Here is a 106397-nt window from a genome sequence, read left to right as displayed (position 1 = left end):
AACTCCTTCAGCGGCAGCTGGACCGCGGCGCCGTCGACGGTCACCACGTGCCGCTCGATGTCCATCCGGACCGGGCCGGCGGCCAGCGTCGGCGCGCCCGACTCGGTCACCTCGGGGCTCTGCCGGCGCAGCACCGCCCGGATCCGGGCCACCAGCTCCCGTGGCGAGTACGGCTTGGTGACGTAGTCGTCGGCCCCGATCTCCAGGCCGACCACCTTGTCGATCTCACTGTCCCGGGCGGTGACCATGATGATCGGCACGTGCGAGCGCTGCCGCAGCTGCCGGCAGACCTCCGTCCCGGACATCTCGGGGAGCATCAGGTCGAGCAGGACGATGTCCGCGCCGGTCCGGTCGAACTCGGTGAGGGCGGAGGGCCCCGTCGCGGCGACGGACACCTCAAAACCCTCCTTGCGGAGCATGTACGACAGGGCGTCGGAGAACGACTCCTCGTCCTCGACCACCAGAACGCGGCTCAACGGTGCTTCCTCTCGTGCGGTCAGACCTGGCGAAGCTCGGCCGGGCCGGCCTCGATCCCAGCCGACGGCAGTATCGTCTCCAGGTCGGCCGGGGGGCTGGCCGGTAACCGGAGAGTGAACGTCGAGCCCCCTCCAAGAGTGCTCGCCACCACCACCCGGCCGCCATGGTTGCTGGCGATGTGTTTGACGATGGCCAGGCCGAGGCCGGTGCCACCGGTGGAGCGGGAGCGGGCCTGGTCGGCCCGGTAGAACCGTTCGAAGATCCGGTCCACCTCGTTGGGGGCGATGCCGATGCCCTGGTCGGTGACGGCGATCTCGACGTGTTCCTCGTCGGCACGGGTGGCGACCCGGACGGTGGTGCCCTCGCCCGAGTAGTTGATCGCGTTCTCCACCAGGTTGGCCACGGCGGTGGCGATCTGGGCGTCGCTGCCGTACACGGTCAGCCCCTTCTGGCCCTCCGTCACCACCTGGATCTGCCGGGCGGCGGCCGTGGTCCGGGTCCGGTCGATCACCTCGGCGACCACCCAGTCGACCGCGACCGGCTCCGGCGCGGGTTGCGGCTCCGCGCCCTGCAGCCGGGTCAGCTCCAGCAACTCCTGCACCAGCCGGCCCAGCCGGGTCGACTCGTGCTGGATCCGCTCGGCGAAGCGGCGGGCGGCGACCAGGTCCTCGGAGAGGTCCGGCGCGGCCGCGCCGGCGGGTTCGGTGGCGTCGAGCAGCGCCTCGGCGAGCAGTTGCAGCGCCCCGATGGGGGTCTTCAGCTCGTGGCTGACGTTGGCGACGAAGTCCCGGCGGACCCGGGCCAGCCGGTGCGACTCGGTGACGTCGGCGGCCTCGATCGAGATGTAGCCGGCGCCGAGCCCCATCGCCCGCAGGTGCACCCCGAGCGGGTTGACGCCGGGGTTGTCGCGGCCGCGCGGCAGGTCCAGCTCGATCTCGCGCCGCACGCCGGTGCGGCGCACCTGCCCGGCGAGGGTACGGATCAGCGGGTGGGCGGCGATGGAGCCGGGCGTGGCGCCGGTGCGGAGCAGGCCCATCGCCCGGGCGGCCGGGTTGACCAGCACCGGCACGTCGTCCGGGTCGAGCACGACCACGCCGGCGCGCAGTGAGTCGATCGTCTTGCGGCCGAGCCCGGTGAGGGGGCCCTGCTGGTCGTCGGGAATCACGAGCCTCCCTGAGCTCCAGCGGGAGCCACCGCTCCCCGACGACGCCGCCCGGCGCCGCCACTCGCGGACGGGCCCGGACAGCAGCAGACCGGCAACCAGGCCGGTCGCCAGCGCCACGGCCACCACGACCGCCACCACCCATTCCACCCGGCGATCGTAGGGTCATTGTTAACCTGGCTATCGCCCATAACGGGACGAATCATCCTCACTTCCGCAGAAGTTCACTCGCGGGTCCCGCGTCGTTCACCGGAGTTCACCTCCGGTCCGCTCCCCCCGCCTACGGTTGGCGCGCACCCGCTCGACCCATATGCCGGACGCCCCTGCCCCGGGGCCGGCGGCACCGACCCCAGGAAGTGACGATGCGCGACGAGTTCCGGGCCGACCTGCAGATTGTCAGCCAGCTGCTGGTGGACATGGCGGAAGGGGTCCGCGCCGCGATGCGCCAGGCCACCCGCGGCCTGCTCACCGCCGACCGCGAGGCGTCCGAGGCTGTGATCGCGCGGGACGCCGAGATCGACGACCTCTACCGGCACGTCGAGGAGCGGGTCTGCGACCTGCTCGCCCGGCAGGCGCCGGTCGCCTCCGACCTGCGGGCCATGATCACCGCACTGCACGTCGCGGCGGACCTGGAGCGGATGGGCGACCTGGCCGACCACGTGGCCAAGACGGCGCTGCGCCGGCACCCGTCGCCGGCGGTGCCGGCCGAGCTGCGGCCGGTCTTCACCGACATGGCCGCCATCGCCGACCGGATGGCGGAGAAGATCGGCACGGTGCTGGCCAAGCCCGACGCCGACCTCGCCGCCGAGCTGGACCGCGACGATGACGCCATGGACGACCTGCACAAGAGCCTGTTCGGCGTGCTGCTCGGCGACGACTGGCCGTACGGGGTGGAGACGGCGATCGACGCCACCCTGCTCGGCCGCTTCTACGAGCGCTTCGCCGACCACGCGGTGAACGCCGGCGAGCACGTGGTCTACCTGATCACCGGCCAGAGCACGCCCTCGGCGAGCTGACCCGGGCGACGACGAAGGCCCCCGGTCCGTGCGGACCGGGGGCCTTTCGCGGGTACGTCAGCGGCCCTGGTTGGCCACCGCGGCGGCGGCCTCCTTGGCGGCGGCCGGGTCGAGGTAGGTGCCGCCCAGGGTGTGCGGGCGCAGCTGGGCGTCGAGGTCGTAGCGCAGCGGGATGCCGGTGGGGATGTTCAGCTTGGCGATCGCCTCGTCGCTGATCTGGTCGAGGTGCTTGACCAGGGCGCGCAGCGAGTTGCCGTGCGCGGCCACCAGCACCGTACGGCCGGCCAGGATGTCCGGCACGATCGAGTCGTACCAGTACGGCAGCATCCGCTCGACGACGTCCTTGAGGCACTCGGTGCGCGGCATCAGCTCAGTCGGCAGCAGCGCGTAGCGCGGGTCGCCGACCTGCGAGAACTCGTCGTCGTCGGCGATCGGCGGCGGCGGCGTGTCGTACGAGCGGCGCCAGAGCATGAACTGCTCCTCGCCGTACTCCTCAAGGGTCTGCTTCTTGTTCTTGCCCTGGAGGGCGCCGTAGTGCCGCTCGTTGAGCCGCCACGACCGGCGCACCGCGATCCAGTGCCGGTCGGCGGCGTTGAGCGCCAGCTCGGCGGTGCGGGTCGCGCGGCGCAGCACGCTGGTGTGCACCACGTCGGGCAGCAGGCCGTGCTCGCGCATCAGCTCGCCGCCGCGCCGCGCCTCGTTCTCGCCCTTCTCGGTCAGGTCGACGTCCACCCAGCCGGTGAAGAGGTTCTTGGCGTTCCAGTCACTCTCGCCGTGCCGCAGCAGGACCAGCGTCCCGACGGTGGGCCCCTCGCTCGCAGTCATGCCGATCATCCTGCCGCACCCCGCCGGTGGACACGCGGGTGGTGGCCGTGACGACCACCACGTGGAAAAACCGATGACCCGCGTTCCGGGCCAGCACTAGGTTGTAAGGCGCTTAGAACTTGGCGGTCATTACCGAAGCGGGGGCGCGGGCGTGCGGACGGTGCGAAGTTGGTTCCGGGACACCACCGGCGGGCTGCCGAGGACCTTCTGGTACCTCTGGACCGGCACCCTGATCAACCGGCTCGGTTCGTTCGTCCTGGTCTTCCTCGCCATCTACCTCACCCAGGAACGCGGCTTCTCCCCCACCCAGGCCGGCCTGGTGCTGGGCCTGTGGGGCGTCGGCGGCGCGGTCGGCACCACCGTCGGCGGCGCGCTCACCGACCGCTGGGGACGGCGTCCCACGCTGCTCACCGCGCACCTCGGCGCGGCCACGATGATGCTCGCGCTCGGCTTCGCCCGGCCGCTCTGGGCGGTGGCCGCGGGCGCGCTGCTGCTCGGCATGTTCGCCGAGGCGGCCCGACCGGCGTTCGGCGCCATGATGATCGACGTGGTGCCGGAGAAGGACCGGTTGCGCGCCTTCTCGCTGAACTACTGGGCGATCAACCTCGGCTTCGCCTGCGCCGCGGTGCTCGCCGGGTTCGCCGCCCAGGCCGGCTATCTGCTGCTCTTCGTGGTCGACGCGGCCACCACCGTGGTCACCGCACTGATCATCTTCACCCGGGTGAAGGAGACCCGCCGGGTCTCGGCCGCCCCGGCCCGCCCCGGTGGCGCCGCCCCGCTCGGCGCGCTGCGCACCATCGCCGCCGACCGGGTCTTCCTCGGCTTCGTGGCGCTGAACCTGTTCGCCGCGCTGGTCTTCCTCCAGCACATCTCGATGCTGCCGATCGCGATGGGCGACTCGGGCCTCAGTCCCGCCACCTACGGCTCGGTGATCGCGCTCAACGGAGTGCTGATCGTCGTCGGGCAACTCTTCGTGCCCCGGCTGATCAGGGGGCGCAGCCGGTCGCACGTGCTCGCCCTGGCCTCGCTGGTGATGGGCGTCGGTTTCGGCCTGACCGCGTTCGCCGACGCCGCCTGGTTCTACGGCCTCACCGTGCTGATCTGGACCCTCGGCGAGATGCTCAACTCGCCGTCCAACGCCACCCTCATCGCCGAGCTCTCCCCCGACCGGCTGCGTGGCCGCTACCAGGGCGTCTTCTCGCTGTCCTGGCAGATCGCCGGGGCGGTCGCGCCGATCCTCGGCGGCCTGGTCCGGGAACGGGCCGGCAACACCGAACTCTGGCTCGGCTGCGCCGCCATCGGCGCGCTGATGGCGGTGGCCCACCTGGTCTCCGGGCCGGCCCGCGAGCGGCGGGCCGCCCAGCTCCGGCCGGCGACGCAGCCGGTCACGCCGGTCACCGCCGTCCGGCAGCCGGCCCCCCAGGCGGCCGAGGCCGCCGCCACCGCCCCGGCCGAGCCGGTCGCGGCCCACACCCCTTCCTGAGTACGCCGACCGCCGGGCACGCGGACCGGCCGAGGCCGTGCCGTCCTGCCGTCCTGCCGACCCGCCGCACCCAACAGGACGCGCGGACCGGCCAGGGCCGCCCTGCCGACTGCCGGCACCCGACCGGACGCGCGGACCGGCCGGGGCCGCTGCCGCCCGCCCGGCGGCCTGCCGGGCTCGGGCGAGGCAGGGCACCCTGCGGGCCCTTTCGAGCTGATGACGTGAACGAATCAAACCCAGCGAACCCGGAGCCCGAGTCGTTGGCGACATCAGCTCGACAGGACCTCCGACCACCGTCCGCCTCCGGCCCGCCCGAACCGTGCGGTAACCCGGGACACCGCTGGCGGTGCCGCGCTGGTGATCACCGACACGGTGGCGCGGTCGGGCGGGGCTGCATACGGTCGGGGACGGATCGGTTAACAAGGTTTCTGGAGGACGGGTGCACGGGTTGCGGCGCTGGTGGGACGGAACTGCCGGCGGTCTGCCCGCCACCTTCTGGTACCTCTGGGCGGGGCTGCTGGTCAACCGGGCCGGCGCCTTCGCGGTGCTCTTCCTGTCGCTCTACCTCACCGCGGCGCGCGGGGCCAGTGAGTCGCTGGCCGGCGCAGTGGTCGGTGCGTACGGAGCGGGCGGGGCGGTCGGGGTGCTGCTCGGCGGGGTGCTGGCGGACCGCTGGGGCCGGCGGGCCACCCTGCTCGCCGCGCACCTGTCGGCGGCGGGGCTGATGGTGGGGCTGGCGTTCAGCCGGCACCTCGCGGTGATCGCGGCGCTGGCCGCGCTGGTCGGGATCGCGCACTCGATGCCGAGCCCGGCCTTCGTCGCGGCGATCGTGGACGTGGTCCCCGAGCACCGCCGCTCCCGCGCGTTCAACCTCCAGTTCTGGGCGTTCAACCTCGGCATGGCGGTGGCCTCGCTGCTGGCCGGGCTGCTGGCCGAGGCGAGCTTCCTCGCGCTCTTCCTGGTCGACGCCGCCGCCACCCTGGCCGCCGCCGTGCTGATCGCCTGGAAGGTTCCGGAGACCCTGCCCCACCGCCGCACCGGACCGGCGGGAAGCCGGCCGGACCAGGCCGGGCGGACTGCCGGCGAGCCGGTGGCCGCGGCGGCCGGGCGATCCCGGCCGCCGGGGCTGCACACCGCGCTGACCGACCGGACCTTCCTGGTCTTCGTCGGGCTCACCTTCGTGCTGGCCGTGCTCACCATGCAGACCTCGACGATCATGCCGCTGGCCATGCGCGCGGACGGCCTGAGCCCGTCGGCGTACGGGACCGTCGTGGCGCTGGGCGGTGCGCTGATCGTGGTGGGGCAGCTCTTCGTACCCGGGCTGATCGACCGGCGTCGGGCGCACCGGGTGCTGGCCCTCTCCACCGGCCTGCTCGCGGTGGGGTTCGGCGCGCTGGCCGTCGCCGACCAGCTCTGGGTCTACCTGGCCGCCGCGGTGGTCTGGACGGTCGGCTCGATGCTGGCCGCGCCGCCGAACGCGCAGATCAACGCCGACCTGGCCCCGCCCGAGCTGCGGGCGCGCTACCAGTCGGTGTTCTACCTGACCTTCCCGGCCGCGTCCTTCGTCGCACCGACGCTGGGCGGGGTGAGCCTGCAGTACCTCGGGGAGCGGCACTGGCTGGTGGTGGCGGCCCTGGGCCTGCTCGCCGCGGGCGGGCACCTGCTGGCCGGGCCGAGCCGGGAGCGCCGGGTGGCGGCGCGGCGGGTGGCCGCACCGGCGCGGGCCTCGCAGCCGGTGGGCTGACAGCAGAACGCCCACCACGACCGTGGTCGTGATGGGCATCCGCACCGCTTGCCCGGCGGCGGCGGGCGACACTCACCCCCGTAAGCGTCGCCCGCTCGCGCCGCCGGTTCCACGGGTGGCACCGTCCCCCAACGATGTGCTCCACCCGTTTCTTGCGCCTCACTCGGTGCTCGGATCTGATCGATCCGCCGCTCCCCCGAACGGTTCCGAGCGTGGCGCGGTGCAATAAAGTTAGTTCGCCCGGATTCCGGATTCAACCCGGATCGCTGTCTCGCCGGTCACAGCGCCGACGTGGCGTCCGACACCCCTGCTCCGGGCCTCGCAACGGTCAACACGGCGTACCCCGCGGCCATTCCCGTAAACACGTCAGGCGTCCTCCCGATCGGGTGATTCCGTCCGGAAGAAGTTGCTCTGCCGACCGTCGCGCAGCTGCTCCTGGTAGATGAGGTTCAGCCGGCGCGTGTCGAAGGTCCGGAACCAGTCGTCCCAGCTGATCACCTGGACCCGGCTGCTCTCCCGGTAGCCCGGGATCTCGAAGGTCAGCACCCCCGGCCGGCCCTCGCGCTCGGTGCCGGCGATGGTCGCCGGTTGGGCGCCACGGGCCCGCGCCCAGTTCTGGATCACCTCGTGGTTGCTGGTGACCAGGCTGCGGCCGGGGCGCTCGGGGCGGTCCGCCGGGGAGGAGATCACCTGCGACGACCGTACCGACCGGGAACTGGACCGGCCGGTCCGTGCGCCGGTGGTCCGGGCCGGGGCGGCCGCGCCGACCGCGGCCGGCGGGGCGATGACCCGCTGGGCGGGCGTGGCCCCGGCCTTCGCCGGCGTGGCCTTCGCCCGAGCCCCGGCCTTCGCCGGCGCGGCCTTCTTCGCCGGCGCGGCCTTCTTCGCCGGTGCGGTCTTCTTCGCGGGCGCGGCCTTCGCGCGAGCGCCCGCCTTGGCCGGCGCGGCCTTCGCCCGGGCGCCCGCCTTCGCCGGCGTGGTCTTCTTCGCCGGGGCCGTCTTGGCGCGAGCGCCGGCCTTCGCCGGGGCCGTCTTGGCCCGGGCGCCCGCCTTCGCGGGCGCGGTCTTCTTCGCCGGCGCGGCCTTCGCGCGAGCGCCCGCCTTCGCGGGCGCGGCCTTGGCCCGGGCCGCCTTGGCCGGTGTCGCCTTCGCCCGGGCGGTCGCCGCCTTGCGGGCCGCCGGGGCGGCCTTGCGGGCCGGCGCCGCCTTGCGGGCGGGGGCCGGCGCGGCCTTCGCCCGGGCGGTCGTGGTCTTCCGAGCGCCCGTCGTCTTCTTCGCGGCGGCCTTCGTCGCGCCGGCCTTCTTGGCGGGCGCCCGGCCCGTCGGGCCGGTGCTGCGTCGGGCCGCGGCGCCGGGGCGGCCCTCGGACCGCAGGGTCCGCGCGAGCGTCTTGACCAACTCGGGCTTGCGCAGAGCGGAGATGCCGGAGACACCGCGACGCCGCAACTGACCCCGGATGTCGTCGACCCGCATCCGCGAGATCTCCGACTCCGAGATCCCCGGAGTGTTCGGCGTCTGGTTGCCCGCCTGCTGCTTGGTCCTGGTCGCAGTTCCGCCGCGACCTGAGCTGTTCCGCTGAGCCATCGCACGCTCCTCGACAGTCCGTCTCGGCCTGCGGCGGGTCCCGTTTCGCCGCACCGCAGCGGTGCGGCATACCCGTCAGGACCGGTCCGAACCTCCGGCGGACGGCTCGAAAAGGTGGGCGAAGGCGGCGAGGTTGGCGGTGGACTCGCCCCGCTTCACCCGCCACTCCCACTCCCGGCGGATCGAGCTGCCGAAGCCGATCTCCAGCATCGTGTCGAACGACTCGTCCGCGTAGGTGAGCACCGCGCCGAGCAGCCGGTCCAGCTCGTCGGCGTCGATCCCGGCCGGGTTGACCCGCCCGGTGAGGTAGACGTCGCCCACCGCGTCGATGGAGAACGAGACGCCGTACATCCGGGCGTTGCGCTGCAGCAGCCAGGCCCACAGCTCCTCGCGCCGCTCGTCGGGCTGGCGCATCACGAACGCCTCGACCCGCAGCGCGTGCTCACCGACGATCAGGTTGCAGACCGTCTTGAGCTTGTGCGTGCCGGGCAGGGTGACCGCGTAGGAACCCTCGCCGGTCGATTCCCAGTCCAGCTCGCGCTCGGTGCAGACGGACTCGATCAGGGCGGCCAGGTCGCTCTTCGCGCTCATCGCACCCACTCTACGGGCGCCCGCCGGGACGCACCGGACGCGCGGCAGTGGCCGGGGTCACCAGGAACAGGACAGCGCCGGGTCCCCGGCGAGCTGGGCGGCCAGCCGGCCCCGGTGCTCGGCGATCGCCTCCCCGTAGACGGCGAGCAGGCCGGAAACCGTGCGCTGCCAGGAGAAGTTGCGGGCGTGCCGGGCCGCGCCCGCCGCCAGGTCGGCCCGCAGCGCCCGGTCGGGCAGCAGGCGGGCGAGCGTAGCGGCCCAGTGGGCCGGGTCGTGGCCGTCGACGAGCACCCCGCTGACCCCGTCTCGCACGGCGGTGACCAGACCACCGACGGCGGCCGCGACGACGGGCGTACCGCAGGCCTGCGCCTCCAGGGCGACCAGCCCGAACGACTCGTTGTACGAGGGCACCGCGACCAGGTCGGCGGCCCGGTAGAGGGCGGGCAGGTCGTCGCCGGTCTGCGGGGGCAGGAAGCGCACCCGGTCGGCGACACCGAGCGATCCGGCCAGCTCCATCAGCGAGGTGGGCCGGTCGAGCCCGCTGCCGCTCGGGCCGCCGCAGATCACCACGGTCAGCTCCTCGGCGAGGGCCGGGGCGCACTCGCGCAGCGCGGCGACCGCGCGGATCAGCACGTCGGGCGCCTTGAGCGGCTGGATCCGACCGACGAAGGCCACCACGTACCCGTCGGTGGGCAGGCCCAGCCGGCGGCGGGCGGCGCGGGTGGCCGCGACCCGGTCGCCGGGGGCGGGACGGAAGCGGTCGAGGTCGACGCCGGGCTCGACCACGGCGACCCGGGCCGGTTCGGCGTCGTAGCGGCCGATCAGGTCGGCCGCCTCGACCCGGGTGTTGGCCACCAGCCGGTCGGCCTCGGCGACCACCTGCTCCTCACCGATCACCCGGGCCTTGGGCTCGGGGCGGTCACCGGCGGCGAGCTGGGCGTTCTTGACCTTTGCCAGGGTGTGCGCGGTGTGCACCAGCGGCACTCCCCAGCGTTCCTTGGCCAGCCAGCCGACCTGCCCGGAGAGCCAGTAGTGCGAGTGGATCAGGTCGTAGTGGCCGGGCGGGCGGGCCGCCTCAGCGCGCAGCACGCCGGCGGTGAAGGCACAGAGCTGCCCGGGCAGGTCCTCCTTGGTCAGCCCCTCCAACGGCCCGGAGGTGATGTGCCGGACGTGCACGCCGGGCGCCATCTCGACCACCGGGGGCAGGTCACCGGAGGTGGCCCGGGTGAAGATCTCCACCTCGACGTCGGCCTCGGCGAGCCGCCGGGCGACCTCCAGGATGTAGACGTTCATCCCACCGGCGTCACCGGTGCCGGGCTGGTGCAGCGGGGAGGTGTGCACCGACAGGGTGGCGATCCGCCGGGGGCGGGGCCACGGTCGGGCACCTCGCTGACGACCGACGCCGGTGTGCATTTCCGCCACGTCCGCTCCTTCTGTCACGGTTTATGCCGTCCCGCACGACCGGCGCTTCTCGGTCAACTCGCGCGCCGGGTGTCATCTTCCCCATCGGGCTACGGAAATGCGCCCGCGCTCTCCCCCGGCGTGATCCAGTTCATCGACGGCCCCCGCCCCGGCCCGTCGGCAGCGGAGGGGACAATGTCTGGATGAGCTCTGTCGCGATCGTCACCGGGGCGTCCAGCGGGATCGGCGCGGCGACCGCCCGTCGACTGGCCGCGGAGGGCTTCCACGTGCTGGCCGCCGCCCGGCGTACCGACCGGCTGGCCGGGCTGGTCAAGGAGATCGAGGCGGCTGGTGGCACGGCCACGGCGGTGGCCTGCGACGTCACCTCCGACGAGTCGGTGGCCGAGTTGGCCGCCGCGGCACAGGCGGCGCCCGGGCCGGTCACCCTGCTGGTGAACAACGCCGGCGGGGCGCGCGGGCTGGACCCGGTGGAGTCCGGCGCGATCGGCGACTGGCAGTGGATGTACGACGTCAACGTGCTCGGCACGCTCCGGGTCACCCAGGCGCTGCTGCCCGCGCTGGAGGCGTCCGGCGCCGGCACCATCGTGATCGTCTCCTCCACCGCCGGCTTCACCGTGTACGAGGGCGGCGGCGGCTACGCCGCGGCCAAGCACGCGCAGACCGCGATCGCCGGGACGCTGCGGCTGGAGTTGTGCGGGCGGCCGGTCCGGGCGATCGAGATCGACCCGGGCATGGTGCGGACCGACGAGTTCGGGCTGGTCCGCTTCGGCGGGGACGCCGACAAGGCCGCCGCCACGTACGCGGGGGTGCCCGAGCCGCTGGTCGCCGAGGACGTGGCCGACTGCATCGCCTGGTGCGCCACCCGCCCGCACCACGTCAACGTGGACCGGCTGGTCGTCCGCCCGCTGGCCCAGGCCGCCCAGCACAAGGTGCACCGGGTCGGGCAGTGAGCCGGGCCGGTCGCGGGTGAGGGCCGGGCCGGTGCGGCCGCAGGGCGTGGTGACCCGGGGGACGACGAACCCCAACCGGCTGCGGCGGGTGGACAACTGGATCGTGGCCACCTGCGGCGACCGGCTTCGCGCCGCCGCCGACCCGCTGGTGGTGGACCTCGGCTACGGCGCCACCCCGGTCACCGCCGTGGAGCTGCGCGCCCGGCTGGCCACCGGGGTCCGCGCCGACGTGCGGGTGGTCGGGCTGGAGATCGATCCGGTACGCGTGGCCGCCGCCGCGCCCGCCGCCGACCCGCCCGGGTTGACCTTCGCCCGGGGCGGTTTCGAGCTGGCCGGCCTGCGTCCGGTGCTGGTGCGCGCGTTCAACGTCCTGCGCCAGTACGACGAGAGCGAGGTCGCCGCCGCCTGGCGGACGGTCACCGACCGGCTCGCCCCGGGCGGGGCGCTGGTCGAGGGGACCTGCGACGAGCTGGGCCGGCTGGGCAGCTGGGTGCTGGTCGACGCGGCCGGCCCGCGCACGCTGACCCTGGCGGCCCGCCTGGCGACCCTGGAGACCCCGGCCCAGCTGGCCGAACGCCTGCCCAAGGCGCTGATCCACCGCAACGTCCCCGGCGAGCGGGTGCACGACCTGATCCGCGCCCTCGACGACGCCTGGCAGGCCGCCGCCGGCTACGCCCCGTTCGGCCCCCGCCAGCGCTGGCTCCGCGCCGTCAGCGCCCTCAAACAGTCCGGCTGGCCCGTCCTCGACCGCCCACCCCGCTGGCGCCAGGGCGAACTCACCCTCCCCTGGCCCGCCGTCGCCCCCACCTGACCCGCCGACTCCCGTTGATCATGAGGTTGGCCGCACCGCAGGAGATCGACACCGCCGCCAACCTCATGATCAAGGCGGCCCGGGGCGGGTCAGATGGTGCAGTTGATCAGGACGGGTTCGGGGTGGAGGGTGACGGCGAAGCGGGTGTGGACCGTGTCGCGGATGTCGCGGGCGAGGGCGACCAGGGCAGCCGTGCTGGCCGTGCCGGTGTGGTTGGTCAGGGCCAGGGTGTGCTTGCTGGAGATGGCGGTGCCCTCGGGGCCGGGGTGGCCCTTGGTGAAGCCGGCCTTGTCGATCAGCCAGGCGGCGCTGACCTTCACCATGTCGCCCGGGCAGGGCCAGGAGGGCGGCTCACCGAGGTCGGTGGCGCGTTCGCGCAGCAGCTCGTACGCCTCCCGGTCGAGCACCGGATTGGTGAAGAACGAGCCCACCGACCAGGTGTCCGGGTCGGTGGCGTCGAGCACCATGCCCTTGCCGGCGCGCAGCTTCAGCACCGTCGCGCGGGCGTCGGCCAGCGGCACCCGGTCGCCCACCTCGACGCCGAGCGCCCGGGCCAGCTCGGCGTAGCGCACCGGGCCGGAGAGCGTCGAGCGGCGCAGCCGGAAGTCGACCGAGAGCACCACCCAGCGGTCGCTGTACTTGAAGATGCTGGACCGGTAGGCGAAGCCGCAGTCCGCCGCGTCGACCCGGCCGAGGCTGTCGTCGGCGCGGTCGTACACCTGGACGCCGGTGATGCTCTCGGCGACCTCCTGGCCGTACGCGCCGACGTTCTGGATCGGGGTGGCGCCGGCCGAGCCGGGGATGCCGGAGAGGCACTCCAGCCCCGACCAGCCGTTGTCCACGGTGGCGGCCACCAGGTCGTCCCAGGGCTCGCCGGCCTCGACCCGTACGGTGACGGTGTCGGCGTCCTCGGCGACCACCCGCAGCCCCCGCGACCGGACCAGCACGACCGTGCCGGGGAAGCCCTCGTCGCCCACGACGACGTTGCTGCCGCCCGCGAGGATGAGGACGGACTCGTCCCGCTGTCGCGCCTGGCGCACGGTTCGTACGATTTCCTCGGCGCTGGTGGCGGTCTCCAGCCGGCCGGCGGGGCCGCCGAGGCGCAGCGTGGTGTATCTCGCCAGGCTGGCCGGGTCGGCGGGGTCGGCTCCGGTCGTCGGCTGGGCGTAGACGTCTGACACGCCTCTCACCCTAGGCTGAGGGGTAGCCGCGGCACCCACTGGTGGCCCGGTCACCCCCGGGAGGATTGCGATGAGCAGGTTGCACGGCACGAAGGACTTCTGGATCGGAGCGCTCCGGGTGGACGGCCCGGCGTTCGCCGCCGCGGTGGCCGAGGCGCCGCCCGAGACACCGGTGCTGTCCTGTCCGGGCTGGACGGTCGCCGACCTCACCCTGCACCTCGCCGGCATCTACCACTGGGTGCACTCGTTCGTCGGCTCCGGCGAGACCGCCCAGCCGGCCCGCCCGGACCGCGCGGAGCTGCCCAGCGGGGTGACCCCGCTCCAGCTGTGGCAGCGCGGGTACGACCAGCTGATGACCCAGTTCGACACCCTCGACCCGGAGGCGCCGGCGTGGAACTGGGCGCCGCAGCCGAAGAAGGCCGGGTTCTGGCCGCGCCGGATGGCGCACGAGACGGCGGTGCACCGCTGGGACGCCCAGCTCGCCATCGCCGCCGGTGAGCCGATCGAGGCCAAGCTCGCGGCGGACGGGATCAGCGAGGTGCTGGACACCTGGCTGCCGGCCGGGCGCCGGGCGGTGCCGGGCCAGTGGCACGGGGTGGTGCAGCTGACCGCGACCGACGCCGCGCAGGACTGGTACCTGCGGCTGCGCGGCGAGGGGGTGGCCCTGCTCGACACCGCCACGGTCTTCGGCCACGAGGACCACCACGCCCGGGTCCAGGTCACCGGCACCGCCAGCGACCTGCTGCTCGCCCTCTGGGGTCGGATCGGGTACGACGCCCTGGGCGTCACCGGCGACCGCACCCTGCTGGACGGCCTGCGCACCGGCTGACCGCACCGGACCTCCCGGTCCCGCATCCGCGCCTTCCGCAAAGAGTGGCCATTCCCCGCGAATGGCCACTCTTCGCGTATCCGGGGGTCGTCAGGTCACGGCTCGGACGCGACGAGAGAGCGCTCTCTTGACACCGGTCAACGGAGCCGCAACGCTGTCGTGAGAGCGCTCTCTCAGCCCCTCACGATCGCGTCAGGACCCGGGCTGCGGCTCGCTCACCAGCAGGTCCACCCGCTTCACCACCGATTGACCTGAGAGGACTCCGAGGAAGATGGGTACCTTTTCGCGCCGCCGTCTGGCGGTGGTGGCCCTGGCGGCCACCACCGCCCTGCTCGGCACCGCCGCCTGCGCCGGCGAGGACGACTCCGCCAAGGACGGGCCGATCACGCTGACCGTTGACGTGTTCGGCCAGTTCGGCTACGAGGAGCTCTACAAGGAGTACATGGCCAGCCACCCCGACGTGAAGATCGTCGAGCGGGGCACCGGCAGCAACCTCGACGAGTACTCGCCGAAGCTCACCCAGTGGCTCGCCGCCGGCAAGGGCGCGGGCGACGTGGTGGCCATCGAGGAGGGGCTGCTGGTCGAGTACAAGGCCAACCCGCAGAACTTCGTCAACCTGCTCGACCACGGCGCCGCCGACCTCAAGGGCAACTTCCTGGACTGGAAGTGGAACCAGGGGCTCACGGCCGACGGCAAGCAGCTGATCGGCCTCGGCACCGACGTCGGCGGCATCGCGATGTGCTACCGCAAGGACCTCTTCGCCAAGGCCGGCCTGCCGACCGAGCGGGACCAGGTCTCCAAGCTCTGGCCGACCTGGCAGGACTACATCGCCACCGGCGAGAAGTTCAAGGCCGCCAACACCGGAGCGTCCTTCCTCGACGCGGCGACCAACACGTTCAACACCATCCTGCTCCAGACCGCCGGCAACACCTCCGGCTACAGCTACTACGACACCAGCGACAAGCTGGTGGTCGACAGCAACCCGGCCGTGAAGCAGGCCTTCGACACCACCGTCGACATCATCGACTCCGGCCTCTCCGGCAAGTACGGCTCCTGGTCGGAGGAGTGGGTCTCCGCCTTCAAGCAGTCGAAGTTCGCCACCATCGCCTGCCCCGCCTGGATGACCGGCGTCATCGAGGGCAACGCCGGCCCGGCCGCCAAGGGCAAGTGGGACATCGCCCAGGTCCCCGGCAACGGCGGCAACTGGGGTGGCTCGTTCCTCGCCGTGCCGAAGCAGAGCAAGCACCAGGCCGAGGCGATCGAGCTGGCCAAGTTCCTGACCAGCGCCAAGGGCCAGATCGGCGCGTTCAAGGCCAAGGGCCCGCTGCCGTCGTCGCCGCAGGCGCTCGACGACCCGGCGATCGTCGACTCGACCAACGCGTACTTCTCCGCCGCCCCGGTCGGCAAGATCTTCGGCACCGGCGCCAAGAGCCTGAAGCCGGTCTACATGGGCCCGAAGAACCAGGCCGTCCGCACCGAGGTGGAGAACGCGGTGCGCACCGTCGAGCTGGGCCAGCGCACCCCCGAGCAGGGCTGGAACGACGCCGTCAACAACGCGAAGAAGGCCGCCGCCAAGTAGCCCGAGCCAGGCGGGCGGGCGGGTCCGGCGTCGCCGGTCCCGCCCGCCCGGCGGAGAAGGAGTCCACGGCATGGCCGTCCAACTCGACGCGCGCCCCCCGGTCGTACCGGCGCCGCGCCACGCCCGCTCGAACCGGGGCAACCGGCTCACCCGGTTCGACACCCGGTACTCGCCCTACCTCTACATCGCCCCGTTCTTCCTGCTCTTCGCGGTCTTCGGGATCTACCCGCTGGGCTACACCTTCTGGGTCTCGCTGCACGACTGGGACCTGCTCGGGGTCGACCCCACGTTCATCGGGGCGCAGAACTACACCCAGCTGATGGCCGACCCCGACTTCTGGCACTCGGTGGTCAACACCCTCGGCATCTTCGTCATCTCGACCGTCCCGCAGCTGCTCCTCGCGCTGTGGCTGGCCAACCTGCTGAACCGGCACCTACGGGCGCGGACGGGCTGGCGGATGGCGGTGCTGATCCCCAACGTCACCTCCACCGCGGCGGTGGCGATCGTCTTCGGCGTGCTCTTCGGCCGCGAGTTCGGCATGATCAACTGGTTGCTCGACCTCGTCGGGATCGACGCCATCGACTGGAAGTCCAACCGGTTCGCCTCCTGGGTGGCCATCTCCACCATGGTCGACTGGCGGTGGACGGGCTACAACGCGCTGATCTTCCTGGCCGCGATGCAGGCCATCCCGCGCGACCTGTACGAGTCCGCCTCGATCGACGGTGCCGGCCGGGCCCGGCAGTTCTGGTCGATCACCGTGCCGCTGCTCAAGCCGACGATCATCTTCGCGGTCATCATCTCCACCATCGGCGGGCTCCAGCTCTTCACCGAACCCCGCCTCTTCAACTCCGGCACCAACGCGATCCGGGGCGGGCCGCTGCGCGAGTCGCAGACGGTGACCATGTACATGTTCGAGAACGCCTTCGCGCCGCACTACAACTTCGGCTACGGCTCCGCCATCGCCTGGCTGCTCTTCGCGCTGATCGCGGTGGTCGCGGCCATCAACGTGCTGGTCCTGCGCCGGCTCGGCGGCGGCGGGCGCAAGGAGGAATCCCGATGACCCGACTCTGGTCGGCCGGCCGGCTCACCTACGCGGCACTGACCCTCACCGCCCTCCTGTCGATCTTCCCGATCTACTGGATGTTCGTGGTCGCCAGCCGCACCAGCGACGCGATGGGCGAGGTGCCGCCCCCGGTCACCCCCGGCGGCAACCTGGGCGCGAACATCGCCCGGCTCTTCGCCAACACCGACGCGTACTTCCTGACCGGCCTGGTGAACTCCACGATCGTGGCGGTGTCGGTCACCGTCTCGGTGGTCTTCTTCTCCACCCTGGCCGGGTTCGCCTTCGCCAAGCTGCGGTTCCGTGGGCGCAACGCGCTGCTGATGGTCATCATCGCGACGATGATGGTGCCCACCCAGCTCGGCGTCATCCCGCTGTACATGCTGATGACGAAGCTGAACTGGAACGACCGGCTGCCGGCCGTGATCGTGCCGGCGCTGGTCACCGGCTTCGGGGTCTTCATGATGCGCCAGTACGCCGGCCAGGCGGTCAGCACCGAGCTGATCGAGGCCGCCCGGATCGACGGGTGCAGCACCGCGCGGATCTACTGGAACGTGGTGCTGCCCGCGCTGCGCCCCGCCGCCGCCGTCCTCGGCCTGCTCACCTTCATGACCACCTGGAACGACTTCCTCTGGCCGTACGCGGTGCTCAACGACCCGGAGAACCCGACCGTGCAGCTGTCGCTGCGGGCCCTGTCGGACGGGTACTACCAGGACATGTCGCAGGTGTTCACCGGTACGGCCATCGCGACCCTGCCCCTGCTGCTGGTGTTCATCGTGTTCGGCCGCCAGATCATCGGCGGCATCATGGAAGGTGCGGTCAAGGCGTGAGCGTGACGAGTGAGCTGCGTTTCCCCGAGGGCTTCGTCTGGGGTGCCGCCACCGCGGCGTACCAGATCGAGGGCGCGGTCCACGACGACGGTCGCGGCCCGTCGATCTGGGACACCTTCAGCCGTACGCCCGGAAAGGTCTTCCAGGGGCACACCGGCGACGTCGCCTGCGACCACTACCACCGGTACGCCGACGACGTGGCGTTGATCGCCGAGCTGGGATTGGGGGCGTACCGCTTCTCGGTGGCCTGGCCCCGGATCCAGCCGGACGGCACCGGCCCGGTCAACCCCCGTGGGCTGGACTTCTACGACCGGCTCACCGACGCGCTGCTCGACCGGGGCGTCGACCCGATCGTCACGCTCTACCACTGGGACCTGCCGCAGGCCCTCCAGGACCGGGGCGGCTGGACCAACCGGGACACCGCCGAGCACCTCGCCGACTACGCCGTCGCCGTGCACAACCGGCTCGGTGACCGGGTCCGCACCTGGACCACGCTCAACGAGCCCTGGTGCTCGGCGTACCTGGGGTACGGCAACGGGGTGCACGCGCCGGGCGAGCGGGACGCGGGGGCGGCCTTCGCCGCCGTACACCATCTCCTGCTGGGGCACGGCCTGGCGGCCCGCGCGCTGCGCGCGGCCGGCGCGCCGACCCTCGGGATCACCCTCAACCCGGCCGACGTGCAGCCCGCCGACCCGGCCAACGCCGCCGACGTCGCCGCCGCCCGACTGGTCGACGGCCTGCACAACCGGATCTTCCTCGACCCGCTGACCGGCGCCGGCTACCCGGACGACGTGCTGGCGCACCTCGGCCGGCTGGTGGAGCCGACGTTCATCCGGGACGGCGACGAGAAGCTCATCGCCGCGCCGATCGACCTGCTCGGGGTGAACTACTACGCCCCGACCTACGTCGCCGGCCGTCCGGACGCCGTAGGCGGCGGCGGGGCGTACCCGGGCACCGAGGGCGTGGTGGAGTTCCTGCCGCCCACCGGCCCGCTGACCGACATGGGCTGGATGATCGAGGCGACCGGGCTGACCCGGCTGCTGGAGCGGATCGCCCGGGACTACCCGGGGCTGCCGATGCTGATCACCGAGAACGGCGGCGCCTTCCCGGACAAGCCCGGCGCCGACGGCCCGGACGGTCTCGGCCAGGTCATGGACACCGACCGGATCGCCTACCTCGACGGGCACCTGCGGGCGGCGCACCAGGCCATCGCCCGGGGGGTGGACCTGCGCGGCTATCTCGTATGGTCGTTGCTGGACAACTTCGAGTGGGCCGAGGGCTATCGGAAGCGGTTCGGGATCGTCCACGTCGACTACCTGACCCAGCGGCGCACACCGAAATCCAGCGCCCGGTGGTACCAGGAGGTGATCTCCCGGAACGGGCTGTGACGAGGTGGTGGTGACGGGGATGACGACCGCGCAGCGACCGACCCTGGAGGCGGTCGCCCGCCGGGCCGGGGTGTCCCGGGCGACCGTGTCCCGGGTGGTCAACGGCTCCACCACGGTGGCCGAGCCGATCCAGGAGGCGGTCCGTCGGGCCGTGGCCGAGCTGGGGTACGTGCCGAACCTGGCCGCCCGTAGCCTGGTCACCCAGCGGACCGACTCGGTCGCCCTGGTCATGCCCGAGGAGGCCACCCGGGTCTTCTCCGACGACCAGGTGTTCCCGGGCATCATCCGGGGGGCGGCCCAGGAGCTGGAGGCGGCCGACAAGCAGCTGGTGCTGATGCTCGCCGGGTCGGCGGCCGGCCACGAACGGGTCGAGCGGTACACCACCGGCCGGCACGTCGACGGGGTGCTCTTCGCCTCGCTGCACGGTGCCGACCCGCTGCCCGGCACCCTGGCCCGGCTCGGCATCCCGGTGGTCTGCGCCGGCCGGCCGCTCGACGGCGCGCGGGTGCCGTACGTCGACGTCGACAACGTCGGCGGGGTGGCCCGGGCGGTGCAGCACCTGATCGAGAACGGTCGCCGCCGGATCGCCAGCATCGCCGGCCCGCAGGACATGATCGCCGGCATCGAGCGGCTCACCGGCTACCGGGAGACGGTCACCGCCGCCGGGCTGGACGAGCTGGTCGCGTACGGCGACTTCACCCGGGAGTCCGGGGCGGCGGCCATGCACCAGCTGCTCACCGCGCACCCCGACCTGGACGCGGTCTTCGCCGCCAGCGACCTGATGGCGCACGCCGCCCTGCGGACCCTTCGCGAGGCGGGACGGCGGGTGCCGGACGACGTCGCGGTGATCGGCTTCGACGACATCGAGACGGCGGCCTACACCGAGCCGCCGCTGACCACGGTGCGCTGGGAGATCGTGGAGCTGGGCCGGGAGATGACCCGGCAGTTGCTGCGGCTCGCCGCGGGCGAGGCGATCGAGGAGTCGGTGATCCTGCCGACCGAGCTGGTGGTGCGCGGATCCGCCTGACCGTCGAGCCCCCGCCGGGTCCGGATCGCTCCCGTCCACGCCTTTGGCGACAGTCGTTCGGCGCGCCGCCTGCCACAGCGGGAAAGCCGCCCACCCCTGTGTTGCGGTGAGTGACGACAGGCCGCCGGCCGGCACCCCTCCTCTCCCGCTTTGCTCTGCTGCCGCCCAGGCGACAGCAACTCTGAGTCACAACCACCCTGACCCGTCCCCGCTAGCCGGAAGAGAAAGCGCCTGCTCCAAGGCGTGTTGCGTCTGCGGCAGCAGAGCAAAGCGCGGGGAAGGCAATCGAGGCTCCCCCGTGACCACTCACGGTCCGTGAGAGTGGCTCTGGCTACTCACGGCGACGACCTTTCGGGGGACGACGCCCGGGTTCGGCGACGGACCCGCTGGAACCGGTCGTCGCGGAGCGGGTACGGCTGGTTCGGTGGGCGGGCTCGGACATCGGAGGTCGGACTTCAGGGTCGTGCCTACGCCGGCCTCGTGATCTCCATGTCAGCTCTCCACGACGGGCTGACCGAGCGACCGGCGGGTGAGCAGGGTGGCCCCGGCGACGGCGGCCGGCATGACCAGCACGGCGCCGAGCGGGATCAGGAAGCACAGGAAGACCGCCACGCCGAAGCCGAGCGTGGTGGGCCGGTCCGCCTTCAGGATCGACCGGCGGTCGGGCAGCCGTAGCCCGCGCCGGGAGAACGGCGCCCCCACCAGTTCGACGGCGAGCAGCCAGCCACCCACCGCCGCCCCGATCACCGGCACCACCGTCTGGCCGACGACTGGGATGAACCCGGCGGCGAAGAGCGGGATGCCGAACAGCACCGACAGCCCGACCAGCCGCAGGGAGTCGACGACGCTGCGCCGCAGCGAGGCCCAGAACGTCACCTCCACCCCGCCCGGGGTGCCACCGAGGCGCTCCTCCACCCGCTCGGAGATCTTCTCGTAGAACGGGTCACCGATGACCAGGGTGACCGCGGTGAAGCTGACCACCGCCAGCAGCCCGCCCAGCCCGAGGAAGGCCAGCCCGGCGATCACCCGGACCAGGCTCCGCGCGGTGGTCGACCAGTCGTCGGCGAACGGGGTGACCAGCGCGGCCAGGTCGTCCACGAAGTACACCAGGGCGGCGAAGGCGGACAGGAAGACCGCACCGGAGATCAGCGCCGGCACGATGCCGAGCAGCATCAGCCCCGGGCTGCGGACGTAGAGGCCGAGGCCGCGCAGGAGCAGCCCGACGCCGGAGAGGAATCGACCGACGGCGCCGGTGACCGGCGCGGCGATGCTGGGTGCGTTCACGAGCGGAGAGCCTAGTGCTCACCGGCACGCCCCGGAGCCGGGCAGGATGGTCGGGTGCGCGCGTCCCGGCTGATCTCCCTGGTGCTGCTGTTGCAGTCCCGCGGCACGATGACCGCCGCCGAACTGGCCCGCGAGCTGGAGGTGTCCGAGCGGACGGTCTACCGGGACGTGCTGGCGCTCTCCGCCGCCGGGGTGCCGGTCTACGCCGACCGAGGCCGGGCCGGCGGGTACCGCCTCCTCGGCGGCTACCGGACCCGACTGACCGGCCTGACCCGGGACGAGGCCGAGGCGCTCTTCCTCTCCGGCCTGCCCGGCCCGGCCGGTGAGATGGGGCTGGCGGACGCGGTGGCGGCCGCCGAGCTGAAGGTGCTCGCCGCGCTGCCGCCGAGCCTGCGGGACGCCCCCGCCCGCGCCGGGCAGCGGTTCCACCTGGACGTGCCGGGCTGGTTCCGGGAGTCCGCGCCGCCACCGTGGCTGGCCGACCTGGCCCGGGCGGTCTGGCGGGACCGGGTGGTCGAGCTGCGCTACCGGCGCGGCGACCGGGAGGTCACGCGGGAGCTGTGCCCCTACGGGCTGGTCCTCAAGAGCGGGATCTGGTACCTGGTCGGCTGCGTCGGCGACCGGTACCGGACGTACCGGGTGGACCGGGTGACGGGCGTCGAGGTGGGTGGGGAGAGCTTCGACCGGGACGACAACTTCGACCTGGCCGCGTACTGGCGGGAGCAGGCCGAGGCGTTCCTGCGGAGCATGCTCCGGGCCGAGGTGACGATCCGCCTGAGCCCCGCCGGCCTGCGCCGGCTCCGGCACCTCGCCGACGCCCCCTTCGTGTACGCCGAGGCGCTCGCCGCCGCCGGCGAACCCGACGGGCAGGGGTGGGTGGTGACCCGGCTGCCCGTCGAGTCCGTCGAGGTGGCGTACTCCCAGATGCTGGGGCTGGGCCCGGAGGTGGAGGTTCTGGACCCGCCGGAGCTGAGGGAACGGCTGGCGGACGCCGCGAGGCGGTCCGCCGCCCGCTACCTCCCCACCGGTCAGCGGTAGCCCGTGACGTCGGCGGGCTTGCCGGCGTCGACCACCTCGGCGATGTAGCGGAAGGCGTCCGGCCGGCTGCCGTCGACGTCGGTGAACCCGTACACCTGGGACAGCTCGCCGGCCGAGACGGAGGCCTGGTTCCAACGGGCCTTCCCCTCGTCGGCGGCGAGCGCCGCGACCGCGCGTCCGACGAAGGCCGGGGTCTCCGAGATGAGGAAGTGCGGGTCCTTCGCCGCGCCGTCGCGCCAGTTCTCCTCGGTGACCTCGTAGTGCTCCAGCATGGCCTCGGACCGGATCCAACCGGGAGTCAGCGCGACGGCCGTGCCACCGTGCGGCTTCAGTTCGTGCCCCCAGCTGAACGCGAGCCGGTTCACCGACACCTTGGCCAGGTCGTAGAAGACCGAGAGCCGGTAGTTCTCGTCGTTGTACGACCGGGTGCCGTCCCCGATCTCCACGACCAGCCCACCTGGACGGCGGATCAGCAGGGGCAGCGCGAAGTGGCTGGTGATGATGTGCGTGTCGATCGCCAGGCGCAGGGTACGGAAGCCGGCGTCCAGGGGCTGTTCCCAGACCGGCTTCTCCCAGGTGATCAGCGGGTCGCCGCCCCAGATGTCGTTGACCAGCACGTCCAGCCGGCCCTGCTCCGCGTCGATCCGGGCGACCAACTCCCGGACCTCGTCGGGGACGAGGTGGTCGACCCGGGCGGCGATGCCGGTGCCGCCGGCCGCGGTGACCAGCTCAGCGGTCTCCTCGATGGTCTCCGGGCGGTCCATCTCGGAGCGGCCGGCCCGGCTGCTGCGGCCGGTGGCGTAGACGGTCGCCCCGGCCGCGCCGAGCTGGATGGCGATCTGCCGGCCGGCGCCCCGCGTCGCCCCGGCGACCAGCGCGATCTTCCCTGTCAGCGGTTTCGTCGTCATGCGTCCGACCCTGACAGGAAAACCTGACACCCGAAGTCCGGTTTCGCGATCGGGTGTCGTGCGTCATGCTCGCCGGCATGCACCTGCTGCTCTCCGGAATCGTCGGGTCGGTCGCGTACGGGCTGGCCGGGCCGGGCTCGGACGTCGACCGGATCGGGGTCTTCGCCGCGCCCACCGTCGCGTTCCACGGCCTGCACCCGCCGAAGGAGTCCGTGGTAACCACCGACCCGGACGTCACCCTGCACGAGGCCGGCAAGTACGCGAAGCTCGCGCTGAGCGGCAACCCGACCGCCACCGAGCTGATGTGGCTGCCGGACGACTGCTACGAGACCCGGACGGAGTTCGGCGAGCGGCTGATCGCGATCCGGTCGGCGTTCCTCAGCGCGCCCCGGGTCCGCGACGCCTACCTCGGGTACGCCACGCAGCAGTTCCGCAAGCTCACCACCCGCGACTCGTCCCTGGGCGGGCGGCGGCGCTCGGCGAAGCACGCCCGGCACCTGGCCCGGTTGCTGCACCAGGGCCGGGTGCTCTACGCGACCGGCGTGCTGGAGATCCGGCTGGCCGACCCGGAGTGGTTCCGTGCCTTCGGCGAGCGGGTGGCCGGCGGCGCGTTGGACGAGGCGGAGGCGCTGGTCGCCGCGGCGCAGCGGGACTTCGACACCAGCCGTACGCCGCTGCCGGAGCGGCCGGACGAGGCGACGGTGGAGGGTTGGCTGCTCGACGTGCGCGCCGCCCACCTGCCGCCGGCCGGCTGAGCGAAAACCGCTCGGCCGGGCGCCGGCCCCGGTGCTAATCTGCCGCCCGCGTCCTCGATCAGCGAAAGGGAGGTGAGCGCGATGTCCACCACGACTGTCATGTGCTCCCACCCGACGGCGAGGACGCCGAGGTCCTGAACCGGGAGCACGTCACCACCCGGAAGGATCCCATGACCGAACTGGTCATCCGCCCGATCACCGCGGGCGAGGAAAAACTCTTCGACTCCCTGCCCGACCCCGCTCTCGTCGGCCGCGCCGCGTTCGGCGAGCGCTACCTCGACATGGCCGAAGCCGGCCAGTACCGCCCCGAATGGACCTGGGTCGCCCTGCGCGACGACGTCGTCGTGGCCCGCGCCGCCTGGTGGGGTGGGCCGGACGACGACCAGCCGCTGGCTCTCGACTGGTTCGACTTCACCGACACCGACGCGGCGGTGGAGCTGCTCCGGACCGCACCGCTGCGGGCGGAGTACTCGCTGTCGCTGCCACCCGGCTGGCGCGACGATCCCGCCGTCCGGGCGCAGGCGCAGGCGCGGATCGACGCCGCCACGGCCGCCGGCATGTCGGTGCTGGTCGAGCGGTACCGGTACCGCTGGACCACCGGGTGTGGACTGCCCGACCGGCCGGGGCGACTCACGTTCCGCCCCGAACCGGACGACGCCGTGATCCTCGATGTCCTCCGCCGCGTCGGTGAGGGCAGCCTGGACGCCCACACCCGCCACACCGCCGCCACCTCGGGGCCGGACGCGGCGGCCCGGGAGGAACTGGACCTGCTGCTCTGGCTGCCGAGCCCGCGTGACTGGTGGCGACTGGCCTGGACCGCGAGCGGCGAGCTGGTCGGCATCATCGTGCCGGCCCGCAACCACGCCGATCCGATCATCGGCTTCGTCGGCGTGGTCCCCGAGCAACGCGGCCACGGCTACGCGTACGACCTGCTGGTCGAGGGGACGCACCTGCTGGTCAAGGGCGGCGTGACGGAGATCGTGGCCGCCACGGACCAGACCAACCACCCGATGGCCGCCGTCTTCGCCCGGGCGGGCTACCCGATCGAGCGGGAACGCGTGGACCTCGTCTGACCCGTCGTCCCCGGCACCGGTCCAGCGGTGCCGGGGACACCGTGCGGACGAGGCGGCCGTACGCCCTAGTCGGCCAGCCTGACCCGGACCCGGCGGTTGGCGCGGCCCTTGCTCTCCACCTTGACCACCTGCACCTTGCCGATCTGGGCGGTCGAGGCGACGTGGGTGCCGCCGTCGGCCTGCACGTCCAGCCCGACGATGTCGACGATCCGGACCTCCTGCTCGTCCGGCGGGATCAGGTTGGACTGGGTACGGATGATGTCCGGCAGGGCCAGCGCCTCGGCCCGGGGCAGCACCCGCACGGCGACCGACCGGTCGGCGGCCACCTCGGCGTTGACCAGCTCCTCGATCCGGGTCTTGAAGTCCGGCGGCACCTCGGGCAGGTTGAAGTCCATCCTGGCCTCCCCCGGCCTCATGTCCCCCCGATGACGGACATGAGGCCCACCGGAAGCGCGCCGGGTTACCCGGCCTGAGGGTAGCCGCGGTACTGGTTGATGGGCACGACCTTGAGCCCGAAGGCGCAGGTGTCCTCGACCGAGGTGGCCGCGGGGATGGAGTCCCACAGCGCCCGGTCCTCTTCCTCGCTGAGCACCGCCTCGCTGAGCTGCACCACCCGGGTTTCGGCGGCGACGGCCCGCTGTTCGGCGGCGTGCTTCTCGGCGATGGCGGCCTGCTTCTCGGCGAGGATGCGGCGGATGCGCAGCTGGTATGCGGCCCAGGCGGCGGCGGGGACGGTGATGACGAACAGGACCATCGACGCCGCGATGGACCAGTCGGGCATGTGCAGGAAGCCGGCGAGGGCGACCGACCGGGTGACCCCGAGGGCGACGGCGATGGCGGTGCAGGTGTTGCGGATGAGGGTCAGGGTGGGGTCGGTGGTACTCACTTGCGATCAGCTCCGATCGGTTGTGCTGGTGGTGGTGAGTGATCGGAGGTCGGGGTCGCGGTAGCCCGCCTCCCGCCGGGAGCCCAGGGGCTTGCCGGCACGTGCCCGCGGGGGAGCGCGGGCTGGGTGGCTGTCAGGCTGGGCTGGGCTCGATGTGCGTGGAGCGGCCGGCGGGCAGGTGTGACCTGGCGCGGGTGTGCTCCATCCGGCCGAGGACCGGCGGGACGTGGCTGCCGGTGAAGATGGCGACGATGAGGTCTGCGGCCGTGGGTGGTGGGGGCTTGACCTGGCCGGCGCCGGTGGTGGCGTCGCGGTCGGGTGTGCCGGGGCAGCCGGGCTTGGACTGGGCGCGGGGTGTTTCGGCGGGGGCGGTGAGGCTGGCGATGAGCTGGCGGATCATGTCGCGGCCGTCCGGGCGGTTGTCGGTGCGCTGCTCGTCGGGGCACCACTGCACCTCGACGTCGATGACGGCGGCGGCCTGGCCAAGCATGGTGGGCGCGTCGTCGGCCGGCGGTTCGGCGGCCGGCACAGGGCCGAGGACGGGCAGCGGAGCGGGGACGACCACGGGCGCGGGCGCCGGCGGCGGCGGGTCCTGCGGCTTCGGTGCGGTGCCGCCGTCGGTGGGCAGCGGCTCAGGTGCGTCGTCGACGGGCGGCACTGGGTCGGGCGTCGGCACCGGGTCCGGGGTGGGTGTGGGGGCCGGGACGGGCGGCGCGGGCGGCGGCGGCACCTCGGCGGGCGGCTGCTCGACCGGCACGGGCACCTCGACGGGCGGGGCCTCCACCGGCGGCTCGTCGGCGGGCGGCTCGCTGCGGGGCTTGTCCTCGACGGGCGGGTCGGCCGGCTCGTCGCTGGGCTCGGGCTCGGGCTCGGGCTCGGGCTCCGTGGTGGGGTCGGGCTCAGGCTCGGCGGGCTGGTCCTCGCACGGCTCCGGTTTCGGCTCAGCGGGTGCGGTCGGCTCGGCGGTCACCTTGGCGATGGCGGCCCGGACGCGGGCGGAGGCCTGCTGCGGCAGTCGGGGCGGCAGCTTCGCCGCGGTGTCGAGCACGGCCGGCCGTTCGATGGTCACGGCGGGCGGCGCGGTGTCGGCGTGGGCGGCGCCGTCGAGGGCGGCGAGGCCGAGCCAGGTGCCGCCGGTGAGGGCTGCCCCGAGCAGGAGTCGTCGGATGGTGCTGCTGTGCATGGCCCTCACCTCCCCTAAGGTGATCGCCGCGGTCCCCCCGGACGGTTGCTCCTCCCGGCAATTATTGCCTGGCGGAACGTTCAGTGTGCGTATGAGCCCCCTCGGTGAAGGACTCATCTTGGCGCATGTCGTGCAACTTCCATAGAGCATCTTGTGGGTGTGACGCCTCGTGGCCGCCCGTTCGATGATCGACTGTCCGCATTGGTACACCTACACGCGAGGTTCTTTTCGGTATCTGAGGATCATGCATCGTCACCGGTCACAGCCTGTGCGCAGCTCACCGGGCCGCGTTGCGGACTTTCGCGAAACGATCCCACACCCGGCGGCCGATGCGCTTGCGCCGGCCGGAGCCGCGGCACCACCAGCAGTCGCGGAACACCTTCCGGTCCTTGCGGTGATGCTTGCCGCTGCCCTTGCAGCACCAGCAGGGGGCGAATGGCCGCCACCTCCACTCGCCCACCTTGTACGCCGCTGCGGTGAGCGCGGCCAGGATCAGCCACACCCACCACGGCAGGCCGCCGGTCGTGTGCTCGGCGGCGGCGATCGTCTCTGTCACGGGTCCTCCAAGGGGCGGTAGCGGGGGTTCGAAGGGTGGTCGTGCTATTCGCAATCCCGCAGGTCACAGCGGGTCTGAGGCGCTAGCGGGCGCGCTATCGATAGCGCGCCCGCCCGCTATCACTCGGCGATCTCGCGGGGCTTCGCGCCGGCGTCGATCGCCGCCTGGAGGGTGTCCAGCCGCACCCCGTACCGGGTCCACCCCTTGCCCTCTGGGTGCGGGTTGCCGGTCCACATCCCGTCGAGCTTCCGGTGGATCGACACGGTCTTCACGCCGGTCGACTTCAGGGCGGCGCCGAGGGTGGTGACCGTCCAGTCGCCGTAGATTTCCGGCCGCATCCGGGCCAGCCGGTCGACGATCAGCTCCGACCAGAGGGCGTCCTCGGTGGCCGGCCAGACGGCGCGGATGTCGTCGAGCAGGTTGTACGCCTTCACCTTCGGGGCGGGTTCGTCCAGCTCAGGCATGGTGCCGGCGGCCTGGCGGTGGCGGATGGCGTGTTCCACGATCCGCTTCGCGCCCGGCCCGTCCACGTAGTAGCCGCGGGCGCTGACCGGTTTGCCGAGGCCGACGAGCCAGCCCCACCCGTAGTCCTCGTCGCCGAACATGGTGGCGCGGATGCCCTGCTTGTACATGCTGGTGCCGAGCACCATGTCGTTCTCGACCTGGCCGGTGACGCGCAGGCACCAGCGCACGCCGGCGTTGGCGGAGACGCCCTTGGGCAGGGAGTCCTTGTCGGGCCGCTGGGTGGCGAGCAGCAGGATGATGCCGAGCGCCCGACCGAGCTTGATGACCTTCTCGGCCAGGTCGCCGGCTTCCTTGCCGAACTCGGAGTGGGCGAACAGCTCCTGGCACTCGTCGACGAACGCCACGACCGGGTGTAGTCCCAGGCCAGGCATGTTGGCCAGTTCGCGGGTGACCTTGTTCTCGGGGGCTTTCCCGGCGCGGGCCATGCGCTTGATGACGGCGCCGCGGCGGACGCATTCCTCGCGTAGCCAGCGCAGCATGTCGAGGGCTTCCTCGACGGTGTCGTCGTCGGCGCCGGAGCCGTACTTGGTGCAGATCGGCTCCAGCATGTCGAGGTCGCCGGTGCCCTTGAGTTCGTAGCCGGTCAGTTCGGCGGTCGGGTCGAGGGCGGCGACGAGCAGCAGCTCACGCAGGGAGAACGTCTTCCCGGCGCCGGGCATGGCACCGATGAGCCAGTTGCGGTAGATGAGCTGCCCCATGACGGGCCGCAGGCGGGGGTCGGTGGCGAACGGGAACGGCTTGAAGATGTCCACCTTCGTGCCCTTGAGCAGGGGCCAGGCGGGTTGCTTCATGGCGGAGGCGGGCTGGTAGCCCTGCCAGATGGCCAGCCGGCCCGGGTGGGCCTTGGGCATGGTTTCCGGCCACACCTGGTCGACGGGTACGCGCAGGCCGGAGGCGAGGCGGGAGCGCCGTTCGATGACGTCGACGGCGTCGACGCCGGGCGGCAGGTCGACGATGGCGAGCTGGCCGGGCCCGTCGCGGTGGATTTCCTGCGGGAAGGTGATCTGCTCCGGTTCCTTCAGGCCGGCGATGCCGCAGGACAGGATGGCCTGCCGTACCAGTTCGGCGGTGAGCCGGCGGAACTGCGGCTTGACGACGGCGGGGCTGACGATGGGCTTGTCGGCGGGCCGCCCGTACCGCGCGAGCAGTGGTACGACCACGAGCGCGACGGCGGCGCTGTACCAGCCGGGCTGTACCGCGAGGACACCGACGACCACGAGGACTGCGACGGCCTCGGCGGCGAGAACGATGCCGCGGTACAGGCGGGTGGCCTTGGCTTCGCGGTGCAGCTTCATCCACGCGTCGGGGTCGTTGCGGGTGGCGGCTTCCTGGCGCAGTGGTTCCTGCTCCAGCACCCACCACCAGCGGAGCTGGCGGGTGACGAGCAGGATGAGTCCCCATACCGCCCACAGCAGGGCGAGCGGCACGTACCACAGGGGGGTGCGTACCGCGTGGTACGCGGCGACGTGCCCGGCCCGGCCGGTGACCTGCTTGACGGTGGGCGCGAGGTTTCCGCGGCGCAGTCCGGCGGGAACGATGGGGCGCCGTTCGTCGGTCTTGCCGATGATGGCGGCGAAGACGGGCTTGCGCTCGTGCTGGTCGACGGGCGGGCCGGGCGGGTCGGGGGTGACGTCGACGGTCTCGTGGTCGTCGAGGTCGTCGAACGCGAGCCGCTGGCCGGGAATGTGGTCGGTGCTCACGTCAGCGCTCCTCTCGCATGAGGTGGACCAGCGCGGCGGCCATGCCGAGCACCGCCACTGGCAGGCAGGCGACCAGCGTGGTGATCCACCAGGGGGCGGACTTCACGCCGGCGGCGACGAGCAGGTGGTAGGCGACCTGGCCGAGGGCGCCGACGGCGAGGGAGCCGATGGCCGACCAGCGGGCGAACACGCGGGCTCGGGCCGGCACATGGCCGGACAGCCAGGCGCGCAGGGCGAACGCGGCGTACGCCTCCACGCCGATGGGCAGGGTGATGGCGGAGTCGATGGTGGCCCAGCCGTTGTCGGCGACGATGCCGGGCAGGAGGTTGATGTCGCCGAAGCCGGTGAGTCCGCCGAGGCCGACCCAGCCGCCCCAGATCGCCACCATGGCGGGCAGGGCGATGACCATGACGGGCCACGACCGGACCGTCCGGCCGGGCGCGGTACGTACCGCCTCGGTGGGCTGCGGTACGGGCTCGGGCTGTGCCACGGCGACCGGCTGCGGTACGGGCTCGTGTACCACGGGTGCCCGCTCGGTCTGTACCACCGGCTCAGGTTCCGGTCGTACCAGGGCGGTACGGCGGGGCGTCGGCGGCTTGGTACGGGCCGGCCTGGTCGCCGCGGTGCGGGTGGTCTTCTTCGCCGTCTTCTGCTCCACCTGGATGCCGTGTCGGGCGCGGTACGCCGCGCGGGCCTTGTCCACCTGGCCGCGGGAGTCCCACGACTTGTTGCCGGTGGCCTCCTTCATCGCTGCGGCGGTCTTGTCGATGCTCGGGCAGTCGTCGCCCTTGTACACGTCGTCGAGTTCGTCGACCATCAGCCGCAGCGCGGGGGTCAGGTCGTCGGGCTTCGCCGCCGGGTCGGGCGCGGCGGGCTCGGAGAACGCCCACGGGTTGACCGGCGGCCCGTCGAGGTCGAGGTCGGTGGGTTCGATGGTGGTGGTCATGAGTTCGCGGGCTCCTTCAGGCGAAGGTCGGCGAGGGTGGGCAGGTCGGTGGTGGCGGTGACGGCGGCGACCGGCTCCCGGTCGAGGACCACCGGCCGCATCAGCCAGCGGCGCCGGCCGGCCCGGTAGCCGGCTTGGGCGAGCCGCCAGCCGCGCGGAGCCGCCCACAGGGTCAACGCGACGAGGGCGACGATGAGCAGCTGCACCGCCTTCGCGGCGGTCTTCAGCAGCCACCAGGCGACCTGCCCGCTGAGGGCGAGCAGGAAGCCGTCCCCGCTGCGCTGGCAGCCGCAGGTGCCGTTGATGGTGCACATCAGCGCACCTGCAGGGCGTCGGCGAGCAGGCCACAGTGGGCGGCGAACACCTCGCCGGAGTACACGCTGGCCAGGTGCTCGACCAGAGCTGGGTACGAGTCGGCGAGGACCCAGCGGGCCCGCTTCGCGTCGTCCGCCCCCTCAAGCAGCGGCAGGCTCGGCCAGCCGTAGTAGTTGCCGACGTCGAAGCGGACCGGGGTGGTGACCATCCACGCCTCGTCGGAGGCGCGAGGGTCGGGCACGTACCGGGCCGGCATCGCCACGTACGGCTCCTCCGCCCGGTCGACGATCAGGCCGGTCTCCTCCCGCAGCTCTCGCACCGCCGCGTCGATCGGGTCCTCGCCGGGGTCGACGTAGCCGCCGGGAAGCGCCCAGCCGTGACCGTCGGCGCGCTCGACCATCACGATCCAGCGGCGCCCGCCAGCGGTGGCGAACACGAGGGCGTCAGCGCACTTCTGCTCGCCCCAGTGGCCGAGCTCGTTGCGGCCGTACCGGACCGGGGTGGTCTCGCACGGGTTGACCGGGCGGCCGTCGATCACCTGGAACGGGATCGCGGCGACGGGCTGCCGGTCGATCCAGTCGATGCGGGTCGGGTCCATCTCCGGGTCGGCCCAGCTCGCGCCGGCGGCGATCCCGGCCAGGACGCTCGGGTGGGTGAAGGTGCGGTCGCTCATCGGGACAGCTCCTTCCGGCGGGGAAGGGCCGCGCGGCGCTGCGCCTCCCGCTCGACGGCGGCACGGGCGCGGGCGACCTGGGCGGCCTCGTCGGCGGGGCGCTGCACCAGCACGTAGGCGAGGACGAACGGCGCGGCGAGGACCACCGGTCCGACGGCGAGGATCAGGGCGAGGTGTCCGAGGTGCTCGCTCACAGGACACCTCCGACCTGCGTGGAGACGCACATGCCGGCGGCGCCGACCTGGTGGCCGGTGCACGGCTGCTCGGTGTGGTTGACGCCAAACGCCATGGCGGCCATCGCGGCGGCGACGAGCAGGGAGCGGGAGATCCAGCGCGGGACGGCCATCACCGGTCACCCCCGACGAGCACGAGGCGGATGCCGGAGTCCGGGGCATAGGCCGGCCGGTTCGCGGCGACCCGCTCCGTCATCAGCTTGAACGCCTGGTCGCGGTCGTCGCCGGCCGGCTCGATGGACACGCGCCTCTCGACGCCCGTCGCGGTGGTGATGCGCTCCTCCAGCCGGAAGCCGGTGGTGGGTCGGGTCAGAATGTCCATCACCGCTCACCACCCTGGCGGCCCCGAAGCAGGAGGGAGAACAGCTCGGCCGCGAGCAGCTCCGCCTCGTCGAGGCTCATGCTGAACGCGCCGTCGTCGGTGCGGACGTAGATCTGCACGTCACCGACCTCGCCCTCGGCGTCGAGGCGCTCCAGCGAGATCTCCACGTCGTGCGTCTCCGGCCCGTTCGTGCAGACGATCGTCCGCGGGGCGCCGTGGTGGAACGTCACCCCCGGGTCGGGGGTCTCCCAGTGGTTGTCGCCCTTCCAGCAGTCCACGCACCACGGCGGGCACGTCGACGGGAAGTCCGGCGGGGAGATGGGAGACGCACCGGTCGGCGCGTGAGCGATGATGTGGGACATGGTCAGGACTCACTTCCTGATCTAGGCCCTCGGCCAGCGCCGTAATCGCTGGTCGGGGGCTGCCTTGTTTGGGGGCGCTTTCCGAATGTAGTGGGTACCTTGTCAGGCCGTCAAGGTACCCACTACAGTCACGTTTGCAAGGGGAGCCCTTACGATCACGAGGTGGAGAATCCGTTGGCCGACATCAACGACATCGAGCGCATCACCGACCCCGCCGAGCGGGCAAGACAGGCAGGTCAGCGGCTAGGCGCGATCCCGGCGTGGCAGGCGCGGCTGCGGAAGATCCGCCAGGAGGCCGTGGTGGAGATGAAGGCCCGGGACATGAGCTACGCCGACATCGGCCGGGAGCTGGGTCTGCACCGGAACCGAATCCAGCAGATCCTCGAAGGCCGCTCCGCCGGCGGCAGGGGGAACAAGCCCGGAGCAGAGGCGGCCGAATGAGTCAGCAGCTCGGGACGCACCACCACCGTAGGTACGACCTGACTTGCGACGAGTACACGAGGCGGGTCGAGCAGGTGGAGGACCGCTGCGAGATATGTCGCACCCGCGGCCCCGAGTCGTCTCACGGAAGGCTCTTCATCGACCACGACGCGGACCGCGGCCTCTGGTTTGTGCGAGGACTCCTCTGTGGCACCTGCAACACAATGCTCGGACTGCCGAGGTACGGGGCGGTCGGACGCAGCCTCGCGTACCTGACTCGCACCCCATGGATTGCCGACCTCTGCATGGCCGCTGGACGACCGACAGAGATGCCCGAGCCGCGGAGTGGCACCTGGGTCAAAGGGGGGCGCCCGCCTCACATCGACCTGTACCGACGTGATGGCGAGCTGTGGAGCGGACCCCGGGGCTCGGCGAAGACTTGGCAGCAACTCCACCGGAGATACGGACCGCGCCGCTTGGCTGTCACTCCCGCCTGACCCCAGACACGACGAAGCGCGGCCCCTCACCTCGGGTGAGGGGCCGCTTCTGTTACATCAACACGCCGCTGGGTCGGTCATCCGACGATCATCGGGCCGCATTGCCGCAGGTCGGTACGGTGCCCGGCATGGAGCGCCTCCCCCACCTCGTCGGCTACCCACAAGGCCTGGCCGTCGGCGAGCACCCCGACATACCGCATTCGATCGCGCTGGCTCTGGCCGGTGAGGACGGGTGGACCGACGTCGCGCACGGGCGGGAGTTCTCCGTGGTGCAGAAGGGCTTGGCTGCGCGGCGGATCTACCGGTTCGGCGACGGCGTGATCGTCGAGCCGGCGTTCGGCCCCCGGAAGCGGTTCGTCCTCGTCGAGCTGCCGGCCGCCGCGGTGGTGCTCGGCCTGCTCGGTTGGGCGGTGTGGTCCTGATGCGTACCCGTCACCTCGCCGCCGCCCTGCTCCTGGTCGCCGCGCTGGCCGGCTGCTCCAGCGACAAGGACCCGGGGCCGGCCGCGGCGCCTGCGGCCTCTCCCACCAGCGCGTCGCCGTCGCCCACCGTGGACGACCGGGCCGGTTGCCGGGCTGCGGCCACGGCCGGCAACGCCTTCGACTTCGACCCGGCCAGCAACCGCGCGGCGGGTCAGCTCGCCGCTGCGGCGTCGGTGCCGGGTATCGCCAACGCCGGCCAGGATCTGATCGCGGCGGCGGACAAGGTCGCGGCGGACCCGGGCCCCGACGCGAACCTGGATCTTCGGGGGGCGCAACTCGCTGTCGCGGAGGCGTGCGCCGCGGAGTTCGGCGACGGCCCCTGGTAGAGCCGGACAGCACGAAAGCGGCCCCCCTCGCCCGAAGGCAAGGGGGGCCGCAGTCTGTGCAGCGAGAGGGGTCAGGACCGGCCGAGGTCCGGCCGCGCCGTGTGCTTCGCGAGGTAGCCGGCCACGAACGCACAGGCGCCCGTCACGACCAGGCCGATGACACCGACCAGCGGCAGCGGCACGGCCGGTGCCGCCGCGCCGTTGAACCACAGCTCGTCGACGAGCCACAGCACGGCCGGGGTGATGACGGCAGCGCTACCGCCGGCGCCGACGGTCGCCGCCTTGACCTTCGATTCGATCGGCCGGGGCACGTCCGCCGCCGGCACGGGGTGGAGTTCCGACATGGGTACCTCCTGGGTACGGTCAGGGTTATGCCTGGTCAGCCGCAGTTGCGTGAGGCCGGCCGCCTGTATGCGCCGGATGGCTCGTGGATCGCGGCGGTGGTGCGGCTGGAGCAGCGGATGGACGGCTCCGGGACGTGGGTGGTCCTGCTGAACAGCCCCGCCGAGGTGCAGGAACCGACGCGGTGGGAGTTCCCCGACGAGGCGAGCGCCCGGCGGAAGCTGGCCGGCATCTACCGCGAGGGCCGCGAGAAGGGCGGCCGGTGGGAGACCTACGTGCCCACCACCGACTGGCCGTAGCTAGTCCTTGACGCAAGCGGCGATCTGCCGCGCGCCTTCGGTGGTGACGACCGTGACCGTCTCGGCGTGGGTGCCGTCGGGGCATTGAGCGCCCGCCGGGCCAGCCTCTCCCTGCGGGCCCTGCTCTCCCTGCTCTCCCTGCGGGCCTTGCTCGCCTCGTGGGCCAGCCGGACCCTGAGGTCCCGGCGGGCCAGCGGAACCAGCCGGACCGGGAGCGCCATCGGCACCGTCCTGGCCAGGAGCACCGGGCTTACCGGGAGCCCCAGGCGGGCCGCTCGGACCGGGCGACCCGTCGATGCCGTCGAAACCCCGCGGACCCTGCGGACCTTCGGGCCCTTCCGGACCGGTGACGACCTGCGGATCCCGAATGATCTCCTCTGCCGCCGGCGCCACCGGCTCCTGGCCCGAGTCCTGCGCCTGCTGACGCTGCTGCTCCAGCGCGCTGGCCAGCGCCTCGTTCTGCGCCCGCAGCAACCCGATGTGGTACGTCGACCAGGCAATCGCTACGGCAACCGCCACGGCGCAGGCGACGACCGCCAGATCCCGCCAGCGCCAGCGCGCGATCCGCCTCATGCCGGCCCCTGCAAGTTGAGGAAGACGGTGACGACCACGGCCACCACCGGGATGATCACCGCCGAGATCAGCCATCGCGTCATCGCCCGCCTTTGTTCGTCGCCCTGCTCGACGCGCCTCTCCAGCACGGCGATCCGGGTTTCCGTCGTGACCCGCTCGGCTTGGTACACCTCGCGGAGGACGTAGGCGTCCATGCGCCTGCTGATGTCCGCCAGGTCGTCGTGCACGTCCCGGCGGAACGAGTCGAGCCGCCGGGCCAGCTCGGCGTTGGTGATGTCATCGCCCGCCACCGGCGGTCCTCCAGGTGTGGAGCTGCGTCAGCTCTGCGGGGTTGTGTCGGCGGGGAGCAGGTCGCGGAGCTTGGTCAGCACCTGCTCGGCGGTCAGCTCCCCGGACTGGCTGGCCTGCACCAGGGCGCGCAGCTCGGCGTCCCGACCGGCTTCGGCTGCGGCGTGCTCGTCGAGGCGGCGCAGGACGGCGTCCATGTCCAGGCCCTGCACGCTGGCGGCGAGCGCGACCAGCAGGCCGTCTGCGCGGCGCTGCCACGTCTCGTCACGCTTGCGCCACTTCGTCTGCTCGATGCTGCGCTTGCCATCCGACATGGTCTCCATGCCGACACGCAGCCGCATCAGGTAGTCGTGGACCTCGGCCAGCTGCGTCGCCTGCCTGCCGGTCAACTCCATGTCGTCCTCCAGAAGCCCCCAGGGGCGTCGGTCCTGCTCCGCCGTCCGTGTCTGCCGGATGGAGACGTGCAGGTGCTTGTCGTGCGGGTTGCTGCCCGTGTACGGGCGGCGCCGGAAGCCGTCGTCGCGGTCGGCGATCTGCCGGTCATAGATCCAGTAGTGGGTGGAGGGGTGCGACTCGACCGCCGCGATCACCGCGGCCACGTCGATGCCGTCCTTGTCGACGTCGATCGCGTTGACCGAGTCCCGCTCGTTCGGGTTGTGGTCCGACCGGGACGCCTGGTGGGCGGCGTCGCCGATAGACCCGTCGGAGGTGCGATCGCGGCGAGGCCACCGGGTGTCGATCTCGGCCCGGAGCACGGCCAACGCGGGGGCTACATACCAGCCGCTCACTGTGGGACCTCCGCCCAGTAGGGGGTCGACCCGCGCCGCGACCACTGCACCAGCAGCTGCCCGGACACGGTGGGAATGGTGGGTGCGGCGCCGGCCAGGTAGCAGGCCGTGTCGCAGACGGTCAGCAGCGGCTCCCACGACCACGGGCCCCACGGCGTGGCCGCCACATAGCGGCCCAGCTCAGAACTGGCGTCCCCGGCCCGCTTCGTCGTCACCGCCCACTGCCCGTTCGGCCGCCGGTGCAGGGTGTACGCGTTGGCCGTACCGTTCAGGCCGGTCGTGTAGAGCTGCCCGATCGGGATGGTCGGCACCGCCTGGGCGACGTCCGGCGACCACGACTGCCCGGTCCACACCTGCCAGCGGTGCGGCACCTCCAGCTGCGCGAGGGGCACGCGGGCGACGTAGCCGCCGTCGCGGGCGTGCCAGGCCTCCGCGCGGTCCCGGGTGCCGTGCACGTAGACGTGCGTCCCGTCGTAGGCGATCGCCCCGAACCACTGCACGGCGTCGTCGCCGAGCATGCCCGACGGGGTCGGGAAGTACCGCACCCAGCGGGGATCCCCGCCGGCCGGCACGTTGACGACCGCCCCGTAGCCGCCGAGGCCCGTCCACTGCATGTCCCCCGTCGGGGCGACCCGCGTGCCTAGCACGTACGCCCGGCCGGCGGTGATGAAGAACGACAGCGGCCAGAAGCGGCTCCCGTCCTCGAAGTCGGGGAAGAAATGCCCACCCGGATGCGGGGACTCCACCCTGCGCTGCCCGGCGCCGTCCCAGATCACCGCCGCGTTGTGGTACACCGGCCACACCTGCTCGTCGGTCTGCGTCGCGTCGCCGGTCAGCATCAACCAACGGCCGTCCTGCAACCGGGCCGTCCGGCCCGCGTCGAACCCACCCAGCCCGGCGATCTGCCCCGTGCGGGTGTTCATGTCAGCCGCGTTCATGGTCGGCTCCCGGTAGCTGCTGCCGGTCGGCCCGACGGCGAGGACCAGGGGGAGCGCGCCGGCGGCGAAACGGCGCACCGGCCACCCCCTACTCATAGCGGGTCAACTCCAGCGAGCTGCCGGACTTGATGGTGGTGGCGGTCGCGCTGCTGGTCGCCTGTGACCACTGCAACCGGAACGTTCCGCCCGTCGCGCCGACGGTCAGGTTGCCCATGCACAAGATCCCGGTCGGGTTGGCGACCGTGCCGTAGGCGAAGTTCGCGGGCATCGGCCACGTCGTCACATCGTTGAACGCACCCGCGTTCATGTTGGCGACCACACCGGTCGCGCCCACGTCGATGCCCGCGCAGGACGCCGAAATCTTGGACCCGGCGGGCGCGTTGAACCGGATGAACAGATCACCGACGGTGCCCGTGCCCCCGACGACCAGGTGCATCAGCAGCCGGTACTTCGCGCCCGCCGTCACCGTCAGGAACAACTCGTTGTCGTCCTGCGGGGTGGCCGACGACGCCACCGACTCGTCGGCGGTCTTCACCACCATCAGCGGAATGGCGAACGTCCGCAGATCCTCCAGTTGCTGAGCCGTCAACGGCTGACCGGCGAAGAATGTGGTCACAGCACCTCCCTCAGAGTCCGAGGATCAGCGGCTGCCACAGCCGCACGTCCGCGCCCACGCCGTGATGCTTCTGCACCCCGTTCACCGCCCGGGTGACGGTGAACGTCTGCGGACTTGACGCCCCGCTCACCGCGGTGACGGTCATCCGCTCCCCGCCGACGTTGATGTCGAACGGCACATGCGCCGCGTTCGTCGTCCACACCGGGCCCGCAGTGGTGGCCACCGACAGGCTGGTCTGATCGACCCGGCGCAGCGTGTCCATGCCACCGGACAGCGACCCGCGGATCGTCTCCGCCGGCGCGGGGTTCAGGTACACGTCCTGGAATCCGAACGCCGGCGGCGTGATCGACGTGATCGTGAACACGGTCGGCTCCTTGCGCCGGCCGTCCTGCCCGTGCAGCACCACCCGGTTCCCGACAGCGAACAGGGCAGCCTCGGCGGTGGTGAGGATCGCCCGGTCGGGTGCGTCGATGCGCACCTCAACCGACGTGTTCCCCGTGGCCAGCGTCGAGCCGGCCGTGTCCAGCCGGCCCAACGTCGTACTGTCGAGGACGCCCGTCACCCACGGGGAGTACGGCTCGCACACCATCTCCACCCGCCAGCGGCGCGGCCACTCAATCACCTCGGTGTAGCCGGCCAGCATCACGTCCACCGAATCCGGCGTCAGGTGCGTCGGGACGTTGTCCACCGTCACCCGATCGCCGATGTCGCACGCCAGCCATTGGCTGACCACCGACGCGGTGACCCGCGACATGTTGATGGCGATCGTGTCGAACCGCTGCTCCGCCACGGTCCCCCTGCGAACCGCCCACGCCGCCAGCTGCTCCAGCCGCTCGTCGTCGGACGGGTTCAGGGTCAGCGTCGTCTCATACCGGCCCACCGCCGCGATGTGAGCGGCGTCGACGACCCGCGCCTCCGAGCCCAGCGGCCTCCTGACCGTGACGTCGTTGCGCAGCTGCGCGTCGTCGTCGGACGGCTCAAACGGCGGCGCGACGTGCCCCTCGTCGTAGTCCAACACCAGGACCGCCGACTGGTCGACCAGGGCTGCGCGGCGCCGGTACGACACATGCCCGGACCGCAGCTCGTACAGCAGCCCCGCGTCGGTGGCCTCCGCGTCCCGCAGCGTCCCGACCAGCGACCCCGACGGCCGCGGACCCATCGGCTCCGACGTGACCGCGGCGCCGTACACCGGCGCGTACGGCACATCCCGCTCCGCGCACACCGCCTCAATCCGGCGGTGCGCGTGCTCCCCCGGGTAACCGAGCGCGGCCTGCGCCGACTCGCTCCCGACGGGCCGCTCACCCCACATGATCAGATGCCCGACCAGCGGCACGTTGTCCGAGTCGACCGCGTCAGGGTTGATCCGCATCACGTTCGGCACGTGAGCCTGCAGACCGGTGGCGCTGCTCCACCCGACGAACGTCCCGTCGACGTACACGTCGGCGCGCACGTCCGTCCCGCCCGGGTGGATGACATCGACCCGGATGTGGTGCAGCTGGCCCGGTTGCGGGATCACCGCCGTGTTCACCGCCAGCTGGATCGACCCGCCCGACACAGCCGTCCACGCGGCGATCTGGAAGCCCGTCGGCGTGGAGTTGAGATCCCAGCGCGTCAGCGAACCAGGGCACAACCACGACAGGGACCGCACCGTCAACGACGGCACCTTGCCGTGGGACAGCACCACCTCCAGCCGCCAATCCAGGGCGTAATACTCCGGCATCCGGGCGTGCAGATACGCGCCCTTCGGATCCACCATCGTCGACACCCCGGACGTCGACGGGGCCTGCACCCCGAACCGCACCGGCGCCGACGGCAGCATCTGCGGAGCCTGGTCGTCAGCCGACGACGCCTCCGTCGCCGACTCCCCGTCCTCCAGCGGCCAGTAGGCGGTACGCGCCCACGTCTGCGCCATCAGATACCGGTACAGCGGCGACCGGGTGGCTTCGCCGGCGGTGGCGATGCGCCGCAGCACCCCATGCGCCGTGATCGGCACGTAGCGGTTGGTTCCCGACGGATCCCACCGCGACGGCCACCGGTCCACCAGGCCCGTGAAGCGGATCGACGACACGTCGAACGAATCCCAGGAGATGACGACGGTGCCGTTGGTGTTGCCGGTCTCCTCCCGGCTCATCACCCCGACCTGCGTGCCCGCGGTCAGCACCGTGTCGGTTGCCTCGACCAGCCAGCCGGGGTCGAACTCCACCGCGGGCCGCCACGCCGTCGCCCGCAGCCGTTCCCCGGCCAGCTCGAACACGATCCGCCAGCGGGTGCCCGCCGTGTGGACGGGAAGCCCGCTGGCCGAGTCCAAGGGCGCCGACAGGGCGCCACCCTGCCGCCGGTACATGACCAGAGACACGGCCCCGGACGTCGTCACCGTCAGCGCCACGGCGTAGTAGTTGCTGGTGTCCGCCGCTCTGACCACCACCCAGTGGCTGATGGACGCGCCAGTTGGCATCACCGGGCAGGTCACGTCGGCCGTGACCCGGTGACTGTTCAGCCCCGTGTCGATGAGGCTGGCGCGCAGCACGCCCACCGAGCCCAGCGAATGCTTGCCCACCGCGCCGTCGGTGGAGTAGTCGCCGGCGGCACCCCCCGACGTTGTCCACACCTGCCCCGAATCGGCCGGGCCCCACCCGTTGGAGGTGGTGCGGCCGAACAGGTCGCGGGCCTGCCTGATCCGCACCCGCAACGGCGTGTTCTTCTGCAGGCTCGGGTAGTAGGCGCCGATCGCGTTCCTGGGGGTGAATCGGCCGTCCGAGTTGTCCAGCACCAGCGAACACTGCGACGGCACCGTGTCCGCCAGCGGCGACGACTTCCCGCGACTGATGGTGATGCGGCTGCCCTCAGCCACCCGCAGGTAGTCGGAGATATCCGCCCACGAGTGGGTGTTCGGGTCGGCCGCCGGGTTCGCGCCAGGGGCGATTTCCACCACCACGTCCAGCGGATCCGTCGGGAAGCTCACCAGCCACCCCCCAATCCGAGGACGTTCGGGTTGCCGCCACCGTCACGGATCGCACCCACCAGCCAGGCCAGGAACACCCGCTCCAACCCGGACGCGTTACCGGCGTTGATCTGAAGAATCGGCGCGGCCATGGTCACCGGCCCTGACCGGCGCGACACAGCACCAGCCATCACCGGCGCATCTGCACGCCCAGTTGACCCGCCGCTGCGGAGAGCGGACCGAATCCGCTCCACACCGGAGTGCCCGCCCGCCGCGTCGACCTCGGCGGCGGTCAGCACGTGCTCACCGGGGGCGAGCAGCCTCGGCTCGGAGTCGACACCCTTCGGGCCCCGCCCGATGACCGGGCCACCCTCGGACATGCCGGTGGAGTAGCCCTGCCCGGTGTGCGCGCCACCCCCGTACGAGGTGGTCAGCGTGGCCTTGATGTCGATGCGCCGGTCGATCTCGTCGATGCGCGCCTTGAGCCGCTTCGCCGCCTCGATCGCCGCCCCCATGCCCGGCGTGGTGACCTTCGTGCCCCACTGCTTGGGAATCTTCATGATCTTGTCGGCGAGGGCGATCGCCGCGTCCTTGTTGCCCAGGATCGCCGTCAGGTTCTTGATCAGCTGCGTGCGGCCCTGCTCGTAGACGCCCTTCGCCGCGGTCTCCGCCGCCGCCTGACCCTTCGTCGCCAGCGTCTCGTCGTACACCGCCTGCGCCTTGGCGTCGACCGTGCCGATCAGGTTCCGGATCGCCTGGTCATTCGCCCGGCCCTTCGCCGTGTTCAGGTCCAGCGTCGTCCCGTTGGCCTTGATGGAGGCGGTCACCGCGTCGATCGCCGCCTGGTACTGGCTCTCCGCCTCACGCGACGACAGGGCCGCCCCGTTCAGGACGTTGAACGCGGCGCTGAGCCCGCCGGCGGCGGCGATGCCTTCGCGCATGTCGCCGTTGAGGATCTTCTGCCGCTCCGACAGGGCGAACGTCCCACCCGCGGCCAACACCGCCGTGTCCATCACCCCGGTCAGACCACCAGCCAGCCCCCGCGCGGCAGCGTCGGCGTTCTTCTCCTCGACAACCATCCCAGCCAGCAGCGGGATGTTCCCCGACCACACCGCGGCCATCTTTTCCGACAGGCCGTACAACATGGCCGTGCCCTCAAGCAGGTCGGACGTCGCCCGGATGCCGTAGTCGACGACCGTGAACAGCAGCCGCAGCGACCGGGCGCCCTCGTCGGCGTACTCCGACAGGTCCGACAGCGAATCCCCGACCGCGGAGCCGATGTCCCGCATCCCGTCCGCCACGGCGTCGATCACCGGGCCGGCGCTCTCCATCGCCTTGACGATGCCGGGCATGGCGTTGTGGGCGGCGTCCATCAGACCCCGGGTCAGCGGCTCGACGTAGTCCGACGCCGCGCCGAACGCCCGCCGGAAATCCGGCTCCATGTCCAGGGCGCCCTTGCGCACGATCTCGATCGCGTTCAGGGTCTCCGGCACGAACGACACCGAGGCGCGGCCCATCATCGCGCCGACGTCGTCGCCGAGGGACTTGCTGGCTGCCTTCACCCGGGCGTCCCGGGCGGCGAGCTTCAGCCCGCCCACCACACCGCCGAGGCCGACACCACCGACGACCGCACCGGCCACCGCCGTGCCCACCACCACCGCCGCGCCAGCGGCCAGCGGAGCACCGATCGCCAACGCCGCCGGGTTCATCCCAGCCATCGGCGCGCGGGCCAGCAGCGGCCCGAGGCGGGCGACGAACGACATCCCGAACTGGCTGGCCGCTTCGGTGCCGGCCTCACCGAAGTCCGGCAGGAACCCGCGGGTCTTGGTCAGCTTGCGCAGCTCGGTTTGCTGCTTGCGCATCTGCTTCGCCAGGTCGAGGCGCTCGGCGGCGTCGCCGGTGCGGGCGTACGCGACGGCCAGGTCCCGCAGGCTCTTTTCGGCCTGCTCGATCTCCCGGTCAAGCTTGGCCGCGTCGTCGGCGGTGGCGTCCATCCGGTCGCCGAGCTTCTCCACCCCGGCGGCAGCCTTGGCCGCAGCCGGCGACACGGTTTCCTTGCCGAGCAGGTTAATGAGGATGTCGCGCTTGTCCGCCATCACGACCTCCCCTGCACGCCCGGGTGTTGGCGCATCAGCGCCTCTGTCTCATCGACCGGAGCCGGCGCCAGCGGCACCAGGTGCGCCTCGATCTCCCGCAGGGTCATCTCCCGCAGCACCGGCGGCGGGATCGCCACATAGGTGCGGCTGAACTGCGGGCCCACCTCGTCGAGCAGGGCGGCTACGCCTCCGCGCTCTCCGGCGACGGCGAGGAGGTCTGAGCCGGGGGGTCGGCATCAGCGGTGGCCGGCACCGGCTCCCAATCGACCAGCAGCACCAGCGGGGTGAACTTCTCGAACGGCTCGTCGACACCAGCCAGCCGGCGCGCCGTCCACATCGCCGCGAGGTTCCCGTCAGTGAAGTCGAGCCGCGCCCGGTTGAGCATGTCCCGCACGCCCATCCCGATCTGCCGCTCGATCTCCACCAACTCCCGCGCGGGGACGCGCACCAGCGCCGACTCGTCGTACGTGCACCAGCCGTCCCCGTACGTCGCCTGGTCCTGCTCGTCGAGGAAGCGGAACCGCATCGGCGGCAGTAACTGCATGTTCAGCCCTTCAGGATCTTCTCGGCGACCTTGTCGATGACCACGTTCATTTCGCGGCGTACCGCCGGCGCGAGACGGTCGGCGGGGCGGTCGACGAACCCGCGACGCACGCTCTGCGCCACCCACTGGTTCCGCCGACCGAACGTCGGGTGCTTCAGCACGCCGCGGTTGAGGGCGGGAACGTCTCGCCTCTCCCGCCGTCCGTCGCCATACACCCGCCAGGTCGCGCGGGCGACGTGCTTGAAGGCCCGCACGGTGGTGCGGAACTGCAGCGACCGGGACAACACCGGCGCGTAACCGCTGGGCATCGTTCTCGGGACCTCGGCGAGGACGGCGGGCTTGAGCGGTGCAGCTGCCAGCCGCAGGCCAGCCGCCATGCCCTTGCCCAACCCCTCGTTGCCCGTCTCCCTCAGGCGCTCCATGACCTGAAGTAGCTGGGCGCTGCCAGTAACGCGTACGGACATGCCCACCGGTCAGTCCGCCGCTGGCGGTGTCCAGCCGAGCGCCTCCAGCGTCTCCCGGGTGGCGTCCGGGATGACGACCCGGACCTCACCGTCGAACCGCAGATCCTCGACGACGACGACATCCAGCTCAAGCCGGGGGACCTCACCGACGGCCGAGCTGATCTGGAGCGCCCGCACGCCGTTGGAAACGTCATTGCCGTCGAGCACGACCCGGCCGAAGCCCTTACCACCGATTTCGATCTCTGCTCTCATGACCGCGCCCCTCAGGCCGTGTTGCGGGCGATGCCGTCCGGGTCGGACAGCGGCCACGACACCGACCGGGTCGCCAACTCACCCACACCCGAACCGAACGGGCTCAGCTGGTTCACCAGGAACGACCCCACGTACTCCGGGTTCGTGGCCGAGATCGCCGCGGACGTCGGCCGCACCTTGATGACCACCACCGTCTTCCGGGCGGCCCACAGCGTGGCGTCCACCGCACCGGCAGCGAAGTCGTCGTTGAAGTTGATCGTGATCGTGGAATCCTCCAGGCCGGCGATCCGCGACCGGGCGGTGTCGCCCATCGCGGTGTCCTCCAGCGCCTCGAACTCCTGCGGCAGCTGCACCGACGTGACCCAACTCGACATCAGCACGCTGTTGATCTCGACGCGGGCGTCGACGAGCGCGAAAGTACCCATCCCCTACTCCCTGCTACTTGATGCCCGCGACGCAGGCGACGGTGAAAGTCCCGGTGATCGCGGTGACCCGCAGCCGGTACCAGGTGTCAGTGATCGGCCCCGCCACCCGGGTCGCCCACGTCCCGCCCGCCACGGTCAGCGGGCCAAACGTCGCCCGCGTCGTGGCGCTGGCGAAGGTGTTGGCGTCGTCGGACTCCAAGACCGCGGTGATCGTCGTGCCGGGCGTGCCGAAGACGTGCAACGCCGCGTACAGGTGCTCGCCGCTCGCCGCCGCCGGCAACTGCAGGGCGGTGCCCGTCGCGCCGATCGCCGACACGGTGCCCTTCGTCTTCAGCACCAAGCCCCGGACCGCGCCCGGCGACCCGTTGCCCTTGCTCGCCTGCGCGGTGAGGCTGAACGGAGCCAGCTCACCGACCGTGCCGAACCGGTCGTAGTTGAACGTCCTCGCCTGGTAGAAGTAGGCCGGGGAGCCCTCCGCGCCGTCGTGCGAGTGCGTGATCACCTGCGCGGCGGCCCGCAGCGACGCGAACGCCGCCTCCTCCAGTCCACCCGCGGCCGTGTCCCAGAACCCGGCCACCTGCGAGCTGACGTCCTCCAGGCCGGCCTTCCGCGACCGGGCCGTCCGGGTGCCGACCGGGCCCATCGTCGTCGAGTCCAACGCCTCGAACTCGATCGGCATGGTCGTCTGATTCAGGTCGGCGGTCATGTCGTAGCCGCCGAACCACGTCGTGATGTTGTTCGCGGCGAACGTGCCCACGCCGATCAGCCCCGCTTACGGGCCGGCTTCGCCGCGTCCCCGTCGGCCGACTCGTCGCCCGCGTCGGAGGCGGCCGGCTTGGTCTTCTCCTGCGGCAGCACCCGGATCGCACCCGCGTACACCAGCTGCTCGATGCGGGTCTCCTGCGGGTCCAGCTCCACCGTGCCGCCGCGGCGCACCTCGTCGCCCGTGCGCACGTCGGTCACCGGCGCGTCACCGACGACCTCGGCGCGGACGAACTCGTCGCCGTGCTCCTCCAGGTAGTGCTCCCGGCACCAGCGCAGCGGCCGGATGCCCGTACCCACAGCCGGCTGGTAGTCGCCGCGCTCACACATCTTGATGTCCATGCTCACTCTCCTGACGCCATGACGCGGACGGCGAACGTGCCGCCGTAGTAGTTGATGAGGCCCACGTCTTGCAGGCCGTCGGGGTCGAAGCTGTCCACGACCAAGTCGTCGACGAGGCCGCCGAGCGTCTTCACGCTGCGGCCCTCGGTGTCGGTGCCGTCCTCCAGCGCCGCCCGGATCGACCGGTCCCCGGTTGCGCTGGCGTACTGCGCCAGGCGCTGCTGGCCGACCCGGTCGAGCTGCGCGCCGGTCACCAGTGCGATGCGGAAGGTGTAGACGATCAGCCCGCGGCGCATCGCCTCTCGGTACGACGGAACCGGCGGCACCAGCGGAAACGCGGCAGCCTTGTCGGGCGTCGGACTGTCCGGCGCGTAGTCGTACGCGCGAACCCCATCCACGGTGCCCAGGCGGTCCTTCAGCGCCGTCATGATCTGGTCGATCGTCGCGGCCATCCGGTCACCGCCCCACGATGCGGCGCTGGTACGGCAGCAGCTTCTGCTCGGCGAGGCTGTTCATCCGCACGCGCACAGGCCCGAACTCGCCGAACCCGGCCACCCCGAACGGCGCATCACCCAGCTTGAACGACTCCGCCGCGATGATCAGGCACGCTTCACGGACGTTCGCCGGAACCTCCGCCCACCCCCACTGCGCCGTGACCTGCACCGACGCCAGCGGGCCGCACGGGAAGCCGTACGAGCCGACCGCCCGGATCCGGCAGTACGGCCAGCCAGGCCGGCCCGAGACCACCCCGTTCAGCGGCTCCAACTGGTACGCGCCGACCCCCCACGCCGCGTACGTGCCGCCGCCTGACGAGTCCACGCCGACTGCCAGGTCGGTCAGGGTGTGGAAGTCGTCGACCAGCGCGATCGTGCGGGTCTGCGGCCGGAACACCCGCGTTGACGCCACGGTCGCCTTGTTGAACTGGCGGTCGCACCACGTCTCGATCTCCCGGCTCGCCGCCTCCAACGCCTCCGACAGCCGGGCGTCGTCGATCGCGTCCTCGACATCCATCCGGGCCTTCAGCTCCGCGACGGTGGCGTACGGGTCACCGATCGCCATGCGCCCCCCTCGGGATGGGGAACGCCCACCGACTGCACCAGCCGGTGGGCGTTCGACTCAGCTGCCGCTACTGCGCGGCCTTCCCCCGGGTGCGACGCTCGCCCGGCGCGGCCGTGGCCGTCTCCACCGACGCGGACGTCGCACCGGCAGCCCTTTGCGCCGCCTCCTGCGCCGGCTCCAGGAACTGCTCCCGGCCGACCGCACGCGGGTCGCCCTCCTCCAGCAGGTCACCGACCCGCATCGTCACCGGCACCCCGTCGTGGTCGAAGCTGTACGCCTCCCGCACGCGCAGCACCATGTCAGCCCGCCGTCGGGTTGCCCTCGGCGGCCTGCGCCTCGGTCAGCCCCTCGGTGCCGTACAGGGTCTGCGTCTCGCCGCGGTCGCCGCCCTCCCGCAGCCGCTCGTCGGACAGACCGTGCGGACCCGGGCTGAACATGCCCTTGCGCTCGCCGGCGTCCTTCGCGCGGTCCCGGTCGGCCAGCACCCGACGGGTGTGCTCCGTCTGGTGCATCACGTCCGGCCCGTCGACCTGCTGCGGCTTCGCCGGCCACGACTCGACCGGGGGCCGCTGGTCGCCAGTCCGGTTGTCCAGGCGGGCGTCCACGTTCGGCGCGCCCGGCACGGTGATGCGCCGCTCGTGCTCGGTACGCATCTGCTCGGCCACGCCGGCCGTGGGGTCCTGCTTCTGGCCGCTGGTCGCCTCCCGAGCCGACGAGGACCTGGTGGTCGACGTGGCGCTCGGCTTGCTGGTGCTCTTCTCGTCGGTCGCCATGATTGGCGTCACCCTTCTCTCGTTAGGTCAGCGCTGCACGGGTATCTGGCCGGCGCCGCCGAGGATCGCCACCGCGCCGAAGACGCCGCCCGTGGTGGCGCCCGAGGTGGTGGCCGTGACCCGCAGGTAGCGGCGAGGGCCGGTGTAGCCGACCTCGAACAGCCGGTCGTCGTCGGTGGCAGTGATGGTGGGCAGCGAGCCCTGCAGGTGCTCGGCGGGAGCGGCCGACCAGGCCGACCCGTCGTCGGACACCTGCACCGCGATCGCGTGCGACCCGTCGGTGACGGTCCCGGCCAGGACCACCAGCAGCGCGCTGGTGGTGCTGTCGGTACCGCCGGCCGGATCGGTGCGGTCGATGGTGGTGCCGTTGACTGTGCCGTTCAGCCGGGCCGCCACCGCGAGGGCGACCCGGCTGATCAGCTCGTTGTAGAGGACCTGCATGGAGCCTCCTGCTCGTAGCGGGCGAGAAGTTCACGCGCCCAGGCGATCTTGTCCTCGACCCGCTGGCCGGCCGGTTGCCACGAGGACCACAGTTCGAGGTTCTCGGGGCGGTTGTCGGCGCGGTCGCCGTTCTTGTGATGCACCGTCTCGTCGGGAAAGAGCGCCCGGCCGAGAATGTGCTCCATGACCAGGCGGTGCTCCGCATACCGCTCGCCCCGCCGGAGCGTCCGGTAGCGGTAGCCCGAGGCCTTGTCGAGCTGCCCCCCTGGCTGGCCGTCGTGCGCTTCGCGGCGGAGCTGCTCGATGTTCTTCTGCGTTCGCGGTGCCGACCCGAACGGGTCGCCGTATTTCCGCCACCGCTGAAGGTGCGTCGGGCAGTACCCGTGCGCATGAATCGGCTTGCCGCAGTCGGCAGCCCGGCATGACTCGTCGCCGTAACTCGTCGCCCGAGGGCGAACGGAGGCTTCCGGGTCACCGAACCGGCTCCACCTGCTGTAGTGCGTGGAGCACCAGCCCCGAGCCAGCTCCTTCTTGTCACAGCCGTTGATCGCGCACGGCGCGGTGCCCTTACGTCCCATCCGAAAAAGTTTATCATCCGGAACGCATGGGCACCGCTACCGCGCGATGGTCGACTACGTGACGTTCAGAAGCCTAAAGGCACCGTCGTTCACCGAGTCGGCGCCGGTGCGGTAGTAGGCGTACCAGCCGCGTTGGCCCGTCGGGCGCCCGTTGGTGGTGCCGAACAGGTGCGGGATGAACTCGACGGTCATGCCGATCCGGTCGGCGATGACGTAGTTCGAGAAGTCCCCGAACACCGCCATGTAGTTGTCGGCCGCGGCGGTGATGACGCCGTCCATGTCCTCGGCCTCGTAGATCGGCTTGCCGAGCAGGTTCGCCGGCCGGTCGTCGCCGAGCTGCGCCCAGAGGCTGGATCCGCCGGCGGTGTCGAACTGGCGGGCCCGGTTGTAGAAGGCGTTCGTGGCCAGCCACGACGCCCGCGCCCGGTAGCGGGCCGGCAGCGAGCCCTGCACGTTGTACAGGTCGCCGACGGCGAGGGTGTCCGCGCCGGCCGACGCGACCACCGATCCCGTGCCGGTCAGCGCGGTGACGATGCCGGTCGGCTGGCCGACACCGGAGCCGGTGACGAACGCCGCCGCCTCCAGGATCTCCCGACCCTCCGACAGCAGACGGGCCACCTCGGCGGCGCCGTTCGCCATGTCCTGCAGCGCCTCGATCGACACCGGCACGAAACCGGCCGCCTTGTACACCGGGATGCTGGGCTGAGCGAACGTCGGGGCGTCGTCGGAAACCTGCGTGGCCTCCGCGTCCCACGACCAGGCGACCGCACCCGCGGACACGCCGTTCCAGGTGTCGCCGGTCGCGACGACCTGCCGGGCGATCCGGCGGATCTCGTTGAGCGACCCGTTCGCGGTGATGATGACGGTCGGGTCGAGCTGGAAGGGCACCAGGTAGCCGCCGGCCGAGTCGGTCAGGGACATCGCCCGGACCGCCTGCAGCGCCCGCTGCTCGGTGTCGTCCAGCTCGTGCAGCCGGTTGGTGGCCGCCTTCGCGAACGCCCGCAGGTAGGCCGGCGACGACGCGACCAGCGCGAGCCGCGCCAGGGTGGCGTCCTTGTCGTCGAACCGCTCGACGATGGTGGTGGCCGCCTCGCGCACCTTGTCGTTCGCCGACGGCATCTTCTCGATCGCGGACAGCGCGCGGGAGCGCAGCTCCTCGTTCACCGACTCCCGCGAGCGGCCGAAGGTGCGAACCTCCGACAGGTCCCACGGGTTGCGGAACCGGCGGTCCTCGACCGAGTCGGGCTCCAGGATCGCGTCCCGCTCGCCCTGGTCGGCGGAGTTGCCGGGGGCGCCGCGCTGGATGCGGAACCCGCCGATGCCCTGCGACGCGGACCGGACCGCCGCCAGCTCGGCGTCGCGCTCCAGCTTCTTGCGGTGCTTGTCGACGCTCTTGAACTCGTCGCGCAGCTCACCGAAGTACGTCTCGTCCTCGGGGGTCAGCTCGTCGAGTTCGCCGAGGCGCTCCAGCTCGGAAGTGATCTCCTTCAGCCGGTTCACCGACTGCGAGTGAGTCAGGGTGGGGCCGTTGGTCTGGCCCTTGTCGTCCGCCATGGCGGGTCAGTTCCTCTCTTCGATGGAAAGCAGGTAGCCGCGGGCGTGCTGCGCGAACTCCTTGGCGGGGTTCGGCTTGCGCGCCGGCGGCGGGGCGGACGGGTGCTCACCGGACGACGACCGGTCGGCGGGCGGCGCGGCCGGTGCCCCGGCCGGGTGCCCGTCGGGCCGGCCCTGGTCGGCGGGCGGCGCGTCGGTGGAACGGTTGGTGCGCTCGGCAGCGTCCGCCAGGTAGACGGCGCGGGCGAGAGTCCTACGGGTGTCCGGGTCACCCAGGCGACCCAAGTCGATCGTGACCTTGGACCGGACACCGACCGAGGTGTCGTCGTAGGCCGGCCACACCACGGGGCCGACCTCGGACACCTTCACTTCCTTCAGGGTGCGGCGCAGCGGCGCCGTCACCTCGTAACTCAGGGCCGCCGGGTAGAACAGCGCCTTCGACACGTCGTCGGCCTTGATGAGCTTGTTGCTGGCGTCGCGCCACTCCTCGCGCATCACGGAGAACCGGAACGACATGCCGTCGATGGACTCCTCGGCGAGGGCGTCACGGATCGGCTCGATCAGCCAGTTGTCGTGCAGCCGGGCCACCACGTGCAGGCCACGGTCGTCCTCGCCGATCTCCGTGATCTTCCCGATGGGGATGGAGCCGATCAGCGGGTGGTAGCCGTGGTCGAACTGCAGCCGCGGCGTGCGCTCCCGCAAGCTCTTGCGGAACGCGCCCGGCGCGATGACCTCCTCGAACGAGCCCTCCCACGAGTCGATCGTGGTGACGGAGTTGAACACCGCCCCATACCCGTCGAGCGTCAGCCCGTCACCGCCCTCAGCGTCGCCGCCGGCCGCGCGGACCGTGAACGGCGCCTCCCGGCACAGATCCTCGCGATACACCACCTGCTCAGGCATCCGAGCCCCCTCCCGCCGGAAGCTCCGGCTGACTCTGGCTGTTCGGTGGCTGCAACTGGACGCTGAACAAACCCGTGTGCACGAGCAGCCCCGGGTCCTCCGCCTCCACAGCGGCGACCGACGACTCGGGCGTGAAACCCGCGTCCACGTACTGGCGGACCGTCGCCGCCCTCATCTGCTGAATCTGCGCCGCGTCCTTGCGGTCCTCCCGCAGGAACGGCACATCGCGGGCGTCGTACCACAACCGCGTCGCCGGACCGGGCGGCGGCACCAACTGCTCCAGCGAACCGGCCGCGTTCTGCCACAGCGGGTGCATCGTGCCGTCCGCGAACCGGCGCCGCGCCTGCCCATAGTTGCCGGCGTTCAGCGACGAACCGGACAGGCCCTCCGACAGACCGACGATCACCGGGTGCACGCCAGCGGCGGCGGCGATGCGCGTCTCCCCGCGGCCCTGCGTCGTCGCGAACTCGATCTGCTGCAGGTTCGCCCCGACCACCTCGGCGTTCGCCCCCGCCGCCAGGTACAGCGTCCGGCCGGCGTTGGCGATCCCGGCGTGGTTGGACTCCATCATGTCGACGATCGCGTCGAACTCCTGCTGGTTCGCGGCGGTGATCCCCGAGACCACCATGTTCGGCGTCGCGCCGTTCTCAAAGAACTGCCGCTTGTGCCGGGTCATCACCCCGTCGGCCTGCACCTCACGCACCACCGGCGTCAACCAGGACATGCCCCGGTACGTGGCCAGCGGGTCAGGGATCGGCGCGAAGTGCGCCACCTCATCCGGCAGCAGCGCCACCGGGTCGTTACCCGAGTGCGCGCCACCCTCGGTGTACCGGTAGCCGAACTTCGTCCACCCGAGCTGCCCGCCACGCACCCGCCGCGGCGCCAGGATGATGTCCACCCAGTCCGGCCGCAGCCGCACCAACTCACCCTCGACGTTCGCCCAGTAGCTGTTCCCGGCCAGGTCCGCGTCGAGGATCATCTGCGTCAGCAGATCCTGCGTCGTGCCACCCGACCACGGGCGCTCCAGCAGCTCCAGATCGGCGCCGCCGAACATCGTCGACGGTCGGCCCCTGTTGAACCCCTGGTACTGGAAGCGGATCGCCGAGAAGACGAGCATCCGCACCGACATGCAGGCGAACACGATGCCGTTCGCGGCGTACGCCTGCGCGGCGTAGCCCTCCAGGCTGTTCGGGATCTGCTCGGCCTTCTGCCCGCCGAGGGTCTGTTGCACCCCGCCGAGTCCGCCGAGGCCCATCTGGTAGGCGTTGCCCTGGTAGTAGAACTCGTTCAGGGCGCCGAAGTAGTCGTCGATCGTGGAGATCGACCGACGCGGCTGACGGGTCGACGCGTAGGCCGCGTTGACGCGCTCCAGTGCCGTGGAGGCCATGGGCTACCGCCCGGGCCGGCTCGCCGGCGGCGACACGGTCGGCGGCCTCGGCCGCACGTCCCGGTAGCCGACCCGCACCGCCACGAACGTCCATACCACCGCGGTCACCATCCAGCCAGCCGTCCGGCCGATGAACATCAGCACCACGGCGACCAGCGCGGCGAGTGCCCGACCGACATTGACCTGCCGCGCCTCGTCGGTGATCCGCTCCACGGGAGCGCGCTCGAAGATGCCCTCCAGGGTTGTCATCCCGGCCTCCTCCCTATCGCCATGAGCCGAAGAACGGTTGGGCCTTCTGTCGATGCACCCGCGGGGTGCTGTGGCCGAACAGGGCGAGGGACACCGCGGCCAGCGGGGTCACGTCCACGGCCAGGTCCCGGCGGGCCCACGCCCACGACCCGCCCACATCCCGCTTCACCGCGCCGCGCACCGCGTCCGTCAGCTCGGGCTGGCCGATGTGCCGCACGTCCCGACCCGCCACGTCCGGGCCGCTGATGCCGTCGTAGAGCAGCTGACAGCCGGTCACCACATCCGGGGCCGTCGCCCGATGCACCACCAGGCCAGCCTCTTCGGCCTCGTCGGCCAGCGCCTTGTCGTCGATGACCAGCACCGACGGGCTGTGCTTCTCCAGCTCCTTCAGCCGCGGCACGACCCACCGAGTACCGGGCCTGTAGTCGAGGACCTGGCCGTTGCCGGCCACCTCCACATGCCGCCCCCCGCCAGCGGCGGCACCAGCCAGGCCAATCGCCGCGTACGACCGGTCAGGGGGCACGTACACCGCGACGGCGGGCTGGCCCTCCATCTGCGACCCAACGTTCTGGGCGGCCATCCACGCTGGCTGGCCGATGACCTGCCACCCGGCATCCTCGTCACCGGCGTACGGGAGCCACATGCCGAGCCTCTCCGGGGCGAAGCCCTCCCGCAGCCGAGACAGCTCGTCCTCGCAGAACTCCTCACTGATGCGGATGCCCAGCCCCGGGTTCGCCCGGTACCACAACTCCCGGTCCTGGTAGCTCTCCAACCGGGCCTTCAGCGAGACGGTCGGATCGACGTCGCCCAGCCCCCAGTCGAAGTAGGCAAGCCGGGCCTTGCCGGCCTCGCCGTCCTTGCGGATGCCGTACACCCACGCAGCCGGATCCTCCGGCGGCGTGCCCAGGTACCAGATTTGCGGGTTGCCGTGGATCGACTTGGCGCTCATCGTGGAGAACAGCGCCTTCATCTGAAGCAGGGTCAACTCCTGCGCCTCATCGAGGATGATGCAGTCGCCGGAGAAGCCTCGGCCGGAGCCCTTGCTGCGAGCGATGAACTTGAGCCGCTGGCCGGTGGTCAGCTCGACGCCCTGCTCACCGCTGCCTTCCCAGTACCGCTTGACCAGCCGGTCGAAGTCGGGAGCGGACTGAATCAGCTCACGGATCCGCAGGAAGCCCTCCTGCGCGGTCTTGTACTCGTGGGCGCTCCACAGGATGCGCTTCTCACCGAGCAGGAACAGACCAGCGAGGACCCGCGCTTCGATGAGCGCGCCCTTGCCGTTCTGGCGGGGCACCCAGCACGCAACCTCACGGGCCGCCCACTTGCCGTCTGGCCGTTCACCCATGCCGTGATCGAGGACGTACCGCTGCCACGGATCCAACACCAGGCCGGCAGCCTCGGACAGGTCGGCGATGTCGGGGCCGGAGCTGAGCCCCGCCGGCGGGTAGGTGCTAACCCGCGGGGTTTGCGAGCCTCGTCGCACGTCGAGCAGCGAGCTGGTCAAGGATGCTGCCTCCCGTCGCGGGCTTCGCGGCGCCGCCGCCCGCGCGCAGTTCCCCGGCGAGCTGCTTCAGCGCCAACTGCTGCTGGCGGCCCTCCGACAACAACTTGTCGACGACCACCGTGATCCCACCGGCGTCGTCGGTCTCCAACGTCAGCCAGGCACGGTCGCGGCCGTTGACGATCGCGTCGAGCCGGTCGAGGCGGTCGACGAGCCGGCACGCCTCTTCCAGGACGACCCGGCGTGCGCCAGTCAGGGAGTCGCCCCCCTCCTCCTCCCACAGCCGCGCACCGCGGGCCCCCAACCGCCGCGGCTTCCCAGACTCACGTGACTGTGACGTGACGGGAGCCGTGCCGTCACAGCGCGACGGGTCGCAGAGCGAGTGGTCGCCCTTGCGGTGCCTGCGAGATCGGCGGGCACGCTCGGCGTCAGTCGCCCCCATCGGTGCCCCCTCCAAATCTGTCGCACACAGAAACGCCTGACGGAAGGCGAAGGGTCATACGAGGTCACTCTGCGTCGTGGGGGTGCCCCCCTACCCTCACCACCTGTCACCAGGCGCGAGAGTTGACCGCGATGCGCTTCACCTTGCGCTTCGTCGTGCGCTTGGTGCGTCGCTGCTGTCCGAGCTGTTGTCCAGCTCGACAGTTGCATGAGGCATGGGCCAGGCGGCGGGTGCCACCACCACCTAGGGCGAGGGGTGGGTAGTGGTCGTAGTGCAGCTTCATGCCCGGTGTCATGGGCTGGTGGCAGAACGGGCAAGGCAGGCTGCCTGCCTGGGCTAGGTGGGCGAGGGCTTGAGCCCTGGCCTGCTGGTGTTCCCAGCCGTAGCCCCGCTGGCTGGTGGTGCGCCCCCTGGTCATGACACCCCCCAGGTTGCGATCCCCCTGGTGCTGCTTCCTCGCGCCCTGATCTGCCTCGTGTTGATGCGTGCCACGGTGGCCGCGTGTGTGGTTGGGGCAGCGTGGGCGAGGGCAGTACGCAGGTTCAGCTCGGCCAGTGGTAGACGCAGCCGACGGTCAGCCCGCCCACGATGACGGCGAGCAGCAGGCCGATGAGGATCCGCGGGACACGCACCGTTCACCCCCCGGACATGCCGAAGCCCCGCCGTCCTGGGGAGGATGTGGCGGGGCTTCGATGGCTAAGGTCAAACCTACCTGACATGGTGTTCTGCCATCGTGACGGTGTCAAGTTGACGCGCTGCCGTCACGCCATGTTGCGGAGCTTCTGGTGGATGGACTGCTGGAACGCCGCCCGTCGGGTGCGGCCGTGGATCAGCGCCTGCTCGTCCAGTTCCAGCACATCGCGCATCACCTCGGTGTCCCCGCCCACGGTCACCTCGACGGTCAGACGGCCGCGCAGTAGACCACGCAGCAGGTCCCGCAGGCCCACCCGGACGGTGTGCCGGACGAACGGGTCGGCGATCCGCACCCGGAACGCCACGGCCTGGCCGTCAATCGTGGAGGTGACCCAGTAGCGCGGGCCGGTCTGTTCGGAGTCGTAGGTCGCGCGGACGGAGGGGCGGAGGTCGCTCATGCTGCCACCTGCGCCCACAGCTTCTCGGCGTGCCCACGCAGCTCGTTCAGGTCGTACAACGTCCGCCCCTTGCCGTCCTGGCCCGCGCGGTTGACCTTCCCGTCGTACGCCCACTTCCGCAGCATCGCCGGCGTCACCTCCCGGCCCCACCGCATCGACAGGTCCGCCGACGCCAGGTACGCGTCCACCAGCGCGGCGGCCTCACCCACCAGCTCCCGCTGCCACCACTCGACCGTCTCCTCCGTGCCGCACCCCGAGCACAGGATCAGCTGCGAGTCCCCGTAGACGTACAGCCGCGTCCCGCACACCTCCTGGGTTCCCGGGCTGAACGGCACGGTGGTCAGCACGGTCACCAGCAGCGGGCAGTCACCGATGTACAGCCGGTCCGTGCCCGCCGGATACGCCAACCTGCGCGTGCGCGGATCACCCGCCACGTCCCGCAGATCCCGCGCGTGCTCGTCAGCGGCAGGGTGCGCAGCCAGCCACACGTGGTGGCGCTCGACGTAGGCGGCCATGGCGGGCACGTCGTCCGCAGGCTGTCCGATGCCCCGCTCTTCGAGGACCAGCCGGCACAGCGACACCAGCGTGGAGCGGATCGCCTGCCGCGCCTCCATCACCTCGTCGTCCGGCACCGGAGCACCCGAGCTGGACCCGGCGACCCGCTCACCACCCCGGCCCCGCCGGATCAGGGTCAGCGCCAAGTCCTCGTGCAGCACGGCGGCGGTGCGGGCGTCCTCGGCCATGCGCCGGACGTCCACCTCGCACAGCCGCAGCCCGTCCGCCGCGGGGCGGGGCAGGCAGCCACGGCAGACGTCGGGGTTCGGGCAGTCGGCGATGTGCTGGTGCGGGATGCCGCAGTGATCGGCGATGCAGAGCAGGCTCACAGGTCCCCCCGGGAGTAGGCTGGCCGGTGCGATGTGGGCGCCTACCAGGGCGTCGGGGTGGGCCAGGAGGCTTCGCGGGCTTCCTGGCCCACCGTCGTCTCAGGGGGTCGGTGCCAGCACGGGCTCGTGCTCGTCTGCGTCCAGCCCGCAGCGGGCGCAGCACCAGTCGCCTGCGGGGGGCTCGGGCACGAACTCGTGCGGGCTGAGCTTGCAGCTGTCGCACAGGTCGACGCCGTCCCGGCACCACCACTCGAATCCGTCACGCGCCTCTTCCCGGGCGTACTCCGGGTCCGGGTAGTGCGGGGTGTAGTCGTGGTCGATGGTGGCGTCACACGGCTTTCCGTCGCCGCTGATGCCGTCGCAGTGGACGGTGTAGCAGGTCTGGGTCTTGATGCTCACGGTGCTGCTCCTTTCGGTGGGGCCGCTCAACGCGGCGCGGTGGTGGCCTGGGCTCGGGCGGCGTCTCAGCCGGTCGTGACGCGGCAGACGACGAGGAACGCCTCCGGGTCGTGCTGGCCGCGGCAGTTGCGGCAGCGCGGGGCTTCCTTGCCGCAGCGGGTGCACCACCAGCCGGAGTGCTCGTGCTCCTCCCAGCGGTGGAAGCCGAACAGGCAGCGCAGGGGCTTCAGGTGCTTCACGGCGGTCTCCTTCAGCGGTTGGCTCGGGCGGCGGACAGCACTGACATCAGCGCGTACGACGGGTGGTTGTCCGGGTTGAGCTGCGACCGGTCGTAGCCCTCGGTGGTGGTGGGGTTGGCGTGGCCGACGGCGTACTGGACTTGGCGGAGGTCTTTGCCGGCGGCGAGGTTGAGGGTGACGTAGGTGGCGCGGGTGACGTGGGGGCTGATCTGCCGGGCCACCTCGGGCGGCAGGACGTCGCGGGCGAGGCGTTGGAGGGTGAGGGTGACCCGGTTGGCGCCGACTCTGCGGCCGGTGGAGGTGGCGAGCAGGGGCCGTCGGGGGCGTGCTCCGGCGTGGAGGGTGGGCAGGTTGGTGGCGTCGTCGCGGGTGGCGCGGTAGGCGTCGATGCGCTGCCAGGTGGGCGGGGTGATCAGGGCTTTGCGGCGTTTGCGGCCCTTGCCCATGACGTGGAGGATGCGGTGCCCGGCGTCGAGGTCGAGGTCTTCCAGGTCGGCTGACACCAGTTCGCCGACGCGGATGCCGGTGGTGATGAGCAGCCACACCATGGCGGCGGTGCGGGGGGTGTCGTTGTCGGCGGCGTCCAACAGGGCGACGGCCTGCTCCGCGGACAGGGCCGACGTGGGCTTCGGGTTGGGCTGGGGTCGCTGGTTGCGGGTGAGCTTGGCCGGGTTGCGGCGGAACGCGACGTCCTGGGTTTCCAGCCACTCGTAGAGGCTGCGGACGGCGCTGAGGCGGTTGGCGCGGGTGCCTTCGGTGTAGCCCTGGGTGTCGCGCATGTGGGCGTCCCAGAGCTGGCCGTGGGCGGGGACGGCGTTGAACGGGTCGACGTTGTTGGCGGTGCACCAGTCGAGCCAGGCCTGGATGGCGTAGCGGTAGGTGCGGCGGGTGTTGGGGCCCCAGGTGGTGAGGAAGGCGGCGGCGTACCGGGCGAGCTGGTCGCCCGGTGCCGTCACGGCGACGAGAGCGGTCACCGGCGGGCCTCCTCGGCCGGACCGGCGGGCACCAGGACGACAACGGTCGCCCCGGGGCCGTAGTTGTCGGCCAGCGCGCGGGCGTCGTCCTCGTCGTCAGCGAGGTCGACGCCGGCTTCCCAGTGCGGCGGGAAGGCGGGGTAACGCACAGCCCACTGGACGTCCTGCTGCCCGCTCACGCCGCGCCGCCGATCAGCTCGCTCTGCGCGAGCCGGGTGCGCAGCGCCTGGTCGTGGTAGGACGCCTTGAGGTCGATGCCGACGTATCGGCGGCCGAGACGTAGCGCCGCCTGCCCGGTGGTGCCCGATCCGCTGAACGGGTCGAGGACCGTGCCGCCGGGCTTGCAGCCGATGCGGATGCAACGCTCGGGCAGGGCGAGCGGGTAGGAGGCGGTGTGATCGCCGGCGCCGGAGCTGGCCGGCAGCCGCCACACGTCACCGTCGTCACCGTCGAGCGCGGCCCGGTCAAACCAGTAGCGGGGCGACTTCGAGAACAGGTACAGCGGCTCCCACTTGGACGCGAGCCGGTCCGCGGCCGGGTCCGGCGCGGCGAACGTCTTCGCCCAGACGACCTTGCTGCGCAGCAGCCACCCGTCGTCGATCATCGCCATGGCGATCCGCTCGGGCAGCATCATCAGCGACTTCTCCGGTACGGCCCGGCCGGCGATGACGTTTTCGTTGGACATGCGGGCGCGGCCGGCGGCGCGGGACTCCCGCCACGAGGGGCGGGCCCCGCGGGCGCCGTGCAGGCCTTCCTGGTGGGAGGACCGTCGGACGGCTTTGCGCTGGGAGTGGGCGTCGCCCAGGTTGAGCCACAGGGTGCCGTCGGCGGCGAGAACGCGGCGGGCTTCGGCCATGACGGCGGCGAGGGTGTCGATGTACTGCTGCGGGGTGGCCTCCAGCCCGTACTGCCCGGCCTCGCCGTAGTCGCGCATCCAGAAGTAGGGCGGCGAGGTGACCACGCAGTCGACGGATCCGGTCGGCAGCTCGCGCAGGGTGGCGAGACAGTCACCGTGGTGCAGGGTCACCGCCTCGTCGGCGTAGTACGGGGCCGTCATCTCGATCTCCAATCGGGGGGTGTTAATGAGAGTTATCGGTCTGTCTGGGTGGTCGGTCGGCCCCAGCTGGTGCAGCCGCTCTTGTGCTTCTGCCCGTCGTCGAGGTGCCCGGCGGGTAGCTCGCAGACCAGTGGGTCGCCGGGCACGGGCAGGACGGCGAGGCAGAGGGTCGCGGCGTCTCGTAGGTGCATTGGGCGTCCGCGGCGGGACAGCGGCTTGGTCATGACGCCTCCAGCTCGCTGAGGTCGCCGGGCATCCAGGCCACTCGGTCGGCGCCGGCTGCGAGGTTGCTGTGGACCGTGTGCAGGCCGGCCTGCCGGCAGGCGACGACGGCACCGGTGCCGGCCGCGTACCGCGAGGGGCAAGCCACCTCCTGTGTGACCTCGGGCTCGCCGTAGCCGGCGGCGCGCAGGAGGGTGATGGCGTCGGCGAGCAGCATCCGCACCGGGAAGTCGCCGAACGGGACCGCGTCGCGTGGCGGCACCCAGGCGAGCGCGGTGAACTGCAGCGCCGGCATGATCGCCCACCAGCGGTGCGCGTTGGCCTCGCCGACGGCCTTGCGCTGCACGACGAGCACCCCGACGTCGGCCTTCGCGTGCCCGATCTGCGTGGCCAGCTCGCCGAGCCACCGCTGGATGTCGAGGTCGCTGGCGGTGCGGGCCATGTCGCCGCCCTTCACCGACCAGCAGATGCCGGGGGTGCCGGTGAGGTCTCCGGCGTCGTGCTCGCCGCGGAGGGCGCGCCGCTCGGCGTGGGGGAAGCCGTTGGGGATGAGCACCTTCACGACGGCGGACTCTGCTTTGGTGCCGATCTGGCGGGGCTTGTTCACGCTGACACCTCCACCCGGTCGAGGCAGCGCTGGCACTCGTGGTCGCCGTCGTGTCCGAACGGACGGGCGCAGGGCACGTCGCCGCAGCAGAAGGTCGAGCACGCACCGGCGACCAGCAGCGGCGCGGTCTCATCCCGGTTGGCAAGGCAGGCGACGCACTCGGTGACGCTGAACGGGCGGTCAGAGGTGTTGATGTCCCCGTCGGGGAAGGCGGTGTGCCGCAGGTAGCGGTGCCCGGGCGCGATGGTCGGCACGTTGTGGTCGCTCGGGACGGTGTAGCAGCCCTCGCAGAGGTGGGCGATGCGGGCGGTGATGGCCTTGGTCGTGGTGCTCATCGGGTCTGCTCCCTACGGGTGGCGGGGGTTTGGCGGGTGAGGCGTCGGAGGGCTTCGCGCCGGCGGTCGGCGAGGTCTGGGTCGTCGGTGGCGGCTGCGAGCCGGTCGAGGAACTGCTCTGCGATGGGGCCGACGGGCTCCGGGTCGACCGCGCGGGGGGTGTTTTGTTGATCTCTCCCCCCTCTCGGGTCACGTTCCGCCCTCCTTAAAGAGAGGGCGGAAAACGTGACATCCCGAGGGAGGGGCGCGTGTGACTTAGGTTCTGAGCGCTGTGACTTCCTGACCTGCGGGGATGCGTCGGACGGATCGACCCGTGCCTTTCCCCGTGCCTTTCGCTCAGGGATCGACGCGTACCTTTCTCTGTGAGTTGTTTGCTCACCGTGCGCGTCGGATCGGCTACTACCGGTATCGGTCATCGGACGCCTCCTCATCGCTCCCCCACGACGCCGGAGCCACCGCGAACCACCGGTCCGCGTTCCCCCGACCGCCCTTGCCGTCCTCGCTCGCCGGCTTGAACACGAGCAGCCCGTGCTCCACCAGACGGGCCAGATTCCGGCGGGCCTTCTCCACCTGCGCCCGGGTTGGCTTCTCGACCGAGAACTGGCATCGGGCTGCCTCCGCGGCCGAGATGCCGGTACTCGCGCACCTGCGGGCCAGCGCCACCACGTCGGTTTCCTCGTCGTGGTAGACCTCGGCCAGGCCGGTGGTCCGGTTGTGCAGCACCTTCAGCGGGCCGACCTCGTTCATCGGCTGCTTCAGGTGCACGAAGTCGATGACCGGGTCACCCGGCTCGCCCCACAGCAGCACCACCGAACCGGCGCCCGAGGTGAGCCAGGTGGAGCCGTAGATGCCGTTGATGTTGTTCGGCTTCCCGCCGTCGGCGCCGTTCTTCACGACGTGGTGCAGCTCGACCAGCTGCACCCCCTCGGCCAGGGCCAACTGCCGGGCCCGGTTGTAGCCGGCCCCGACCTCGTCCTTCGACAGGCCGACCGCGGCGTCCTTCAGCGAGTCGACGAACACCACGTCGGCGCCGTGCTGCTGGGCGAGCCGCAGCAGGCTGGCCGGGTCGGCGGCGAAGTCCGACGGCGGCGGCCCGGACCAGAAGCGGAGGATCTCGGCCAGGTACTCGCGCTCGCCGGCGTTGCCCGCGAACATGCGGCCGAGGTTGCGGCGGGCTTGCTCGGGCCGGTCCATCGCCAGGTACAGCACCCGCTGCTCGCACGGCTCCACCGGGAAGCCGAGCACCTCGTGGTGCAGGCCGGCGACGGCGCGCAGGAGTTGCCCGGCGATGGTGGTCTTCCCGACGCCCTGCGGCCCGGCGATCATCAGCGCTTCACCGCGGGCCCACAGGATGTCCTCGCCTTTGCCCCACAGGGCGGGTGGGGTGGGCGGCAGGTCGAGCAGGAACGTGGCGCCGTCGTGGACGCGGGCGGCGTCGTCGGCGTGGGACTTGGCGAGGGCGGCCTGCTCTTCGGCCCACCGCTGCTCGGCGGCGTGCCGGGCCTTGAGGAGGATGAACTGCCGGTCCTCTTCCTCGACCAGATAGCGGGCCTTGCGCTCTTCGCGCTGCCGGGCCAGCTCTTCCCGCTGACGGACGCGGGCGGCTTCGACCTGCTCGCGGGCGGCGGCGGTCTGCTTCTCCCAGGCGGCGTGCTCCTCGGGGTGCCGGTCGGGGTCGAAGGGGTTGGGTTCCTCCGGCGCCACGGTGTCCATGCCCCCCCAGTCGATGTCGATGCTCACGCGTTCACGTCCTCGCCGGGGCCGAGCGGCCGGCCGGTCTCCCAGTCCACGGGGCCGCCCGGGTGAATGCGGTAGGGGCGGCCTTCCGCGGCGGCCCGGGCCTGGCCGAGGGCGTCCATCTCCGCCATCCGCTCCTGGTAGCGCTGCTCGGCGGTGGGACGGTGGATGGGGTTGCGGGCCCAGGTGGCGTGGAGTTCGGCCACGTCCTCCAGGTAGGTGGCGGTGCGCCCGGACTCGTACGCGAGGTGCATGAGGTAGGCGACCTGCTCTCGGGTGAAGGTCTGCTGAGGGCCCTGCAATGCGCTGGCGGCGGCGAGGATCCCGCCGGCGCTTGGGGTGGTGCTGGTCATCAGGTCCCCCCTAGGTCGTGGTGGTCGCGTGGGTGGCGCCCCGTCGCGCGCTCGATGCGCGGTGCCGGCCGGTCCGGGCGGGGCTGGGTGGTGCTGGGTCACCAGGGCGCTTCTTCGGGCGCCGCCGGGCGGCTGGCCTGCCCGCCGCCGCCCTTCCCGGCCTTGGTGACCTTCGCGGTGGCGTGCCGCAGGCTCGGGCCGACCTCGTCGACCTCCAGCTCGAAGACGGTCCGCTTCTCGCCGTCCTTCTCGTACGACCGCTGCCGCAGCCGGCCGACGACGATGACGCGGGCGCCGCGGGTGAGGGACTCGGCGACGTGCTCGGCGGCGTCGCGCCACACCGAGCAGGACAGGAACAGCGGCTCGCCGTCCTTCCACTCCTGCGACTGCTTGTCGAACATCCGGGGGGTGGAGGCGACGCGGAACTTCGCGACGGCGTGACCGCCGGGGGTGAAGCGCAGCTCGGGGTCGTCGGTCAGGTTGCCGATGACGGTGATGACGGTCTCGTTGCTCATGCGGGCTGCTCCTGCGGGGCGAAGTCGGCGGGGTTCAGGTCCGGGTCGATGTGTCCGGGGTTGATGCCGTAGCGGACGAGGACGTCGGTCAGCCAGTCCTCGTACTCGCCGTTGAGGGCACCGGCCTCGGGGGTGAGGTCCCAGATCAGGCTGGGGGCGTCGATGGGCTGGGTGAGCGCCACGACGGCGGTGGTGGACGAGACGGCGGCGAGCGCCAGGTACCCGAGGTCCGGGCGGGAGCCGGGCTCCGGGTTAGGCGTGAGGTTGCGGATCTCCGTGCGGAAGGTGGCCCAGCAGGCGAGGGCCTGGGCGGCGTAGTGCCGCACCCACGGGCCACGGGTGGCGTCCTCTCGGGTGGCCGGAGCGGGGGCGATTCGCTCGGCGGCGTTGATCGGGGACTCGACGGTGGTGGTCATGTCACTGCTCCTGCTCTCCGGCGGCCTTCTTGAGGTGGTCGATGACGCGGGTGGCGTCGGCCTTGCTGAGTTCCTTGGTGCTCGTGATCTCGCGCTCCAGGACGTCGCTGATGTAGCCGAGCCCGGCCTCCCGGTTGGACTTGCCGACCTTGCCGAGCAGGACGTGCAGCAGGCCCTGCTGCGCCTGGCTGATGCCGTCGGGGCGCTCCCCCGGCAGCGGCGGCTGGGCGGCGGCCGGCCGCTGGGCCCGCTGCGCGGTGGGCTGCTCCGGCGCCGCCGGCCGCGCCTGCTGGCGGGGCTGCGCCGCGCGCTGGGCGGTGCGCCGGCCGGAGGCGGCCTGCCCGTCGTCGTCCTCGTCCTCGGCGGCGATGCCAGTCACGGCCAGCAGCGCGTACCGGCGGCCGTACGTGGTGGCGCTGCCCATCTGCTGCGGGTTGTCGGACAGCTTCAGCGGCCAGCGGCCCGACTTCTTCGTGGCCGATGCGACGTGCTCCAGCTCGTACTCCAGGACGAACTTGCCGTCCTCGGTCAGCGTCGGCAGGCAAGACCAGACGACGCCGAGCTCGTTGAGGCGGGACAGCACCTGCTCGTTGACCTGGACCAGGTCGGCGTACTTGGACTGGTGGCCGGCCTTGTTCTTGGTGAGGACGGGAGGCTTGGCCTGGAGTTCCAGCAGGGCCTCGGCGAGGTTGGCGGCCATCAGAACGCCACCGCCTCGGCCTCGTCGGCCTTGGCCAGCACGTACGCGGAAGCGGTCGGCGGCTCGATCGGCTCCCCGACCAGGTCCCGCAGCCCGTCGACGATCCGGGCGGCCTCCTTGATGTAGAGGAAGTCGCGGTAGACGTCCTCGTCGCTCTCCAGCGGCACGAATGAGTAGGTGCCGTCCGGCCGCAGGTGGATGCCGGCGCAGAAGTCCACCGGCGGCATGTCGGTGACCGTGCCGTCGGGCAGGATCAGGAACTCGCTGTGCCGGTACGGGGCGAGCTGGAGAGCGACGTCGCCGAAGATCCCGGACTTGGTGGTCTTCCAGTCGAGCAGCCCTCGTGCGTAGCCGTCTTCACCGCGGGGGATGTGGTCGTACTTCGGCATGTCCGGCAGCAGCACGTCGGCGATCAGGTCGAGCGTCCCGACGTGTCGACGGGTCTCCGAGTAGACGACCGCCTCGACGTGCACCGCGCGGACGTCGAACTCGTCGAGGAACCGCACGCACGCCTGGACGTAGCCGGTGAGTCCGTCGGGGACGGTGACCCGCTCGTTGGCGATCAGCCGTTCGGCGAGTTTGTGCACCTCGGTGCCCTTGGCGGAGGCGGCGTCGCGCTTCTCGTACCGCCCGCCCTTGATCTTCTTCAGCCGCTCGCTGAGGGGCAGCTTGGCGAGGTCGTCCCAGTTGTCGACTGCGTATTCGGCGGTGGCTTCGCCGGCCCAGTTGAGTAGGGCCGGCTTGGGCAGGCCGTTGCCGGTGAGGGTGGTGACGCCGGGCACCCGCTCGCCGCCGGCGTCTTCGTCGACGTACCAGTGGTTGCGTCCGCCGTGCTTCTTTACGATCTTCACGCGTTCACCTCGGCGTGGTTGCGGGTGGCTTCTTCGTTGAGGTCGTGGCGGTTGCAGTCGGGGCACTGGCTGCCGCCGCAGATGTAGAGCGGGTCGAAGGGGTCCCACCGCTGCTCGGGCAGGTCGCAGGTGACGCAGGTGTTCACGCCACCACCCGCTTCCGCCAGGCCGCGGCCCGCGCCAGCACGGTGGCCATGGACGGGGTCTGCCACCGGTGGTCGGGTGCGTCGTGGTCGCGGCGTACGGCGCCGCACCGCTCGCAGCCCATGGGCAGGGTCTTCACCGCTTCGCTCCCTTCGCGCGGTTGCCGTCGGCCAGCCGGGCGCAGGTCCGGCAGCGGACCTGCGTGTCCAGGCGGGGCACGAACTGGGCGTTGCACCGCTTACACCGCTTGGGCGGGTTGGTGGGGTCGAGGTTGCGGCGCTCGTTGCCGGTGAGGCCGGCGCGAATGCCGTGCCAGTCGCGCAGGTCGAAGGACTCCTTGAGGCACTGGGTGGCGACGGGGCAGCCGGCGCAGATCTTCTTGGCTTCCTGCTCGCCGAAGTGGTTTCTGTCGTCGGGGTGCATGACGTCGGGGTCGACGTCGAGGCAGTTGCCGCGTAGCCGCCAGTCGTGGTCGGCGTTGGTGGTGGCGGGCCGCAGGACGGTGATGCTCATGCCGCCACCGCCTTCGGGCGTCCCGACCCGCGGCTGTAGACGCGCCACCCGCCGGCGGCCGGGGGTGCGGCGGGGAGCGCGATGCGGTGGCGCCGGGCGACGTCGGTGACGCAGCGGTCGGAGCACAGCAGCCGGCGGGCGATCTCTTGGAGGTGGTGGCCTTGGGCGGCGAGGCCGCGGATGGCGTGGACGCGGTCGGGGTTTTCCAAGCGCATGCGGGCCCCGTGGTGGGTGACCCAGCGGATGGCTTCCCAGTCGGGGCGCTGGTCGTAGCGGTGCAGGGTGACGCTGTGCAGGTAGCCGTAGTTCTCGATGGTGGCGCGGGTGGTGCACAGCGCCCAGGCGATGTGGGTCTTGGAGTAGCCGAGGGCGGCCATGGCGCAGATGGCGTCGTGCTTCTGCCAGCCGCGCAGGGGCTTCTGCTGCTCGCCGAGGACGACGGCGGCGACGTCGAGGATGTCGGCGGGGATCGTGACGCTCACTTCAGCCGCCCCCGCTCCGACAGCTTGGCGACGGCCTTCGCGAGCGCGTCGACGATCTCCTTGCTCGCCGGCAGCTGCTCGCCCCGGCTCGCGCGGGCTTGCAGCCCCTTCAGCGACTCGGCGATGTCGAGCAGGCCGACGGCGAGGGTGCCGCGCGCCTTGTCGTGGGCGGTCTCGCTCTGGCTGATCTGGTGGACCTGCTGCTCCAGGTCGGCGATGACCTTGCCGTGCTCGGTGCAGTCGAGGGCCCGGTCGCTGGCGGCGCGGACCTGGCGGTCCTTGTCGACCATGGCGGCGGCCCAGGCGTCCTTGAGCCGGTGCGCCTCGCCGGCCATCGCGCCGATGGTCTTCTCGACCTGCTCGACGTGCCACTTCTCGCTGCGGGCGAGCTGCAGCAGTTCGCGGGCCGGGTACTTGGCGGCCATGTTGAGGGCGTTGATGCTGGTCTCGATGCTCACCGCTGCGCTCCGATCAGCTCGTCGTGGATGTGGGCGGGCACCTGGGGTCCGATGGGCAGCACCCCGAGGTGCGGGTCGTCGACCAGCTCGTAGGCGACGTCGGCGATGGCGGCGATGGGCGGGCGGATGGCGGGGATGACGGCGGTGGGCACGTCGGTGGGTCGGCTGACGGCGGGCTGGCGGAGGTCGGTGAGGGGGTGCCAGTGGTCGTCGGCGCCGGGGTGGGTGGGGATGTCGAGGGCGGTGGCGAGTTCGGCGCGCACGTACTGGAGGAAGCCGATGCGGTGGGGGCTGAGCGTGGTCACCGGGCCACCTCCGGGAGGGCGTCGATGGCGGCCATGAGGGAGGCCTCGGCGCGGCGGTGGCCGTCGGCGGTGTCGCCGGACCAGCGCCACACCTTCGCGGCGTCGACGACGACCCGCATGGCGTCCCGCTCGTTGGCGAGGGCGGTGTTGGCGGCGGTGAGGGACCGCTCGTCGGCCTTGTAGCCGTCGAGGGCGCGGTTGGCGTCGGTGAGCTGGGCGCGGGTGGCGTTGTGGGCGCGGATCTCGGCGTTCCGCTCGGCGCGGATCTTGTCGCGGGCGATGGCGGTCTGCTCGTAGAGGCCCTTGATCTCGGCCAGCTCGGCGCGCACCTTCTCCAGCTCGGCGTCCCTCTCGTCGACCTTCGCCCAGACCATGTCGACGTCCTCGGCCCACATGCGGGCCGCCTCGCCGTGGTCGACGGTGTGGCGGGCCTGCGCTTGGACGAGGCGGATGGTGGCGAACGCGGCCCACCCGGCGAGGCTCATGGCCCGGCCGCCGACGGTGTTGTGGAGGTCGGCGGTCAGCTCGGCGCCGTAGACGGCTTCCCCACGCTCGGCGAGGCGGCGGGCGGTCTCCGGGTCGGCGGCGAGGGCGTCGACCGCGCGGAGGGCGTCGACGGCGCCCTGGTCGATGAGGTGGATGTCGTGGGCGGTGAAGTCGGTCATCAGAGGCTCCAGATCAGGAAGGCCGCGAGGGCGATCACGATGGCGTCGAGGGCGACAGCCAGCGGCAGCGCGTTGAGCAGCCCGCGGAAGACGCGCAGGTTGTCGTGGTGCTCGACGGCGGGGCAGGAGAGGCCGTGCTCCCGGCCGGGCGGCGTCCAGCAGCCGGCGCGGCAGTAGTCGTCGCTGGTGTTGATGGGCATGCCGGCGTCGCGCTTCGGGTGGTGGATCGCGAAGGCGCCCATCACACGTCCTCCTCGGACCACCAGGTGATGAGCACCTTGTCGTCGTGGGCCTTGACCTCGATGACCTCGTCGGCAACGTCGCCCAGGTCGCGCTTCACGTCCTGCTGGGCGATGACGAGGGTCTTCAGGAACTCACTGATGTGGACGGGCGAGGGCAGCTCGTACTCGTGGTGGGTGATGCGCTTGACGCGCTTGTTGTGCAGCGCCATCACGACACCGCCTTCAGGTGCCGCACCTGCTGCTCGTAGCTGGCGAGGTCGGCGCGCTGCTGGTCGGTCATGCCGGCGATCAGGGCGTCGATGTGGTCGCGCATCCGCACGACTTGGGCGACGGGGTCGGCGGTGAGGCCGAGGTCGTCGAGGGTGGGCGGGGTGTGCCCGTCGAGGGCGGGGTCGGTGGCGACGGGCATGTCGCTGTCGGTGCGGGGCGACCAGGGGCCGGTGGGCTGCGGCGGGTCGGGGTGGGTGGCGGCCGGCCAGGAGAGGATCGTGCCGAGGTCGATCACGACGCACCGCCGATCGAGCCGTCGCGGTTAACGCGCCACTCGGGCACCCACTTGGAGTTCTCGCCGGGCGGGCGCAGCTGGACGTTCGGCTCGCACTCGTGATCGCGGGCCATGCTTCGGGCCGCCTCGACGTCCAGCGGGCCCTCGTCGAAGTCGTCCTGCCAGTCCCAGTCGCAGGTGGTGCAGCGCACCGACCAGGTGGGCCCGTCGTACTTCGGCCCGCAGCCGTAGCAGGGACCGACGGCCCCGTTGACGGAGACGACGAGATCCTTGGCCGCCTCGTCGGCGACGATGGCCTCGTCGGTCCTGGTCCAGTCGATCGGCTTCGGGTGGCCGGTGATCAGCCGGGCGGCCTCCTCGACGTGCTCGGCGCACCGGCCGGTGATGACGGCCTTACCGCTGGGCAGGTGCGAGATGCCGAACCGGGTGCCCTCGTCGCCGCTGGGGGTGATGGCGAGACCGGGGGCGATGATGCGGCCCTCGACGTCGATCAGGTCCTTGCCGCGGATGATCTGCACGGTCTGGACGGTCTGCGTGCTCATCGGGTCGCCTCCATCTGGGCGTGGCGCTCGTCGGCTTCGGCGTTGGCCAGCCGGCGGAACTCGCAGCCGGGCAGGGCCTCCACGCGGGCGACCTCACGGGCGAGCTGCTCGTCGGTCATGGCGTGGACGTTCGCGGCGTACTCGGTGCACGCTTCGGCGACGGTGACCGGGCGGATCGCGGCCAGCTCCGCGCACAGCCGGGGGCTCACCGGGGGTCTCCGGTCGGCTCGTACTCGCCGTCGAGGACCAGGCGGATGCGGTACGCGGAGTCGAGCTGGTCGGTGGAGCCCTCCGACTCCAGCTCGTCGGCGAGCCGCAGCATGGTGTCGGCCAGCGACGAGAGCCGGGCGGGCAGGATGTCGAGGGCGACGAGCATGTCGACCGCTTGGCGGACGCTGTCGGCGGCGCGGAAGTCCGGGTACAGCGGCCAGGTGCCGGTCCGGTCGTCCTTGCAGGCGACGGTGAAGCCGTCCCGGTAGGGGTGGTAGTCGACGGCGACGGTGGCGTCGGCGCTGCACCGGGCGTTGACCCAGCCGCGCTGGCCGCTGAGGGTCCAGCCGTTGGCCTTGCGCCAGCGGGACACCTCGGCGAGCAGGTGGCGGTCGCTGGTGGTGTTGGCGGTCCCGTTCATCGGGTACCTTCTCTCTGGTCTGGCGCTCCGCTGTGTCCTAGCCGGGATGGCGGAGCGCTTTGCTGTCTCGGGCCGGGCGGCCCGGACGGGGTCTCAGGCGGCGTCGGCCGCGTTCTTCGGCTCGTCCAGCGGGCGCCACACCTCGTCGCGTACCGGGTGCAGCAGCGCCACGATCTGGTCGACCTGCCGTTCGTTGAGCCGCCAGCCGCGTACGGCCTCCGCGCCAGCAGCGCGGATCTCTTCGGGGGTGTGCAGCCTGTCGCTCATCGGACTTCCGCCCGGAAGAAGCGGTTGAGGCTGTCCGGCTCGTTGGCGTCGCCGAGCTTGTGCAGGACGGCAGCGATGAACCCCGGCGAAGGCTGTTCGAGGCCCCGCGTGACCTTGGAGTACGAGGCCCGCGAGACGCCGAGGAAGTCAGCCTTGGCCGCCTTCGTCTCGTAGCCGAGGTCTTTGACGGCGGCGTCGAAGGCCGCTGCGTCGAAGACCAGAACCGGCCTTTGCTTCGTCTCGTTCACGAAACACACGCTAGTGCGTTTCGTGATCGAACGCTAGTGCCTTGGCCGATAGGTTCTTGCGAGTCTGTCCGTTCGGCTAGTCTGCCGCCTATGGCCGCTTCCATTTCCCCGCCGGACTCTGCCCAGACGCCGGCCCCCATCGCTCGTGGGGTGGCTCGCGTTCGTTCGCGAAATGACCTAGGCTTCGTGCCTGTGACGACACAGCCGAGCTGGGATCACCGCGCGTTCCGCGAATACGTGATCGCCCGCGCCAAGGGACTCGGCGTCGCCGACTCCACAGCCGAACTCGGCCGCCACGTCGGCATAGGCCGCAGCATGCTGTCGAAGTGGTTCAGCGGCAGCGAACGGCCCTCCCCCGCCAGCCTCGAAAAGCTGGCCAAGGGACTCCGGGCCCCCATCGACGACCTCATGCAGCTCGCTGGCTGGTCGAAGGTCGGCGCCGCCCTGCCGACACCGCCCCCGCCGGAACTCCACCCGCTCGCCGCAGAGGTGGACCAGATGCTGGGCGACAACTCCCGCCTCAGCGAAGAAGACCGCGAGGCGTTGGCCGGCCTCGTGGACCGGGTCCTCGCCGGGTGGCGGCCACAGCGCAACGGCCGCCGGCGTACCGCCTAGGCCGGCTTCAACTCCACCGTCGACGGATCGAAACCAGGCCCTCGCTTGCGCGAGGGCCTGATCGTTATGCGCAGCAGCGCCCCCACCGCGGCGCGCTGCCGGTGCAGACCCAGCCCGTCCCAGCCGTCCCGGTTGATGCCCCACAGCCCGTCCAGGACGGTGGGCACCTGAGCGGCGGCGATCTGCGTACGCAGCTCCGCGATGCGCTTCTTCAACCGCGGCACCGTCAACCGCAGCACGTCGGGGCCGAGGTCGTCGTCGTCGGCGAACTCGGCGAGGGTCTGCTCCAGCCGGGCGGACACCTTGTGCAGCTCGGCGACGAGCGGGCCGGTGTCGGCGGCGACGGGCTGCATGCGCTTGCGGACTTCCTCGTCGCCGAGCAGGGCCAGCGTGGCGCCGATGACGTACTCGTCGAGGTGGTGCATCGCCCGGTGGGTTTTGCGGCAGCCGGGGGTGATGCAGCCGTATCCGGTGAGTTGGCGGCCCTTGCTGTGCAGCCGCACGGCGAGGGGTTGGCCGCACGGGCCGCAGCGGGCGATGCCGGACAGCAGGTAGCGGCGGGCGTTGCTGGCGTAGTCGTAGGCGGATGCCTTGTGCGCGAGGACGGAGCAGACCGCTTCCCACGTCTCCCGGTCGAGGATGGCCGGCCATGCGGCGGGCCCGACGATGGTGCCGTTGTGGGAGAGCAGGCCGGCCATGCGCGGCTTGGTGAGTACCTTCTTCAGGCTGCCGTGGGTCCACGGCGCGCCGGTGACGGTGGTGACGCCCCGCTGGTTGAGGTCGCGGACGATGGCGCCCATCGGTTCACCGGCGAGGACCCGCCCGGCCGCCTCACGGATGACGATGGCGTCGGTGTCGCGGACACGAAGCCCGTCGGGTTCGAAGCCGTACGCCCGTCCACCCCGGCCGCCGAGTCGGGAGATGCCCTGTTCGGCGAGGCGGTCGAACTTGGCGCGCATCCGCCGGCTGGTGTTGTCGACTTCCCGCTTCGCGACGGCGGCTTCGATGCGCAGCACGAACTGGTCGTCGGGGTTGCCGAGGTCCCGCTCACCGGTCGGTGACGCAAGCAGGGTGCCGGCCTGCGCGAGCCGGAGCAGGATCTCCAAGTCCCAGGGTTGCCGGATGAGCCGGTCGCCGTGGTAGACGATGATGGCGTCGAGTTCCCCGCGTCTGATGGCGTCGAGCATCGCCTCCCAGCCCTTGCGGCGGACGGTGTGCTTCCACGCGGAGACGGCGTTGTCGACGTAGACGTGCTCGGGGCTGACCGCCCACCCCTTGGCGTGGGCAAGCCGGCGGCACACCAGCTCCTGCTCGTCGACCTTGACGGTGTCGCCGATGCGGGCGAGGCTGATTCGGCAGTAGATGGCGGCTCTGACCTGTGGCTTGTCCTGCACGGTGAGTACGTTATCGCGAAACTTTGATGGGCTCCATGTTGCCGCCGGTGACCAGCGCGCCGAAGTCGCGGAACACCACGCCGCAGAGCACGTGCAGGCCGGAGTGGGTGCGCATCAGGCGGGTCCGCCGCTCGTCGGCCACCGCGCCGGTGACCGTGGTGCCGACCGGCGGCACCGGATCTCCCTCGGCGGGGATCAGGTAGAGGTCGTCGCCCTTGCGGGTGCCGACGATCCGGGTCTGCACGCCCTGCCACAGCAGCACGCCGTGGTCCGGCGGCTGGCCGCCGCCGCCCGGGTAGAACGCCGACCGGTCCAGCACGACGCCCTGCTCGTCGGCGGCGAGCACCGTGCACTCCCACTCCCGCAGGGTGGGGTCGGCGAGATCGAGACGGTGGGTACGGCCGTGGTGTGTGACGCCCATGACAGCAGACGCTACCTGTTGAGGAACGTCGAGATCCGCTCCCGCAGGTCGGCGCGTTCGGTCCAGGCGAAACCCGGGCGGTCGTAGAGGTGCAGGGTGGCGTGCGGCAGCGCCGCGGCCAGCTTCTCGGCGACGTGCGCCGGGTGCAGGTCATCGCCGGCACAGCCGATCACCAGGGCCGGGGCGGTCACCGCGGCGAGTGCGGAGACGTCCCGCAGCGGGGCCTGCTCCGGCAGGTCGGCCAGCCCGGGGGCGAGCCCGTCGCGCAGCAACTGGTCGAGCCGCTGCCGCAGGTACGCCCAGCCCGCCGGGGTGTTGCGCACCGCCGCCGGCACCTCGAGCGAGACCACGTCGGCGACGGCCGAGGCGTCACCGTCGGCCACCGCGTCCAGCAGGTCGGTCAGCCGTTGCCGGGCGACCGGGCCGCGGGGTTTGTCGAGCACCGCTGGCAGGAAGAAGACCAGCTTCTCGAAGCGGTCGGGGCTTTCCAGCAGCAGCCGGCAGAGCGCCCCGGCTCCGAGGCTGGCCCCGAACGCGCGGGTGGCCCCACCGAGGTCGGCGACGGCCCGCAGGTCACGGGCAAGGTCCAGGTAGCTCCACGGGCCGGGCGGCGCGTCCGAACGCCCGTGCCCGCGGAACTGGAAGAAGATCTTGCGGCCGGTGACCGCGCTGCCGAACGGGCGGGTGGTGGCGATGCCGTTGCCGAGCCCGTGCGCGAAGACGGTGGCCGGGTCACCGGCGCCGGTGACCAGCCGCTCCAGCCGTACGCCGTGCGGCGTGGTGACCAGCTCGGTCTCCGGCTCGGGCAGGGCCGGTCGGCCGGTACGTGGCGCGCCCGGGCCGGGCCCCCAGGTGCGGGGTCCGCCGTCGGGCGGCGGGGGCCAGCGGAAACCTCTCACCAGAACCCTTTGCCGTCGTGCAGGTCGCGCAGCCCGACCCGGACGTCGAGCAGGTAGATCAGGCCGGCCGCGATGCCGATCAGCCCGAAGATGCTGAGCGCGCCGAAGCCGAGCAGGGTGAGCACCAGACAGACCGCCAGGATGGCGATCCAGCCGCCCTTGGGCAGGGTGCCGATCGCCGGGAACGCGTCGGCGCGCTGGGTGATCGCGTGTACCAGGGCGATGCCCTGGACGGCCAGGGCGAAGACGAGCAGGATCAGCTCGATCACATAGCGGACTTCGAACACGAAGATCGGCGCGGCGATGGCCATGCCGGCCAGCATATGCCGACGACCCCGGAAACGTCCCACAGGACGCTTCCGGGGTCGTAGCGGTTTGCGACGGTTACTGGGCGGCCGGACGGGTCCGCTTGGTGGCCTTCGGCAGCTTCGCCGACGGGGTGGCGGCCGGCTTGGCGGCCCGCGCCCGGGTGGTCTTCGCGGTGGCCGGCTTGGCCTCGACGACCTCGGCCACCTCGGCCGGGGTGGGGATCTCCGCCTCGGCCGGTGCGGTGGCGGCCGTCGCGACCTCGTTCTTCACCTCGGCCGGGAGGGTGGCGTCGGTCGCCTCGATGTCGGCGTTAACGGTGTCGGCGGCCTCGAGCACGCCGGCACCGACGACGCGCTCGCCGCGGGCGATCAGCGCGCCGTACGCGGCCAGCGCGCGCTCCTGGGCGGCCTGCGCACCGACCAGCAGCGCGGCGGCGTTGCGGGTGGCGGCCTCGCGCAGCTTGTCCAGGTCGAGGTCGGCCGGGACGGCCTTCTCGCGCAGGCCGGTCGCGGTCAGGTTGGCGGTCTTGAAGGTCTCGGTGGCCTTCTGGCGCAGCTCGAAGCCGGTGACGACGGCCTTGCCGCCGATCTCGGTGACCACCTTGGTGCCGTCGGCGACGACCTTGGTGCCCAGCTCGCTCACCACGGTCGGGAGCTTGCGGAGCTGCTGGTACGCCAGCTCGCCGGCGCCGGCGGCGGCGTAGAGCGGGGCCGGGATGCGGTTGGTCTTCGGCTGGGTCATGACTTCTCCTCCTCGGCCGCTTCCGCGGCCTTGCTGTCGGGGGTGACGGGGGCGGGCGCGGGGCCCGCCTCGGTGACGGCGACCGATTCGAGGACGGCCTCGGTCGGGGTGCCGTCTCCGGTGGTGGGGCCGGTCGCGGCCGGCGTGATGGTGGCGGCCGCCCCGGTCGGCTCGGCCGGTGCGCTGGGTTCCGCCGCCGGAGTGGTCTCCGGGCCGGCCGCGGCGGTCGCCTCGGCGAGCCGGACGTTCTCCCGGCGGAAGGTCTCGTAGATCTGGGTGAGCGACTGCTTCTGCGCCATCGTCAGGTCGGGGTCGACGGCGATCGCCGCGAGCACCCCCTGACCCTCCTTGTCGTCGAGCAGCCCGGCGCGCAGGTACATCGCCGGGGTGGAGACCCGCAGCGCGCTGGCGAGCTGCTGGAGCACCTCGGCACTCGGCTTGCGCAGCCCGCGCTCGATCTGACTCAGGTACGGGTTGCTCACCCCGGCCTGCTCGGCGAGCTGGCGCAGCGAGATCTTGGCGTTCCGGCGCAGGTCACGGATGAATCCGCCGACGTCGGGTAGATCCTTGGGTGCGGCCATGGGCCCAACGGTAGTCCGCGGTGCTAACTAGAGCAAGCAAAGCGCTAGCCAGAGTTAGCAAGGTAACAACAGGCGGTTGCGGACCGGGTGTCCGCTGCGTAGCTTGCACGCGTGACGATGATCGACATCAACGGTGCCCGGCTCGCCTACGACGACCTGGGCAGCGGCAGCCCGGTGCTCCTGCTGCACGCCGGCATCGCGGACCGGCGGATGTGGCGGCACCTGGCGCCCGCCCTCGCCGAACGGCACCGGGTGATCGCGCTCGACCTGCGCGGCTACGGCGACTCCGAGCTGCCGCCGGCGTCCTTCGCCCACCACGACGACGTGGTCGCGGTGCTGGACGCGCTGGGCATCGAGCGGGCCGCCCTGGTCGGCTGCTCGTTCGGCGGGGCGGTGGCGGTCGACACCGCGCTGGCGCACCCGCAGCGGGTCTCCGCCCTCGCGCTCTTCGGTTCGGCCGTCGCCGGTAACCAGTGGTCCGAGGAGGCCGAGCAGCTCTGGGAGAAGCTGGTCGGCGAGGTGGACCCGGAGGACTTCGCGGCGAGCGCGGCCGGCGAGGTGCGGTTCTGGGTGGTCGGCCCCGGCCGCCGCCCGGAGGACGTCGACCCGGGCCTGGTCGCCTTCGCCGAGGAGATGGACCAGCGGGCGCTCGCCGCCGAGCAGGCGCTCAGCGCGGTGGAGGTCGACGACCTCGACCCGCCGGCGATCGAACGCCTCGGTGAGCTGCGACTGCCCGTGCTGGTCACCGCCGGCGCCGCCGACGTCCCGGACATCTCCCGGCTCGCCGACCGGATCGCGGCCGAGGTGCCCGGCGCGGTGCGCCTGCCCGACGTGCCGGACGCCGCCCACCTGCTGCCGCTGGAGCGCCCGGAGGCGGTCGACGCCGCCCTGCGCGACTTCCTGCGCTGACCGGGCCGGGCCGGCCCCCGCACAGGCGTCGCGTGCCGGCCCTTCCGGCAGGCCGGAGAGCGGCGCGGCCTACCGTCCGGCCCACCCGGGCGTGTCGCGCTCGGCAGGATGTGTGGCCCATGAGCGTGATGCCTGTCAGGCATATTTATGCCTGACAGGTATCACGCCCACGGAAGTCTGCTGCCGGACGGGACTCACGCTCGTAGCGACACCGCGGCCGCCCGCACCACGAGACGTCGCGGTGCCGCCGGCCGCCCGCACCACGGCGCGTCACGGCGCCACCGGCTGCGACGCGCCACTGTCGGGCGGCGGGGCGCGGGCCGGGCGTCACCAGGCGGCCCGCACGACCCCGACCGGCAGGCCGCCGCCGAGCAGCGGCAGCTCGGCGTACTCGGTCAGCACCGGGGCGTCGACGCCGAGCCGGCGCAGCGCGGAGACCAGCACCGGCATCCGGGCCCGCGCGGCGCCGTCGTCGATCTTGAGGGCGACCGCGCCCACGCCGGGCACGGCCGCGGCGATCACGCCCTCCGCGCCCACCTTGGCCAACGCCCCGGGTACGCCCCGCATCAGCCGGGTGTCCTCGGCCCGGGTCCCGCCGACCAGCTCCGGGTACGCCCGCATCGCGTCGGACACGGTCCGCTCCACCGACCCCGGCTCGGCGGAGACCAGCCGCAGGTACGCCCCGGCCAGCCCGGTCAGCGAGACGGCGAGCACCGGCGCGCCACAGCCGTCCACCCCGACGGCCGCCACCTCCTCGCCGGTGAACTCCTCGATGGTGGCGGTCAGCCGCTGCTGCAGGGGGTGCTCCGGCCGCCAGTAGCCGTCCAGCGGCCAGCCGGCCGCCACGCAGGTCAGCAGCATCCCGCTGTGCTTGCCGGAGCAGTTCATCTGCACCCGGGTCGGCCCGCCGCCGGCGCGCAGCACCGCCTCCCGGGCCGCCTCACCGACGGGCAGGTCGGGCGGGCAGTGCAGGGCCGAGCCGTCCAGCCCGGCCCGGGCCAGCAGCGCCGCCACCCGGGCCAGGTGGAACTCCTCGCCGGCGTGGCTGGCGGAGACCAGCGCCACGTCGGCCGGGTCGGTCAGCGGCAGGCCGGCGCGCAGCATCCCGATCGCCTGCATCGGCTTGCTCGCCGAGCGCGGGAAGATCGGCGAGGTGACGTCCCCCGCCCCGGCCACCGGTACGCCACCGGCGTCGAGCACCACCACCGAGCCGCGGTGCACGCCCTCCACGAAACCGGACCGGACCACCTCGACGAGCGGCACGCCGCCCTCGTACGTCTTTCCCACGAAGTGGACGGTACCGACGCCTCCGCAGGGCTCGGCAGCCGGGTGACCAGGGACGTCGGCGGTGGCCGTACAGGGGTGGGCGGCGGGGCCGGCCTTACAGGCCGAGCAGCGTGCGGGCCTCGGCGGTGGTCAGCGGCGGACGCTGGGCGAGCTGGGCGAACCCGACCGCCCGGGCGACCAGCTGCATGTTGGACTCGACCGGCTGGCCCTTGGCGTAGGTGACCGTGTCCTCCATGCCGACCCGCAGGTGGCCGCCGGCCGAGAGCGAGGCCAGCAGCACCGGGATGGTGCTGCGCCCGACGCCGGTGGCCGAGAAGGTGGCGCCCTCCGGCAGGTCACGCAGCGCCTGGTGGGCGGCGACCAGCGCCTGGGTGGTGCCCGGCATGCCGCCCGGCACGCCCATCACGAAGTCGACGTGCACGTGGCCGCCGTGCGGCAGCCCGTACTTGCCGAGCAGCCGCTGCAGGGCGGTGAGGTGGCCCAGGTCGAAGATCTCGTACTCGGGGACGATGCCGCGCTCCTGCATCCGGGTGTGCAGGTCGACGATGAACTCCCACCGGTTGAGGAAGACGTCGTCGCCGAAGTTGAGCGTGCCCATGGTGCAGGAGGCCATGTCCGGCCCGGCTTCGAGCACGGCGAGCCGGGCGGACTCCGGGTCGGTCACCGCGCCGCCGGAGGAGAGCTGCACGATCAGGTCGGTGCTCTCCCGCAGCGCCGCCACGGTGTCCCGCAGCCGGCCCTGGTCCAGGGTCGGCCGCGCCTCGTCGTCGCGGATGTGGACGTGGATCACGGCGGCGCCGAGCGCCTCGCACTCCTTGGCCGTCAGCAGCAGCTCGTCGAGGGTCACCGGCAGCGCCGGCACCTCCGCCTTGGCCGACTCCGCGCCGGTGGGGGCAACCGTGATCAACGTCCCTGTGCTCATGCCCGGGATCCTAGCCGCCCCGGCCGGCTCCGGTCGACGGCCGGAGCCGGGAATGACGGAAGAATGGCGGGACCGCGCCCGGCGGGAAGGAAGACTTCCTGCAACGTGGGCGCGGGCCCGGCACCCTTACTCCCGGTCGATCGCCGCGGCGGTCTCCCCCACCAGCAGGGAGGCGTCGTCGCCGACGTTGCGTTTGACCACGGCGAGGGCGACCTGCCCCAGCTCGTAGTGGTGCACGGCGGTGCCGACGAAGCCGACCGCCCGGCCGTCGAGGATCACCGGCGTGCCGGCGGCCGGCGGCTGGTCGGTGGTGACCCCGTCCAGGTGCAGCAGTACGAGCCGGCGCGGCGGCTTGCCCAGGTTGTGCACCCGGGCCACCGTCTCCTGCCCCCGGTAGCAGCCCTTGTTCAGGTGCACCGCCGGGGCGATCAGACCCACCTCGGCGGGAATGGTCCGGTGGTCGGTGTCCACCCCGACCCGGGGCAGCCGCGCGGCCGCCCGCACCGCCTCGTACGCCCACAGCCCGGCCACCGGCACCCCGTTGCCGCGCAGCTCGGCCACGACCTGGTCCATGGCGGGCCGGGGCACCAGCAGGTCCACGCCGAGCGGGCCCCGGCGGGCCCAGCCGCCGACGGGCAGCGGCCGCACGTCGTACACGGCGGTGGGCCGGGACGGCAGCTCGTCGGAGCGGAACTTCGGACCCGGCACCGCGACCACGTCGGGGTCGGCCAGCCCGGTGACGCCGAGCGCCGCGACGGCCGCGACCGCCTCCGGACCGACCAGCGAGAGCAGCGCGTGGTCGGCGGTCGCGTCGCGCGGCTCGACCCGGCTGAAGAACCGCATCTTCTCCAGGTACGACAGCAGCCCCTCGGTGGCGCCCGGCTCGGTGTCGAGCCAGGTGGTCTCGCCGTCCTCGGCGACCATCGCGTGCTGCTCCACGTGCCCGTGCGGGCTGAGCACCAGCAGCTCGGTGCCCTGCCAGGGCTTCAGCGCGTTGAGGTGCTGGCTGGTCAGCGTGTGCAGCCAACCGATCCGCTCCTCGCCGGGCACCGCGACCACGCCGCGGTGCGACCGGTCGACCAGGCCGACCCCGGTGGCCAGGGTGCGCTGCTCGCGCATCGGGTCCCCGTAGTGCGCAGCGACGCCCCGGACCCCGGCGGCGCGGTGCGCCGGCTCCGGCTGGTCGCGACTGGCCTCGTCGATGGCCTCGACGGCCACCGCGCCCGCGATGTCGATCATTTTGGTTCCCCGTCCTCGCAGTGGCCGCAGACGCCGAAGAGCGCCACGTGCCCGATGTCGACCCGGAACCCACGCTCGGCCACGAGCTGGTCGGCGAGGGGACGGAGCAGCTCGGGATCCATCTCGTCGATCGCCCCGCACTCGCGGCAGACCAGGTGGACGTGCTGGTGCTCACCCGCCGCGTGGTAGGTCGGCGACCCGTGCGACAGGTGGGTGTGGGTCACCAGCCCGAGCCGCTCCAGCAGCTCCAGGGTCCGGTAGATGGTGGTGATGTTGACGCCTGCGGCGACCTCCCGGACCGCCGTGTGCACCTGCTCCGGCGTGGCGTGCCCCAGGTCCAGCACGGCCTGGAGCACCAGCTGCCGCTGCGCCGTCAGCCGCAGCCCACGGGAGCGGAGCATTTCCGCGAGGGAGGATTCGGACACCGTCCGATCATAGTTCGGCGCCGGCCGGTCGTTCCGGCGCGGAAAGCTCCAGGCTCGCGGGAATGGCCCGGAAGGCGCGCGCGACCCGCTCGACGAGGGTCGGCAGCCCGCCCTGACCGCCGCCGTGCACCCAGGCCCGGGCGGCCAGGCGCCAGGCGGTGGTGGTGACCTCGGCGAGGACCTGGGGCCGGAGGTCCCCGGGAGGCAGCGCGAGCTTGCCGGCCAGCCGGTCGGTGATCCGCTGCTCGACCTCGGCGCGGTAGTGGGCGGCGTAGGCGAGCAGGGCGGGCGAGGTCAGCACGAGCCGCCGGGTGGCGACGTAGCGGTCCGCCCAGTCGGCTCCGAGCCCAGTGACCACCTCGCCCAGCAGGTCGCTCAGCTCGGTGAGGACGAGGCCGGACAGGGCGCGCCGCTCCAGGGCGGCCAGGTAGGCCGACCAGAGCTCCGCCTCCGCCTCGATGGCGGCGGCCTCCTTGGCCGGGAAGATCCGGAAGAAGCTGCTCCGGGACACCTCCACCGCGTCGACCAGTTCCTCCACCGTGGTGGCCTCGAAGCCCCGCTCGGTGAACATGCGCAGCGCGGCGTCGGCGAGCGCGCGCCGGGTCCGCAGCTTCTTGCGCTCCCGCAGCGGCAGGGCCCGGTCGGACGTCGAGGAGTCGGCGGTCATGGCGGCAATCTAGCCGCATCCCGACCGGGGAGAGACCTGACACCCTTAGAAACTTGTTGCCAAATGAGACTGCGTCTCAATATGCTCTGAGTATCGAAAGCATGGAGCGAACGAAGGAGCGACCGATGTCGACCACTCCCACCCTCAACGGCCAGGTCGTCGGCCTGGCCCACTACGCCACCCGCGCGGTCCTCGAAGGCGAGTTGGCCCCGACCGGCACGTCCTTCCCGCAGGCCCTGGCCCTCAACGCCGTCGCCAACGCCGGCGGGACGCTCGACCGCTCCCGGCTGGTGGACCGGATGACCAGCACCTTGAAGATCGACGCGGCGGCGGTGCTGGCGACGATCGCCGAGTTGGCCGAGGCCGGCCTGGTGCGGGTGCTGCCGGCCGACGAAGCCCGGGTGGACCTGACCGACGCCGGCCGGGCCCGGCAGCGCCGGATCGCCGAGATCAGCGCCGGCATCGCCGGCCGGGTGTACGCGGACATCCCCGCCGCCGACCTGGCCGTCACCGCCCGCGTGCTGACCCTGGTCACCGAGCGGGCCAACGCCGAACTGGCCGCCGCGCGGGGTTGACCCGGGCAGGCGGGCGCGACCCGGCGCCCCGGCCACTGTCTAGGCTCGACGGTTATGGAGGCAACCAGGGTCGCCGTGCTCGGCCGGGGCGTCGTACCCGGTGGGGAGCCGGTGCTGCGCGGCGACGACCTCGGCGTGCTGCACGGCGACGGCCTCTTCGAGACGATGCACCTGCGGGGCGGGCGGCCCTGGCTGCGCGCGGCGCACCTGGCCCGGCTGCGGGCCGGCGCCGCCGCCGTGGAGCTGCCGCTGCCCGCCGAGGACGCCCTGGTCGAGTTGCTGGAGAGCGTGGCCGCCGGCTGGCCGGCGGAGGTGGAGGGCGCGCTCCGGCTGGTCTGCACCCGGGGCCCGGAGGGCGGCGGCCCGTCAACCGTCTACGCCACCCTCGGCGAGGTGCCGCCGTCCGCCCGACGGGCCCGACGGGACGGTGTCGGCGTGGCCACCCTGCCCCTCGGCGTGGCCGCGGCGGCCCGGCCGGAGCTGGGCTGGCTCCCCACCGGCGTCAAGTCCACCTCGTACGGGGTGAGCGGCGCCGCCCGGCGCTGGGCCGCCCGCAACGGGATGGACGACGTGCTCTGGACCGCCACGGACGGGTACGTGCTGGAGGGGCCGAGCGCCAACGTGGTGTGGCTGGAGAGCGGGACGCTCTGCACCGTCCCGGCCGCCGCGACCGGCATCCTCCCCGGCACCACCTGCGCCTGGCTGCTCGCCCACGCCGGGGAGCTGGGCTTCGCCGCCGCCGAGCGGATGGCCACGCCGCGGCGGCTGGTCGAGGCCGACGGCGTCTGGTTCACCTCGTCGGTGCGCGGCCTGGCGGAGTTCCGCAGCCTCGACGCCACGCGCCTCCCCCGCTCCCCGCACACCCCGGCCCTCCAGGCCCTCCTGGCCCACCCCGTTCCCTGACCCCAGCCGGGTCCGGAACGCGGAGTTGTCGATCACCGCGGGTCCGGGGTGGGCGTGCCGGAGGGTGGGTCAGCCGGCCACGCGGATGAGGCGGGCGGAGAGGTGCGGCGAGAGGGGTTGGCCCATGCCGGCCATCTCCTGGGCGTAGAGCAGGGCGCCCTCGACGATGCCGAAGAGCCGGGCGCCGGCGGTGACCTCCTTGGCGGTGGAGGTCCGCACGACCGCGTCGGTGGCGAACTCGATCTGGGTGCCGCTGCGCTTGCCGATGTAGAGCTCCATGATCCCGGTGGGGCTCATCATCAGCGCCTCCAGCTCGTCGGTGGCCCGGTCGCCGCTGAGCACCGGCCGCCACCAGCCGACCTCACGCCCGGCGGGCCGCACCGGCCGGCTCTGCTCGTCGAGGATCCACGCCCGTGACTCGTAGAGCAGGAACGGCCGGCCGTCGTGGCTGATCCGGATCTCCTGGGCGAAGTCGAAGTCCTCGATGGTGGGGAAGCCACCCCGGCCGCGCCCCCGCCACACCCCGACGTACGGCAGCAGGCCGTCGAGCGCCGGGTGCAGCTTCGGGCCGACCCGCAGGTCGTGGCTCTCCTCGTACGGGTACTCCTCGACCGGCGGCGCGTTCAGCCACGGCGGCTGCAGCGGGTTCTCATCCGACGGGTTCGCGCTCACCAATTACCTCTCGATATGCGTACGGCAAGGTAGACCAGGCCACCGGCGAGCGCGCCGAGGCCCGCGACCAGCAGGCTGACGAACCCGATCTCGGTAACCATCATGGTCATCCTATGCTGGGCGTCATGGCCCGCACTCTCGTCGTCAAGGCCACCGCCGGGGCGGACGCCCCGGAGCGGTGCGCCCAGGCCTTCACGGTCGCCGCCACCGCCGCCGCAGCCGGGGTGGAGGTGTCGCTCTGGCTGACCGGCGAGTCGACCTGGTTCGTCCTCCCCGGTCGGGCGGAGCAGTTCGAGCTGCCGCACTCCGCGCCCCTGGCGGAGCTGCTGCACATCATCCTCACCACCGGTCGGGTCACCGCCTGCACCCAGTGCGCCGCCCGCCGGGACATCGGTCCCGGCGACGTGCTGCCCGGGGTACGCATCGCGGGCGCGGCCGTCTTCGTCGAGGAGGCGATGGCCGAGGGGGCCCAAGCGCTGGTCTACTGACCTACCCCCGGACGCTTATGTCCGATCTGCGCGGACTGCCGATAATGTCCCGGCTTGCCAGTCCGCTGCCTACCATTCGGTTGTGGACGAGGCGATAGAGGAGTTCTTCGCATCGCTGCCGGCGCGCGCCCCGGCGGTGCTGCGCACCCCGGTCAGCGGGACGATCCAGATCGACCTCACCACGGACAACCGCACCGAGCACTGGCTGGTCCAGCTGAGCCAGGGCGAAGTGGTCGTCACCCGGGCCCGCGGCCCCGCGGACGCGATCTGGAACAGCAGCAAGGATCTCTTCGAGCGGCTGGTCACCGGCCGGGCGCAGGGCGTCTCCGCGGTCCTGCGCAACGAGACCACCTTCAGCGGCAACGTCCTGCTCTTCCTCATCTTCCGCCGGTTCTTCCCCGACCCGCCCGGGACCCGGGACCCCCGGGAGACCGCCCGCGAGCAGGTCGGACGGTCGGGATGAGGCAGCCGGTCAGCATCCTCGACGGCAACACCTTCGTCGTCTGCGACCGCCGCGGCGACATCGAACCGTCGTTCGACTTCCCCACCGGGCTCTTCTCGTTCGACACCCGCTTCCTCGCCACCTGGCTGCTCACCCTCGACGGGGAGCGGCTGCACGCCCTGTCGATCGACGACTCGCAGTCCTACCGGACCCGGTACTTCCTGGTCCCCGGCGAGCCGACGCACTACCTCGACGCCAAGGTGTCGGTAATCCGCAGGCGGGCCATCGGCGGCAGCCTCGGCGAGGAACTCACCGTGCTCAACCACTCCGAGCGGGAGATGCGGTTCAACCTCCGGCTGGAGATGGGCTCCGACTTCGCCGACCTCTTCGAGATCAAACACAGGCGGACCAAGGCGGGCCGGACCACCGCAACCGTCGGCGAGAACGAACTGCGGTTGACCTACCGGCGGGAGGCGTTCCACCGGGAGACCGTGATCACCAGCAGCGCGCCCGCCGAGGTGGACCCGGGCGGGATGACCTGGGCGATCCTCGTCGGCCCGCACGCCGAGTGGACGACCCGGCTGCACGTGTCGACGCTGATCTACGGCGCCCGCGGGGAGGACTTTCGCGCGACCACCCCGCTGCGCGGCGCCCGCAGCCCCGCCGCCATCCAGGCGGAGCAGCAGGAGCTGGTCGACAACGCGCCCAAACTGGGCTGCGACTGCGAGCCGCTGGCCGCGGCGTACCGGCAGAGCATCAGCGACCTCGCCGCGCTGCGCTACGAGTCGATCACCCTCCGCGTACGGCTGCTGGCGGCGGGTCTGCCCTGGTTCATGACGCTCTTCGGCCGGGACAGCATCCTCACCTCGCTCCAGGTGCTGCCGTTCCTGCCCGAGTTGGTCCCGCCGACCATCATGATGCTGGCCGGGTTGCAGGGTCACCGCCTGGACGACTTCCGCGACGAGGAACCGGGCAAGATCCTGCACGAGCTGCGCTACGGCGAGACGGCCGGCTTCGAGGAGCAGCCGCACTCGCCCTACTACGGCTCCGCCGACTCCACCCCGCTCTTCGTGATCCTGCTCGACGAGTACGAGCGGTGGACCGGCGACGCCGACCTGGTGCGGCAGCTGGAGTTCCCGGCCCGGGCGGCGTTGGCCTGGATCGACAGCTACGGCGACCTGCTCGGCACGGGCTACCTCTGGTACCGCACCCGCAACCCGGACACCGGCCTGCAGAACCAGTGCTGGAAGGACTCGTGGGACTCGATCTCCTACTCCGACGGCCGCTTGCCGGGCTTCCCCCGGGCCACCTGCGAACTCCAGGGGTACGCGTACGACGCGAAGCTGCGCGGCGCCCGGCTGGCCCGGCTGTTCTGGAACGACCCCGCCTACGCCGAGCGGCTGGAACGCGAGGCCGCCGCCCTCAAGGAGCGCTTCAACCGGGACTTCTGGATCCCCGAGCGCGAGTACTTCGCGCTCGCCCTCGACCCGGAGGGGCGGCACGTGGACGCGCTCTCCTCCAACATCGGGCACCTGCTGTGGAGCGGCATCGTGGACGAGTCCCGGGCCGAGCGGATCGCCCACCTCCTGCTCGACCCCCTGCTCTTCTCCGGCTGGGGGGTACGCACGCTCGCCAGCGACCAGGGGCGGTACAACCCGGTCGGCTACCACGTCGGGACGGTCTGGCCGTTCGACAACGCCTTCATCGCCTGGGGCCTCGCCCGGTACGGCTTCCGCGAAGAGGCCGGACGCATCTGCGAGAGCATGCTCAGCGCCTCCCGGTACTTCCACGGACGGCTCCCGGAGGCGTTCGCCGGCTACGACCGCCACCTCACCGAGTACCCGGTGCAGTACCCCACGGCGTGCAGTCCGCAGGCCTGGTCGGCCGGGACGCCCCTGCTGCTGCTGCGGGTGATGCTCGGGCTGGAGCCGCAGGGCGAGCACCTGATCATCGACCCGGCGGTGCCGGAGGGCATGGGCCGGGTGGAACTGCTGGACATCCCCGGCCGGTGGGGCCAGGTGGACGCCCTCGGCCGCAGCCGCACCCCGCACGACAGCCGGCACGACCGCTGACCTGCGCCGACGCCGAGGGATGAGCCAGCGCTGACCGCGCGGGCGTCGCGGGGACCAGCAGCGCGCGGGTGCCGAGCGGGATCAGCAGCCGGTGGAGGCGGAGACCCGGACCTGCTCGCCGGTCGCGTCGGCCAGGACGACGGCCGTGCCGCGCCGGTAGGCGTACACCTCGGGGGTGTCCACCACCGCGTCGCCGGCGGCCAGCGGCTTCAGCCCCGCCAGCGGCGCCGGCGCGGACCCGGCGGCGACCCAGGCGGTCCGGGCGAGCCCGCCGCCGGGGCAGGGCGCGACGACCTGTTCCGGGGTGCCCGCCGGACGGCCGAGCGCGCGCAGCGCCTCGTCCAGGGCCGGCTCGCCGGCGTAGCCGGGAAGGAGTGTCGCGTATGCCACGTCGTCCGGGCGGCAACCGGTGTCCACCGTCAGCCGGACCCGGCCGGGGGTGACCACTCGGCCGTGCACCGCGACGAACTCACCGGCGTCGGCCCGCAGCCGGGGACCGTCGGAGCCGAGATGGACGCCGGCGCGCCAGTCCGCGGGGAGCCGTTTGGCGACGGCCTCCAGCAGCGCCCGCTCCCCGCCCTCGGCCACCACCACGTCCAGGTCCCGGGCCAGCGACGCGCCGTCGTCCATCGGGGTGACCCGACAGCCCCGGTCGAACCGCGGCACGGCCAACTGCCAGGCCCCGTCACCGGTGGCGGCAACGAGGCGGCCGACCGCCCGGTCGACCACCGGTACGGCCTCGGCGAGGGTGCGCTGCTCGCGCACGGTCGGCGGATCGTGCCGCACGGACCACCAGGTCAGCGCGCCCAGCAGCACCGCCCAGAGCACGGTCACCGCCAGCAGCCAGCGCGGCCACCCTCGGGTGGGCGCCGGCTCGGAAGGACCACTCGGCGGGGCCCACCCCGCCTGGACAGCACCGCTCACCCGCCCATCGTGTCACGCGCCCGCCGTCGGGCCGGCCGCCCCCTGCGGCGGAAGCCGGGCGGACGGCCGGGGCCGGTCACCCCGGGTGGGGTGACCGGCCCCGGGCCGATCAGAGCGTGGGTCAGGCGACGGTCACCGAGACCTCGTTGATACCCCGTCCGGCGGTCACGGCGGTGTCGCCGTTGCCGTGCCGGGACAGCGCCCGCAGCGTCCAACTGCCCGGCGCGGCGAAGAACCGGAACTGCCCGGCCGGAGAGGTGACCACCTCGGCGGTGAACTCACCGGTCGAGTCGAGCAGCCGGACGTACGCGCCCGGCACGGTCTCGCCCGCGTCGGAGCGGACCACACCGGTGATGACGGTTTCCTTCTCCAGGTCCAGGCTGGCTGGCAGCGGCGCGGCCTGGTCCGGAGCGGCGCAACCCGCGGCGGTGGGTGCAGTCATCTCAGGCCTCCCCAGGCTCGTCGCCGAGCGCCACCGGCACGCCGACCAGCGAGCCGTACTCGGTCCAGGATCCGTCGTAGTTCTTCACGTTGCGGTGACCGAGCAGCTCCTGGAGCACGAACCAGGTGTGCGAGGAGCGCTCACCGATCCGGCAGTAGGCGATGGTCTCCTTGCCGTCGTCCAGCCCGGCGTCGGCGTAGATCCGGCGCAGCTCGTCGTCGGACTTGAAGGTGCCGTCCTCGTTGGCCGCCTTCGACCACGGCACGCTGATCGCGGTGGGCACGTGGCCGGCCCGCTGCGCCTGCTCCTGCGGCAGGTGGGCGGGGGCGAGCAGCCGGCCGGCGTACTCGTCGGGGCTGCGCACGTCGACCAGGTTCTTGGTGCCGATGGCGTCGACCACCTCGTCGCGGAAGGCGCGGATCGAGGCGTCCGGCTCCTGCGCGACGTACTGGGTCCGGGGGCGGGTCACCGGGTCGGCGACCAGCGGGCGGGCGTCCAGCTCCCACTTCTTGCGGCCGCCGTCGAGCAGCTTGACGTCGCGGTGGCCGTAGAGCTTGAAGTACCAGTAGGCGTACGCGGCGAACCAGTTGTTGTTGCCGCCGTAGAGGATCACGGTGTCGTCGTTGGCGATGCCCCGCTCGGAGAGCAGCGCCTCGAACTGGGTCTTGTTGACGAAGTCCCGACGGACCGGGTCCTGCAGGTCGGTCCGCCAGTCCAGCTTGATCGCGCCGGCGATGTGGCCGGTGTCGTACGCCGAGGTGTCCTCGTCGACCTCGACGAAGACGACGCCCGGGGCGTCGATGTTCTTCTCGGCCCACTCGGCCGAGACGAGTGCGGTGTCGCGACTCATCGAATCACTCCCTGGTGAGGATGGATGGTGAGCCTGCGCGGGATCGAAATCGGTGATTGTCGCACCACGCGCGGGACCCATAGAGGAACGGATCACGGGTTCGTGCGACGGCGCCGCTGCCGGGCGTGCGGTGGGAAGAGCACCGGAGGGTGGAGAGACCCTGAAGCCGGTTGGCCGCTAGGCGGCCGGAGACAGCCCCGCCGTCAGATGACGGAGCGACACAGGCAGGTGGCCACGCGGCACAGGTCGACCGCGCGCCGTTTGGTGAGGTGCGTCCCCATGAGCAGGGAGCCTAGCAGCCGTCCCGGAGAGCGCCACCGGTCCGACCAGCATGCGGGACACGACGCGGGACACGACGACGGCCCGGCCGGGAGGCCGGGCCGTCGTGCGGTTGCCCGTCAGCGGGCCGAGTTGATCGGTACGTTCGCCGCGTCGGCGGTCACCATCAGGCCCTCCGGCCTGGGCTCGACCTTGCGGACGTTGAGCTGGAACGGCAGCTCGGGCAGGGGCACGTCGATCGAGATGCCCTTGGCGTAGTTGCTCAGCAGCGTCCGGGCCAGCGGCACCGCCGGCAGCCCCTCGGCGGTCAGGTCGTTGAAGCGCAGCGCGACCTTGTTGCCCTCGGCCACGGTCACGTCGGCCGTGCCGGTGACGGTGAGCTTCTGCCCGAGGATGTCCACCGGGGCGGTCACGGCGAGCTTGCCGTTCTGCTCGCCGAGCTTCAGACCGGGGCGGTCCAGCAGGGCGGCCAGACTGTCGTAGGTGACGGTGCCGGTGCCGTCGACCTTCTCGGCGACCACGTCGCCGCTGCCCGAGCGGAGGGTGTCCAGCGAGGCCCGCACGTTCCGGGCGTCCACGTCCAACCGGGGCACGCTCACCGCGTTGCCCTCGACCGAACCCCGCACGTCGGTCAGCACGATGGAGATCCGCTCGTAGCGGCCGTCGAGCACCTGGGTCAGGAACGGGAAGCCGCCGACGTCGACCTTGGGCGGGGCGGACTGGGCGTCCTGCTTGGCGACCTCCTGCTTCACCTGGTCGGCGATGGCGCGCTCGGCCACCCCGGCCGCCACCCGGTCGGCCACGACCAGCAGCCCGACCAGGAGCAACAGGAGGACGACCAGCGTGACCAGCACCTTGCGCCCCCGCCGCCGGGGACGCTCCTCGTACGCGGGGTACGCCTCTGCCACGCCGCCTCCTCGTCCGTCGCCGTCGCTGTCCCGCGACGTCCGTGTCCACCGCGCCACCGGCGCGGGCGCACCGTTGGTACCCGAGCGCTGTGACGCTCAACCGTAGGTCAGAGGAACAGCACGCACATGGCGTACGCGGCCGGCGCGGCGAGCGCGAATCCGCCGAGCGGACCCTGCATGTGCCGGGCGATCCACAGCGTCGGCGGCTCGCCGGCCATCAGGCGGCCCGCCTCGGCGTACCCGACGGCGAGGTCGGCCAGCACGGCGGTGGCGGCAGTGACCAGGCCGATCAGCGCGGCGCTGGTCGGGGTGAAGCCGACCAGGTAGCTGCCGAGCACGGCGCTGGTCAGGGTGCCGATCATCGCCCCGGCCACCACGCCGGCCGCGCCCCTCGGCACCTGCGGGGCGAGCCGGGGCCAGGGCAGCACGGCGTCGGTGAGCCGGGCGACGGTGAGCGCGACCCCGGTGGCGGCCAGGCAGACGGTGATCGCCTGGGTGCCGGCCGGGATCCGGCTGAGCGTGATCAGGGTGGCGAACGCGACCACCCCGACCACGATGAGCAGGGTGGTGCCGAGCGAGTCGGTGACCCGGATCCGGTCCACCCGGCGGACGAGCTGACCCAGCACGCCGAGCAGGAATCCGCCCGCTGCGACGTAGCCGAGCGGTGCGAGGGCGGCGATGTCCGACTGCACCGCGGCGACGTCCGCCGCGCCGGCGACGGCGGCGCTGACCACCGCGACCAGCAGCAGGGCGGGCGGGCGCATGGCCATCGTCCAGGCCAGGACGAAGAGCAGCTGCACGCCGAAGACGATGAAGGCGAAGGGCAGCCGGTGCCCCGGCCCGGCGGTCTGGGCGCCGAGTACCAGGCCCACTCCGAGCAGCGCGGCGAAACCCGCGACGGTCAGCGAGAGCGGCTTGCGCACGTCGACCGGCTCGACGACCTCCGCCTCCGGCTCCGCCGCCTCGTCGTCGGGCCGGCGGGGCGCGCCGCCCTTGCGGGCCCGGCGCGGCCCGCGCTCGCGCCGCGGCTCACCGTCGTCGGTCGGCCCGGTACGCGGGCCGGGCGGGAGGCCACGGGCGGGGCCGACCGGCCCCGAACGGGCGTCGTCGGGCCACGGGTCACGGCCGGTCTCGGGCGAGGTGGAGGGAAACACGCCCCGATCGTGCCAGACCAGGTGGCTCCGGCGGAGGTCACGGTTTCGGCAACGTTAAAACCTGCGGCGCGATCATGGGCACAACCGACAAACAGGAAAGGACGAGCGGGACTCACCTGGGCCATCAGTTACGCTCAAGCCGTTACCCGCCCGTCAGCGACGCCGGGACCCACGCAGTTCGCAGCGCCACGCCCTCCGGGCTGCCGCTGGTCGCGCGCGGCTTCGCCGCCGCCGGACGGAGGTGATCGTGTGGAGATCCTGTTGCTGGTGACCGCGCGCGCAGGTGAACCATCGGCAGTGCTGCCGGCGCTCGACCTGCTGCCGCATTCGGTCCGCACCGCACCCCGTGACGTCCGCACCCTGGTCGCCGGTCCGAGCCCGGACGCGGTGCTGGTGGACGCACGGTCCGAGCTGAGCGAGGCGCGGGCGACCTGCCGGATGCTGCACGCCACCGGCCTCGGCGTGCCGCTGGTGGCGGTGGTGACCGAGGCGGGGCTGATCGCGTTGAACGCCGACTGGGGCGTGGACGACGTCATCCTGGCCAGCGCCGGCCCGGCCGAGGTGGAGGCCCGGTTGCGCCTCGCGGTCGGCCGGCTCAGCAACGCCACCGCCGGCGCCGGCGGCTCGATCCGGGCCGGCGAGCTGACCATCGACCCGGACACCTACGCGGCCAAGCTCAAGGGCCGGCCGCTCGACCTCACCTACAAGGAGTTCGAGCTGCTGAAGTTCCTGGCCCAGCACCCGGGCCGGGTCTTCACCCGGGACCAACTGCTCCGCGAGGTCTGGGGGTACGACTACTTCGGCGGCACCCGGACGGTGGACGTGCACGTCCGGCGACTGCGGGCCAAGCTCGGCTCGGAGTACGAGTCGATGATCGGCACGGTCCGCCAGGTGGGCTACAAGTTCGTGGTCCCGCCGTCGCGGTCGCTGCCGGAGGCGGAGCACACCCCGCGGCCGGCCCGGGCGGAGCACGCCTGATCACCGGTCTGCACGATCGGGCCGCATCGCCGGTTTGAGCCGCGACCGTCGCGGTTCCACCCGTCCGGAGCAGTGTTTCCGATACGCCCCTTTTGCCCTGCTTGTCGGCCCTATTCTCAGGGCGAGTTGGCGGCGAGAGGGGCGACGGTGCGGGCACTGACCACGGGGGCGACGAGGGGACCGGCCCACGGTCCACACCGGCGGTGGCACTGATGGGCCCCCGGAACACCGGCCGCGCCGTGGGCGTCGTCGTCCTCGTGCTGGCCGCCCTGCTCGGCTCCGCGTACGTGCTCGGTCGGAGCCTGCTCCCCGACCAGCCCCGCTCCCGGGCCGGCGTCACGGCCAGCGTCCACGACACCGAGTACGCCGACCAGTCGCCCGGGTCCGGCAGCCCCACGGACGCCCCGTCGGGCCGCGCCGAGGCCGGCCAGGAGCCCGAGGCCCCTCGCGCGACCGAGAACCCGGACGACGGCCCGTCCGGCACCCGGGTGACCACCGGCTCCCCCAAGGTGGCGCTCACCTTCGACGACGGGCCGGACCCGCAGTACACCCCGCAGGTGCTGGAGATCCTCCGTCAGTTCCACGTCCGGGCCACCTTCTGCGTGGTCGGCGAGAACGCGCAGGCCCACCCGGACCTGATCCGGGCGATCGTGGCCGACGGGCACACCCTGTGCAACCACACCTGGCAGCACGACGTGCAGCTGGGCCAGCGCTCCCCCGCCACGATCCGGGCCGACCTGCTGCGGACCAACCAGGCGATCCACGACGCCGTGCCCGACGCCCCCATCGCCTGGTACCGGCAGCCCGGCGGCGCCTGGACGTACCCGGTGGTGTCGGTCGCCCAGGAGCTGGGAATGACCTCGGTGCACTGGAACGTGGACCCGGCGGACTGGGAGGTCCCCGGCGCCGCCCGGATCGCCACCCAGGTCACCCGGAGCGTCGGGCCCGGCTCGATCGTGCTGCTGCACGACGCCGGCGGGGACCGGCAGGGGACGGTCGACGCGCTGCGTCACATCCTGCCCGACCTGACCAGCCGCTTCCGCCTGGAGGCACTGCCGGTCGACGGCGCCACCTGAGCCCCCGCGCCGATGGGGCTACGGTGACGGGGTGAGCAGCGCGGAACCGACGACCGACCGGGTGGCCCGGGCCGACCGACTCGCCCCGGCCGAGGTGGCCGAGGCCCTGGCGCTGGCCCGCCTCGCCGGCGACGCCGACGGCGCGGACCCGTTCGACGAGCACACGCTGCTGCGGCTGCGGGACCCGGAGGCGCCGGCCGTGCACCTGACCGCCCGCGCCACCGACGGCACCCTGACCGGGTACGCCCACGTGGACACCTCCGACCCGGCGGCCGGCGTCGGCGCGGAGCTGGCGGTCCATCCGGCGTACCGGCGGCGGGGCACCGGCCGGGCACTGGCCCGGGGCGTACTGGCGGCGGCGTCCGGGCCGGTGCGGGCCTGGGCGCACGGCGACCACCCCTCCGCCGCGGCGCTCGCCGTCGACCTGGGCTTCACCCGCGCCCGGGTGCTCTGGCAGCTGCGCCGCTCGCTCGCCGCCGCGCTGCCCGCGCCCCGGCTGCCGGACGGCGTCGTGCTGCGCGCCTTCCGCCCCGGCGCGGACGACGAGGCCTGGCTCGCGCTGAACACCCGCGCCTTCGCCGCGCACCCGGAGCAGGGCCGGTGGACCCCGGCCGACCTGCGCGCCCGGCTGGCCGAACAGTGGTTCGACCCGGCCGGTTTCCTGCTCGCCGTCGAGGAGGCCAGCGGCCGTCTGCTCGGCTTCCACTGGACCAAGGTGCACGAACGTCCCGGCTCGGCCCGGATCGGCGAGGTCTACGTGCTCGGGGTGGACCCGGCGGCGCACGGCGGTGGGCTCGGCCGGGCGCTGACCACCGCCGGCCTGGCCCACCTGCGGGACGCACGCGGGCTGGACCGGGTGATGCTCTACGTCGACGAGTCGAACAGCAGCGCGGTGGCGCTCTACGAGCGGATCGGTTTCGCCCGCTGGTGCGGGCACGTCAACTACCAGCTGGGCTGATCACCTCGGCGGTCGTCGGCGATCGGGGCCGTCCGGGCGGTCACCGCGCGGTAACGGCAGCGCATCGGCGGGATAACGGCCGTCCCGGCAAGTCGGATAAATGGCGATAGCAGGCCGGCAGTTCACCTATCGGACAACCATCCCTCAGGCCGCGGCCACCCCGTCGGCCGCGCTTGTTCATCTTCCGTTCACTTCTGACCGGCGAACCGTCTACCTGGCACTCCTAGCTTTCGTGTCAGCCGGTCAGCGCCGGCGCCCGGGCCCCTTCCGGGCGACCTGACCAAAGACGTGAAGGGAAACCCCTCAGGTGAAGCTCCAGCGGCACGGCACCATCGCCTGCCTCGCTCTTACCGCGGTGCTCGGTCTCAGTGCATGCGGCTCGGACAACAACGAGCCGACCGGCACGTCCGCCTCGGGTTCCGCCAGTGCGGCGGACTGCGCCAAGGGCACGCTGAACGCGCAGGGCTCCTCCGCGCAGAAGAACGCCATGGCCGAGTGGATCAAGGCGTACCAGCAGAAGTGCGCCGGTACGACGATCAACTACGAGCCGACCGGCTCGGGCGCCGGCATCCAGGCCTTCATCGCCGGCACCGCCGACTTCGCCGGCTCCGACTCCGCCCTTAAGGAGGAGGAGAAGCCGCAGGCCGACGCCAAGTGCGCGGGCGGCCAGGCGCTCAACCTCCCGATGGTGATCGGCCCGGTCGCGGTGGTCTACAACGTCGCCGGCGTGGACAACCTCCAGCTCACCCCGACCACGCTCGCGAAGATCTTCGCCGGCAAGGTCACCAAGTGGGATGACGCGGCCATCAAGGCCGACAACCCGAACGCGAAGCTGCCGGCCGCCGCGATCCAGACGGTGCACCGCTCCGACGAGTCGGGCACCACGGACAACTTCACCAAGTACCTCGCCAAGACCGCCACCGCGGACTGGACCTTCGGCAACAACAAGGCGTGGAAGGCCCCGGGTGGCGTCGGCGCCGCGAAGTCGGACGGCGTGGCCAGCAAGGTCAAGAGCACCGTCGGCACGATCAGCTACGTCGAGTGGTCCTACGCCGAGAACTCCGGCCTCAAGAAGGCCAAGGTCCAGAACGGCGCCGGTGAGTTCACCGAGCTGACCGCCGAGTCGGCCGGCAAGACCATCGCCGGGGCCAAGATCGAGGGCCAGGGCGACGACCTCAAGATGTCGATCGACTACAACACCAAGGAGGCCGGGGCCTACCCGATCGTCCTGGTGACCTACGAGATCGTCTGCAGCAAGGGCCTCGCGGCCGACAAGCTCCCGCTGGTCAAGGGCCTGCTCGGCCACGCCGCCAGCGCGGAGGGCCAGGCCGACCTGGTCGAGCTGGGCTACGCCCCGCTGCCCGACTCGGTCCGCACCAAGGTCGAGGCCGCGGTCAAGAACCTCAGCTGACCTTCCCGAGCGACACCACCTCTCAATTCGAAGCGAGCGAGCAGATGGGTGAAACCCCTCACCGCTCGGCACACGCCGGCACCGGCGGGACGAGCGTGACCTCAGGTCACGACCGGCTCGCCGGTGCCTCGGCGCGTGTGGCCGAGACCTCCGTCAATGGCGGCCGGACTCCGGGCGGCGACGGGCTGGGCGGCGGCGGCGCGCTGCCCCGGGCCCGGGCCTTCGGTGCGGAACGCGCGTTCCGCGGCCTGACCCTGGCCGCCGGAACCGCCGTGCTGGTCATCATCGCGGCCATCGCGATCTTCCTGATCGCCAAGGCCGTTCCCGCGCTGCAGGCCAACTCCGAGAACTTCTGGACCTTCGAGGGCTGGTTCCCCAACGAGAACCCGCCCACGTTCGGCATCGGCGCGCTCGCCTTCGGCACCGTGCTCACCGCGCTGCTGGCACTGCTCATGGCGGTGCCGGTGGCGCTGGGGATCGCCCTCTACCTCTCCCACTACGCCCCGCGCCGGCTGGGCAACGGTCTCGGGTTCCTGATCGACCTGCTGGCCGCCGTGCCGAGTGTGGTCTTCGGGCTCTGGGGCCGGGACTACTTCGTCGGGCCCATCTCGGACCTGTCGGCGTGGCTGAACAAGTACTTCAGCTGGATCCCGATCTTCGGCGGCGACGGACCGTTCGGGAACTCGATCCTGCTCGGGTCGGTGGTGCTGGCGATCATGGTGCTGCCGATCATCACCTCGCTCTCCCGGGAGGTCTTCCTCCAGACCCCGACCGCCAACGAGGAGGCCGCCCTCGCGCTGGGCGCCACCCGCTGGGAGATGCTGCGCACCGCGGTGCTGCCGTACGGGCGGCCCGGCATCATCGCCGCCGTCATGCTCGGCCTCGGCCGGGCGCTCGGCGAGACCATCGCGCTGGCGCTGACCCTCGGCTCCACCTACGCCATCTCGTTCAACATCCTCGAGAGCGGCGGCAACACCATCGCGGCGAACATCGCCAACCGGTTCGCCGAGGCGAACGACACCGGCCGGGGCGCGCTGATCGCCTCCGGTCTGGTCCTCTTCGCCATCACCCTGATCGTCAACATCACCGCCCGGGCGATCATCTACCGCCGCCGCGAGTTCACGGAGTCGGCCGCATGACCACCACCCTCACCTCACACCGTCCCCGCCCGCCGGCGCAGCCGGTGACCCTGCAGGCCCGGCGCCTGCCCGCGTACGCCGCCCCCGCGATCGCGGTGGCGGCCCTGCTGCTCGCCGCCGGGATCGTCTACGGCGCCAACCTCGGCGGCCCGGTCCTGGTCGTCGTCGTCGGCGCGCTGCTCTACCTGGCCGGCCTCTTCGCCGCCGCCAACGCGGTCGAAGGCCGCCGGTCGGCCCGCAACCGCACCTGGAGCGCGCTGATCCACTCCGCCTTCGTGCTGGCCGTGCTGCCCCTGGCCTCGGTGGTCTGGACGCTGTTCAGCAAGGGCACGGAACGCCTCGACGGCAACTTCTTCGGCACCTCGATGAACAACATCGGGGCCCGGGACGCCAACGGCGGCGCCTACCACGCCATCATCGGCACGCTGGAGCAGGTCGGCATCGCCACCCTGATCACCGTCCCGCTCGGGGTGCTCTGCGCGATCTACGTGGTCGAGTACGGGCGGGGCCGGTTCGCCTTCGCGATCCGGTTCTTCGTCGACGTGATGACCGGCATCCCGTCGATCGTCACCGGCCTCTTCGTGCTGGCGTTCTGGGTGCTGATCGTCTCGCCGTGGTTCAACGACGGCCGGCCCGGCTTCTCCGGCTTCGCCGCCGCGCTGGCGCTCAGCGTGCTGATGCTGCCGACCGTGGTCCGCTCCACCGAGGAGATGCTGCGCCTCGTCCCGGCGCCGCTGCGCGAGGGCGCGTACGCCCTCGGCGTGCCGAAGTGGAAGACCATCCTGCGGGTCGTGGTGCCGACGGCGCTGCCGGGCATCGTCACCGGCATCATGCTCGCCATCGCGCGGGCCGCCGGCGAGACCGCCCCGGTGCTGCTCGTCGCCGGCGGCGGCGCGGCGATCAACTTCAACCCGCTCGAGAACAACCAGTCGTCGCTGGCCCTCTTCGTCTACCAGCAGGCCGGCGAGGCCTCGAAGTACTCGCCGGCGCGGGCGTGGACCGCGGCGTTGACCCTGGTCGCCCTCGTACTCGTCCTCACCATCGCGGCGAAGTTGCTGGCCCGTCGCAACCGGCTCGCCCGATGATCCCCGGAGGTACCGCCACCATGGCCAAGCGCATCGACGCCACCAACGTCACCGCCTACTACGGCGGCTTCAAGGCGATCGAGAACATCAACCTGACCGTCGAGCCCAAGACGGTGACCGCCCTGATCGGCCCGTCCGGCTGCGGCAAGTCCACCTTCCTGCGCTCGATCAACCGGATGCACGAGGTGCTCCCCGGCGCCCGGGTCGAGGGCAGCCTGACCATCGACGGTCAGGACATCTACGACCGGGACGTGGACGTGACCGCGGTGCGCCGCATGATCGGCATGGTCTTCCAGCGGCCCAACCCGTTCCCGACCATGAGCATCTTCGAGAACGTGGTGGCCGGGCTGCGCCTCAACGGCGTCCGGAAGAAGTCGATCCTGGACGAGGCCGCCGAGAAGGCGCTGCGCTCGGCCAACCTCTGGGACGAGGTGAAGGACCGGCTCGCCAAGCCGGGCGCCGGCCTCTCCGGCGGTCAGCAGCAGCGCCTCTGCATCGCCCGCACGATCGCGGTCGAGCCGCAGGTGGTGCTGATGGACGAGCCCTGCTCGGCGCTGGACCCGATCTCCACGCTGGCCATCGAGGACCTGATGTTCCAGCTCAAGGACAAGTTCACGATCATCATCGTCACGCACAACATGCAGCAGGCCGCCCGGGTGTCGGACCGGACCGCCTTCTTCTCCATCGAGAAGACCGGCGACCCGGGCCGGCTGATCGAGTACGACAACACGCAGAAGATCTTCAGCAACCCGAGCGTGAAGAAGACCGAGGACTACATCACCGGCCGCTTCGGCTGAGCCGCTGGTTCCCGGTCCGCGAGGGGCGTCGGTCGCACTGACCGGCGCCCCTCGGCGTCTCCGGCGACCGGCGCGCCTCTCTCGGCCCCGGCCCGCTCCACACCGCCGGCACCGTCCGGCACGTGCCGGAGCCGGCCGCGTCGACCGGGTGCCCCGCGCGTTTTGCGGCGTGTCGGGGTGTCCCGGTCGCCGGATACCCCGACACGCCGCAAACGGCGGCGGGGCCGGTCTCCGGCGGGCGGGCGGCGGCCGGCGGGCGGCCGCGGAAGAGGAGGAGTGGCGGGTGCAGTTCAGGAGAGGACGAAGCGGGGCTCGCCGTCATCGGGGAGGTCCAGGCGCGGGGTGACCGGGGTGGCGGCGTCCCGGTCGGCCGCCGCCCGCGCCACGCCGGCCAGGTCGCCGGCGGCGACCACCTGGGCCAGGGTGACCAGCGTCGGCGGCAGCATGGTCAGCTCGCCGGCCTCGGCCCGGGCCAGGGCGTCCGCCGGGCGGATCCACATGGTGTGGTCGGCCTCGCCGGAGACGTCCCGGGTCCGCTGCCCCTCGGGCAGCAGCGCCACGAAGAAGTACGTGTCGAAGCGGCGCGGCTCGAACTCCGGGGTGATCCACCGGCTCCACGGCAGCAGCAGGTCCGACCGGAGGGTCAGCCGCCGCCCGGCGAGCAGGTCGGCGAAGCCCACCCGGCGGGCCTCCAGGTCCTGCCGGGCGGCCTCCCACTCGTCGCCGCTGACGTCGCCGACCACGGTCGAGGCGTCCGGGCCGGCCAGCAGCACGCCGGCTTCCTCGAAGACCTCCCGCGCGGCGGCGCAGACCACCGCCTGGGCTGCCGCCGGGGCCACCCCCAGCCGGCCGGCCCACTCCGCCGGCTCCGGGCCGGCCCAGTCCAGGTGCGCCTGGGAGTCGGAGCGGTCCACCCCGCCGCCGGGGAAGGCGTACATCCCGCCGAAGGCCATCGCGGCGACCCGGCGGATGACGTACACCTCGAAGTCGTCGCCGGCCGGGCGCAGCAGCAGCACGGTGGCCGCGACCCGCGGCACCGCCGGGGTGCCACCCTCGGCGCGGAACCGGCGGGCGTGCTCGACCAGGGCGGCCGGGGCGGCGAAGCCGTCACTGTCGATCGTCATCCCGCGAGCCTAGTTCCCGAGCTGTGGATCGCCCGACCGGCCGGTCGGCGATCTTCGTTAGCCTGCCGGCATGACACGTTGGGGAATCCTGGCCACCGGGTACATCGCCGGCCGCTTCGCCGAGGACCTGCGCCTGGTGCCGGGGGCCGAACTGGTCGCGGTCGGCTCGCGGACCGCCGAGAGCGCCGAGCGGTTCGCCGCCCGGCACGGCATCCCCCGGGCGTACGCCTCGTGGACCGAGCTGGCCGCCGACCCGGACCTCGACGTGATCTACGTGGCCACCCCGCACGCCGCCCACCACGAGGCGACCCGGGTCTGCCTGGACGCCGGCCGGGCGGTGCTGGTGGAGAAGCCGTTCACCCTCGACCTGCCGAGCAGCAGCGAGCTGGTCGAGTCCGCCCGCGCCCGTGGGGTCTTCCTGATGGAGGCCATGTGGATGCGGACGAACCCGCTCGTCCTGCGGCTGGTCGAACTGATCGCCGACGGGGCGATCGGCGAGGTGACCAGCGTCCGGGCGGACTTCGGCGCGGCCGGGCCGTTCCCGCCCGAACACCGGATGCGGGCCCGCACCCTCGGCGGCGGCGCCCTGCTCGACCTCGGCGTCTACCCGGTGAGCCTGGCCCACCTGCTGCTCGGCGTTCCGCAGCACGTGCACGCCTGGGCGAAGCTCGGCCCGGAGGGCGTGGACGAGAACACCGGCATCGTCCTCGGGTACGACTCGGGCGCGGTCGCCACGCTCGGCTGCGGCATGGTCGGCGCGACCGCGATCACCGCCTCGATCACCGGCACCACCGGCCGGATCGACCTGCCCGAGCCGTTCTACCGGCCGGGGTCGGCGGTGCTGCACCGGGCCGGCGCCGAGCCGGAGATCATCCCCGCCGACCTCACCGGTGGCGGCTACCAGCACGAGGCCGCCGAGGTGCAGCGCTGCCTGGCGGCGGGGCTGACCGAGAGCCCGCTGGTGCCGCACTCCGCCACCCTAGAGGTGATGGGGCTGCTGGACGGCATCCGGGAGCGGATCGGCGTGCACTACGCGTGAGGGGCCCCCTGCCGGTGGCGGGGAGCCCCTCGACGGGCGGTACGGCCGGGATCAGAACAACGGCCGGACCACCAGGTAGGTCAGGCAGGCGATCAACGCGGCCGCCGGGAACGTGATGATCCAGGCGAGCACGATGTTGCCCGCGACGTTCCAGCGCACCGCGGAGAGCCGCTTGGTGGCGCCCACACCCATGATCGCCGAGGTGATCGTGTGGGTGGTGGAGATCGGGGCCTTCAGCACCAGGGCGTTGAAGTAGAGCACCATGCTGGCCACCGTCTCGGCGGCGAAGCCCTCCGGCGGGCCCAGGTCGATGATCTTGCGGCCGAGGGTGCGGATGATCCGCCAGCCGCCCGCGTAGGTGCCCAGCGCCAGCATGGTCGCCGAGGTCCAGAACACCCAGCCGGGGATGTGCGTCTTGTCGTCCTGGAAACCACCGGTGTAGAGGGCCAGCACCACGATGCCCATGGTCTTCGCGGCGTCCTGCATGCCGTGGCCGACCGACATGGCCGCCGCCGAGGCGGTCTGCGCCCAGCGGAAGCCCCGGTTGAGCTTGCCCGGCTGCCCCTTCCGGAACAGCCAGAGGATGGCCAGCATCAGCAGGTAGCCGAGGGTGAGGCCGACGATCGGCGACAGGATCATCGGGACGATGACCTTCTGACCGATGTTCGCCCACTGCACCACGCCGCCGCTGGCGAGCAGGGTCGCCCCGACCAGGCCGCCGAAGAGGGCGTGCGAGGAGGACGACGGCAGGCCGAAGTACCAGGTGATCAGGTTCCACGCGATGGCGCCGAGCACCCCGGCGAAGACCACCCCCAGGCTGGCCACGCCCGTGGGCAGGGTGACCAGGCCGTCGCCGACGGTCTTGGCCACCCCGGCGCCGAAGTGCGCGCCGACGAAGTTGCCGACCGCGGCCAGGAGCAGGGCGATCCGGGGTGTCAGCGCCCGGGTGGAGACGCTGGTCGCGATCGCGTTGGCGGCGTCGTGGAAGCCGTTGGTGTAGTCGAACACCAGGGCCACCACGATCACCGCCAGCACGGCGATGAGTTCGGGACTCACAGGATCAGGACTCCTTGACCGCGATGGTCTCGACGGTGTTGGCCACGTGCTCGAAGGCGTCGCAGGCGGCCTCCAGCTCGTCGGCCACCTCCTTCATCTTCAGCACGGTCAGCGCGTCGTACTCACCGGAGAAGAGCCGGACCAGCAGCATCCGGTACATCTGGTCGCCGTTGTTCTCGAGCCGGTTGCACTCGATCCAGTAGTCCTCGAGATCCTTCATCGACTTCAGCCGGGGCATCGCCTCGGCGGTCAGCTTCGCCTGCTGGTCGAGCACGGTCACCAGCTCGTGCAGCTCGCGCGGCAGGGCCGGGAGCTTGGTCAGGCCGTACAGGTAGAGCAGGTTGCCGACCGCCTCGAGGTGGTCCATCACGTCGTCGAGCAGCGAGCCCAGTCGGTAGATGTCCTCCCGGTCGAACGGGGTGATGAAGGTCGAGTTGATCTTCTTGTACAGCTCGTGGGTGATCTGGTCGCTGTCGTGCTCGACCTCGGTCAGCCGCTCGCTCACGGACTGGACGTCGACGCCGGGCAGGGCCAGCTCGTTCAGCAGTTCGGTGCCCTTCACCAGATTCTGTGCGGCCCTGGTGAAGAGCTCATAGAAGGCGCCCTCGGTGGGACGGAAGGAAAACTTCACAGCACGGACCTCGTCGTGTCGGTGGAAGGGTGGCCGACGCCGCCGGGGCGTCTGCTCTGGGCATGCTAAGGACATGGGAAAACCGGGCATTCCCCGGCCCACCCCTGGTCAGGCCCGATTCACCGCTCGTTCACCCGCCGTTCACCTTCACCCCTTCATCGTCGGCCCGCAACCGGTCGCGCTCGCGCTCGACGTCGAAACCGGCAGCCGGATACCCCAGATGCAGACCGGCGAACGTCTCCCGCAGCAGGTGGGCCACCGCCCAGTCCCGGTACCACTTGCGGTCCGCCGGCACCACGAACCAGGGCGCGGCCTCCGTGCCGCACCGCTGGAGCGCCTCGGCGTACGCGGCCTGGTAGTCGTCCCAGCGGGCCCGGGAATCGAGGTCCGACGGGTTGTACTTCCAGTGCTTGCGGGAGTCGGTCAGCCGCTCCAGCAGCCGCTCGCCCTGCTCCTCGCGGGAGATGTGCAGCATCACCTTGACCAGGGTCACCCCGGCGTCGACCAGCTCGCGCTCGAAGGCGTTGATCTCGTCGTACCGGGCCCGCCAGGTGGCCTCCGGGACCAGCTCCGCCACCCGGGCCACCAGCACGTCCTCGTAGTGTGAGCGGTTGAACACCCCCACGTACCCGGGCGGGGGCAGCGCCCGCCGGATCCGCCAGAGGAAGTCGTGCCGCAGCTCCTCCTCGGTGGGCGGGCCGAAGGAGCGGATGTGCAGGCCCAGCGGGTTCATCGCGCCCGCGACCCGCTTGACCGTGCCGTCCTTGCCGCCGCAGTCCATCGCCTGGAGCACCAGCAGCACCCGACCCGGCCGGTCCGGGGCCAGCTCCGCGCCACCCATGGTGGGCGCCGACGCGGGCGCGTCCGGCTCGCCGGCGGCCTTCGCGGTGGCGAAGAGCATCTCCTGCTGTTCGCCCAGCTCCGCGCCGAGCAGATCGACCTGCTCCCGGGCCCAGGCCTTGCGGGACCGGCCACCGCCGGCCGCCGCCGGCAGCCCCGGGGTCGAGCGGGGATCGACCGTACGCGGGTCGACCGCCCCCGGTGAGACCCGGAGCAGGTCCCGCATCTTTCCGCCCTCGGGTGCCACGATGTCCGATCCATCGACTGCGCTCATCCCGCGATCATCGCCCACCTCGCCCCCCGCCGCCTCCCGAGCACCACCCGCCCTCCCCTCCACTCCCCCACCCCGCCCAAGATCCGCGCACGTTCGGAGAATGAGTGGCCTCGGCGCTCCGAGGCCCCGCTTTCTCGGAAAGTGCGCGCTGTCGGACGGGGCTGGCGGGAGTGGGTGTCACGTTTTGGGGCGGTGGGGCGTCCGGTGGGCGGGGAGAATGCCGTCGGGTGGGGAGGCGACTGTGACGGTGGACGCGGTGAGCGAGTTCGAGGCCGAGCGCGGGCGGCTGATGGCGGTGGCGTACCGGATGCTGGGCAGCCGGAGCGAGGCCGAGGACGCCGTGCAGGAGACCTGGCTGCGCTACGCCACTGCCCTCGGCGACCCGGCCGCCCGCGCCGAGGTGCGGCACCTGGGCGGCTGGCTCACCACCACCTGCGCCCGGATCTGCCTCGACCTGCTCCGCTCCGCCCGGGTACGCCGGGAGACGTACCCGGGGCAGTGGCTGCCCGAGCCGCTGGTGACCCCGCTGGGCGCGGCCCCGGAGCCGGACGGCTTCGCCCCCGATCCGGCCGAGCGGGCCGTCCGCCGCGACCAGCTCGGCACCGCCCTGCTGGTGGTGCTGGAACGGCTCACCCCCGAGCAGCGGGTGGCCTTCGTGCTGCACGACGTCTTCGCGGTGCCGTTCGGCCAGATCGCCGAGGCGCTCGGCACCAGCCCGGAGGCGGCCCGGCAGCTCGCCTCCCGGGCCCGCCGCGCGGTCAACGCCCCGGACGCGCCCCGGCACACCGCCGACCTGGTCGAGCAGCAGCGGGTGGTGTCCGCCTTCGTGGCCGCCACCGAGTCCGGCGACCTGGCGGGGCTGATGCGGGTGCTGGCGCCGGACGTGGTGCTGATCGGCGACGGCGGCGGGCACGCCCCGGCCGCCCGCAACCCGATCGCCGGGGCCGACAAGGTCGCCCACTTCACCCTCGGCCTCTTCAGCCAGGCCGGCCGCTTCGGCCACCGGGTACGCGCCCGGCCCGTGCTGGTGGACGGGACGCTCGGGTTGCAGATCGAGACCACCCGGCCCGACGGGCGGACGCAGCGGCTGGTCAGCTCGTTCGCCGTGGACGGCGGGCGCATCACCGGCATCTTCAACCAGCTCAACCCGGACAAGCTGACCCGGGTGGCGGAGATCGGCGCCGAGGACGGCTGGCCACAGCGCTGGTGAGGCCGGCTCAGACCACCAGGGCCAGCCACTTCCGGTACGACGTGGCGAACGGCTCGGTGCCGTCGCCCAGCGCGCCCAGCAGCCAGCGCGACGCCGCCTCCGCCTCGGCCACCAGGTCGTCGGGGTAGCCGAACCGCTCCCGGTGCTCGGCGAACTCGTCCTCGTCGCGCAGCTCGACCGCCCCGGTGGCACGCCGGCGCACCACGTCCAGGTCCAGGTCGAACAGGCGCACGGTGTCGTCGCCCTCCCAACGGGCCGGGGTGGTGATGTCGCAGTAGACCTCGCTGGTCCGCGGCGGCGGGTTGAACATGCCCGTCCACCAGGCGTGGTGCGGCACCAGGAGCACGAAGGGGATCTGCTCCACCGAGGGCCGGCCGTGGTAGACCGACTCGGTGCCGGCCGGCACACCCAGCCAGACCCCCAGGTCGTCCTCGGTGAGCCGGCGGGCCGGGTAGTCGCGGTGGGCGCTGCCGTCGTACTTGCGGTAGATCACGCGGACCACGTCGCTCGGCATGAGTCGCACCCTAACCGATTCCGCCCAACGGTCGCTGCGCGGAAGTAACCGGTCACGATCGGGTATCCCACGCGGCCGGGTGGCGCGCCCGGTGTCGGCGTCGGCGGGTACCGTCGCACGGTGACTCCGCCGCGCACCGCCACCGGTTCCGCCACCCCCCGCGGCCGGCGTCGGGGCGCCCGGCCCAGCGGCGGCGAGCTGCTGGCCGCCGCGGTCGGCGCGGTGCCCGGTGGCGCGGCCCGCCCCGGCCAGCAGCAGATGACCGAGGCGATCGAGCACAGCATCGGCTCCGGCGAGCACCTGCTGGTGCAGGCGGGCACCGGCACCGGCAAGTCCCTGGCCTACCTCGCCCCCGCGCTGACCGTCGACGGCCCGGTGGTGGTCTCCACGGCCACCCTGGCGTTGCAGTCCCAGCTGGTCGACCACGACCTGCCCCGGCTGGCCGACGCGGTGGAGCCGCTACTCGGCCGACGGCCCACCTTCGCGGTGCTCAAGGGCCGGCACCACTACCTCTGCCTGGCCCGGCTGGACAACTCCACCGAGGAGGAGCCGGAGGACACCCTCTTCGACGCCCCGGCGGCGCGGCCCGGGGGCGGCACCAAGTGGCTCGGCGAGGCCGGGCGGCTGGGCAAGCAGGTCCAGCGGCTGCGCGACTGGGCCGACGAGACGGCCACCGGTGACCGGGACGAGCTCGACCCGGGCGTCGACGACCAGGCCTGGCGGCTGGTCTCCATGCCGGCGCGAGAGTGCGTCGGTGCGTCCCGCTGCCCGTTCGGCCAGGAGTGCTTCGCCGAGGCGTCCCGGGCCCGGGCGCGGGAGGCCGACATCGTGGTCACCAACCACAGCCTGCTCGCCGTCGACATGATCGCCGGCCGGCACATCGTGCCGCCGCACAAGCTGCTCATCGTCGACGAGGCGCACGAGCTGGCCGACCGGGTCTCCTCGGCGGCCCAGGCCGAGCTGGTCCCGGAGCTGGTCGACCGGTCCGCCCGGCGGGCCCGGCCGCTGCTGCGACCGGACGTCGCCGAGCGGCTGACCGAGGCCGGCGACGCGCTCGCCGTCGGGCTGGCGGAGGCGCCGGCCGGGCGGATCACCGCCGGGCTGCCGGCCCCACTGCGCGAGGCGTGCACGCTGCTCGACGCGGCGACCCGGGCTGCGCTGGACGCGATCGGCGACGTCAAGGCCGACGACCCGGACCCGGTGCGCAAGCAGCAGGCCAAGGCGGTGCTGGACGAGCTCTCCACCACCGCCCAGCGGCTGCTGGAGGAGGCCGACCACGACGTGGCCTGGGTGGAGAAGCCGGAGAACGGCAGCCGCCGGGCGCTGGTGGTCGCGCCGCTGTCCGTCGCCGGCACCCTCGCCACCCACCTGTACGACGAGCGCACCGTGGTCGCCACCTCGGCCACGCTCGCGCTGGGCGGGCGCTTCGACACGGTGGCCCGGGCGTTGGGGCTGGACGCTCCCCCGCCCGCCCCGCCGTCGCCGGCCGCCGCCGCGATGGCCGTGACCGCCGCCGCCGGCCGGCCGGGCGGCACGCCGGGCGCCGGATCGGAGGCCGGCGGGGTGGCGGTCGCCGCGGGCAGCCGGGCCGCGACCGGCACCGTGCCCGCCACCGAGGGCCCGGGCTGGCGGTCGTTGGACGTCGGCTCCCCGTTCGACTACGCCCGGCAGGGCATCCTCTACGTGGCCGCGCACCTGCCCCGCCCGAGCGTGTCGGGGCTGCCCGAGGCGGCGGGCGAGGAGCTGCTGGGGCTGGTTGGCGCGCTCG

Annotated in this window: 134 protein-coding genes and 5 pseudogenes (2 of these 139 cut by a window edge); 37 read left to right on the top strand and 102 right to left on the bottom strand. The window is 72.3% G+C overall.

The window, feature by feature from the left end; translation table 11 throughout:
- Positions 1-476 carry the 5' portion of a response regulator transcription factor gene (locus ACTMTB_RS01935; protein WP_154941669.1) on the bottom strand. It extends 208 nt beyond the left edge of the window, so only the first 476 of its 684 coding nucleotides appear in the window; its start codon is at positions 474-476; its stop codon lies off the left edge, out of view.
- 20 nt (positions 477-496) lie between these two features.
- On the bottom strand, positions 497-1768 hold the full coding sequence (locus tag ACTMTB_RS01930) for a sensor histidine kinase (RefSeq protein WP_441142609.1): 1272 nt from the start codon (positions 1766-1768) through the stop codon (positions 497-499).
- Positions 1769-2001: 233 nt separating this feature from the next.
- Between ACTMTB_RS01930 and phoU the strand changes: the two genes are divergently transcribed.
- Positions 2002-2655 carry a phosphate signaling complex protein PhoU gene (phoU, locus tag ACTMTB_RS01925; RefSeq protein ID WP_210773633.1) on the top strand — a complete coding sequence of 218 codons (654 nt, stop codon included), beginning with the start codon at positions 2002-2004 and terminating at the stop codon, positions 2653-2655.
- Positions 2656-2712: 57 nt separating this feature from the next.
- Here phoU and ACTMTB_RS01920 read toward each other — a convergent pair whose 3' ends face one another.
- Complete coding sequence (locus ACTMTB_RS01920) at positions 2713-3480, bottom strand: phosphoglyceromutase (protein WP_441142211.1); 768 nt, start codon at positions 3478-3480, stop codon at positions 2713-2715.
- Between the two features lie 151 nt (positions 3481-3631).
- Here ACTMTB_RS01920 and ACTMTB_RS01915 point away from each other — a divergent pair, with 151 nt between their 5' ends.
- Positions 3632-4963 carry an MDR family MFS transporter gene (locus ACTMTB_RS01915; RefSeq protein ID WP_441142210.1) on the top strand — a complete coding sequence of 444 codons (1332 nt, stop codon included), beginning with the start codon at positions 3632-3634 and terminating at the stop codon, positions 4961-4963.
- 439 nt (positions 4964-5402) lie between these two features.
- The gene (locus ACTMTB_RS01910; RefSeq protein ID WP_441142209.1) at positions 5403-6707 is read left to right on the top strand and encodes an MFS transporter; all 1305 of its coding nucleotides are present in this window, start codon (positions 5403-5405) and stop codon (positions 6705-6707) included.
- A 366-nt stretch (positions 6708-7073) separates the two neighbouring features.
- Here ACTMTB_RS01910 and ACTMTB_RS01905 read toward each other — a convergent pair.
- The 3 genes and pseudogenes from ACTMTB_RS01905 to mshA form a co-directional block, all read right to left on the bottom strand.
- Positions 7074-7676 (bottom strand): annotated as a pseudogene (locus ACTMTB_RS01905) (hypothetical protein); the annotation flags it as partial.
- Between the two features lie 690 nt (positions 7677-8366).
- A complete protein-coding gene (locus ACTMTB_RS01900) occupies positions 8367-8882 on the bottom strand; it encodes a YbjN domain-containing protein (RefSeq protein ID WP_238451554.1) in 516 nt (171 codons plus the stop codon).
- A gap of 57 nt (positions 8883-8939) precedes the next feature.
- Positions 8940-10304 (bottom strand): D-inositol-3-phosphate glycosyltransferase, encoded by a 1365-nt coding sequence (gene mshA, locus ACTMTB_RS01895; protein ID WP_441142208.1) that lies wholly within the window; start codon positions 10302-10304, stop codon positions 8940-8942.
- A 182-nt stretch (positions 10305-10486) separates the two neighbouring features.
- On the opposite strand from mshA, the gene ACTMTB_RS01890 reads away from it, so the two are divergent.
- Complete coding sequence (locus ACTMTB_RS01890) at positions 10487-11254, top strand: SDR family NAD(P)-dependent oxidoreductase (protein ID WP_441142207.1); 768 nt, start codon at positions 10487-10489, stop codon at positions 11252-11254.
- 31 nt (positions 11255-11285) lie between these two features.
- Complete coding sequence (locus tag ACTMTB_RS01885; RefSeq protein ID WP_441142206.1) at positions 11286-12065, top strand: class I SAM-dependent methyltransferase; 780 nt, start codon at positions 11286-11288, stop codon at positions 12063-12065.
- An 89-nt stretch (positions 12066-12154) separates the two neighbouring features.
- Here the strand turns inward: ACTMTB_RS01885 and ACTMTB_RS01880 are convergent, their stop codons facing one another.
- Positions 12155-13246: a UDP-N-acetylmuramate dehydrogenase gene (locus ACTMTB_RS01880; protein ID WP_441142205.1), complete on the bottom strand. Its 1092-nt coding sequence runs from the start codon at positions 13244-13246 to the stop codon at positions 12155-12157.
- 70 nt (positions 13247-13316) lie between these two features.
- On the opposite strand from ACTMTB_RS01880, the gene ACTMTB_RS01875 reads away from it, so the two are divergent.
- The 6 genes from ACTMTB_RS01875 to ACTMTB_RS01850 all read left to right on the top strand — a co-directional run bounded on the left by ACTMTB_RS01875 (position 13317) and on the right by ACTMTB_RS01850 (position 19959).
- Positions 13317-14075: a maleylpyruvate isomerase family mycothiol-dependent enzyme gene (locus ACTMTB_RS01875; RefSeq protein ID WP_357909640.1), complete on the top strand. Its 759-nt coding sequence runs from the start codon at positions 13317-13319 to the stop codon at positions 14073-14075.
- Between the two features lie 271 nt (positions 14076-14346).
- On the top strand, positions 14347-15654 hold the full coding sequence (locus ACTMTB_RS01870; RefSeq protein WP_441142204.1) for an ABC transporter substrate-binding protein: 1308 nt from the start codon (positions 14347-14349) through the stop codon (positions 15652-15654).
- Positions 15655-15724: 70 nt separating this feature from the next.
- A complete protein-coding gene (locus ACTMTB_RS01865; RefSeq protein ID WP_441142203.1) occupies positions 15725-16714 on the top strand; it encodes a carbohydrate ABC transporter permease in 990 nt (329 codons plus the stop codon).
- Complete coding sequence (locus tag ACTMTB_RS01860) at positions 16711-17544, top strand: carbohydrate ABC transporter permease (RefSeq protein ID WP_154941642.1); 834 nt, start codon at positions 16711-16713, stop codon at positions 17542-17544. Before ACTMTB_RS01865 ends, ACTMTB_RS01860 begins: the two co-directional genes overlap by 4 nt.
- A 2-nt stretch (positions 17545-17546) precedes the next feature.
- A complete protein-coding gene (locus ACTMTB_RS01855) occupies positions 17547-18932 on the top strand; it encodes a GH1 family beta-glucosidase (protein WP_441142607.1) in 1386 nt (461 codons plus the stop codon).
- Positions 18933-18951: 19 nt separating this feature from the next.
- Positions 18952-19959 carry a LacI family DNA-binding transcriptional regulator gene (locus ACTMTB_RS01850; RefSeq protein WP_441142202.1) on the top strand — a complete coding sequence of 336 codons (1008 nt, stop codon included), beginning with the start codon at positions 18952-18954 and terminating at the stop codon, positions 19957-19959.
- Positions 19960-20451: 492 nt separating this feature from the next.
- Here ACTMTB_RS01850 and ACTMTB_RS01845 read toward each other — a convergent pair whose 3' ends face one another.
- Positions 20452-21243: an EI24 domain-containing protein gene (locus tag ACTMTB_RS01845; protein ID WP_441142201.1), complete on the bottom strand. Its 792-nt coding sequence runs from the start codon at positions 21241-21243 to the stop codon at positions 20452-20454.
- Positions 21244-21297: 54 nt separating this feature from the next.
- Between ACTMTB_RS01845 and ACTMTB_RS01840 the strand changes: the two genes are divergently transcribed.
- Positions 21298-22281, top strand: a complete 984-nt coding sequence (locus tag ACTMTB_RS01840) for a helix-turn-helix transcriptional regulator (RefSeq protein WP_441142200.1) — start codon at positions 21298-21300, stop codon at positions 22279-22281.
- Here the strand turns inward: ACTMTB_RS01840 and ACTMTB_RS01835 are convergent.
- Positions 22272-23189, bottom strand: coding sequence for an SDR family oxidoreductase (locus ACTMTB_RS01835; protein ID WP_280839456.1), 918 nt, complete (start codon positions 23187-23189; stop codon positions 22272-22274). The genes ACTMTB_RS01840 and ACTMTB_RS01835 overlap by 10 nt on opposite strands.
- A gap of 77 nt (positions 23190-23266) precedes the next feature.
- Here ACTMTB_RS01835 and ACTMTB_RS01830 point away from each other — a divergent pair, with 77 nt between their 5' ends.
- Positions 23267-23944: a nucleotidyltransferase domain-containing protein gene (locus ACTMTB_RS01830; RefSeq protein WP_280839486.1), complete on the top strand. Its 678-nt coding sequence runs from the start codon at positions 23267-23269 to the stop codon at positions 23942-23944.
- A 170-nt stretch (positions 23945-24114) separates the two neighbouring features.
- The gene (locus tag ACTMTB_RS01825; RefSeq protein WP_441142199.1) at positions 24115-25017 is read left to right on the top strand and encodes a GNAT family N-acetyltransferase; all 903 of its coding nucleotides are present in this window, start codon (positions 24115-24117) and stop codon (positions 25015-25017) included.
- 65 nt (positions 25018-25082) lie between these two features.
- Here the strand turns inward: ACTMTB_RS01825 and ACTMTB_RS01820 are convergent.
- From ACTMTB_RS01820 to ACTMTB_RS01765, 12 genes and pseudogenes are all read right to left on the bottom strand, one after another.
- Positions 25083-25439, bottom strand: a pseudogene (locus ACTMTB_RS01820) (alanyl-tRNA editing protein); the annotation flags it as partial.
- A 38-nt stretch (positions 25440-25477) separates the two neighbouring features.
- Positions 25478-25903, bottom strand: coding sequence for a hypothetical protein (locus tag ACTMTB_RS01815; RefSeq protein ID WP_441142198.1), 426 nt, complete (start codon positions 25901-25903; stop codon positions 25478-25480).
- Between the two features lie 133 nt (positions 25904-26036).
- Positions 26037-27086: a hypothetical protein gene (locus ACTMTB_RS01810; protein ID WP_441142197.1), complete on the bottom strand. Its 1050-nt coding sequence runs from the start codon at positions 27084-27086 to the stop codon at positions 26037-26039.
- Positions 27087-27363: 277 nt separating this feature from the next.
- Positions 27364-27642, bottom strand: coding sequence for a hypothetical protein (locus ACTMTB_RS01805; RefSeq protein ID WP_441142196.1), 279 nt, complete (start codon positions 27640-27642; stop codon positions 27364-27366).
- Positions 27643-27761: 119 nt separating this feature from the next.
- Positions 27762-29867 carry a cell division protein FtsK gene (locus ACTMTB_RS01800; RefSeq protein WP_441142195.1) on the bottom strand — a complete coding sequence of 702 codons (2106 nt, stop codon included), beginning with the start codon at positions 29865-29867 and terminating at the stop codon, positions 27762-27764.
- Position 29868: 1 nt separating this feature from the next.
- The gene (locus ACTMTB_RS01795) at positions 29869-30813 is read right to left on the bottom strand and encodes an ABC transporter permease (protein WP_441142194.1); all 945 of its coding nucleotides are present in this window, start codon (positions 30811-30813) and stop codon (positions 29869-29871) included.
- Entirely contained in the window at positions 30810-31127 is a 318-nt protein-coding gene (locus ACTMTB_RS01790) for a hypothetical protein (protein ID WP_441142193.1), read from the bottom strand. Before ACTMTB_RS01790 ends, ACTMTB_RS01795 begins: the two co-directional genes overlap by 4 nt.
- Entirely contained in the window at positions 31127-31801 is a 675-nt protein-coding gene (locus ACTMTB_RS01785; RefSeq protein WP_441142192.1) for an NUDIX domain-containing protein, read from the bottom strand. The genes ACTMTB_RS01790 and ACTMTB_RS01785 overlap by 1 nt, the downstream gene beginning before the upstream one ends.
- The gene (locus ACTMTB_RS01780) at positions 31798-31995 is read right to left on the bottom strand and encodes a hypothetical protein (protein ID WP_441142191.1); all 198 of its coding nucleotides are present in this window, start codon (positions 31993-31995) and stop codon (positions 31798-31800) included. Before ACTMTB_RS01780 ends, ACTMTB_RS01785 begins: the two co-directional genes overlap by 4 nt.
- Positions 31992-32147 carry a hypothetical protein gene (locus ACTMTB_RS01775; protein WP_441142190.1) on the bottom strand — a complete coding sequence of 52 codons (156 nt, stop codon included), beginning with the start codon at positions 32145-32147 and terminating at the stop codon, positions 31992-31994. The genes ACTMTB_RS01780 and ACTMTB_RS01775 overlap by 4 nt, the downstream gene beginning before the upstream one ends.
- Positions 32147-32359, bottom strand: a complete 213-nt coding sequence (locus ACTMTB_RS01770) for a hypothetical protein (RefSeq protein ID WP_441142189.1) — start codon at positions 32357-32359, stop codon at positions 32147-32149. The genes ACTMTB_RS01775 and ACTMTB_RS01770 overlap by 1 nt, the downstream gene beginning before the upstream one ends.
- Positions 32356-32718: a DUF6907 domain-containing protein gene (locus ACTMTB_RS01765; protein ID WP_441142188.1), complete on the bottom strand. Its 363-nt coding sequence runs from the start codon at positions 32716-32718 to the stop codon at positions 32356-32358. Before ACTMTB_RS01765 ends, ACTMTB_RS01770 begins: the two co-directional genes overlap by 4 nt.
- A 174-nt stretch (positions 32719-32892) precedes the next feature.
- Here ACTMTB_RS01765 and ACTMTB_RS01760 point away from each other — a divergent pair, with 174 nt between their 5' ends.
- The 4 genes from ACTMTB_RS01760 to ACTMTB_RS01745 all read left to right on the top strand — a co-directional run bounded on the left by ACTMTB_RS01760 (position 32893) and on the right by ACTMTB_RS01745 (position 34443).
- Positions 32893-33159, top strand: coding sequence for a hypothetical protein (locus tag ACTMTB_RS01760; RefSeq protein WP_441142187.1), 267 nt, complete (start codon positions 32893-32895; stop codon positions 33157-33159).
- Positions 33156-33635, top strand: a complete 480-nt coding sequence (locus ACTMTB_RS01755; protein WP_441142186.1) for an endonuclease domain-containing protein — start codon at positions 33156-33158, stop codon at positions 33633-33635. Before ACTMTB_RS01760 ends, ACTMTB_RS01755 begins: the two co-directional genes overlap by 4 nt.
- A 128-nt stretch (positions 33636-33763) precedes the next feature.
- Positions 33764-34057, top strand: a complete 294-nt coding sequence (locus ACTMTB_RS01750) for a hypothetical protein (protein ID WP_441142185.1) — start codon at positions 33764-33766, stop codon at positions 34055-34057.
- Entirely contained in the window at positions 34057-34443 is a 387-nt protein-coding gene (locus ACTMTB_RS01745; RefSeq protein ID WP_441142184.1) for a hypothetical protein, read from the top strand. The genes ACTMTB_RS01750 and ACTMTB_RS01745 overlap by 1 nt, the downstream gene beginning before the upstream one ends.
- A 71-nt stretch (positions 34444-34514) precedes the next feature.
- On the opposite strand, the gene ACTMTB_RS01740 is transcribed toward ACTMTB_RS01745, so the two are convergent.
- A complete protein-coding gene (locus ACTMTB_RS01740; RefSeq protein ID WP_441142183.1) occupies positions 34515-34787 on the bottom strand; it encodes a hypothetical protein in 273 nt (90 codons plus the stop codon).
- Between the two features lie 27 nt (positions 34788-34814).
- Here ACTMTB_RS01740 and ACTMTB_RS01735 point away from each other — a divergent pair, with 27 nt between their 5' ends.
- Positions 34815-35084 carry a hypothetical protein gene (locus tag ACTMTB_RS01735; RefSeq protein ID WP_441142182.1) on the top strand — a complete coding sequence of 90 codons (270 nt, stop codon included), beginning with the start codon at positions 34815-34817 and terminating at the stop codon, positions 35082-35084.
- On the opposite strand, the gene ACTMTB_RS01730 is transcribed toward ACTMTB_RS01735, so the two are convergent.
- The 56 genes from ACTMTB_RS01730 to ACTMTB_RS01455 form a co-directional block, all read right to left on the bottom strand.
- Positions 35085-35657: a hypothetical protein gene (locus ACTMTB_RS01730; protein WP_441142181.1), complete on the bottom strand. Its 573-nt coding sequence runs from the start codon at positions 35655-35657 to the stop codon at positions 35085-35087.
- The gene (locus ACTMTB_RS01725) at positions 35654-35947 is read right to left on the bottom strand and encodes a hypothetical protein (protein WP_441142180.1); all 294 of its coding nucleotides are present in this window, start codon (positions 35945-35947) and stop codon (positions 35654-35656) included. The genes ACTMTB_RS01730 and ACTMTB_RS01725 overlap by 4 nt, the downstream gene beginning before the upstream one ends.
- Positions 35948-35974: 27 nt before the next feature.
- On the bottom strand, positions 35975-36733 hold the full coding sequence (locus ACTMTB_RS01720; RefSeq protein WP_441142179.1) for a hypothetical protein: 759 nt from the start codon (positions 36731-36733) through the stop codon (positions 35975-35977).
- A complete protein-coding gene (locus ACTMTB_RS01715; RefSeq protein ID WP_441142178.1) occupies positions 36730-37749 on the bottom strand; it encodes a hypothetical protein in 1020 nt (339 codons plus the stop codon). Before ACTMTB_RS01715 ends, ACTMTB_RS01720 begins: the two co-directional genes overlap by 4 nt.
- 10 nt (positions 37750-37759) lie before the next feature.
- Positions 37760-38287 carry a hypothetical protein gene (locus ACTMTB_RS01710; protein ID WP_441142177.1) on the bottom strand — a complete coding sequence of 176 codons (528 nt, stop codon included), beginning with the start codon at positions 38285-38287 and terminating at the stop codon, positions 37760-37762.
- Positions 38288-38297: 10 nt separating this feature from the next.
- Positions 38298-41249 carry a hypothetical protein gene (locus ACTMTB_RS01705; RefSeq protein WP_441142176.1) on the bottom strand — a complete coding sequence of 984 codons (2952 nt, stop codon included), beginning with the start codon at positions 41247-41249 and terminating at the stop codon, positions 38298-38300.
- Positions 41246-43324, bottom strand: a complete 2079-nt coding sequence (locus ACTMTB_RS01700; RefSeq protein ID WP_441142175.1) for a hypothetical protein — start codon at positions 43322-43324, stop codon at positions 41246-41248. The genes ACTMTB_RS01705 and ACTMTB_RS01700 overlap by 4 nt, the downstream gene beginning before the upstream one ends.
- Complete coding sequence (locus tag ACTMTB_RS01695; RefSeq protein WP_441142174.1) at positions 43324-43488, bottom strand: hypothetical protein; 165 nt, start codon at positions 43486-43488, stop codon at positions 43324-43326. The genes ACTMTB_RS01700 and ACTMTB_RS01695 overlap by 1 nt, the downstream gene beginning before the upstream one ends.
- A 17-nt stretch (positions 43489-43505) precedes the next feature.
- Positions 43506-43868: a hypothetical protein gene (locus ACTMTB_RS01690; protein ID WP_441142173.1), complete on the bottom strand. Its 363-nt coding sequence runs from the start codon at positions 43866-43868 to the stop codon at positions 43506-43508.
- Positions 43869-43870: 2 nt separating this feature from the next.
- Positions 43871-44290, bottom strand: coding sequence for a hypothetical protein (locus ACTMTB_RS01685; RefSeq protein WP_441142172.1), 420 nt, complete (start codon positions 44288-44290; stop codon positions 43871-43873).
- Between the two features lie 51 nt (positions 44291-44341).
- A complete protein-coding gene (locus ACTMTB_RS01680; protein ID WP_441142171.1) occupies positions 44342-44584 on the bottom strand; it encodes a hypothetical protein in 243 nt (80 codons plus the stop codon).
- A gap of 11 nt (positions 44585-44595) precedes the next feature.
- Positions 44596-45009: a radical SAM protein gene (locus ACTMTB_RS01675; RefSeq protein WP_441142170.1), complete on the bottom strand. Its 414-nt coding sequence runs from the start codon at positions 45007-45009 to the stop codon at positions 44596-44598.
- Positions 45010-45022: 13 nt separating this feature from the next.
- Positions 45023-45766 (bottom strand): hypothetical protein, encoded by a 744-nt coding sequence (locus ACTMTB_RS01670; RefSeq protein ID WP_441142169.1) that lies wholly within the window; start codon positions 45764-45766, stop codon positions 45023-45025.
- 5 nt (positions 45767-45771) lie between these two features.
- Complete coding sequence (locus ACTMTB_RS01665; RefSeq protein WP_441142168.1) at positions 45772-46113, bottom strand: hypothetical protein; 342 nt, start codon at positions 46111-46113, stop codon at positions 45772-45774.
- Positions 46114-46115: 2 nt separating this feature from the next.
- Positions 46116-46565, bottom strand: coding sequence for a hypothetical protein (locus ACTMTB_RS01660; protein WP_441142167.1), 450 nt, complete (start codon positions 46563-46565; stop codon positions 46116-46118).
- Between the two features lie 4 nt (positions 46566-46569).
- Complete coding sequence (locus tag ACTMTB_RS01655; protein WP_441142166.1) at positions 46570-47172, bottom strand: head-tail connector protein; 603 nt, start codon at positions 47170-47172, stop codon at positions 46570-46572.
- Between the two features lie 67 nt (positions 47173-47239).
- Complete coding sequence (locus tag ACTMTB_RS01650; protein ID WP_441142165.1) at positions 47240-47458, bottom strand: hypothetical protein; 219 nt, start codon at positions 47456-47458, stop codon at positions 47240-47242.
- Positions 47459-47471: 13 nt separating this feature from the next.
- Positions 47472-47945 (bottom strand): hypothetical protein, encoded by a 474-nt coding sequence (locus ACTMTB_RS01645; RefSeq protein ID WP_441142164.1) that lies wholly within the window; start codon positions 47943-47945, stop codon positions 47472-47474.
- A 27-nt stretch (positions 47946-47972) separates the two neighbouring features.
- Positions 47973-48386 carry a hypothetical protein gene (locus tag ACTMTB_RS01640; protein WP_441142163.1) on the bottom strand — a complete coding sequence of 138 codons (414 nt, stop codon included), beginning with the start codon at positions 48384-48386 and terminating at the stop codon, positions 47973-47975.
- Positions 48362-48964 carry an HNH endonuclease gene (locus tag ACTMTB_RS01635; RefSeq protein ID WP_441142162.1) on the bottom strand — a complete coding sequence of 201 codons (603 nt, stop codon included), beginning with the start codon at positions 48962-48964 and terminating at the stop codon, positions 48362-48364. The genes ACTMTB_RS01640 and ACTMTB_RS01635 overlap by 25 nt, the downstream gene beginning before the upstream one ends.
- A gap of 54 nt (positions 48965-49018) precedes the next feature.
- Complete coding sequence (locus tag ACTMTB_RS01630) at positions 49019-50518, bottom strand: phage major capsid protein (RefSeq protein WP_441142161.1); 1500 nt, start codon at positions 50516-50518, stop codon at positions 49019-49021.
- A 6-nt stretch (positions 50519-50524) separates the two neighbouring features.
- On the bottom strand, positions 50525-51418 hold the full coding sequence (locus tag ACTMTB_RS01625; RefSeq protein ID WP_441142160.1) for an HK97 family phage prohead protease: 894 nt from the start codon (positions 51416-51418) through the stop codon (positions 50525-50527).
- Complete coding sequence (locus ACTMTB_RS01620; RefSeq protein ID WP_441142159.1) at positions 51411-52805, bottom strand: phage portal protein; 1395 nt, start codon at positions 52803-52805, stop codon at positions 51411-51413. The genes ACTMTB_RS01625 and ACTMTB_RS01620 overlap by 8 nt, the downstream gene beginning before the upstream one ends.
- A 3-nt stretch (positions 52806-52808) precedes the next feature.
- The gene (locus ACTMTB_RS01615; RefSeq protein ID WP_441142158.1) at positions 52809-53054 is read right to left on the bottom strand and encodes a hypothetical protein; all 246 of its coding nucleotides are present in this window, start codon (positions 53052-53054) and stop codon (positions 52809-52811) included.
- Positions 53055-53067: 13 nt separating this feature from the next.
- On the bottom strand, positions 53068-54558 hold the full coding sequence (locus ACTMTB_RS01610) for a hypothetical protein (RefSeq protein WP_441142157.1): 1491 nt from the start codon (positions 54556-54558) through the stop codon (positions 53068-53070).
- Positions 54506-54859, bottom strand: a complete 354-nt coding sequence (locus tag ACTMTB_RS01605; RefSeq protein ID WP_441142156.1) for a hypothetical protein — start codon at positions 54857-54859, stop codon at positions 54506-54508. The genes ACTMTB_RS01610 and ACTMTB_RS01605 overlap by 53 nt, the downstream gene beginning before the upstream one ends.
- An 899-nt stretch (positions 54860-55758) precedes the next feature.
- Positions 55759-56088 (bottom strand): hypothetical protein, encoded by a 330-nt coding sequence (locus ACTMTB_RS01600; protein WP_441142155.1) that lies wholly within the window; start codon positions 56086-56088, stop codon positions 55759-55761.
- Positions 56085-56972, bottom strand: coding sequence for a hypothetical protein (locus tag ACTMTB_RS01595; protein ID WP_441142154.1), 888 nt, complete (start codon positions 56970-56972; stop codon positions 56085-56087). The genes ACTMTB_RS01600 and ACTMTB_RS01595 overlap by 4 nt, the downstream gene beginning before the upstream one ends.
- Before the next feature lie 99 nt (positions 56973-57071).
- Positions 57072-57371 carry a hypothetical protein gene (locus tag ACTMTB_RS01590; RefSeq protein WP_441142153.1) on the bottom strand — a complete coding sequence of 100 codons (300 nt, stop codon included), beginning with the start codon at positions 57369-57371 and terminating at the stop codon, positions 57072-57074.
- Between the two features lie 65 nt (positions 57372-57436).
- Complete coding sequence (locus tag ACTMTB_RS01585) at positions 57437-57610, bottom strand: hypothetical protein (RefSeq protein ID WP_441142152.1); 174 nt, start codon at positions 57608-57610, stop codon at positions 57437-57439.
- A gap of 11 nt (positions 57611-57621) precedes the next feature.
- On the bottom strand, positions 57622-58584 hold the full coding sequence (locus ACTMTB_RS01580) for a tyrosine-type recombinase/integrase (RefSeq protein WP_441142151.1): 963 nt from the start codon (positions 58582-58584) through the stop codon (positions 57622-57624).
- Complete coding sequence (locus ACTMTB_RS01575; RefSeq protein WP_441142150.1) at positions 58581-58763, bottom strand: hypothetical protein; 183 nt, start codon at positions 58761-58763, stop codon at positions 58581-58583. The genes ACTMTB_RS01580 and ACTMTB_RS01575 overlap by 4 nt, the downstream gene beginning before the upstream one ends.
- Positions 58760-59641, bottom strand: coding sequence for a DNA-methyltransferase (locus ACTMTB_RS01570; protein WP_441142149.1), 882 nt, complete (start codon positions 59639-59641; stop codon positions 58760-58762). The genes ACTMTB_RS01575 and ACTMTB_RS01570 overlap by 4 nt, the downstream gene beginning before the upstream one ends.
- A 220-nt stretch (positions 59642-59861) precedes the next feature.
- The gene (locus ACTMTB_RS01565; RefSeq protein WP_441142148.1) at positions 59862-60470 is read right to left on the bottom strand and encodes a hypothetical protein; all 609 of its coding nucleotides are present in this window, start codon (positions 60468-60470) and stop codon (positions 59862-59864) included.
- The gene (locus ACTMTB_RS01560) at positions 60467-60805 is read right to left on the bottom strand and encodes a hypothetical protein (protein WP_441142147.1); all 339 of its coding nucleotides are present in this window, start codon (positions 60803-60805) and stop codon (positions 60467-60469) included. Before ACTMTB_RS01560 ends, ACTMTB_RS01565 begins: the two co-directional genes overlap by 4 nt.
- Positions 60806-61204: 399 nt before the next feature.
- Positions 61205-62545 (bottom strand): AAA family ATPase, encoded by a 1341-nt coding sequence (locus ACTMTB_RS01555; protein ID WP_441142146.1) that lies wholly within the window; start codon positions 62543-62545, stop codon positions 61205-61207.
- On the bottom strand, positions 62542-62895 hold the full coding sequence (locus tag ACTMTB_RS01550) for a hypothetical protein (RefSeq protein WP_441142145.1): 354 nt from the start codon (positions 62893-62895) through the stop codon (positions 62542-62544). The genes ACTMTB_RS01555 and ACTMTB_RS01550 overlap by 4 nt, the downstream gene beginning before the upstream one ends.
- 98 nt (positions 62896-62993) lie before the next feature.
- Positions 62994-63410 (bottom strand): single-stranded DNA-binding protein, encoded by a 417-nt coding sequence (locus tag ACTMTB_RS01545; RefSeq protein ID WP_441142144.1) that lies wholly within the window; start codon positions 63408-63410, stop codon positions 62994-62996.
- Positions 63407-63826, bottom strand: a complete 420-nt coding sequence (locus tag ACTMTB_RS01540) for a hypothetical protein (RefSeq protein ID WP_441142143.1) — start codon at positions 63824-63826, stop codon at positions 63407-63409. The genes ACTMTB_RS01545 and ACTMTB_RS01540 overlap by 4 nt, the downstream gene beginning before the upstream one ends.
- Before the next feature lies 1 nt (position 63827).
- A complete protein-coding gene (locus ACTMTB_RS01535) occupies positions 63828-64526 on the bottom strand; it encodes an ERF family protein (RefSeq protein WP_441142142.1) in 699 nt (232 codons plus the stop codon).
- Positions 64526-65377 (bottom strand): hypothetical protein, encoded by an 852-nt coding sequence (locus ACTMTB_RS01530; RefSeq protein ID WP_441142141.1) that lies wholly within the window; start codon positions 65375-65377, stop codon positions 64526-64528. The genes ACTMTB_RS01535 and ACTMTB_RS01530 overlap by 1 nt, the downstream gene beginning before the upstream one ends.
- Positions 65374-65523: a hypothetical protein gene (locus ACTMTB_RS01525; protein WP_441142140.1), complete on the bottom strand. Its 150-nt coding sequence runs from the start codon at positions 65521-65523 to the stop codon at positions 65374-65376. The genes ACTMTB_RS01530 and ACTMTB_RS01525 overlap by 4 nt, the downstream gene beginning before the upstream one ends.
- Positions 65520-65660 carry a hypothetical protein gene (locus tag ACTMTB_RS01520; RefSeq protein ID WP_441142139.1) on the bottom strand — a complete coding sequence of 47 codons (141 nt, stop codon included), beginning with the start codon at positions 65658-65660 and terminating at the stop codon, positions 65520-65522. Before ACTMTB_RS01520 ends, ACTMTB_RS01525 begins: the two co-directional genes overlap by 4 nt.
- A complete protein-coding gene (locus ACTMTB_RS01515; protein WP_441142138.1) occupies positions 65657-66034 on the bottom strand; it encodes a WhiB family transcriptional regulator in 378 nt (125 codons plus the stop codon). Before ACTMTB_RS01515 ends, ACTMTB_RS01520 begins: the two co-directional genes overlap by 4 nt.
- A complete protein-coding gene (locus ACTMTB_RS01510; protein ID WP_441142137.1) occupies positions 66031-66516 on the bottom strand; it encodes a hypothetical protein in 486 nt (161 codons plus the stop codon). The genes ACTMTB_RS01515 and ACTMTB_RS01510 overlap by 4 nt, the downstream gene beginning before the upstream one ends.
- Positions 66513-66974: a hypothetical protein gene (locus tag ACTMTB_RS01505; RefSeq protein WP_441142136.1), complete on the bottom strand. Its 462-nt coding sequence runs from the start codon at positions 66972-66974 to the stop codon at positions 66513-66515. The genes ACTMTB_RS01510 and ACTMTB_RS01505 overlap by 4 nt, the downstream gene beginning before the upstream one ends.
- Complete coding sequence (locus ACTMTB_RS01500; protein ID WP_441142135.1) at positions 66971-67279, bottom strand: hypothetical protein; 309 nt, start codon at positions 67277-67279, stop codon at positions 66971-66973. Before ACTMTB_RS01500 ends, ACTMTB_RS01505 begins: the two co-directional genes overlap by 4 nt.
- Complete coding sequence (locus ACTMTB_RS01495; RefSeq protein ID WP_441142134.1) at positions 67276-67944, bottom strand: hypothetical protein; 669 nt, start codon at positions 67942-67944, stop codon at positions 67276-67278. Before ACTMTB_RS01495 ends, ACTMTB_RS01500 begins: the two co-directional genes overlap by 4 nt.
- Positions 67944-68186, bottom strand: a complete 243-nt coding sequence (locus tag ACTMTB_RS01490) for a hypothetical protein (protein WP_441142133.1) — start codon at positions 68184-68186, stop codon at positions 67944-67946. Before ACTMTB_RS01490 ends, ACTMTB_RS01495 begins: the two co-directional genes overlap by 1 nt.
- Positions 68186-68395: a hypothetical protein gene (locus ACTMTB_RS01485; RefSeq protein ID WP_441142132.1), complete on the bottom strand. Its 210-nt coding sequence runs from the start codon at positions 68393-68395 to the stop codon at positions 68186-68188. Before ACTMTB_RS01485 ends, ACTMTB_RS01490 begins: the two co-directional genes overlap by 1 nt.
- Complete coding sequence (locus tag ACTMTB_RS01480) at positions 68395-68691, bottom strand: hypothetical protein (protein WP_441142131.1); 297 nt, start codon at positions 68689-68691, stop codon at positions 68395-68397. The genes ACTMTB_RS01485 and ACTMTB_RS01480 overlap by 1 nt, the downstream gene beginning before the upstream one ends.
- Positions 68688-69233, bottom strand: a complete 546-nt coding sequence (locus tag ACTMTB_RS01475; RefSeq protein WP_441142130.1) for a hypothetical protein — start codon at positions 69231-69233, stop codon at positions 68688-68690. Before ACTMTB_RS01475 ends, ACTMTB_RS01480 begins: the two co-directional genes overlap by 4 nt.
- The gene (locus tag ACTMTB_RS01470; protein WP_441142129.1) at positions 69230-69442 is read right to left on the bottom strand and encodes a hypothetical protein; all 213 of its coding nucleotides are present in this window, start codon (positions 69440-69442) and stop codon (positions 69230-69232) included. Before ACTMTB_RS01470 ends, ACTMTB_RS01475 begins: the two co-directional genes overlap by 4 nt.
- Complete coding sequence (locus ACTMTB_RS01465; RefSeq protein ID WP_441142128.1) at positions 69439-69864, bottom strand: hypothetical protein; 426 nt, start codon at positions 69862-69864, stop codon at positions 69439-69441. Before ACTMTB_RS01465 ends, ACTMTB_RS01470 begins: the two co-directional genes overlap by 4 nt.
- Positions 69865-69957: 93 nt before the next feature.
- Positions 69958-70131, bottom strand: a complete 174-nt coding sequence (locus tag ACTMTB_RS01460; RefSeq protein ID WP_441142127.1) for a hypothetical protein — start codon at positions 70129-70131, stop codon at positions 69958-69960.
- Complete coding sequence (locus tag ACTMTB_RS01455) at positions 70128-70379, bottom strand: hypothetical protein (RefSeq protein WP_441142126.1); 252 nt, start codon at positions 70377-70379, stop codon at positions 70128-70130. The genes ACTMTB_RS01460 and ACTMTB_RS01455 overlap by 4 nt, the downstream gene beginning before the upstream one ends.
- 192 nt (positions 70380-70571) lie before the next feature.
- Here ACTMTB_RS01455 and ACTMTB_RS01450 point away from each other — a divergent pair, with 192 nt between their 5' ends.
- On the top strand, positions 70572-70994 hold the full coding sequence (locus ACTMTB_RS01450) for a helix-turn-helix domain-containing protein (protein ID WP_441142125.1): 423 nt from the start codon (positions 70572-70574) through the stop codon (positions 70992-70994).
- Here the strand turns inward: ACTMTB_RS01450 and ACTMTB_RS01445 are convergent.
- The 6 genes and pseudogenes from ACTMTB_RS01445 to ACTMTB_RS01420 all read right to left on the bottom strand — a co-directional run bounded on the left by ACTMTB_RS01445 (position 70991) and on the right by ACTMTB_RS01420 (position 75339).
- A complete protein-coding gene (locus ACTMTB_RS01445) occupies positions 70991-72388 on the bottom strand; it encodes a recombinase family protein (RefSeq protein ID WP_441142124.1) in 1398 nt (465 codons plus the stop codon). The two genes, ACTMTB_RS01450 and ACTMTB_RS01445, sit on opposite strands and share 4 nt — an antisense overlap.
- Before the next feature lie 28 nt (positions 72389-72416).
- Positions 72417-72809 (bottom strand): annotated as a pseudogene (locus ACTMTB_RS01440) (alanine--tRNA ligase-related protein); the annotation flags it as partial.
- 11 nt (positions 72810-72820) lie between these two features.
- The gene (locus tag ACTMTB_RS01435; RefSeq protein ID WP_441142123.1) at positions 72821-73708 is read right to left on the bottom strand and encodes an alpha/beta fold hydrolase; all 888 of its coding nucleotides are present in this window, start codon (positions 73706-73708) and stop codon (positions 72821-72823) included.
- Complete coding sequence (locus ACTMTB_RS01430; RefSeq protein WP_210773656.1) at positions 73705-74019, bottom strand: DUF2516 family protein; 315 nt, start codon at positions 74017-74019, stop codon at positions 73705-73707. Before ACTMTB_RS01430 ends, ACTMTB_RS01435 begins: the two co-directional genes overlap by 4 nt.
- A gap of 73 nt (positions 74020-74092) precedes the next feature.
- Entirely contained in the window at positions 74093-74758 is a 666-nt protein-coding gene (locus tag ACTMTB_RS01425) for a hypothetical protein (protein WP_441142122.1), read from the bottom strand.
- A complete protein-coding gene (locus ACTMTB_RS01420; protein ID WP_441142121.1) occupies positions 74755-75339 on the bottom strand; it encodes a helix-turn-helix domain-containing protein in 585 nt (194 codons plus the stop codon). Before ACTMTB_RS01420 ends, ACTMTB_RS01425 begins: the two co-directional genes overlap by 4 nt.
- Before the next feature lie 117 nt (positions 75340-75456).
- Between ACTMTB_RS01420 and ACTMTB_RS01415 the strand changes: the two genes are divergently transcribed.
- Positions 75457-76248 (top strand): alpha/beta fold hydrolase, encoded by a 792-nt coding sequence (locus ACTMTB_RS01415; protein ID WP_441142605.1) that lies wholly within the window; start codon positions 75457-75459, stop codon positions 76246-76248.
- A 327-nt stretch (positions 76249-76575) separates the two neighbouring features.
- Here the strand turns inward: ACTMTB_RS01415 and ACTMTB_RS01410 are convergent, their stop codons facing one another.
- The 5 genes from ACTMTB_RS01410 to ACTMTB_RS01390 all read right to left on the bottom strand — a co-directional run bounded on the left by ACTMTB_RS01410 (position 76576) and on the right by ACTMTB_RS01390 (position 80788).
- Positions 76576-77535, bottom strand: coding sequence for an asparaginase (locus tag ACTMTB_RS01410; RefSeq protein WP_441142120.1), 960 nt, complete (start codon positions 77533-77535; stop codon positions 76576-76578).
- 94 nt (positions 77536-77629) lie between these two features.
- Positions 77630-78457 carry a 3-keto-5-aminohexanoate cleavage protein gene (locus ACTMTB_RS01405; protein WP_441142119.1) on the bottom strand — a complete coding sequence of 276 codons (828 nt, stop codon included), beginning with the start codon at positions 78455-78457 and terminating at the stop codon, positions 77630-77632.
- Between the two features lie 126 nt (positions 78458-78583).
- Positions 78584-79696: a CAF17-like 4Fe-4S cluster assembly/insertion protein YgfZ gene (ygfZ, locus tag ACTMTB_RS01400; protein ID WP_441142118.1), complete on the bottom strand. Its 1113-nt coding sequence runs from the start codon at positions 79694-79696 to the stop codon at positions 78584-78586.
- Positions 79693-80097, bottom strand: coding sequence for a Fur family transcriptional regulator (locus ACTMTB_RS01395; protein ID WP_088960086.1), 405 nt, complete (start codon positions 80095-80097; stop codon positions 79693-79695). The genes ygfZ and ACTMTB_RS01395 overlap by 4 nt, the downstream gene beginning before the upstream one ends.
- A gap of 31 nt (positions 80098-80128) precedes the next feature.
- Positions 80129-80788 carry a TetR family transcriptional regulator gene (locus ACTMTB_RS01390; protein ID WP_377605694.1) on the bottom strand — a complete coding sequence of 220 codons (660 nt, stop codon included), beginning with the start codon at positions 80786-80788 and terminating at the stop codon, positions 80129-80131.
- 125 nt (positions 80789-80913) lie between these two features.
- Here ACTMTB_RS01390 and ACTMTB_RS01385 point away from each other — a divergent pair, with 125 nt between their 5' ends.
- Both ACTMTB_RS01385 and ACTMTB_RS01380 read left to right on the top strand, forming a co-directional pair.
- Complete coding sequence (locus ACTMTB_RS01385) at positions 80914-81363, top strand: hypothetical protein (RefSeq protein WP_441142117.1); 450 nt, start codon at positions 80914-80916, stop codon at positions 81361-81363.
- Positions 81364-81417: 54 nt separating this feature from the next.
- Positions 81418-82266, top strand: coding sequence for an aminotransferase class IV (locus ACTMTB_RS01380; protein ID WP_441142116.1), 849 nt, complete (start codon positions 81418-81420; stop codon positions 82264-82266).
- 69 nt (positions 82267-82335) lie between these two features.
- Here ACTMTB_RS01380 and ACTMTB_RS01375 read toward each other — a convergent pair whose 3' ends face one another.
- Complete coding sequence (locus ACTMTB_RS01375) at positions 82336-82938, bottom strand: FABP family protein (protein ID WP_441142115.1); 603 nt, start codon at positions 82936-82938, stop codon at positions 82336-82338.
- Entirely contained in the window at positions 82935-83039 is a 105-nt protein-coding gene (gene mtfM / locus ACTMTB_RS01370) for a small membrane protein MtfM (RefSeq protein WP_266320062.1), read from the bottom strand. Before mtfM ends, ACTMTB_RS01375 begins: the two co-directional genes overlap by 4 nt.
- A gap of 12 nt (positions 83040-83051) precedes the next feature.
- Between mtfM and ACTMTB_RS01365 the strand changes: the two genes are divergently transcribed.
- The 3 genes from ACTMTB_RS01365 (at position 83052) to ACTMTB_RS01355 (ending at position 85940) form a co-directional block, all read left to right on the top strand.
- Positions 83052-83426 carry a DsrE family protein gene (locus ACTMTB_RS01365; protein WP_441142114.1) on the top strand — a complete coding sequence of 125 codons (375 nt, stop codon included), beginning with the start codon at positions 83052-83054 and terminating at the stop codon, positions 83424-83426.
- Between the two features lie 82 nt (positions 83427-83508).
- A complete protein-coding gene (locus ACTMTB_RS01360) occupies positions 83509-83889 on the top strand; it encodes an SCP2 sterol-binding domain-containing protein (RefSeq protein ID WP_441142113.1) in 381 nt (126 codons plus the stop codon).
- Positions 83886-85940, top strand: coding sequence for an amylo-alpha-1,6-glucosidase (locus tag ACTMTB_RS01355; RefSeq protein WP_441142112.1), 2055 nt, complete (start codon positions 83886-83888; stop codon positions 85938-85940). The genes ACTMTB_RS01360 and ACTMTB_RS01355 overlap by 4 nt, the downstream gene beginning before the upstream one ends.
- 81 nt (positions 85941-86021) lie before the next feature.
- Here the strand turns inward: ACTMTB_RS01355 and ACTMTB_RS01350 are convergent, their stop codons facing one another.
- From ACTMTB_RS01350 to ACTMTB_RS01325, 6 genes are all read right to left on the bottom strand, one after another.
- On the bottom strand, positions 86022-86864 hold the full coding sequence (locus ACTMTB_RS01350) for a hypothetical protein (RefSeq protein WP_441142111.1): 843 nt from the start codon (positions 86862-86864) through the stop codon (positions 86022-86024).
- Positions 86865-86985: 121 nt separating this feature from the next.
- Positions 86986-87306 (bottom strand): DUF1416 domain-containing protein, encoded by a 321-nt coding sequence (locus ACTMTB_RS01345; RefSeq protein WP_154941598.1) that lies wholly within the window; start codon positions 87304-87306, stop codon positions 86986-86988.
- Position 87307: 1 nt separating this feature from the next.
- Positions 87308-88156, bottom strand: coding sequence for a sulfurtransferase (locus tag ACTMTB_RS01340; RefSeq protein ID WP_088960076.1), 849 nt, complete (start codon positions 88154-88156; stop codon positions 87308-87310).
- 203 nt (positions 88157-88359) lie between these two features.
- Positions 88360-88437 carry an Ms5788A family Cys-rich leader peptide gene (locus tag ACTMTB_RS01335; RefSeq protein ID WP_323135737.1) on the bottom strand — a complete coding sequence of 26 codons (78 nt, stop codon included), beginning with the start codon at positions 88435-88437 and terminating at the stop codon, positions 88360-88362.
- Positions 88438-88554: 117 nt separating this feature from the next.
- Positions 88555-89343, bottom strand: coding sequence for an LmeA family phospholipid-binding protein (locus ACTMTB_RS01330; protein WP_154941595.1), 789 nt, complete (start codon positions 89341-89343; stop codon positions 88555-88557).
- A 107-nt stretch (positions 89344-89450) separates the two neighbouring features.
- A complete protein-coding gene (locus ACTMTB_RS01325) occupies positions 89451-90497 on the bottom strand; it encodes a hypothetical protein (protein WP_441142110.1) in 1047 nt (348 codons plus the stop codon).
- A gap of 249 nt (positions 90498-90746) precedes the next feature.
- Between ACTMTB_RS01325 and ACTMTB_RS01320 the strand changes: the two genes are divergently transcribed.
- From ACTMTB_RS01320 to pstB, 7 genes are all read left to right on the top strand, one after another.
- Positions 90747-91475: a winged helix-turn-helix transcriptional regulator gene (locus ACTMTB_RS01320; RefSeq protein WP_441142109.1), complete on the top strand. Its 729-nt coding sequence runs from the start codon at positions 90747-90749 to the stop codon at positions 91473-91475.
- Positions 91476-91687: 212 nt separating this feature from the next.
- Positions 91688-92551 carry a polysaccharide deacetylase family protein gene (locus tag ACTMTB_RS01315; protein WP_441142108.1) on the top strand — a complete coding sequence of 288 codons (864 nt, stop codon included), beginning with the start codon at positions 91688-91690 and terminating at the stop codon, positions 92549-92551.
- A gap of 31 nt (positions 92552-92582) precedes the next feature.
- Positions 92583-93509, top strand: a complete 927-nt coding sequence (mshD, locus tag ACTMTB_RS01310; RefSeq protein WP_441142107.1) for a mycothiol synthase — start codon at positions 92583-92585, stop codon at positions 93507-93509.
- Between the two features lie 307 nt (positions 93510-93816).
- Positions 93817-94920, top strand: coding sequence for a phosphate ABC transporter substrate-binding protein PstS (gene pstS, locus ACTMTB_RS01305; RefSeq protein WP_441142106.1), 1104 nt, complete (start codon positions 93817-93819; stop codon positions 94918-94920).
- A 44-nt stretch (positions 94921-94964) separates the two neighbouring features.
- Positions 94965-96059, top strand: a complete 1095-nt coding sequence (gene pstC, locus ACTMTB_RS01300) for a phosphate ABC transporter permease subunit PstC (RefSeq protein WP_441142105.1) — start codon at positions 94965-94967, stop codon at positions 96057-96059.
- The gene (pstA, locus tag ACTMTB_RS01295; RefSeq protein ID WP_441142104.1) at positions 96056-97144 is read left to right on the top strand and encodes a phosphate ABC transporter permease PstA; all 1089 of its coding nucleotides are present in this window, start codon (positions 96056-96058) and stop codon (positions 97142-97144) included. The genes pstC and pstA overlap by 4 nt, the downstream gene beginning before the upstream one ends.
- A 20-nt stretch (positions 97145-97164) precedes the next feature.
- Positions 97165-97941: a phosphate ABC transporter ATP-binding protein PstB gene (gene pstB / locus ACTMTB_RS01290; RefSeq protein ID WP_441142103.1), complete on the top strand. Its 777-nt coding sequence runs from the start codon at positions 97165-97167 to the stop codon at positions 97939-97941.
- A 290-nt stretch (positions 97942-98231) separates the two neighbouring features.
- Here the strand turns inward: pstB and ACTMTB_RS01285 are convergent, their stop codons facing one another.
- On the bottom strand, positions 98232-99065 hold the full coding sequence (locus tag ACTMTB_RS01285) for an NUDIX hydrolase (RefSeq protein WP_210773678.1): 834 nt from the start codon (positions 99063-99065) through the stop codon (positions 98232-98234).
- Positions 99066-99135: 70 nt separating this feature from the next.
- Between ACTMTB_RS01285 and ACTMTB_RS01280 the strand changes: the two genes are divergently transcribed.
- Positions 99136-100104 carry a Gfo/Idh/MocA family protein gene (locus ACTMTB_RS01280; RefSeq protein WP_441142102.1) on the top strand — a complete coding sequence of 323 codons (969 nt, stop codon included), beginning with the start codon at positions 99136-99138 and terminating at the stop codon, positions 100102-100104.
- A 51-nt stretch (positions 100105-100155) separates the two neighbouring features.
- Here the strand turns inward: ACTMTB_RS01280 and ACTMTB_RS01275 are convergent, their stop codons facing one another.
- The 3 genes from ACTMTB_RS01275 to ACTMTB_RS01265 all read right to left on the bottom strand — a co-directional run bounded on the left by ACTMTB_RS01275 (position 100156) and on the right by ACTMTB_RS01265 (position 102905).
- Positions 100156-101160, bottom strand: coding sequence for an anion permease (locus ACTMTB_RS01275; protein ID WP_441142101.1), 1005 nt, complete (start codon positions 101158-101160; stop codon positions 100156-100158).
- Positions 101161-101164: 4 nt separating this feature from the next.
- Positions 101165-101791: a DUF47 domain-containing protein gene (locus ACTMTB_RS01270; protein ID WP_441142100.1), complete on the bottom strand. Its 627-nt coding sequence runs from the start codon at positions 101789-101791 to the stop codon at positions 101165-101167.
- Between the two features lie 130 nt (positions 101792-101921).
- Positions 101922-102905 carry a PPK2 family polyphosphate kinase gene (locus tag ACTMTB_RS01265; RefSeq protein WP_441142099.1) on the bottom strand — a complete coding sequence of 328 codons (984 nt, stop codon included), beginning with the start codon at positions 102903-102905 and terminating at the stop codon, positions 101922-101924.
- A gap of 217 nt (positions 102906-103122) precedes the next feature.
- Here ACTMTB_RS01265 and sigJ point away from each other — a divergent pair, with 217 nt between their 5' ends.
- Entirely contained in the window at positions 103123-104115 is a 993-nt protein-coding gene (gene sigJ / locus ACTMTB_RS01260) for an RNA polymerase sigma factor SigJ (protein ID WP_441142098.1), read from the top strand.
- Positions 104116-104122: 7 nt separating this feature from the next.
- On the opposite strand, the gene ACTMTB_RS01255 is transcribed toward sigJ, so the two are convergent.
- Entirely contained in the window at positions 104123-104629 is a 507-nt protein-coding gene (locus tag ACTMTB_RS01255) for a DUF402 domain-containing protein (protein WP_441142097.1), read from the bottom strand.
- 120 nt (positions 104630-104749) lie between these two features.
- Here ACTMTB_RS01255 and ACTMTB_RS01250 point away from each other — a divergent pair.
- Positions 104750-106102: pseudogene (locus tag ACTMTB_RS01250) on the top strand (ATP-dependent DNA helicase); the annotation flags it as partial.
- A 132-nt stretch (positions 106103-106234) separates the two neighbouring features.
- Positions 106235-106397, top strand: a pseudogene (locus ACTMTB_RS01245) (ATP-dependent DNA helicase); its annotated part runs 524 nt beyond the window's last position; the annotation flags it as partial.

It is taken from the genome of Micromonospora sp. L32, assembly GCF_052068055.1.
GTDB classification, from domain to species: Bacteria; Actinomycetota; Actinomycetes; order Mycobacteriales; family Micromonosporaceae; genus Micromonospora; species Micromonospora purpureochromogenes.
The sequence above is the reverse complement of the archived record's forward strand: the minus strand, read 5'-3'. Positions and strand labels throughout refer to the sequence as shown.

Excerpts from the sequence above, each read along its gene's own strand:
- phoU (WP_210773633.1), top strand. The coding sequence starts at position 2,002 with ATGCGCGACGAGTTCCGGGCCGACCTGCAGATTGTCAGCCAGCTGCTG.
- ACTMTB_RS01920 (WP_441142211.1), bottom strand. The coding sequence starts at position 3,480 with ATGACTGCGAGCGAGGGGCCCACCGTCGGGACGCTGGTCCTGCTGCGG.
- ACTMTB_RS01900 (WP_238451554.1), bottom strand. The coding sequence starts at position 8,882 with ATGAGCGCGAAGAGCGACCTGGCCGCCCTGATCGAGTCCGTCTGCACC.
- ACTMTB_RS01890 (WP_441142207.1), top strand. The coding sequence starts at position 10,487 with ATGAGCTCTGTCGCGATCGTCACCGGGGCGTCCAGCGGGATCGGCGCG.
- ACTMTB_RS01875 (WP_357909640.1), top strand. The coding sequence starts at position 13,317 with ATGAGCAGGTTGCACGGCACGAAGGACTTCTGGATCGGAGCGCTCCGG.
- ACTMTB_RS01870 (WP_441142204.1), top strand. The coding sequence starts at position 14,347 with ATGGGTACCTTTTCGCGCCGCCGTCTGGCGGTGGTGGCCCTGGCGGCC.
- ACTMTB_RS01865 (WP_441142203.1), top strand. The coding sequence starts at position 15,725 with ATGGCCGTCCAACTCGACGCGCGCCCCCCGGTCGTACCGGCGCCGCGC.
- ACTMTB_RS01860 (WP_154941642.1), top strand. The coding sequence starts at position 16,711 with ATGACCCGACTCTGGTCGGCCGGCCGGCTCACCTACGCGGCACTGACC.
- ACTMTB_RS01850 (WP_441142202.1), top strand. The coding sequence starts at position 18,952 with ATGACGACCGCGCAGCGACCGACCCTGGAGGCGGTCGCCCGCCGGGCC.
- ACTMTB_RS01835 (WP_280839456.1), bottom strand. The coding sequence starts at position 23,189 with ATGACGACGAAACCGCTGACAGGGAAGATCGCGCTGGTCGCCGGGGCG.
- ACTMTB_RS01830 (WP_280839486.1), top strand. The coding sequence starts at position 23,267 with ATGCACCTGCTGCTCTCCGGAATCGTCGGGTCGGTCGCGTACGGGCTG.
- ACTMTB_RS01825 (WP_441142199.1), top strand. The coding sequence starts at position 24,115 with ATGACCGAACTGGTCATCCGCCCGATCACCGCGGGCGAGGAAAAACTC.
- ACTMTB_RS01810 (WP_441142197.1), bottom strand. The coding sequence starts at position 27,086 with ATGCACAGCAGCACCATCCGACGACTCCTGCTCGGGGCAGCCCTCACC.
- ACTMTB_RS01795 (WP_441142194.1), bottom strand. The coding sequence starts at position 30,813 with ATGACCACCACCATCGAACCCACCGACCTCGACCTCGACGGGCCGCCG.
- ACTMTB_RS01790 (WP_441142193.1), bottom strand. The coding sequence starts at position 31,127 with ATGTGCACCATCAACGGCACCTGCGGCTGCCAGCGCAGCGGGGACGGC.
- ACTMTB_RS01785 (WP_441142192.1), bottom strand. The coding sequence starts at position 31,801 with ATGAGCGACCGCACCTTCACCCACCCGAGCGTCCTGGCCGGGATCGCC.
- ACTMTB_RS01775 (WP_441142190.1), bottom strand. The coding sequence starts at position 32,147 with ATGGCCGTCCCGCGCTGGATCTCCCGCTCCCTGCTCGTCGCCGCCGCG.
- ACTMTB_RS01765 (WP_441142188.1), bottom strand. The coding sequence starts at position 32,718 with ATGTCCCACATCATCGCTCACGCGCCGACCGGTGCGTCTCCCATCTCC.
- ACTMTB_RS01755 (WP_441142186.1), top strand. The coding sequence starts at position 33,156 with ATGAGTCAGCAGCTCGGGACGCACCACCACCGTAGGTACGACCTGACT.
- ACTMTB_RS01750 (WP_441142185.1), top strand. The coding sequence starts at position 33,764 with ATGGAGCGCCTCCCCCACCTCGTCGGCTACCCACAAGGCCTGGCCGTC.
- ACTMTB_RS01745 (WP_441142184.1), top strand. The coding sequence starts at position 34,057 with ATGCGTACCCGTCACCTCGCCGCCGCCCTGCTCCTGGTCGCCGCGCTG.
- ACTMTB_RS01740 (WP_441142183.1), bottom strand. The coding sequence starts at position 34,787 with ATGTCGGAACTCCACCCCGTGCCGGCGGCGGACGTGCCCCGGCCGATC.
- ACTMTB_RS01735 (WP_441142182.1), top strand. The coding sequence starts at position 34,815 with ATGCCTGGTCAGCCGCAGTTGCGTGAGGCCGGCCGCCTGTATGCGCCG.
- ACTMTB_RS01730 (WP_441142181.1), bottom strand. The coding sequence starts at position 35,657 with ATGAGGCGGATCGCGCGCTGGCGCTGGCGGGATCTGGCGGTCGTCGCC.
- ACTMTB_RS01700 (WP_441142175.1), bottom strand. The coding sequence starts at position 43,324 with ATGGCGGACAAGCGCGACATCCTCATTAACCTGCTCGGCAAGGAAACC.
- ACTMTB_RS01690 (WP_441142173.1), bottom strand. The coding sequence starts at position 43,868 with ATGCAGTTACTGCCGCCGATGCGGTTCCGCTTCCTCGACGAGCAGGAC.
- ACTMTB_RS01685 (WP_441142172.1), bottom strand. The coding sequence starts at position 44,290 with ATGGAGCGCCTGAGGGAGACGGGCAACGAGGGGTTGGGCAAGGGCATG.
- ACTMTB_RS01680 (WP_441142171.1), bottom strand. The coding sequence starts at position 44,584 with ATGAGAGCAGAGATCGAAATCGGTGGTAAGGGCTTCGGCCGGGTCGTG.
- ACTMTB_RS01675 (WP_441142170.1), bottom strand. The coding sequence starts at position 45,009 with ATGGGTACTTTCGCGCTCGTCGACGCCCGCGTCGAGATCAACAGCGTG.
- ACTMTB_RS01665 (WP_441142168.1), bottom strand. The coding sequence starts at position 46,113 with ATGGACATCAAGATGTGTGAGCGCGGCGACTACCAGCCGGCTGTGGGT.
- ACTMTB_RS01660 (WP_441142167.1), bottom strand. The coding sequence starts at position 46,565 with ATGGCCGCGACGATCGACCAGATCATGACGGCGCTGAAGGACCGCCTG.
- ACTMTB_RS01655 (WP_441142166.1), bottom strand. The coding sequence starts at position 47,172 with ATGGCGATCGGTGACCCGTACGCCACCGTCGCGGAGCTGAAGGCCCGG.
- ACTMTB_RS01645 (WP_441142164.1), bottom strand. The coding sequence starts at position 47,945 with ATGGCGACCGACGAGAAGAGCACCAGCAAGCCGAGCGCCACGTCGACC.
- ACTMTB_RS01640 (WP_441142163.1), bottom strand. The coding sequence starts at position 48,386 with ATGCAGGTCCTCTACAACGAGCTGATCAGCCGGGTCGCCCTCGCGGTG.
- ACTMTB_RS01635 (WP_441142162.1), bottom strand. The coding sequence starts at position 48,964 with ATGGGACGTAAGGGCACCGCGCCGTGCGCGATCAACGGCTGTGACAAG.
- ACTMTB_RS01630 (WP_441142161.1), bottom strand. The coding sequence starts at position 50,518 with ATGGCGGACGACAAGGGCCAGACCAACGGCCCCACCCTGACTCACTCG.
- ACTMTB_RS01625 (WP_441142160.1), bottom strand. The coding sequence starts at position 51,418 with ATGCCTGAGCAGGTGGTGTATCGCGAGGATCTGTGCCGGGAGGCGCCG.
- ACTMTB_RS01620 (WP_441142159.1), bottom strand. The coding sequence starts at position 52,805 with ATGGCCTCCACGGCACTGGAGCGCGTCAACGCGGCCTACGCGTCGACC.
- ACTMTB_RS01615 (WP_441142158.1), bottom strand. The coding sequence starts at position 53,054 with ATGACAACCCTGGAGGGCATCTTCGAGCGCGCTCCCGTGGAGCGGATC.
- ACTMTB_RS01600 (WP_441142155.1), bottom strand. The coding sequence starts at position 56,088 with ATGAGCGACCTCCGCCCCTCCGTCCGCGCGACCTACGACTCCGAACAG.
- ACTMTB_RS01570 (WP_441142149.1), bottom strand. The coding sequence starts at position 59,641 with ATGACGGCCCCGTACTACGCCGACGAGGCGGTGACCCTGCACCACGGT.
- ACTMTB_RS01560 (WP_441142147.1), bottom strand. The coding sequence starts at position 60,805 with ATGAGCACCACGACCAAGGCCATCACCGCCCGCATCGCCCACCTCTGC.
- ACTMTB_RS01550 (WP_441142145.1), bottom strand. The coding sequence starts at position 62,895 with ATGACCAGCACCACCCCAAGCGCCGGCGGGATCCTCGCCGCCGCCAGC.
- ACTMTB_RS01545 (WP_441142144.1), bottom strand. The coding sequence starts at position 63,410 with ATGAGCAACGAGACCGTCATCACCGTCATCGGCAACCTGACCGACGAC.
- ACTMTB_RS01540 (WP_441142143.1), bottom strand. The coding sequence starts at position 63,826 with ATGACCACCACCGTCGAGTCCCCGATCAACGCCGCCGAGCGAATCGCC.
- ACTMTB_RS01535 (WP_441142142.1), bottom strand. The coding sequence starts at position 64,526 with ATGGCCGCCAACCTCGCCGAGGCCCTGCTGGAACTCCAGGCCAAGCCT.
- ACTMTB_RS01515 (WP_441142138.1), bottom strand. The coding sequence starts at position 66,034 with ATGAGCATCACCGTCCTGCGGCCCGCCACCACCAACGCCGACCACGAC.
- ACTMTB_RS01495 (WP_441142134.1), bottom strand. The coding sequence starts at position 67,944 with ATGACCGACTTCACCGCCCACGACATCCACCTCATCGACCAGGGCGCC.
- ACTMTB_RS01490 (WP_441142133.1), bottom strand. The coding sequence starts at position 68,186 with ATGGGCGCCTTCGCGATCCACCACCCGAAGCGCGACGCCGGCATGCCC.
- ACTMTB_RS01485 (WP_441142132.1), bottom strand. The coding sequence starts at position 68,395 with ATGGCGCTGCACAACAAGCGCGTCAAGCGCATCACCCACCACGAGTAC.
- ACTMTB_RS01475 (WP_441142130.1), bottom strand. The coding sequence starts at position 69,233 with ATGAGCACGCAGACCGTCCAGACCGTGCAGATCATCCGCGGCAAGGAC.
- ACTMTB_RS01465 (WP_441142128.1), bottom strand. The coding sequence starts at position 69,864 with ATGAACGGGACCGCCAACACCACCAGCGACCGCCACCTGCTCGCCGAG.
- ACTMTB_RS01460 (WP_441142127.1), bottom strand. The coding sequence starts at position 70,131 with ATGAGCGACAGGCTGCACACCCCCGAAGAGATCCGCGCTGCTGGCGCG.
- ACTMTB_RS01430 (WP_210773656.1), bottom strand. The coding sequence starts at position 74,019 with ATGGCCATCGCCGCGCCGATCTTCGTGTTCGAAGTCCGCTATGTGATC.
- ACTMTB_RS01425 (WP_441142122.1), bottom strand. The coding sequence starts at position 74,758 with ATGACCCAGCCGAAGACCAACCGCATCCCGGCCCCGCTCTACGCCGCC.
- ACTMTB_RS01420 (WP_441142121.1), bottom strand. The coding sequence starts at position 75,339 with ATGGCCGCACCCAAGGATCTACCCGACGTCGGCGGATTCATCCGTGAC.
- ACTMTB_RS01415 (WP_441142605.1), top strand. The coding sequence starts at position 75,457 with ATGATCGACATCAACGGTGCCCGGCTCGCCTACGACGACCTGGGCAGC.
- ACTMTB_RS01405 (WP_441142119.1), bottom strand. The coding sequence starts at position 78,457 with ATGAGCACAGGGACGTTGATCACGGTTGCCCCCACCGGCGCGGAGTCG.
- ygfZ (WP_441142118.1), bottom strand. The coding sequence starts at position 79,696 with ATGATCGACATCGCGGGCGCGGTGGCCGTCGAGGCCATCGACGAGGCC.
- ACTMTB_RS01395 (WP_088960086.1), bottom strand. The coding sequence starts at position 80,097 with ATGCTCCGCTCCCGTGGGCTGCGGCTGACGGCGCAGCGGCAGCTGGTG.
- ACTMTB_RS01390 (WP_377605694.1), bottom strand. The coding sequence starts at position 80,788 with ATGACCGCCGACTCCTCGACGTCCGACCGGGCCCTGCCGCTGCGGGAG.
- ACTMTB_RS01385 (WP_441142117.1), top strand. The coding sequence starts at position 80,914 with ATGTCGACCACTCCCACCCTCAACGGCCAGGTCGTCGGCCTGGCCCAC.
- ACTMTB_RS01380 (WP_441142116.1), top strand. The coding sequence starts at position 81,418 with ATGGAGGCAACCAGGGTCGCCGTGCTCGGCCGGGGCGTCGTACCCGGT.
- mtfM (WP_266320062.1), bottom strand. The coding sequence starts at position 83,039 with ATGGTTACCGAGATCGGGTTCGTCAGCCTGCTGGTCGCGGGCCTCGGC.
- ACTMTB_RS01365 (WP_441142114.1), top strand. The coding sequence starts at position 83,052 with ATGCTGGGCGTCATGGCCCGCACTCTCGTCGTCAAGGCCACCGCCGGG.
- ACTMTB_RS01355 (WP_441142112.1), top strand. The coding sequence starts at position 83,886 with ATGAGGCAGCCGGTCAGCATCCTCGACGGCAACACCTTCGTCGTCTGC.
- ACTMTB_RS01345 (WP_154941598.1), bottom strand. The coding sequence starts at position 87,306 with ATGACTGCACCCACCGCCGCGGGTTGCGCCGCTCCGGACCAGGCCGCG.
- ACTMTB_RS01340 (WP_088960076.1), bottom strand. The coding sequence starts at position 88,156 with ATGAGTCGCGACACCGCACTCGTCTCGGCCGAGTGGGCCGAGAAGAAC.
- ACTMTB_RS01335 (WP_323135737.1), bottom strand. The coding sequence starts at position 88,437 with ATGGGGACGCACCTCACCAAACGGCGCGCGGTCGACCTGTGCCGCGTG.
- ACTMTB_RS01315 (WP_441142108.1), top strand. The coding sequence starts at position 91,688 with ATGGGCCCCCGGAACACCGGCCGCGCCGTGGGCGTCGTCGTCCTCGTG.
- pstC (WP_441142105.1), top strand. The coding sequence starts at position 94,965 with ATGGGTGAAACCCCTCACCGCTCGGCACACGCCGGCACCGGCGGGACG.
- pstA (WP_441142104.1), top strand. The coding sequence starts at position 96,056 with ATGACCACCACCCTCACCTCACACCGTCCCCGCCCGCCGGCGCAGCCG.
- pstB (WP_441142103.1), top strand. The coding sequence starts at position 97,165 with ATGGCCAAGCGCATCGACGCCACCAACGTCACCGCCTACTACGGCGGC.
- ACTMTB_RS01285 (WP_210773678.1), bottom strand. The coding sequence starts at position 99,065 with ATGACGATCGACAGTGACGGCTTCGCCGCCCCGGCCGCCCTGGTCGAG.
- ACTMTB_RS01280 (WP_441142102.1), top strand. The coding sequence starts at position 99,136 with ATGACACGTTGGGGAATCCTGGCCACCGGGTACATCGCCGGCCGCTTC.
- ACTMTB_RS01265 (WP_441142099.1), bottom strand. The coding sequence starts at position 102,905 with ATGAGCGCAGTCGATGGATCGGACATCGTGGCACCCGAGGGCGGAAAG.
- sigJ (WP_441142098.1), top strand. The coding sequence starts at position 103,123 with ATGCCGTCGGGTGGGGAGGCGACTGTGACGGTGGACGCGGTGAGCGAG.
- ACTMTB_RS01255 (WP_441142097.1), bottom strand. The coding sequence starts at position 104,629 with ATGCCGAGCGACGTGGTCCGCGTGATCTACCGCAAGTACGACGGCAGC.